This is a genomic window from Psychroserpens sp. XS_ASV72 (assembly GCF_041224425.1).
Taxonomy (GTDB): Bacteria; Bacteroidota; Bacteroidia; order Flavobacteriales; family Flavobacteriaceae; genus Psychroserpens.
Window position 1 is genome coordinate 1 of record NZ_JBGFGL010000067.1, and the last position, 115,343, is coordinate 115,343.

General features: G+C 35.5%; 97 protein-coding genes, 2 tRNA genes and 1 rRNA gene (1 of these 100 running past the window's edge). 69 read left to right on the top strand and 31 right to left on the bottom strand.

Translation table 11 applies throughout. The features are described from left to right. A 5S ribosomal RNA gene (gene rrf, locus AB9K26_RS01095) occupies window positions 1–98 on the top strand; the annotation flags it as partial. Window positions 99–220: 122 nt separating this feature from the next. On the opposite strand, the gene AB9K26_RS01100 is transcribed toward rrf, so the two are convergent. Then, on the bottom strand, window positions 221–1,363 hold the full coding sequence (locus AB9K26_RS01100) for an acyl-CoA dehydrogenase (RefSeq protein WP_369970688.1): 1,143 nt from the start codon (window positions 1,361–1,363) through the stop codon (window positions 221–223). Between the two features lie 100 nt (window positions 1,364–1,463). On the opposite strand from AB9K26_RS01100, the gene AB9K26_RS01105 reads away from it, so the two are divergent. The 9 genes from AB9K26_RS01105 to AB9K26_RS01145 all read left to right on the top strand — a co-directional run bounded on the left by AB9K26_RS01105 (window position 1,464) and on the right by AB9K26_RS01145 (window position 8,758). Next, window positions 1,464–2,519 (top strand): anhydro-N-acetylmuramic acid kinase, encoded by a 1,056-nt coding sequence (locus tag AB9K26_RS01105; protein WP_369970689.1) that lies wholly within the window; start codon window positions 1,464–1,466, stop codon window positions 2,517–2,519. 67 nt (window positions 2,520–2,586) lie between these two features. Then, complete coding sequence (locus AB9K26_RS01110) at window positions 2,587–3,813, top strand: Glu/Leu/Phe/Val dehydrogenase dimerization domain-containing protein (protein ID WP_369970690.1); 1,227 nt, start codon at window positions 2,587–2,589, stop codon at window positions 3,811–3,813. A 9-nt stretch (window positions 3,814–3,822) separates the two neighbouring features. Continuing rightward, window positions 3,823–5,217 carry a sodium:proton antiporter NhaD gene (gene nhaD / locus AB9K26_RS01115; RefSeq protein WP_369970691.1) on the top strand — a complete coding sequence of 465 codons (1,395 nt, stop codon included), beginning with the start codon at window positions 3,823–3,825 and terminating at the stop codon, window positions 5,215–5,217. Window positions 5,218–5,283: 66 nt separating this feature from the next. Next, window positions 5,284–5,979 carry a MotA/TolQ/ExbB proton channel family protein gene (locus tag AB9K26_RS01120; protein WP_369970692.1) on the top strand — a complete coding sequence of 232 codons (696 nt, stop codon included), beginning with the start codon at window positions 5,284–5,286 and terminating at the stop codon, window positions 5,977–5,979. Window position 5,980: 1 nt separating this feature from the next. After that, window positions 5,981–6,376: an ExbD/TolR family protein gene (locus tag AB9K26_RS01125; protein ID WP_369970693.1), complete on the top strand. Its 396-nt coding sequence runs from the start codon at window positions 5,981–5,983 to the stop codon at window positions 6,374–6,376. 40 nt (window positions 6,377–6,416) lie between these two features. Further along, the gene (locus tag AB9K26_RS01130; protein ID WP_369970694.1) at window positions 6,417–7,268 is read left to right on the top strand and encodes an energy transducer TonB; all 852 of its coding nucleotides are present in this window, start codon (window positions 6,417–6,419) and stop codon (window positions 7,266–7,268) included. Between the two features lie 4 nt (window positions 7,269–7,272). Continuing rightward, complete coding sequence (locus AB9K26_RS01135) at window positions 7,273–8,493, top strand: folylpolyglutamate synthase/dihydrofolate synthase family protein (RefSeq protein WP_369970695.1); 1,221 nt, start codon at window positions 7,273–7,275, stop codon at window positions 8,491–8,493. Window positions 8,494–8,555: 62 nt separating this feature from the next. Next, window positions 8,556–8,630: transfer RNA gene (locus AB9K26_RS01140), tRNA-Val, on the top strand. 53 nt (window positions 8,631–8,683) lie between these two features. Continuing rightward, window positions 8,684–8,758 (top strand) — tRNA-Val (locus AB9K26_RS01145). 53 nt (window positions 8,759–8,811) lie between these two features. Here the strand turns inward: AB9K26_RS01145 and murF are convergent. Both murF and gldJ read right to left on the bottom strand, forming a co-directional pair. After that, window positions 8,812–10,080 carry a UDP-N-acetylmuramoyl-tripeptide--D-alanyl-D-alanine ligase gene (gene murF, locus AB9K26_RS01150; protein WP_369970696.1) on the bottom strand — a complete coding sequence of 423 codons (1,269 nt, stop codon included), beginning with the start codon at window positions 10,078–10,080 and terminating at the stop codon, window positions 8,812–8,814. A gap of 71 nt (window positions 10,081–10,151) precedes the next feature. Next, a complete protein-coding gene (gene gldJ / locus AB9K26_RS01155; protein WP_369970697.1) occupies window positions 10,152–11,837 on the bottom strand; it encodes a gliding motility lipoprotein GldJ in 1,686 nt (561 codons plus the stop codon). Between the two features lie 263 nt (window positions 11,838–12,100). Between gldJ and porU the strand changes: the two genes are divergently transcribed. The 12 genes from porU (at window position 12,101) to AB9K26_RS01215 (ending at window position 30,272) form a co-directional block, all read left to right on the top strand. Further along, window positions 12,101–15,952 (top strand): type IX secretion system sortase PorU, encoded by a 3,852-nt coding sequence (gene porU / locus AB9K26_RS01160; protein WP_369970698.1) that lies wholly within the window; start codon window positions 12,101–12,103, stop codon window positions 15,950–15,952. Window positions 15,953–16,012: 60 nt separating this feature from the next. Further along, window positions 16,013–17,251 carry a type IX secretion system outer membrane channel protein PorV gene (gene porV / locus AB9K26_RS01165; protein ID WP_369970699.1) on the top strand — a complete coding sequence of 413 codons (1,239 nt, stop codon included), beginning with the start codon at window positions 16,013–16,015 and terminating at the stop codon, window positions 17,249–17,251. Window positions 17,252–17,326: 75 nt separating this feature from the next. Further along, a complete protein-coding gene (gene cdd / locus AB9K26_RS01170; RefSeq protein WP_369970700.1) occupies window positions 17,327–17,809 on the top strand; it encodes a cytidine deaminase in 483 nt (160 codons plus the stop codon). A gap of 159 nt (window positions 17,810–17,968) precedes the next feature. Continuing rightward, window positions 17,969–18,967 (top strand): pyruvate dehydrogenase (acetyl-transferring) E1 component subunit alpha, encoded by a 999-nt coding sequence (pdhA, locus tag AB9K26_RS01175; RefSeq protein ID WP_369970701.1) that lies wholly within the window; start codon window positions 17,969–17,971, stop codon window positions 18,965–18,967. Window positions 18,968–18,970: 3 nt separating this feature from the next. Next, a complete protein-coding gene (locus tag AB9K26_RS01180; RefSeq protein ID WP_369970702.1) occupies window positions 18,971–20,629 on the top strand; it encodes a pyruvate dehydrogenase complex dihydrolipoamide acetyltransferase in 1,659 nt (552 codons plus the stop codon). 78 nt (window positions 20,630–20,707) lie between these two features. Beyond that, entirely contained in the window at window positions 20,708–21,661 is a 954-nt protein-coding gene (locus tag AB9K26_RS01185; protein WP_369970703.1) for a M20/M25/M40 family metallo-hydrolase, read from the top strand. Further along, window positions 21,651–22,337: an SDR family NAD(P)-dependent oxidoreductase gene (locus AB9K26_RS01190; RefSeq protein ID WP_369970704.1), complete on the top strand. Its 687-nt coding sequence runs from the start codon at window positions 21,651–21,653 to the stop codon at window positions 22,335–22,337. The genes AB9K26_RS01185 and AB9K26_RS01190 overlap by 11 nt, the downstream gene beginning before the upstream one ends. 2 nt (window positions 22,338–22,339) lie before the next feature. Then, window positions 22,340–22,984, top strand: coding sequence for an HAD family hydrolase (locus tag AB9K26_RS01195; RefSeq protein ID WP_369970705.1), 645 nt, complete (start codon window positions 22,340–22,342; stop codon window positions 22,982–22,984). A gap of 50 nt (window positions 22,985–23,034) precedes the next feature. Then, window positions 23,035–27,066, top strand: coding sequence for an FG-GAP-like repeat-containing protein (locus tag AB9K26_RS01200; protein ID WP_369970706.1), 4,032 nt, complete (start codon window positions 23,035–23,037; stop codon window positions 27,064–27,066). Window positions 27,067–27,113: 47 nt separating this feature from the next. Then, entirely contained in the window at window positions 27,114–27,713 is a 600-nt protein-coding gene (locus tag AB9K26_RS01205; RefSeq protein WP_369970707.1) for a SprT-like domain-containing protein, read from the top strand. A 1-nt stretch (window position 27,714) separates the two neighbouring features. After that, window positions 27,715–28,794, top strand: coding sequence for a mannose-1-phosphate guanylyltransferase (locus AB9K26_RS01210; RefSeq protein ID WP_369970708.1), 1,080 nt, complete (start codon window positions 27,715–27,717; stop codon window positions 28,792–28,794). Window positions 28,795–28,796: 2 nt separating this feature from the next. After that, the gene (locus AB9K26_RS01215; RefSeq protein ID WP_369970709.1) at window positions 28,797–30,272 is read left to right on the top strand and encodes a DUF389 domain-containing protein; all 1,476 of its coding nucleotides are present in this window, start codon (window positions 28,797–28,799) and stop codon (window positions 30,270–30,272) included. Here AB9K26_RS01215 and AB9K26_RS01220 read toward each other — a convergent pair. Both AB9K26_RS01220 and AB9K26_RS01225 read right to left on the bottom strand, forming a co-directional pair. Continuing rightward, complete coding sequence (locus AB9K26_RS01220) at window positions 30,269–31,036, bottom strand: ABC transporter ATP-binding protein (RefSeq protein ID WP_369970710.1); 768 nt, start codon at window positions 31,034–31,036, stop codon at window positions 30,269–30,271. The two genes, AB9K26_RS01215 and AB9K26_RS01220, sit on opposite strands and share 4 nt — an antisense overlap. Continuing rightward, a complete protein-coding gene (locus tag AB9K26_RS01225; protein ID WP_369970711.1) occupies window positions 31,036–31,773 on the bottom strand; it encodes an MlaE family ABC transporter permease in 738 nt (245 codons plus the stop codon). Before AB9K26_RS01225 ends, AB9K26_RS01220 begins: the two co-directional genes overlap by 1 nt. A gap of 105 nt (window positions 31,774–31,878) precedes the next feature. On the opposite strand from AB9K26_RS01225, the gene pafA reads away from it, so the two are divergent. Beyond that, the gene (gene pafA, locus AB9K26_RS01230) at window positions 31,879–33,537 is read left to right on the top strand and encodes an alkaline phosphatase PafA (protein ID WP_369970712.1); all 1,659 of its coding nucleotides are present in this window, start codon (window positions 31,879–31,881) and stop codon (window positions 33,535–33,537) included. A gap of 26 nt (window positions 33,538–33,563) precedes the next feature. After that, a complete protein-coding gene (locus tag AB9K26_RS01235) occupies window positions 33,564–34,346 on the top strand; it encodes a DNA/RNA non-specific endonuclease (RefSeq protein ID WP_369970713.1) in 783 nt (260 codons plus the stop codon). Window position 34,347: 1 nt separating this feature from the next. On the opposite strand, the gene AB9K26_RS01240 is transcribed toward AB9K26_RS01235, so the two are convergent. From AB9K26_RS01240 to gcvP, 5 genes are all read right to left on the bottom strand, one after another. Then, the gene (locus AB9K26_RS01240; protein ID WP_369970714.1) at window positions 34,348–35,196 is read right to left on the bottom strand and encodes a glycosyltransferase family 2 protein; all 849 of its coding nucleotides are present in this window, start codon (window positions 35,194–35,196) and stop codon (window positions 34,348–34,350) included. 28 nt (window positions 35,197–35,224) lie between these two features. After that, on the bottom strand, window positions 35,225–35,755 hold the full coding sequence (locus tag AB9K26_RS01245) for a methyltransferase (RefSeq protein WP_369970871.1): 531 nt from the start codon (window positions 35,753–35,755) through the stop codon (window positions 35,225–35,227). Beyond that, entirely contained in the window at window positions 35,755–36,543 is a 789-nt protein-coding gene (proC, locus tag AB9K26_RS01250; RefSeq protein ID WP_369970715.1) for a pyrroline-5-carboxylate reductase, read from the bottom strand. The genes AB9K26_RS01245 and proC overlap by 1 nt, the downstream gene beginning before the upstream one ends. 2 nt (window positions 36,544–36,545) lie before the next feature. Beyond that, on the bottom strand, window positions 36,546–37,604 hold the full coding sequence (locus AB9K26_RS01255) for a 3-oxoacyl-ACP synthase III family protein (protein ID WP_369970716.1): 1,059 nt from the start codon (window positions 37,602–37,604) through the stop codon (window positions 36,546–36,548). Between the two features lie 174 nt (window positions 37,605–37,778). Further along, window positions 37,779–40,628 (bottom strand): aminomethyl-transferring glycine dehydrogenase, encoded by a 2,850-nt coding sequence (gcvP, locus tag AB9K26_RS01260; RefSeq protein WP_369970717.1) that lies wholly within the window; start codon window positions 40,626–40,628, stop codon window positions 37,779–37,781. A gap of 144 nt (window positions 40,629–40,772) precedes the next feature. Here gcvP and AB9K26_RS01265 point away from each other — a divergent pair, with 144 nt between their 5' ends. Next, a complete protein-coding gene (locus AB9K26_RS01265; RefSeq protein ID WP_369970718.1) occupies window positions 40,773–41,582 on the top strand; it encodes a hypothetical protein in 810 nt (269 codons plus the stop codon). Here AB9K26_RS01265 and AB9K26_RS01270 read toward each other — a convergent pair. The 7 genes from AB9K26_RS01270 to AB9K26_RS01300 form a co-directional block, all read right to left on the bottom strand. Further along, window positions 41,565–41,822, bottom strand: coding sequence for a hypothetical protein (locus tag AB9K26_RS01270; protein WP_369970719.1), 258 nt, complete (start codon window positions 41,820–41,822; stop codon window positions 41,565–41,567). The genes AB9K26_RS01265 and AB9K26_RS01270 overlap by 18 nt on opposite strands. A 20-nt stretch (window positions 41,823–41,842) precedes the next feature. Beyond that, window positions 41,843–42,394, bottom strand: coding sequence for a sigma-70 family RNA polymerase sigma factor (locus AB9K26_RS01275; protein WP_369970720.1), 552 nt, complete (start codon window positions 42,392–42,394; stop codon window positions 41,843–41,845). 61 nt (window positions 42,395–42,455) lie between these two features. Beyond that, window positions 42,456–43,331, bottom strand: a complete 876-nt coding sequence (locus AB9K26_RS01280) for a methyltransferase domain-containing protein (RefSeq protein WP_369970721.1) — start codon at window positions 43,329–43,331, stop codon at window positions 42,456–42,458. A gap of 387 nt (window positions 43,332–43,718) precedes the next feature. Next, the gene (locus tag AB9K26_RS01285) at window positions 43,719–44,222 is read right to left on the bottom strand and encodes a GbsR/MarR family transcriptional regulator (protein WP_369970722.1); all 504 of its coding nucleotides are present in this window, start codon (window positions 44,220–44,222) and stop codon (window positions 43,719–43,721) included. Window positions 44,223–44,318: 96 nt separating this feature from the next. Further along, the gene (locus AB9K26_RS01290; RefSeq protein ID WP_369970723.1) at window positions 44,319–46,352 is read right to left on the bottom strand and encodes a M3 family metallopeptidase; all 2,034 of its coding nucleotides are present in this window, start codon (window positions 46,350–46,352) and stop codon (window positions 44,319–44,321) included. 217 nt (window positions 46,353–46,569) lie between these two features. After that, entirely contained in the window at window positions 46,570–47,052 is a 483-nt protein-coding gene (gene purE, locus AB9K26_RS01295) for a 5-(carboxyamino)imidazole ribonucleotide mutase (RefSeq protein WP_369970724.1), read from the bottom strand. A gap of 2 nt (window positions 47,053–47,054) precedes the next feature. Then, window positions 47,055–48,212 (bottom strand): 5-(carboxyamino)imidazole ribonucleotide synthase, encoded by a 1,158-nt coding sequence (locus AB9K26_RS01300; RefSeq protein ID WP_369970725.1) that lies wholly within the window; start codon window positions 48,210–48,212, stop codon window positions 47,055–47,057. A 162-nt stretch (window positions 48,213–48,374) separates the two neighbouring features. On the opposite strand from AB9K26_RS01300, the gene AB9K26_RS01305 reads away from it, so the two are divergent. The 5 genes from AB9K26_RS01305 to AB9K26_RS01325 all read left to right on the top strand — a co-directional run bounded on the left by AB9K26_RS01305 (window position 48,375) and on the right by AB9K26_RS01325 (window position 52,651). Next, on the top strand, window positions 48,375–49,484 hold the full coding sequence (locus AB9K26_RS01305; protein ID WP_369970726.1) for an adenylate kinase: 1,110 nt from the start codon (window positions 48,375–48,377) through the stop codon (window positions 49,482–49,484). Between the two features lie 81 nt (window positions 49,485–49,565). Further along, window positions 49,566–50,564: a GTPase ObgE gene (obgE, locus tag AB9K26_RS01310; protein ID WP_369970727.1), complete on the top strand. Its 999-nt coding sequence runs from the start codon at window positions 49,566–49,568 to the stop codon at window positions 50,562–50,564. Window positions 50,565–50,586: 22 nt separating this feature from the next. After that, window positions 50,587–51,297, top strand: a complete 711-nt coding sequence (locus AB9K26_RS01315) for an ion transporter (protein WP_369970728.1) — start codon at window positions 50,587–50,589, stop codon at window positions 51,295–51,297. A gap of 26 nt (window positions 51,298–51,323) precedes the next feature. Next, window positions 51,324–51,851, top strand: coding sequence for a DUF4136 domain-containing protein (locus tag AB9K26_RS01320; protein WP_369970729.1), 528 nt, complete (start codon window positions 51,324–51,326; stop codon window positions 51,849–51,851). A gap of 74 nt (window positions 51,852–51,925) precedes the next feature. After that, window positions 51,926–52,651, top strand: a complete 726-nt coding sequence (locus tag AB9K26_RS01325; protein WP_369970730.1) for an SDR family oxidoreductase — start codon at window positions 51,926–51,928, stop codon at window positions 52,649–52,651. A gap of 3 nt (window positions 52,652–52,654) precedes the next feature. On the opposite strand, the gene AB9K26_RS01330 is transcribed toward AB9K26_RS01325, so the two are convergent. Then, window positions 52,655–58,885 carry an MG2 domain-containing protein gene (locus tag AB9K26_RS01330; RefSeq protein WP_369970731.1) on the bottom strand — a complete coding sequence of 2,077 codons (6,231 nt, stop codon included), beginning with the start codon at window positions 58,883–58,885 and terminating at the stop codon, window positions 52,655–52,657. A gap of 207 nt (window positions 58,886–59,092) precedes the next feature. On the opposite strand from AB9K26_RS01330, the gene AB9K26_RS01335 reads away from it, so the two are divergent. The 7 genes from AB9K26_RS01335 to AB9K26_RS01365 all read left to right on the top strand — a co-directional run bounded on the left by AB9K26_RS01335 (window position 59,093) and on the right by AB9K26_RS01365 (window position 68,333). Further along, complete coding sequence (locus tag AB9K26_RS01335; RefSeq protein ID WP_369970732.1) at window positions 59,093–60,058, top strand: tetratricopeptide repeat protein; 966 nt, start codon at window positions 59,093–59,095, stop codon at window positions 60,056–60,058. 47 nt (window positions 60,059–60,105) lie between these two features. Then, window positions 60,106–61,056 (top strand): GSCFA domain-containing protein, encoded by a 951-nt coding sequence (locus tag AB9K26_RS01340; protein ID WP_369970733.1) that lies wholly within the window; start codon window positions 60,106–60,108, stop codon window positions 61,054–61,056. Between the two features lie 80 nt (window positions 61,057–61,136). Then, entirely contained in the window at window positions 61,137–61,664 is a 528-nt protein-coding gene (locus AB9K26_RS01345; RefSeq protein WP_369970734.1) for a DUF6252 family protein, read from the top strand. 2 nt (window positions 61,665–61,666) lie between these two features. Then, complete coding sequence (locus tag AB9K26_RS01350; protein ID WP_369970735.1) at window positions 61,667–63,532, top strand: PQQ-binding-like beta-propeller repeat protein; 1,866 nt, start codon at window positions 61,667–61,669, stop codon at window positions 63,530–63,532. A 204-nt stretch (window positions 63,533–63,736) separates the two neighbouring features. Then, window positions 63,737–65,680: a tetratricopeptide repeat protein gene (locus tag AB9K26_RS01355; RefSeq protein WP_369970736.1), complete on the top strand. Its 1,944-nt coding sequence runs from the start codon at window positions 63,737–63,739 to the stop codon at window positions 65,678–65,680. Window positions 65,681–65,722: 42 nt separating this feature from the next. Then, window positions 65,723–67,633 carry a tetratricopeptide repeat protein gene (locus AB9K26_RS01360; protein ID WP_369970737.1) on the top strand — a complete coding sequence of 637 codons (1,911 nt, stop codon included), beginning with the start codon at window positions 65,723–65,725 and terminating at the stop codon, window positions 67,631–67,633. A gap of 49 nt (window positions 67,634–67,682) precedes the next feature. Beyond that, window positions 67,683–68,333, top strand: coding sequence for a response regulator (locus tag AB9K26_RS01365; protein ID WP_369970738.1), 651 nt, complete (start codon window positions 67,683–67,685; stop codon window positions 68,331–68,333). Here the strand turns inward: AB9K26_RS01365 and coaD are convergent. Both coaD and AB9K26_RS01375 read right to left on the bottom strand, forming a co-directional pair. After that, window positions 68,326–68,781 carry a pantetheine-phosphate adenylyltransferase gene (gene coaD / locus AB9K26_RS01370; protein ID WP_369970739.1) on the bottom strand — a complete coding sequence of 152 codons (456 nt, stop codon included), beginning with the start codon at window positions 68,779–68,781 and terminating at the stop codon, window positions 68,326–68,328. The two genes, AB9K26_RS01365 and coaD, sit on opposite strands and share 8 nt — an antisense overlap. A 45-nt stretch (window positions 68,782–68,826) precedes the next feature. Then, on the bottom strand, window positions 68,827–69,804 hold the full coding sequence (locus tag AB9K26_RS01375; RefSeq protein WP_369970740.1) for a D-alanine--D-alanine ligase: 978 nt from the start codon (window positions 69,802–69,804) through the stop codon (window positions 68,827–68,829). 152 nt (window positions 69,805–69,956) lie between these two features. On the opposite strand from AB9K26_RS01375, the gene AB9K26_RS01380 reads away from it, so the two are divergent. The 6 genes from AB9K26_RS01380 to yaaA all read left to right on the top strand — a co-directional run bounded on the left by AB9K26_RS01380 (window position 69,957) and on the right by yaaA (window position 75,359). Further along, the gene (locus AB9K26_RS01380; RefSeq protein ID WP_369970741.1) at window positions 69,957–70,517 is read left to right on the top strand and encodes a PASTA domain-containing protein; all 561 of its coding nucleotides are present in this window, start codon (window positions 69,957–69,959) and stop codon (window positions 70,515–70,517) included. Next, window positions 70,518–71,555 (top strand): RluA family pseudouridine synthase, encoded by a 1,038-nt coding sequence (locus AB9K26_RS01385; RefSeq protein ID WP_369970742.1) that lies wholly within the window; start codon window positions 70,518–70,520, stop codon window positions 71,553–71,555. 68 nt (window positions 71,556–71,623) lie between these two features. Further along, on the top strand, window positions 71,624–71,845 hold the full coding sequence (locus tag AB9K26_RS01390; protein WP_369970743.1) for a hypothetical protein: 222 nt from the start codon (window positions 71,624–71,626) through the stop codon (window positions 71,843–71,845). 93 nt (window positions 71,846–71,938) lie between these two features. Then, window positions 71,939–73,114, top strand: coding sequence for a glycosyltransferase family 9 protein (locus tag AB9K26_RS01395; protein WP_369970744.1), 1,176 nt, complete (start codon window positions 71,939–71,941; stop codon window positions 73,112–73,114). A 2-nt stretch (window positions 73,115–73,116) separates the two neighbouring features. After that, window positions 73,117–74,499 carry a DUF5672 family protein gene (locus AB9K26_RS01400; protein WP_369970745.1) on the top strand — a complete coding sequence of 461 codons (1,383 nt, stop codon included), beginning with the start codon at window positions 73,117–73,119 and terminating at the stop codon, window positions 74,497–74,499. 101 nt (window positions 74,500–74,600) lie between these two features. Next, window positions 74,601–75,359, top strand: a complete 759-nt coding sequence (gene yaaA / locus AB9K26_RS01405; protein WP_369970746.1) for a peroxide stress protein YaaA — start codon at window positions 74,601–74,603, stop codon at window positions 75,357–75,359. On the opposite strand, the gene AB9K26_RS01410 is transcribed toward yaaA, so the two are convergent. Beyond that, complete coding sequence (locus AB9K26_RS01410; RefSeq protein ID WP_369970747.1) at window positions 75,360–75,485, bottom strand: 30S ribosomal protein THX; 126 nt, start codon at window positions 75,483–75,485, stop codon at window positions 75,360–75,362. A 57-nt stretch (window positions 75,486–75,542) separates the two neighbouring features. On the opposite strand from AB9K26_RS01410, the gene AB9K26_RS01415 reads away from it, so the two are divergent. Next, window positions 75,543–76,214: a uracil-DNA glycosylase family protein gene (locus tag AB9K26_RS01415; RefSeq protein ID WP_369970748.1), complete on the top strand. Its 672-nt coding sequence runs from the start codon at window positions 75,543–75,545 to the stop codon at window positions 76,212–76,214. Window positions 76,215–76,217: 3 nt separating this feature from the next. Here AB9K26_RS01415 and AB9K26_RS01420 read toward each other — a convergent pair whose 3' ends face one another. The 4 genes from AB9K26_RS01420 to htpG form a co-directional block, all read right to left on the bottom strand. Then, window positions 76,218–76,385, bottom strand: a complete 168-nt coding sequence (locus tag AB9K26_RS01420) for a hypothetical protein (protein ID WP_369970749.1) — start codon at window positions 76,383–76,385, stop codon at window positions 76,218–76,220. Next, window positions 76,386–76,859: a DinB family protein gene (locus AB9K26_RS01425; protein WP_369970750.1), complete on the bottom strand. Its 474-nt coding sequence runs from the start codon at window positions 76,857–76,859 to the stop codon at window positions 76,386–76,388. A 211-nt stretch (window positions 76,860–77,070) separates the two neighbouring features. Next, window positions 77,071–77,655 carry a Crp/Fnr family transcriptional regulator gene (locus tag AB9K26_RS01430; RefSeq protein WP_369970751.1) on the bottom strand — a complete coding sequence of 195 codons (585 nt, stop codon included), beginning with the start codon at window positions 77,653–77,655 and terminating at the stop codon, window positions 77,071–77,073. Between the two features lie 290 nt (window positions 77,656–77,945). Then, window positions 77,946–79,853, bottom strand: a complete 1,908-nt coding sequence (gene htpG, locus AB9K26_RS01435; RefSeq protein ID WP_369970752.1) for a molecular chaperone HtpG — start codon at window positions 79,851–79,853, stop codon at window positions 77,946–77,948. 184 nt (window positions 79,854–80,037) lie between these two features. Between htpG and AB9K26_RS01440 the strand changes: the two genes are divergently transcribed. Beyond that, on the top strand, window positions 80,038–81,048 hold the full coding sequence (locus AB9K26_RS01440; RefSeq protein ID WP_369970753.1) for a 3-oxoacyl-ACP synthase III family protein: 1,011 nt from the start codon (window positions 80,038–80,040) through the stop codon (window positions 81,046–81,048). 436 nt (window positions 81,049–81,484) lie between these two features. Here the strand turns inward: AB9K26_RS01440 and AB9K26_RS01445 are convergent, their stop codons facing one another. After that, complete coding sequence (locus AB9K26_RS01445) at window positions 81,485–83,971, bottom strand: TonB-dependent receptor domain-containing protein (RefSeq protein WP_369970754.1); 2,487 nt, start codon at window positions 83,969–83,971, stop codon at window positions 81,485–81,487. Between the two features lie 172 nt (window positions 83,972–84,143). On the opposite strand from AB9K26_RS01445, the gene AB9K26_RS01450 reads away from it, so the two are divergent. Beyond that, window positions 84,144–84,506 carry a CoA-binding protein gene (locus AB9K26_RS01450; RefSeq protein WP_369970755.1) on the top strand — a complete coding sequence of 121 codons (363 nt, stop codon included), beginning with the start codon at window positions 84,144–84,146 and terminating at the stop codon, window positions 84,504–84,506. On the opposite strand, the gene AB9K26_RS01455 is transcribed toward AB9K26_RS01450, so the two are convergent. Continuing rightward, a complete protein-coding gene (locus AB9K26_RS01455; RefSeq protein ID WP_369970756.1) occupies window positions 84,493–85,953 on the bottom strand; it encodes a sodium:solute symporter in 1,461 nt (486 codons plus the stop codon). The two genes, AB9K26_RS01450 and AB9K26_RS01455, sit on opposite strands and share 14 nt — an antisense overlap. Window positions 85,954–86,102: 149 nt before the next feature. On the opposite strand from AB9K26_RS01455, the gene AB9K26_RS01460 reads away from it, so the two are divergent. From AB9K26_RS01460 to AB9K26_RS01520, 13 genes are all read left to right on the top strand, one after another. After that, a complete protein-coding gene (locus AB9K26_RS01460; RefSeq protein ID WP_369970757.1) occupies window positions 86,103–89,084 on the top strand; it encodes a T9SS type A sorting domain-containing protein in 2,982 nt (993 codons plus the stop codon). Window positions 89,085–89,145: 61 nt separating this feature from the next. Beyond that, complete coding sequence (recR, locus tag AB9K26_RS01465; RefSeq protein ID WP_369970758.1) at window positions 89,146–89,763, top strand: recombination mediator RecR; 618 nt, start codon at window positions 89,146–89,148, stop codon at window positions 89,761–89,763. A gap of 7 nt (window positions 89,764–89,770) precedes the next feature. Continuing rightward, the gene (locus AB9K26_RS01470; protein ID WP_369970759.1) at window positions 89,771–90,877 is read left to right on the top strand and encodes a glycosyltransferase family 2 protein; all 1,107 of its coding nucleotides are present in this window, start codon (window positions 89,771–89,773) and stop codon (window positions 90,875–90,877) included. An 80-nt stretch (window positions 90,878–90,957) separates the two neighbouring features. Then, on the top strand, window positions 90,958–92,295 hold the full coding sequence (locus tag AB9K26_RS01475) for a dihydrolipoamide acetyltransferase family protein (protein ID WP_369970760.1): 1,338 nt from the start codon (window positions 90,958–90,960) through the stop codon (window positions 92,293–92,295). 106 nt (window positions 92,296–92,401) lie between these two features. After that, on the top strand, window positions 92,402–93,178 hold the full coding sequence (locus AB9K26_RS01480) for an exonuclease domain-containing protein (protein ID WP_369970761.1): 777 nt from the start codon (window positions 92,402–92,404) through the stop codon (window positions 93,176–93,178). 2 nt (window positions 93,179–93,180) lie between these two features. Continuing rightward, window positions 93,181–93,792, top strand: a complete 612-nt coding sequence (locus AB9K26_RS01485; protein WP_369970762.1) for a fumarylacetoacetate hydrolase family protein — start codon at window positions 93,181–93,183, stop codon at window positions 93,790–93,792. After that, window positions 93,793–94,134 (top strand): Hpt domain-containing protein, encoded by a 342-nt coding sequence (locus AB9K26_RS01490; protein ID WP_369970763.1) that lies wholly within the window; start codon window positions 93,793–93,795, stop codon window positions 94,132–94,134. It abuts the gene before it with no gap. Beyond that, window positions 94,134–95,381, top strand: coding sequence for a competence/damage-inducible protein A (locus tag AB9K26_RS01495; RefSeq protein WP_369970764.1), 1,248 nt, complete (start codon window positions 94,134–94,136; stop codon window positions 95,379–95,381). The genes AB9K26_RS01490 and AB9K26_RS01495 overlap by 1 nt, the downstream gene beginning before the upstream one ends. 81 nt (window positions 95,382–95,462) lie before the next feature. Continuing rightward, window positions 95,463–95,699 (top strand): 50S ribosomal protein L28, encoded by a 237-nt coding sequence (gene rpmB, locus AB9K26_RS01500; protein WP_369970765.1) that lies wholly within the window; start codon window positions 95,463–95,465, stop codon window positions 95,697–95,699. Window positions 95,700–95,728: 29 nt separating this feature from the next. Then, complete coding sequence (gene rpmG, locus AB9K26_RS01505) at window positions 95,729–95,911, top strand: 50S ribosomal protein L33 (RefSeq protein ID WP_139695441.1); 183 nt, start codon at window positions 95,729–95,731, stop codon at window positions 95,909–95,911. A gap of 34 nt (window positions 95,912–95,945) precedes the next feature. Further along, window positions 95,946–96,098, top strand: coding sequence for a DUF4295 domain-containing protein (locus tag AB9K26_RS01510; protein WP_369970766.1), 153 nt, complete (start codon window positions 95,946–95,948; stop codon window positions 96,096–96,098). Window positions 96,099–96,240: 142 nt separating this feature from the next. Further along, window positions 96,241–97,215 (top strand): signal recognition particle-docking protein FtsY, encoded by a 975-nt coding sequence (gene ftsY / locus AB9K26_RS01515; protein WP_369970767.1) that lies wholly within the window; start codon window positions 96,241–96,243, stop codon window positions 97,213–97,215. Between the two features lie 36 nt (window positions 97,216–97,251). Beyond that, a complete protein-coding gene (locus AB9K26_RS01520; protein WP_369970768.1) occupies window positions 97,252–98,898 on the top strand; it encodes an amidase family protein in 1,647 nt (548 codons plus the stop codon). On the opposite strand, the gene AB9K26_RS01525 is transcribed toward AB9K26_RS01520, so the two are convergent. Beyond that, window positions 98,895–99,983: a serine hydrolase domain-containing protein gene (locus AB9K26_RS01525; RefSeq protein ID WP_369970769.1), complete on the bottom strand. Its 1,089-nt coding sequence runs from the start codon at window positions 99,981–99,983 to the stop codon at window positions 98,895–98,897. The genes AB9K26_RS01520 and AB9K26_RS01525 overlap by 4 nt on opposite strands. A gap of 101 nt (window positions 99,984–100,084) precedes the next feature. Here AB9K26_RS01525 and rimO point away from each other — a divergent pair, with 101 nt between their 5' ends. Continuing rightward, complete coding sequence (rimO, locus tag AB9K26_RS01530; RefSeq protein ID WP_369970770.1) at window positions 100,085–101,386, top strand: 30S ribosomal protein S12 methylthiotransferase RimO; 1,302 nt, start codon at window positions 100,085–100,087, stop codon at window positions 101,384–101,386. Here the strand turns inward: rimO and AB9K26_RS01535 are convergent, their stop codons facing one another. Together AB9K26_RS01535 and AB9K26_RS01540 are read right to left on the bottom strand one after the other, a co-directional pair. Continuing rightward, window positions 101,387–101,650 carry a hypothetical protein gene (locus tag AB9K26_RS01535; RefSeq protein ID WP_369970771.1) on the bottom strand — a complete coding sequence of 88 codons (264 nt, stop codon included), beginning with the start codon at window positions 101,648–101,650 and terminating at the stop codon, window positions 101,387–101,389. A gap of 227 nt (window positions 101,651–101,877) precedes the next feature. Beyond that, a complete protein-coding gene (locus AB9K26_RS01540; RefSeq protein WP_369970772.1) occupies window positions 101,878–104,634 on the bottom strand; it encodes a putative LPS assembly protein LptD in 2,757 nt (918 codons plus the stop codon). Between the two features lie 128 nt (window positions 104,635–104,762). On the opposite strand from AB9K26_RS01540, the gene AB9K26_RS01545 reads away from it, so the two are divergent. The 9 genes from AB9K26_RS01545 (at window position 104,763) to bshA (ending at window position 115,298) form a co-directional block, all read left to right on the top strand. Beyond that, the gene (locus AB9K26_RS01545; protein ID WP_369970773.1) at window positions 104,763–105,881 is read left to right on the top strand and encodes an N-acetylmuramoyl-L-alanine amidase; all 1,119 of its coding nucleotides are present in this window, start codon (window positions 104,763–104,765) and stop codon (window positions 105,879–105,881) included. Between the two features lie 53 nt (window positions 105,882–105,934). Then, window positions 105,935–106,897 (top strand): MlaD family protein, encoded by a 963-nt coding sequence (locus tag AB9K26_RS01550; protein WP_369970774.1) that lies wholly within the window; start codon window positions 105,935–105,937, stop codon window positions 106,895–106,897. A gap of 12 nt (window positions 106,898–106,909) precedes the next feature. Next, on the top strand, window positions 106,910–108,217 hold the full coding sequence (locus AB9K26_RS01555; RefSeq protein ID WP_369970775.1) for a 4Fe-4S dicluster domain-containing protein: 1,308 nt from the start codon (window positions 106,910–106,912) through the stop codon (window positions 108,215–108,217). A gap of 18 nt (window positions 108,218–108,235) precedes the next feature. Continuing rightward, on the top strand, window positions 108,236–109,027 hold the full coding sequence (locus AB9K26_RS01560) for a (Fe-S)-binding protein (RefSeq protein WP_369970776.1): 792 nt from the start codon (window positions 108,236–108,238) through the stop codon (window positions 109,025–109,027). Between the two features lie 2 nt (window positions 109,028–109,029). Next, a complete protein-coding gene (locus AB9K26_RS01565) occupies window positions 109,030–109,224 on the top strand; it encodes a hypothetical protein (protein ID WP_369970777.1) in 195 nt (64 codons plus the stop codon). A gap of 6 nt (window positions 109,225–109,230) precedes the next feature. Beyond that, a complete protein-coding gene (locus AB9K26_RS01570; RefSeq protein ID WP_369970778.1) occupies window positions 109,231–109,713 on the top strand; it encodes an ABC transporter ATPase in 483 nt (160 codons plus the stop codon). Between the two features lie 22 nt (window positions 109,714–109,735). Beyond that, entirely contained in the window at window positions 109,736–110,959 is a 1,224-nt protein-coding gene (gene serB, locus AB9K26_RS01575; RefSeq protein WP_369970779.1) for a phosphoserine phosphatase SerB, read from the top strand. Window positions 110,960–111,084: 125 nt separating this feature from the next. Then, window positions 111,085–114,042, top strand: a complete 2,958-nt coding sequence (locus AB9K26_RS01580; protein WP_369970780.1) for a glycoside hydrolase family 3 N-terminal domain-containing protein — start codon at window positions 111,085–111,087, stop codon at window positions 114,040–114,042. Window positions 114,043–114,161: 119 nt separating this feature from the next. Continuing rightward, window positions 114,162–115,298 (top strand): N-acetyl-alpha-D-glucosaminyl L-malate synthase BshA, encoded by a 1,137-nt coding sequence (gene bshA / locus AB9K26_RS01585; protein WP_369970781.1) that lies wholly within the window; start codon window positions 114,162–114,164, stop codon window positions 115,296–115,298. Here bshA and AB9K26_RS01590 read toward each other — a convergent pair whose 3' ends face one another. Then, window positions 115,299–115,343, bottom strand: the end of a protein-coding gene (locus AB9K26_RS01590; RefSeq protein ID WP_369970782.1) for a YitT family protein. Its footprint extends 870 nt past the window's final position; the window shows 45 of its 915 coding nt (coding positions 871–915); its start codon lies beyond the right edge, outside the window — the gene reads right to left on this strand; the stop codon is at window positions 115,299–115,301.

A 115,343-nucleotide genomic window follows, 5' to 3' on the forward strand; every position in this document is an offset into this window, starting at 1 on the left:
ATAGCGACGGGGCTCACCTCTTACCATTCCGAACAGAGAAGTTAAGCCCGTTTGCGCCGATGGTACTGCATCTGTGGGAGAGTAGGACATCGCCTTTCTTGAAAGACCCTTGCAATAAGCAAGGGTCTTTTTTTGTTTATAGATGTTCTCTTGAAGTAGATTAAATAAAAAAGCCTAATTAAAATATTAGGCTTTGGAATTATGAGTATTGTAATTAGATTTAATTTTTTATCACACCTCTAGAAATCACTATTTTTTGAATTTCAGAAGTGCCTTCATAAATTTGAGTAATTTTTGCATCTCGCATTAAACGCTCTACATGATATTCTTTAACAAAACCATTTCCACCATGTATTTGAACAGCTTCAACAGTTTGTTCCATAGCGACCTTTGAGGCATAAAGTTTCGCCATAGCACTCGATATATCATGATTTTTGCCTTGGTCTTTTTCCCAAGCAGCTTTCATGACTAGGTGGCGAGCAGCTTCTATTTCTGTAACCATATCTGCTAGTTTAAAAGCAATAGCTTGATGATTACATATTTCCGTACCAAATGCTTTTCTTTCTTTAGAATATTTTAAAGCCAGTTCATAAGCTCCAGATGCTATACCTAAAGCTTGAGCAGCTATCCCAATACGTCCACCGGAAAGTGTTTTCATAGCAAATTTAAAACCAAATCCGTCTTCACCTATTCTATTTTCTTTAGGGACTTTAACATCATTGAATTGTAATGTATGGGTATCACTACCTCTAATTCCGAGCTTATCTTCTTTTGGACCAATATCAAACCCCTCCATACCTTTTTCAAGTATAAAAGCATTAATACCTCTATGTCCTTTTTCTCTATCAGTTTGAGCAATGACTAAATAAACATCACTTCTACCTCCATTCGTTATCCAATTTTTAGTGCCATTAATAACATAATGATCACCTTTATCTATAGCAGTAGTAGCTTGAGAAGTTGCATCACTTCCAGCTTCAGGTTCGCTTAGACAAAAAGCTCCAATAAATTCACCAGAGGCCAATTTGGTTAAATATTTTTGTTTTTGGTCTTCGGTGCCATAGGTTTCAAGACCATAGCAGACCAATGAATTATTTACCGAAACCATTACAGATGCAGAGGCATCAATTTTTGATAATTCTTCCATAATCAAAACATAGGAGATTGCATCCATTCCACTTCCACCGTATTTTGGATCTACCATAACTCCCATAAACCCTAAATCGGCCATTTTTTTCACCAATTCTTTTGGGAATTCTTGTTTTTCATCTCGTTCAATCACTCCTGGAAGTAATTCATTTTGTGCAAAATCGCGAGCTGCATCGCGAATCATAATATGTTCTTCGGTTAAATTAAAATCCATTATAAATAATAATTATTGATTTGATAAAAAATGTTGTCAAAGATAACCCTTTATTGGTATATTTTCAATAAGATTTCCTATTTTCACTTAAATGTTAAAAATGGAATACAATGTCATTGGTGTTATGTCTGGTACTTCCCTTGATGGAATTGATTTGGCATATATCAATTTTCGAATTGATAAGATTTGGAGTTTTAAGCTTTTAAGTTGTACAACTGTTCCTTATTCTGAAAGTTGGAAAAAAACATTAACAGATCTTATTGAATTAGATGAATCTGAGCTAAAGAAAATTGACGATAGATATACTGAATATTTAGGAAAAACCATAAATTCATTTATTGCCCAGAATAAACTACATGCTATTGATGCTGTGTGCTCTCATGGGCATACTGCAATACATAAACCTAAAGAAGGAATTACTTATCAAATAGGAAATCAAGACAGTTTGTCTCAATTAGTTCAAAATGTTATCGTTTGTGATTTTAGAATCCAAGACGTAAAATTTGGAGGTCAAGGGGCACCATTGGTTCCTGTAGGAGATGAGTTGTTATTTAAAAATTACGGTTTTTGTATCAATTTAGGTGGATTTGCCAATGTTTCTTACAAAGAAAAAGGAAAGCGATTGGCCTATGATATTTGCCCTGTAAATATTGTACTCAACACTTACTGTAGAACTATTGGTTTTGATTTTGACGACCAAGGAAAAATTGCATCCTCTGGAACAGTTAATTTAAAACTTTTACAAAAATTGAACGATTTAGATTATTATAAAACACCTTTTCCAAAATCTTTGGGGCTTGAATGGGTAACAAAATATGTGTTTCCCATAATTAATAGTTTTCAAATCGGAGTAGAAGATATTTTAAGAACATATATCGAACATATTTCAATGCAAATTTCTGCAGTGTTAAAAAACAACCCTCAGTCATCGGTTCTAATTACTGGTGGTGGTGCTTACAATAGTTTTTTAATTCAGCGAATTCAAAAAATGAATGCAAATGAAATTATTGTTCCAGATTCTTATCTAATTGAATTTAAAGAAGCTCTAATATTCGGACTTTTAGGGGTTCTGAAACTTAGAGGAGAGGTCAATTGCTTAGCGAGTGTTACAGGAGCCAAAAATGATCATTGTTCTGGTGTTATTCATTATCCTTAAAAATATGGTAAATTTAATATTTAGGCATTTATTGTTTTTTATATTTGTTGAAACATAATTTAACTTAATGAAAGACTTACTTCAGAAGTACGAAGAAAAAGCCCCAGAAATTGTATTTAATTGGAAAGATCCCGAAACTGAAGCTGAGGGATGGACTGTAATAAACTCTCTTAGAGGAGGAGCAGCAGGAGGTGGAACGAGAATGCGTCAAGGTTTGGATATGAATGAAGTATTGTCACTTGCCAAAACAATGGAAGTTAAGTTTACCGTTTCTGGTCCCGCTATTGGAGGCGCTAAATCAGGAATCAACTTTAACCCTCAAGACCCTAGGAAAAAAGGAGTTTTAGAACGCTGGTACAAAGCGGTTTCTCCTTTATTGAAAAGCTATTACGGAACAGGTGGTGATTTAAACGTCGATGAAATCCATGAAGTTATTCCGATTACTGAGGAAAGTGGTGTTTGGCATCCTCAAGAAGGTGTTTTTGAAGGGCATTTCAAACCAACACAAGCAGATAAAATTAATAGAATAGGCCAACTGCGACATGGTGTTATCAAAGTTATTGAAAACCCAAAATATTCACCGAGTGTCGCTAGAAAATATACTGTAGCAGATATGATTACAGGTTATGGTGTAGCTATAGCTGTTAAACACTTTTATGATATTCACAATGATTCTGTTGTTGGAAAAAGAGCTATTGTTCAAGGATTTGGAAATGTTGGAGCAGCTGCAGCTTTTTATTTATCTCAAATGGGTGCCAAAGTTGTTGGAATCATTGATCGTATAGGTGGACTTATTAATGAAGATGGCTTTACGTTTGATGAGATTACTGAACTTTTTCTCAATAAAACCGGAAACACTTTAGAAAGTGATAATCTAATTCCTTTTGAAGTGATGAACGAAAGGATATGGTCTTTGGAAACTGAAGTTTTTGCACCATGTGCAGCTTCGAGATTGATTACAAAAGAGCAAATTGATAATATGATCAATACTGGTCTGGAAGTTATTTCATGCGGTGCCAATGTTCCTTTTGCTGATAAAGAAATCTTTTTCGGCCCCATAATGGAACATACAGATAACAAAGTAAGCCTTATACCTGATTTTATTTCAAACTGTGGAATGGCTAGGGTTTTTGCTTATTTCATGGAGCGAAAAGTACAAATGACAGACGAGGCAATTTTTAAGGATACTTCTAAAACCATTAAAAAAGCCATAAAAAAAGTTTACGATAAAAATCATTCTAAAACAGGAATTAGTGCCACAGCATTTGAAATTGCTTTAAGTCAACTTATTTAAAACCATCTTATGGAAACTATAATCATTATCGTTTTTGCATTAGGCTATTTAGCCATCACTGTTGAACACAGTATAAAAATTGACAAGCTTATCCCTGCATTGGTCATGATGGCCATAAGCTGGGCTTTGATATCTTTAGGTATTGATTCCTTTGGACAATGGTTCGATTCTGCTAATCATGGTTTAGTAGATGGTTTTGCTAATATGGAACATGATAGCAAGATGCATATCATGGAAGAAACCTTACTGCATCATTTAGGCAAAACGGCTGAAATATTAGTTTTCCTTTTAGGAGCTATGACTATTGTTGAAATTATCGATTATTTTGATGGTTTTTCCACAATCAAGGGGTTTATTAAAACAAATAGTAAACGTAAAATCCTTTGGATTTTTTCAATTTTAGCATTCATCCTTTCTGCTATCATAGATAACTTGACAGCAACTATTGTATTAATTTCAATTCTTCAGAAAATTGTAAAAGAACGCGATGTTCGAATTTGGTATGCTGGTTTGATAATTATTGCGGCAAATGCAGGAGGAGCTTGGTCTCCTATTGGAGATGTTACTACAACAATGCTTTGGATTGGTAATAAAGTCACTACAGGACATCTTTTCATTTATCTTTTCCTGCCTTCTTTGTTATGTATGATAGTGCCTACACTAATAGCGTCTTACCTTCCTGCTTTTAGAGGAAACTTGGAAAAGGTTGAAAATAATGATGATACACCTAAAAATAAATTTAGTTCTACAATGCTATATTTAGGTCTCGGTGGAATTGTATCTGTACCTGTCTTCAAGACAGTTACACATTTACCTCCTTATGTGGGAATGATGCTAGCTTTAGGAATTGTCGCTATTTTTGCTGAAATATACAGTAATTCAAAATTCGCACTTTCTGGTATAGATTCAGGTGAACACAGTGAGCATTCAAGTCATAGTCCAGTACACCATTCGCTATCAAAAATCGAATTGCCTAGTATTCTATTTTTCTTGGGAATTTTAATGGCTGTTGCAGCCCTTGAATCTTTAGGGATCTTGTTTGGCTTTGCTGGAACATTACAAGAAAGCATGCCAATGTTAGGAACCGAACTACATGGTGAAGGGGTTTCTGATTTGGTGGTATTACTACTTGGTGTAGGTTCGGCAGTTATAGATAATGTGCCTTTGGTAGCAGCTAGTTTAGGAATGTTTTCTGAACCTATTGATAATGAATTATGGCACTTCATTGCCTATTCAGCAGGAACTGGAGGAAGCATGCTTATCATTGGGTCTGCAGCAGGAGTTGTGGCCATGGGCATGGAAAAGATTGACTTTTTCTGGTATCTTAAAAAAATATCTTGGTTAGCCTTGGTTGGCTTTATAGCTGGTGCTGTAGCCTTCATGTTTACAAGAACAATATTCTAGTAATATAATTTACTAAGATTTTAAGCGTTATTACATTAATTATATTAATTTCAATACAATATTTATATGATATTGCTAACTACATTTCAAGAAGGAACTGAATTGGCTACCGATTCAGAATCTACTGAAAAAACATTATCTATTATCGAGCTAATCGGTAGTGGAGGCGTTGCCGGACAAGTGATTATTGCAATCCTTTTCATTTTACTTGTTGTAGCTATTTATATTTATTTTGAACGCCTTTTCGCAATAAAAGCAGCTTCAAATGTCGATGCGAACTTTATGAACCAAATTAAGGATCATGTTAGTAATGGCAAGATTGATTCGGCCCAAATGCTTTGTGCGCAACAAAATTCTCCTGTATCAAGATTGATTAATAAAGGAATTACTAGAATTGGTAAACCTTTGGAAGATATCAATACAGCTATCGAGAATGCTGGACGCCTAGAGCTCTATGGATTGGAAAAAAATGTGAGTGTATTAGCTACCATATCTGGAGTTGCTCCTATGATTGGTTTCTTGGGAACTGTGATCGGAATGATCTTGTCCATTTTTGAAATTGCCAACTCTGGAGGACAAATTGATATCAAACAATTATCAGACGGGTTGTATACGGCAATGACCACTACAGTTGCTGGATTGATCGTGGGTATTGTGGCTTATATGGCATATAACCATTTAGTGGTTCGAACAGATAAAGTCGTATATCAAATGGAAGCTAATTCCCTTGAATTTCTAGACCACTTAAACGAGCCTAGTTAATATGAATATTAGAGGACGAAATAAAGTAACACCAGAGTTCAATATGTCATCAATGACAGATATTGTCTTCTTGTTATTAATCTTCTTTATGTTGGCATCAACTTTAGTGACGACTAATGCCATCGATATTTTGTTGCCAAAGGCTAGCGGTAAAACGGAAAATAAAAGATCTGTTTCAGTTAGTATTACCAAGGATTTAAATTACTATATCGATCAAAAATTGGTTGGTCAAAGTGTACTTGAAAATGAATTAGTTCAAGCACTTTCCAATCAAGAGCAGCCAACAATTGTTCTAAGAGCTGAAAAAACAGTTCCTGTCGATAATGTAGTAAAGGTGATGGATATCGCCAATCGAAATAAGTTCAAAGTTATTCTTGCCGTAAAGCCGAATAATTAAGCAAATCTATTTTCGGTATAGGATTTGCTAGACAATTATCATGAAATACTTAAAAACCAAACATGAACGTAATTCTGCAAAAATCACTACACTCATCGTAGTGATCTTGGTGTTATTGCTGTTTGTAGTTGGACATAAATATATGGATCCTCCAATTGAGTATGGTGTGGCTGTGAATTTTGGCAATTCCGAAGTAGGAAGTGGTCAAATTCAACCTAAAGAACCTATTAAATCCAATCCTAAAAATGATTTGGTAGAAGAACAACAAGTTGAAGAGACACAACAAGAGACTTCTCAATCAAATGCTCAAGCAGAAGACATAATTACTGAAGAATCTGAAGAATCCATTGCCATCAAAAAAGCTAAGGCTGAGGAAGCTAGAGCAAAAGCTGAAGCAGAACGTATCGAAAGAGAAAAGCGTGAAGCTGAAGAAAGAAAACAACGTGAAGAAGCCGAAAAAAAGAAAAAATTAGATGCCTTAATTGGAGGCGTGAGTAATTCCAATGGTACGGAAACTGGCGGACAGGGTCCAAATGATGCTCCTGGAGATAAAGGACAATTAGATGGCGATCCTTATGCACCAAGTTATTTTGGTGGTTCAGGTCCAGGAAAAGGTGGTGTTGGTTTCGGACTTGGAGGTAGAGGTAGACCTTCAAAAACAATATATAAGCAAGACTGTAATGAATATGGATTGGTTGTAGTCAAGATTGTGGTGAACCAACAAGGACAGGTTGTTGAAGCTGTTCCCGGAATTAAAGGAACAACAAATACACATCCTTGTTTGTTAGAACCTGCAAAGAAAATAGCATTGTCCCATAAATGGCCTGCAGATTCCAAAGCACCTTCCCGACAAATAGGTTTTGTTAGTATTAATTTTGATGTAAGTCAGTAAATACATGAACTACGACGATACTGTAAGCTGGATGTTCAAGCAGTTGCCTATGTATCAAAACCAAGGGACTTCTGCATATAAGGTTGACTTATCAAATTCCTTTTTACTTGCCAAACACCTCAAAAATCCCGAGAAGAAATTTAAAAGTATTCATGTAGCTGGAACTAATGGTAAAGGTTCAACCAGTCATATGTTGGCTTCAGTACTTCAAGAAGCTGGATACAAAGTGGGTTTGTATACATCACCTCATTTAAAAGATTTTAGGGAGCGTATTAAAATTAATGGAGATGTAGTCAGCAAACAATTTGTCATCGGTTTTATCAAACGTAACCTTGATTTTTTTAAATCGAATTCCTTATCATTCTTTGAAATGACCGTTGGAATGGCTTTCGACTATTTCGCTAAACAAAAGGTAGATATAGCAATTATTGAAGTTGGTTTAGGTGGACGTTTGGATTCTACTAATATCATTACACCAGAAATATCAGTAATTACTAATATTGGATTTGATCATGTGAAGTTTTTGGGAAATACTTATGAAGCGATCGCTAAAGAAAAAGCAGGTATAATAAAGCCTAAAGTTCCCATAGTCATAGGTAAAACACAAATTGAAACTAAACAAGTATTTGAAGACATTGCTTCGGAAAGGAATGCAGAGATTTATTTTGCAGATCAATTGGTTCAAAACGTATTTGAAAGTGATTTAAAAGGAAGTTATCAATCTGAAAATATAAAAACTGTAATTCAAACTGTTAAGGTTTTAAATTCCTTACACGTGTTTGAAGTTTCCGATAACCATTTAAAAAATGGACTAAAACGTGTCGTGAAAAATACCGATTTGAGAGGACGATGGGAAATTCTACAAGATCACCCAAAAATTATTTGTGATACAGCCCATAATAAAGAAGGTTTGAGTATTGTTTTAAAACAGTTGGAAAGCGAAACTTATAAGTCGCTTCACATTGTTTTTGGTGTCGTGAATGATAAAGACCTTGACGGAATTATTAGTTTCTTACCAAAAAATGCACACTATTATTTGTGTAAACCTAATATTCCTAGAGGATTAGAGGTTAATATTTTACAAGAGGTGTTTGACAAGAATAATCTCAATTCAAAAAGCTATTCATCGGTTAAAGAAGCCCTAAAATCTGCAAAGAATCATTCTAAAACTAATGATTTGATTTATGTAGGTGGAAGCACTTTTGTTGTTGCTGAAATTATTTGATTTTTTTCATAAAAAGTTTTTGCGAATTAAAAATCTAGACTATATTTGCAGTCCAATAATTAGGGCGCGTAGCTCAGTTGGTTCAGAGCACTTGGTTTACACCCAAGGGGTCAGGGGTTCGAATCCCTTCGCGCCCACATCAATTTGAGAAGTCCGCAATATTGCGGACTTTTTCTTTTTAAAACATTAAGGGTCATTAACTCAGTTGGTTCAGAGTGTTACCTTGACAGGGTAGAAGTCACTGGTTCGAATCCAGTATGACCCACAAAAAAAGCCATACTAATTGAGTATGGCTTTTTTTATTTTATTTATGTGTTTCTATATATAATCAAGAACGCGTTCCAAAGCCATTCCTCTAGATCCTTTAATAAGTAAAGTATTATCCTTAAATGAAAAAGTACTCAAGTGGTCTTTTAAATCTTCAAACGTCTTAAATTTTTTGACATATTTATTATTAGGAATAAACGTATTATAAAAATTTGCTCCTACGAGATAAACATTATCAATATTCAAAGTTTGCGCATAGTCAGCAATATGTTGATGTTCTTTTTTGGCTACATTTCCCAATTCGAACATATCACCTAAAATGGCTATTTTGTTAGTAGCACTGATACCTCCAAAATTATCTAGAGCAGCAACCATACTTGTCGGATTGGCATTGTAGGCATCTAGAAATATTTTGTTGGAATTCTTCTCTATAATTTGCGAGCGATTATTGGTTGGTACATAATTTTCAATAGCACTGATGATATCTTTTTCAGATACTTTAAATTGCAGACCAATAGCTATTGCAGCGATAATATTATTATAATTATAAGCTCCTGTTAATTGCGTCTGTATAATTTCACCATTGAATTTTAGTTTTACAAAGGGTTGTGCTTCCAATAAGGTTGTGTCTGTCCCGAAAGAGATTGAGTTGGAATAATTACCAACCTGTTCAACTTGCTTTTTATCATTTTCATTTACAAAAATGACTTTCTCATGCTTTTTCAAATGATCATACAATTCAGATTTTCCTTTAACAATACCTTCCATACTTCCAAAACCTTCTAGATGGGCTTTTCCAAAATTTGTTATCAAACCATAATCAGGATAGGCTATGTCACAAAGAAATGCTATTTCCCTTTGATGATTAGCTCCCATTTCAACGACACCAATTTCTGTATCACTTGTTAAGTTTAATAACGTTAGTGGGACACCAATATGGTTGTTTAGATTCCCTTTTGTTGCTATTGTTTTGTAGGTGGTTGATAAGACGGAATTGATAAGTTCTTTGGTGGTTGTCTTACCATTGCTACCGGTTAGTGATATGATTGGTGTTTTTAGTGCTTTTCGATGGTATGTAGCCAGATTTTGAAGCGTTTTCAAAACATCATCCACTAAAATATATTGCTGGCCTTCATTAAATCGTTCTTCATCAATAACAGCAAATGTTGCTCCTTTTTTTAAGGCTTCTGAAGCAAATTTATTTCCATTGAAATTATCGCCTTTCAGAGCGAAAAAGATACAGTTGTTTGAAATCTTTCGTGTATCGGTACAAACACCGCTTGAATTAAGAAATGCTTCGTAAATAGATTCTATTGACATAGATTAAAAGTAAAATAAAAAGTCCTAACAAATATATGTTAGGACTTTCAATGTATTGTAAGTAATATAGATTAATTTCTTTTTTTGCCACCTTGAGATTTTGAACCTACTCTAGACATCGCACATCTAAAACCGATATAATCTGTTGCCATATCTTGTGGGAAATATCTACGTTGTGCAGGATCAATCCAATACGCTCTGTCTCTCCATGAACCACCTTTGTAAACTCTTACTTCGTCATTGATCATAGAAGTTCTTTGGTTAGAGGTATCATATTCCTTAATCATCTTACCGGTAGAATCTACCTCAATATTGTGACGAGGAGAATTATACATTTTTTTGGTCATAGCGATTTCAGCATCTTCACCTTCAAACTCATCAAAGTTAGTAGCATAGTTTCGAGAAGATCTTGTATCACCATCTCTAAAGTTTCTGTTGTCACTTCTGTCAAAGTTGGTTCTCAAATAGGTCTCGTCTTCATTAACTGGAACCTGTAAAATTTCACCAGGAAGGTTTCGTGCAACTACTTGACCATTACTTAATGTATCAAATACAATTTCTTCAGGAGTTACGACTTTAACTGTACCATCCTCATTAATCGAGTTCTTAGTGTAAACGTTACCTCTGTAGTAGTTGAAATCACTAAATTCATCATCAACAATAGGACGATACACATCGGCAACCCATTCAGCAACATTTCCAGCCATGTCATATAAACCATAGTCATTTGGCTCATAGCTCATAACTTGCGCTGTGATATCGGCACCATCGTCAGACCATCCAGCAATTCCACCATAGTCTCCTTTACCTTGTTTGAAGTTGGCCAATTGATCACCTCTGGTCTTACGTTTTCCAGAGCGTGTATATTGACCATCCCATGGATATTTCTTACGACCTCTATAAACGTTATAGCTTCTTAACTCACTTAATCCAAGAGCAGCATACTCCCATTCAGCTTCCGTAGGTAGACGATAATCTGGAGAAATAATCCCTGATTCTCTTCTAGCAAACGTATTGATGGTGTCTCCAGCTGCAGTCACAGTAGGACGTCTTCTTGATTTCTCAGGATTGATGATACTATCATTACCACCATAAGTCAATGTAGGTGCATTTAAATAGGTATCAGTATTGAAATTGCTATCGGCTGATGCTGTAAGTTTTGCATCTCTTTCCAAATATCCAGCGTTTTCTAAATATAATTCATTAACACGATCCGTTCTCCAATTAGCAAACTCAACTGCTTGAATCCAGCTTACTCCAACAACAGGATATTCTCCATATCCAGGATGGCGTAAATAATTTTCAATCATCATTTCAGCATATCCCAAACGGTTTCTCCATACCAAAGTATCAGGAAGTGCACCTTCATAAATCAATCTGAAGTTTTCTTCTTCTGGTGGATATACACGCTTAATGTAATCTAGATACTCGGTATACATTTTATTTGTTACCTCAGTTTCATCCATGTAGAAGGATTGTACGTGCTGTTGCGTTGGAGTATTGTTCCAATCGTGCATTACGTCATCCTGAACTTTTCCCATGGTAAAGGTTCCACCTTCAATAAATACCAATCCAGGACTGGTTTCTTGTTCTTGGAACTTGTCATTGTATTGAAAACCACCGTTCTTGTCGTTGATTTTCCATCCTGTTGCTCTAGAACTGTTCTTCGTAGAAGAATTTTTGCTACAACCAACAATAGTCAAAGATATCATTAGGGCTAATAGTATCCTTAGGTTAAAGATGTTTTTCATATCCATACTTTTAAGTAAGCTAAATTAAATTTTAGAGACGCAATATAGCAATTAAAGAGAAATTAACAACATTTTTTGGCAATTTCATGCAAAAAAAGTTGCATTTCATCCTGTTTTTTGTGCAATATAACGGACTTTTAATCAGTTTATCGATGTATTTTGACTTTAATAACGGTTGATTAAATTAAATATTGTTGTAATTTTGAATAAAAAACAAAGACGTCATAATAACACCCTAATTACATCGTTATATAGACGTTATTATTACTATGAATAGACAAATACCTATTTTTCTTTTATTTATCGTTTCCATTGCTTTTTCGCAACAGAAGCAATTCAATATTGATTGGCAAGGCACAAAACTGATGGAAACAACTTCCTTCTCTTTAGAAGTACCTTCGTTTAGTCAAGAAAATTTTAGTTATAGTCAGGATAAGGGTTTGAAATTTGTAGCCCAATGGATTATACCGACTAAAATTAATGAAGAATCTGCAGAGTTATATGATATTGCCTACCAGACAATACCTAAAGCAAATTTGAAAGACCTTCAAATAGATCGTATTCCAAAATCGGTACAATTCAAATTGTCTAATTCAATTGATCGTAATAAAATTTATGCGTTTTTAGAGTTGAGCCCTATAATTAATGAGAATGGTATCTTCAAAAAAGTTGTATCCTTTAAGTTGCGTTATAATAACAGTACTAATTCTGCTAATAGAAATGCTTCAACTACGCAGGAAATTGTCAATTCTGTTTTAAGCTCAGGAGCTTGGAGACGTTTTTATATTGAAGATACAGGGATATTTAAGTTGACAAAAGGCTTTTTGGAAGATATAGGTGTTAATACTGATGTTGATCCAAGAACTATCAAAATTTATGGAAATGGAGGTGCTATGTTGCCAATGCGTAATGATGAATACTATCCATTAGATCTAACTGAAAATGCTATAAAATTTGTAGGCGAAGATGATGGTGTTTTTAATGATGGCGACTACATCTTGTTTTATGGTGAAGGCCCAAAAGGGTATAATGAGGAGAGCCAGACGAATATCAATGCTTATACCAATAAATCTAATTATTATGTAACCTTTGGTGGTATTTATGGCAAACGAATTCAGTCTATGGTAGAACCAGAGGCAGCACCTAATTTTACTGTAAGCACGTTTCAGGATTATAAGTTTCACGAGGTAGATGAATATAATATTGCTAAATTAGGAAGACGCTGGTTTGGTGATCGCTTCGATATTGAAGATGAAAAAACCTTCACATTTAACTTTCCTAATCTAGTCACTGAGCAACCTGCTAAGGTGAATGTCTTTGCCGCAGCAATTTCAGATGTCAACACGTCAATGACGGTTAAGATAAATTCTCAAGAGGTAGATGTTATTGGTTTCAATGCGTTGTCAGATGGTGTTTTGGCAACTGGATCGTCTTTTCAAGGTGACGTCATATTAAATGGTTCCGAAGTTAATGTAAACTTAGAATACGATAATAGTGGTATACCATCGTCGTTGGCTTTTATAGACTATATTTCTATTGAAGCCACACGTGAATTGCGTTATAATGGCGGACAATTACGATTTAAAAATTACGACGTTGAGTCCAATCCGGGAATTGTTGAATATCAATTAGCGAACAGTTCCAACGTAAGGGAAGTTTGGGATGTGACAGATAAATATAATGTAACGAGTATTCTAAATTCAGATGGAGCAACTGATTTTTCATTTAAGGCAAGCGCAGGAACTTTAAGAAATTATATCGCATTCAATAACCAAAACTTTCTTCAGCCAGTACGAGATGGAAATACTTTTGTGTCCAATCAAAATATTAAAGGCACAATTTTCTTAAACGAGCAAGGTGTTTTTCAAGATATTGATTATTTAATCGTAACTCCTGGTAACATGCGTTCACAAGCCGAACGACTTGCAGAGATTAATAAGCGTCAGTACAATTACAATGTAAAAGTGTTGACCCTAAACCAAATCTATAAGGAATTTAGTTCAGGTAATCAAGATATTGGAGCTATAAGAAATATGGTCAGGTACGTTTATAACAATGCCAGTTCTCCTGAAAATAGAGTGAAGTATCTTTGTATGCTTGGAGATGCCTCATTCGATTATAAAAACAGAATTCCAAACAACACGAATATTGTACCTTCTTGGTTTTCCTATAACAGTTTTACTTTAACAAGTTCTTTTGTGTCTGATGATTTTTATGCCATGATGGATGAAAATGAAGGCGATATGAATACCTCCAATAAAGCTGATATTGCGGTGGGTAGAATCCTTGCCAATTCTCCACAACAGGCTAAGAAACTTATTGATAAAATAGAAGAATATTACGATAAAGCCTCCTTTGGAAGTTGGCGAAACAATATTTTGATGATTTCTGATGATGTTGATGATGGAAGCTTTGAAGGTGAACTGCAACAAACAACTGATGATATCGCAAATCTCATTACCCAAGAAAAACCGTTTTTAAATGCCATAAAGATACATTCGGATGCCTTTTTACAGGAATCTTCCTCAGCTGGTGAGCGTTATCCTCAAGTGAATAAGGAAATCAGGGATGCCATTGATGTCGGTGCCTTAGTCGTAAATTATTTTGGTCATGGTGGTGAAGACGGATTAGCTTCTGAACGGATTTTTGATAAAAATGATTCCCAAGAAGTAGCTAATGCTTGTAAGTACAATCTTTTTATAACGGTAACCTGTGAGTATACAAAATTTGATGATCCACTAAGACAAACAGCAGGTGAGTTCACGTATTGGAATACAAATGGAGGTGCTATTGGATTAATCACTACAACACGACAGATTTTTGTGAGTTTAGGTGAAGCATTTAATGTCATCATTGAACCGTATTTATTTTCCTTTGGTTCAAATGAGTATGTTTCCATTGCAGAAGCTTTGAGATTGTCTAAAAATGATCCTGGAATAAGTAGTAACCCTCAAAAACCTTTGGTGTGGTTTATTGGTGATCCGGCCATGAAATTGGCTTTTGCAAAGCCGAGCATTCTGTTAACCAAAATTAATGACGAACCGATTGGTGCTAACAACGATGTTCTTAAAGCACTTGACAAAGTGAAATTTTCTGGAGAGGTGGTTAACGAATCTGGAAATTTAATCTCCGATTTTAATGGCACCTTAACAGCTACAGTCTTTGATAAGGAAATTGACCGTCAAACCTTAAATAATGATAATCAATCCAATTCTGGGCAACCTGTAATTATGGATTTTAAAACCCTAGGTGAAATCATTTTTAAAGGACAGGCTTCGGTTTCGAACGGACAATTTGAATTTGAGTTTGTAGTACCTAGAGATATTGGCATTCCAGTTGGTCAAGGTAAGGTGAGTTTTTATGCCAAACGCGAATTGCCTCTTGAAGATAGGGCAGGATCAAGCTTTGATATTCAAGTGGGAGGCATTAATGAAAATGCAGAGGAAGATAATGCTGGTCCGTTGATTAATTTATTCATGAACGATGAAAACTTTGTGTCAGGAGGAATTACCAATGAACAGCCTTCGCTTTTAGCAAAACTTCAAGATGATAATGGTATAAATACAGCTAGTGGAATTGGCCATGATATTGTGGCTATTCTCGATGGTGACGAAACCAATCCTTTCATACTAAATGATTATTATACAGCTAATGTAGATGATTATCAAAATGGAACGGTTAGCTATCCGTTTAGAGATTTAAAACCAGGATTGCACACTTTAAGTTTAAAGGCTTGGGATGTTTACAATAATTCGTCTACGGCAGAAATCCAATTTGTGGTTCACGATAAAGATCAGGAGTTGATTATAGATAATGTTCTTAACTATCCTAACCCGTTTATCGATTATACCGAATTTTGGTTCAATCACAATAGTTCTGATGTTCTAGACGTTTCAGTACAGATTTTTACGGTTTCCGGTAAATTAGTGAGGACTCTAAATGGTCAAACCAATGGTGGAAGTAAAGTGACAAGCTCTTTATCAAAAGACATTGTTTGGGATGGTCGTGACGATTTTGGAGAAAAAATAGGTAAAGGTGTCTACATCTATAAACTAAAAGTGAGATCTAGCCGTTTAAATAAAGAAGTTGAAAAAATTGAAAAACTTGTAATCCTGCAATAAAGACTTATATTTGCTAATTGCTGAGCAATCTGTAATTGCTGTTACAACAATAAAAAAGAAATGAAAAAATACATTTTAGCCCTTATCACAGTTTCATTATGTCACTTAAGTAAAGCCCAAGAAACTGTCATTATTCCAAACGATATCGATTCAAGAGTTATAACTACAGGAGTTCCATTCTTATTAATAGCTTCAGATGCTCGTGCAGCTGGAATGGGAGATATTGGAGTAGCTACTTCAGCAGATGCCAATTCCCAGCAATGGAATCCTGCAAAATATTCATTTTCATTAGCAAAGTCTGGTATTGGAGTAAACTATACACCGTACTTAAGTCGCTTGGTTAATGATATCTTTTTAGGTAATGTGACGTATTTTAATCGTATCAATGAGCGTAGTGCATTCGCGGCAAGTTTTAAATATTTTAGTTTAGGTGAAATCGAAATTGTTCAGGATGAATTTTCTGAAGCTTTAATTGAGCAGCCTAACGAATTAACCTTTGATGCGTCTTATTCTTTGAGATTGGCTGATCAGTTTTCTATGGCTGTAGCCTTACGTTACCTAAGATCTGACCTGAGAATACAAGCAGTGGATTCAAATGCCAAGGCTGCTAGTTCCATAGGAGTTGATATCTCAGGATATTATCAAAGTGAAGAGGAGGCTTATAATAGTTTCAATGGCCGTTGGAGAGCAGGTTTTGCCATTCAAAATTTAGGTCCTAAGATCAAATATGACGACGGAGGAAGAGAAAATTTCTTGCCAACTACTTTAAGATTAGGTGGTGGTTTCGACTTTATTTTTGATGATTATAATGCGTTGAAAGTTACTGCTGAGGTAACAAAACTTTTAGTACCAACGCCACCTGAGTTAGGAACAAGAATTACTTATAATGAAAGTGGTGAAACACCAGGATATCAAGAAGACGAAGATGAAGAACTTACAGTTGAAAATAATTACATTATTGCAGGACAAGATAATAATGTGAGTTTCGCTAAGGGTATTTTCCAATCTTTTGGAGATGCTCCAGGTGGTTTCAGCGAAGAGCTTAAAGAGTTTACTTGGTCTTTGGGAGCAGAATATACCTACCAAGATTCCTTTGCATTCAGAGCAGGTTACTTTAATGAAAGTGAAGAAAAGGGTGCTCGTAAATTCTTTGCATTGGGAGCAGGATTTAAGTATACAACTATTAATATAGATATGTCATATCTATTTTCAGCATCTAAGGTTCAAAGTCCGTTGGAAAACACCTTGCGTTTTTCATTAACGTTTAACTTTGGTGATAATGAGTATGACGAATACTAGAATAGAAAATAACCACAAAATCAAAACTATTGTTTTTATTAAAAGCAATAGTTTTTTTGTCTAAAGCCATAGCGTATGAAAGACGTCAAAATTGAATCAACCCTTACTGTTTTTGAAGACTTTAACGAGTTGCCTGAAGCTATTAAAGACTTGTTGCAAAAAGCTATTGATGCTCGTAAAAATGCTTATGCGCCTTATTCAAAGTTTAGTGTTGGTGCTGCTATTTTGCTTGACAATCAGCAGGTTGTAACTGGAAACAATCAAGAAAATGCATCCTATCCATCGGGATTGTGCGCTGAACGAACAGCTATTTATTATGCTGGTTCACAATTCCCGGAAGCTAAAATCTTAAAAATGGCCTTAACGGCAGGCTCAAGAGAGCACCAAACCATCACGCCGATTCCGCCTTGTGGAGCTTGTAGACAAGCTATAGCCGAATATGAGGTAAAACAAGACACGCCTATCGAAATTTATTTTATGGGAGAAACAGGAAAGGTGGTTAAATCGGCTTCACTTGCAAATTTATTACCTCTCGGGTTCGATAGAAGTTTTCTATAACGATTTCGTTACAAATTTTACGTTTTTCAGTTTTTTGGTTACTGTCTAATGTGTTATTTTTGTTAACCGTTAATCCTATTTTAATTAATCTAAATAGTTATTTAGCGAAGTCTTTAGATAGATTTATCTAGAGTGATGTTTTTATCAATATTGAAATAAATGCAAAAGATAACAAAAGAGGTATACCTAAAATGGTATGAAGACATGTTGTTCTGGAGAAAGTTTGAAGACAAGCTTGCTGCAGTTTACATTCAACAAAAAGTTAGAGGATTTCTTCACTTATATAATGGTCAAGAAGCTGTTTTAGCTGGCGCACTTCACGCAATGGATTTGTCTAAGGATAAAATGATAACCGCTTATCGAAATCACGTTCAACCTATTGGGATGGGTGTGGATCCAAAACGTGTCATGGCAGAATTATATGGAAAAGCCACAGGAACCTCACAAGGTCTTGGTGGTTCAATGCATATATTTTCCAAAGAACACCGTTTTTATGGAGGTCATGGTATCGTTGGTGGTCAAATTCCATTAGGTGCCGGAATTGCTTTTGGTGATAAATACCACGGAAGTGATGCCGTTACATTATGCTGTTTTGGTGATGGTGCCGCGCGTCAAGGATCGCTTCATGAGACATTCAACTTGGCAATGTTGTGGAAACTGCCTGTTGTTTTTGTTTGTGAAAACAATGGTTATGCCATGGGAACTTCCGTAGAAAGAACAGCAAACCATACTGAAATCTGGAAACTTGGTTTGGGCTATGAAATGCCTTGTGGTCCAGTTGATGGTATGAATCCGGTTAAAGTGGCTGAAGCTTTTGATGAAGCTATTGCAAGAGCTAGACGTGGTGACGGACCAACATTTTTGGAGCTCAAGACCTATCGTTATAGAGGGCACTCCATGAGTGATGCACAACATTATAGAACTAAGGAAGAAGTAGAGGAATACAAAAAAATAGATCCTATCACTCAAGTTAAGGACATCATCCTTGAAAAGAAATACGCTACTGAAGACGAGATTAAGGCCATTGATAAGCGAGTTAAGGATTTGGTTAAGGAATGTGAGAAGTTTGCTGAAGAATCTCCTTACCCAGATAAAAACGTTATGTATGATGCTGTTTACGAACAAGAAGACTATCCGTTTATACCACATAAATTATAAGCTATGGCTGAAGTAATAAATATGCCTCGTTTGAGCGATACCATGGAAGAAGGTACAGTTGCTACTTGGTTGAAAAAGGTTGGAGATAAAATACAGGAAGGTGATATTTTAGCTGAAATAGAAACCGACAAGGCAACTATGGAATTTGAGTCATTTCATGAAGGGACGCTTTTGCATATTGGTGTTCAAGAAGGAGAAACGACTAAAGTGGATGAGCTATTAGCTATTATTGGTGATGAAGGTGAAGATATATCTGGATTGTTGAATGGAGATGCATCTACAACTAAAGAAGAGGCTTCTACAGATGCTTCAGAAACCAAAAAGAAGGATCAGAAATCGGAACCTGAGACCACTGAAGAAACTCAGGAAGAGACTTCTGAACAGGAAGAACTTCCAGAGGGTGTGACTGTGGTAACAATGCCTCGTTTGAGCGATACCATGGAAGAAGGAACTGTTGCTACTTGGTTGAAAAAAGTTGGAGATACAGTCGAAGAAGGTGATATTTTAGCTGAGATAGAAACTGACAAGGCCACCATGGAGTTTGAATCGTTCCAATCTGGAACCTTGTTGCATGTTGGCTTGAAAGAAGGAGAATCTGCTAAAGTTGATGCCTTATTGGCTATCATCGGACCTGAAGGCACTGATGTTTCCAACATTGCTAAGAACTTTAAAGCTGGAGCTTCTTCTGAAACTAAAAAAGATACACCTAAACAAGACGTTAAGGCTACGGAAACTCCTAAGGAAGAAAAACCGAAAGAAGCGCCTAAACCGACTCCAACTACATCAAGTACAAGCCATACCTCAAAGAACGGACGATTATTTGTATCGCCATTAGCTAAGAAAATGGCTGAGGAAAAAGGTATTAATCTATCTCAGGTTTCGGGTAGTGGTGAAAATGGTCGTATTGTCAAACGTGATATAGAAAACTTTACACCTGGTTCTCAAGCAGCCGTTATTGGTAAATTTGTGCCAACTGGTCAAGAAGACTTTGATGAGGTTCCAAACTCAAACATGCGTAAGGCTATTGCCAAAAATTTGGCGAAGTCTAAATTCTCGGCACCACATTATTATTTGAATGTCGAGTTTGATATGGAAAATGCAATGGCTTTCAGAGCTCAGTACAATTCGTTACCAGATACCAAAATATCTTACAATGATATGGTTGTTAAGGCCTGTGCTTTGGCATTGAAGCAACATCCACAAGTCAATTCACAGTGGTTTGATGATAAAATGCGAATGAACAACCATGTGCATATTGGTGTTGCGGTAGCTGTTCCTGACGGATTAGTAGTTCCTGTCGTACGTTTTGCAAATGAGCAAAGCTTGACACAAATCGGAGCTGCTGTTAAAGATTATGCTGTTAAGGCAAGAAATAAAAAGCTGTCTTTAGACGAAATGGAAGGCAGTACTTTTACGATTTCCAATTTGGGAATGTTTGGTATAGAAAGCTTTACATCTATAATCAATCAGCCAAATTCAGCTATTTTATCGGTTGGTGCTATTGTTGAAAAACCAGTCGTCAAGAACGGTGAAATTGTTGTTGGACATACGATGAAACTTACGATGGCATGTGACCATAGGACGGTTGATGGTGCTACAGGTGCAGAATTTCTTCAAACTTTGAAAGGTTATATTGAGAATCCTGTAACCATGTTGGTGTAACCATCACAAATAAAAGTGTTAATTAAATCCTGCTTCTTGCAGGATTTTTTATATTTAGTTTTAATTCAAATCATGATTATGAAACAGATTGTATTTTTTATTGCAGTGCTCTTATTTGTTGGGTGTAAAAAAGATGCTGAGGGAGAGTCCATTACCATTACCAGTAACGAATTAAAAGAAACGGTAGCTTACCTTTCATCTAATGAATTACAAGGTAGAAGAACGGGTTCTGATGGAATTGACAAAGCGGCAACTTATATTGAAGATCAATTCAATTCTTATGGTGTCGTTCCTTATTTTGAAAGCTTTCGAAGTCAATTTGCAATAGACAGTTTGAATGCTTTTAATGTTGTTGGTTACCTTGAAGGCAAAGATGAAACATTAAAAAATGAATTCATCATTATTGGCGCTCATTATGACCATATTGGTTTTGGAAGACCTGTAGCTAATGATTCCATAGCAAATGGCGCTAATGACAATGCCACAGGAACTGCTGCAGTTTTAGCAATGGCCAAATATTTTGCTGCTAAAAAGAACAATAAGCGTAGTATCATGTTCGCCTTATTTACGGCTGAAGAAATGGGACTTTTGGGATCGAAACACCTAGCAGAAACCTTAAAAGCCAAAAACCTCGATTTGTATACCTTGATCAATTTCGAAATGGTTGGTGTGCCATTAAAGGATTTAGATTACACGGCTTTTGTTACAGGGTATGAGCTCTCAAACATGGGAGAGAAAATGAACGCTTATCTCAATCAGGAAAATTATTTTGGAGCTTCTGAAGTATCCAAAAAGTACCAATTGTTTAGACGCTCAGATAATTATCCGTTTTATTCCGAATTTAAAGTGCCTTCACATACCATTTCTTCATGCGATTTGACCAATTTTGATTACTATCACCATGTCGACGATGAAATAGAGGAAATGGATTTTGAGTTTATGGCAACTTTAATCAATCAAACTATTCCAGCTGTTGAGCGTATGGCAAATTCAGAAACCAAGGAGATTCAGATGAATGCAAATGAAGGCTAAGAATATCATTATTACAGGAACAAGTCGTGGTATCGGATTTGAATTGGTTCAGGTCTTTGCCAATCAAGGACATAATGTCTTAGCATTATCACGTAATGAACAACCGATTTCGAATCTTAACCTAAAAAATGTGACTGCTTTCACATTTGATTTATGCCAGGAAGATGATTACCAAAAGGCTGTTCAGTATATTGAAAATGAATGGCAACATGTCGATATTCTTATCAATAATGCGGGCTTGTTGCTTAATAAACCATTTAAAGACACAACCTTTTCAGATTTTCAAAACATTTATCAAACCAACGTGTTTGGAGTGTCCGAATTAACACGATTGGTATTGCCATTTATGAAAAGTGATGGACATGTAGTGACAATCAGTTCTATGGGAGGCATTCAAGGCAGTATGAAATTTCCAGGTCTAGCAGCATATAGTTCGAGTAAAGGTGCTGTGATTACACTAACTGAACTTCTAGCGGAAGAATATAAGTCAACTGGTCCGCAATTCAATGTTTTGGCGCTTGGTGCAGTACAAACTGAAATGCTTAAGGAAGCCTTCCCAGATTATCAAGCCACAACCTCTGCCAATGATATGGCAAGTTATATTGCAGATTTTGCAATTACTGGTAATAAATTTTATAACGGAAAGGTATTACAAGTCTCTAATTCGACACCCTAATCATGTCAAAATATAAATGTGTCATTTTTGATTGTGATGGCGTTTTGGTCGATAGCGAACCTATCGGAAATCAGGTTTTGGTTGATATGGCTAATGAACTTGGAGCAAATATAGATTTGCAATATGCGTTTAAACACTTTAAGGGATTGAGAATGCAGTCTTGTGTCGATAAAATTGCAGGTTTGATTTCTAATGAATTACCTTCAGATTTTACAACTAATTATCGCCAACGAAGTTTTCAGGCATTCCAATCATCTATAAAACCTGTAGAAGGAGTTGCTTCATTGATCGAATCACTTTCAATACCCTTTTGTGTGGCCTCAAGTGGTCCTGAGAATAAAATCAGGCTTAATCTAGAACTCACCGGTTTGATGCCTTATTTTGAAGAGAAGGTGTTTAGTTGTTATGCCATCCAAAAATGGAAACCTAGTCCAGCAGTATTCCTTTGGGCAGCAGAAACGATGGGTTTCACTCCTGAGGAATGCGTTGTTATTGAAGATAGTATAACTGGTGTTCGAGCCGCAAAAAATGGCGGATTTGATGTTATTGGTTTCACAGCTCATGATTTTGATAAGAAGCTCGAGGCTGAAGCGACCTTTGCAATTAATAGTATGGAAGCTATTAAAACGCTATTGGTGGCCAGTTAATATATATTATTTTAAGTGCTATTTTAGTATCTTTATTTAAAATTGTTCCCTTGAATTCAAATAAACTTATCATAAGATTTTTTGTCACTATTCTTCTTTTTGTAGGTTGTCATTTCAGTATATCAGCCCAAATATTTGAACGTGCTGAAATAGCATCAGGTTTTCAAATTCTAGATAAAAATAATGGTGTTGCAGTAGCAGATATTGATAACGATTTTGATCTGGATATTTTTGTGGTTGCAGTCAAACAAGATATTGAAGGAGAGGAAAACACCCATAGTCGTTTATTTAGAAACGAAAACAACGGTATTTTTACAGACATCACTGAAACTTCTGGACTCACGAATTTATTTCCTGAAGACGGTACAGCTTCCTTTTATGGTCTTGAGGGATTTAAGCATGGTGCGTCTTTTGGCGATTATGATAATGATGGCTATCCAGATTTGTTTTTTACCCATTCCTATAAAGTACAGTTATTCCATAATGAAGGTAATGGGACATTTGTTGAAGTCACCCAAGAAGCTGGGTTCAACGGTTTTGATAGTTGTAGAAATACAGGTGCTACTTGGTTTGATTATGATAATGATGGTTATTTGGATATCTATATAAGCGATTGGGACGAGTGCGATAGCAATTCCCTTTATAGAAATAATGGCAATGGCACATTTTCTAATGTGACACTTCAAACCAATATTCAGGCAACTGAAGATTTAGCGAGTTATGTGGCACTGCCTTTTGATATCAATAACGATGGTTGGATGGATCTCATGGTAGCCAATGATTTTAACGATCCCAATAGTCTTTTTGTCAATCAAAATGGCACATCATTTACGGATCAAGCTCAAAGTTACGGACTTGATAATATGCTGGATGATATGGGAATTGCCATAGGAGATTACAATCTTGATGGTGCCTTCGATTTCTTTTTCACTGGAATTGATGAAAATGCGTTGCTGACTAATGATGGCACAAATCATTTTACGGAAACCTCTGCACTCAATAACATTCCTGAAACAGGATGGGCTTGGGGAACCCGTTTTGCCGATTTTGATCTTGATGGTGATGAAGACTTGATTATCGTTAATGGCTATGATTTTGAAAATCGCAATACAGAAAACAATCGGTATTTTAAAAATTTAACGATCGAAGGTCAATCGGGTTTTGAAGATCGATCAATAGAAGTCAACTTTAATGATTTAACTGTAAGCGTGGAAGCAGTTGATTTTGACTATGACAATGATGGAGACTTAGATATCTTTGTAACGAATTCTGATCAGCGTTCTTTTTTTTATGAAAATAAGTTGCTCAATTTTGACGAAGCCATCACCCAAAATTGGTTTAAGATATTATTGGAAGGGACGATCTCAAATCGTAATGCTATAGGAACCACATTGACCATAACCACAAGTAATGGCCAACTAAAACGATATTACACAGGTGTGGGCTTTTTGTCCCAAAGTTTATTACCAGTTCATTTCGGATTGGGGAATGAGACAACAATAACCGAATTAGAAATTGAATGGCCTTCAGGATTGGTGGAATCTTATAGCGATTTAAATGTCAATACAACTGTGAAAGCAACCGAAGGTCAAGGAATTGAAGCCTTGGATATCGAGCCGAGTCAGAAAATTTATGGCTGTATGGATCCGTATTCCTGTAGCTATAATCCAGATGCAACCATTGATGATAATAGTTGTACCTATTTGCAATCAAATCAAATTTCAGGTGATACAACGTCTGGTTTTTTTACTGTTGAAACGTATTCGTATCCAATTTCGAGTGGTTCTACAACTGTTTGGCAAGTGACCAATGGTGAAATCATCGAAGGTCAAGGTTCTAGTAACGTAACGGTCAAATGGGGTTTAAATGAAACAGGAAGCTTGAGTGTTCGTGAAACCAATGGAACATGTTTCAGTCTTGAAGCTTCCATAGAAGTTGCCTTGAATGCCAATGAATTACCAACGAATGTGTCCATTGCGAAACTTTGGAACGAAGCCTTGCTTGAAGCTATAAGGAATGATTTTGCTAGACCAACAGTACATGCAAGGAATCTTTTTCATTCCAGTATAGCTATGTATGATGCTTGGGCCATATATGATGATGAGGCTAAGCCGTATCTTATTGGCAATTCGGTTCATGGTTTTGAAAGTGACTTAGAAAATTTTATTCCTGCAGAAAGTATTGAAGACTCTCGGAAAAAGGCAATCAGTTATGCTATGTATCGTTTGCTGACATACCGTTTTCAGAATTCGCCAAATGCCGAAGAATCACAAAGGCTCTTCGATTTAATTATGTCACAATTGGGATATGATATTGAGGCAAATACTTCTACCTTGTATCAGTTTGGGAATGCTGCATCATTGGGTAATTATATCGCCCAAACACTAATCGCTTATGGAAATGCTGATGGTTCACGGGAATTGGAACAATTTAGTAATGCCTATTATGAACCTGTAAATACACCATTGGCACCAACTATTCCAGCAACAGTTTTAATGGAAGATCCCAACCGCTGGCAATCTTTAAGTTTAGATACGTATATCGATCAAAGCGGAAACTTAATTCCAGGTTCAACGATTGATTTTTTGAGTCCCGAATGGGGAAATGTGTATTCTTTTGCTATGACTGAAGAAGATCAAACAACGTATAATCGCAATGGAAACACCTATCACGTTTACAATGATCCAGGCTCACCACCATTGTTAAGTTTAGTTGAAAACAATGCTTCAAGTGATGGTTATAAATTTGGATTTTCCTTAGTATCGGTTTGGGGTTCACATTTAGATCCTGATGATGGTGTGCAATGGGATATTTCGCCAGGAGCCATTGGAAATACTAGCATAGATCAATTTCCAAATTCTTATCAAGACTATCCAAACTTTTATAATTTGCTTGAAGGTGGAGTAGTTGGCAATGGACATGCTCTAAATCCTATAACAGGCCAGGCTTATGAGCCTAATATTGTTCCTAGAGGAGATTATGCAAGGGTTTTGGCAGAATTTTGGGCTGATGGACCAGATTCGGAAACACCTCCTGGACATTGGTTTACTATAATGAATTATGTTAACGAACATCCTCAACTTGAAAAAAGGTTTCAAGGTGAAGGAGATACTTTAGACGATTTGGAATGGGATGTGAAATCCTACTTTATTTTAGGAGGCGCAATGCACGATTCAGCCATTTCTGCTTGGAGTGTGAAAGGTTGGTATGATTATGTCCGACCGATTTCAGCCATACGTAATATGGCACTTTTAGGTCAGAGTACAGATGATACTTTAGATAATTATCATGTAGGAGGAATTCCTTTAATTAACGGTTATATTGAAGTGGTTGAAGAAGGTGATCCTCTCTCAGGAAATGCAAATGAGCATGTTGGTAAGATAAAACTGTATACATGGAAAGGTCCAGATTATATCGATAACGAAGCTTCAGATACTGCAGGTGTTGGTTGGATTTTAGCCGAAAACTGGTGGCCATATCAACGTCCTACCTTTGTGACACCTCCTTTTGCTGGATATGTGTCTGGGCATTCAACATTTTCTAGAGCTGCTGCTGAGGTCTTGACAAGAATTACTGGAAGTGCTTTTTTTCCTGGAGGAATTGGAGAATTTAAAGCCAAGCAGAATGAGTTTCTGGTTTTTGAAGATGGACCTTCTGTTGATGTAACTCTACAGTGGGCTACTTATCGTGATGCTTCAGATCAAACAAGTTTATCCCGAATTTGGGGAGGAATTCATCCACCAGCAGATGATATTCCAGGACGCTTTATTGGTGAAAAAGTAGGTAATCAAGCCTTTGATTTTGCCGTACCGTATTTTTACGGCGAAACAATTCCTGAGGTCACTGTAGAACAAATAGTGTTTCCAAATCCAGTAACAAATTTTGAAATTAACATTACCAGTACGTCTCGCAACGATGTATTTAGTTTATTCGATATTAGAGGCCGTCAAGTAACTATCTTAGAAACCCAGTTTGATGAATTTGGTCGTAGAACACGTTTGGTTTTTCCTCAAGATACTTCTGAAGGTGTTTACTTTTTGAAAATTAACAATAGCTCTAAAATGCTCCTTATTAAAAACTAGTGGAGATGTCTTTAGAAAACCTTTGAGATTTCAATTACTTTTGAGCCATGCAAAATACTCTTAAAGCATACATTCCAGAACAAGCTGTCGCATTGGTTTCAGATTTATTGAAGCACGAAGATCTTTCTGTGAAAATAAAAAATGAACGAAAAACTCGGCATGGCGATTACAAACGTTTGCCAAATGGACAACATCAAATTACAGTCAATACAAATTTAAATCCGTTTAGATTTCTTATTACACTTGTTCATGAAATTGCCCATTTTGAAGCCTATAAAAATTATGGGAAAGACATTAAACCTCATGGAATTGAGTGGAAAAGAACATTTCAACATTTAATGTTGCCTTTTTTAAATCCAGCTATCTTTCCATCAAATCTTTTGCCTCTTTTAGCTAAACATTTTAAAAATCCGAAGGCAACAAGTGATACAGACACGGTTTTGGCATTAGCCTTGAAACAATATGATGAACCTAATGGAAAAACCTATATTTTTGATGTGCCTTATGGACATCACTTTAAGTTGTACAACGGAAAGGTTTTTAAACGCGGAAACAAACGTGTGAAACGATATGAGTGTGTTGAGGTTAAAACTGGTAGGTTATATTTGTTTAATCCCAACGCTGAAGTAGAATTATTAGAAAGTTAATATGAATAAAAATTATTATGCCATCTTAATGGCTGGAGGAGTAGGCTCAAGATTTTGGCCAGTAAGTACCCAGGATTTCCCAAAACAATTTCACGATATGTTGGGAACAGGTGATACCTTAATACAGAAAACATTCAATAGATTATCCAAACTCATTCCTAAGGAAAACATTTTTATTCTTACGAATAAGCGCTATAATGATTTGGTTTTTGAACAACTTCCTGAAGTTACTAAACGACAAGTAGTTCTCGAACCTGCTATGCGAAACACGGCACCTTGTATTTTATATGCGGCTTTAAAAATTCAAAAAGAGAATGAAGACGCAGTTATGATTGTGGCTCCAAGTGATCATTGGATTGAAGACGAAGACGCGTTTACTCAAAATGTTCAAGATGCTTTTGACTTCTGTTCAAATTCTAACACTTTAATGACTTTAGGGATTCAGCCAACTTTTCCAAATACAGGTTATGGTTATATTGAGTTTGATAAGAGTTCTGAAAAAGCTATTAAGTCTGTACACCAATTTCGTGAAAAGCCAGATTATGAAACCGCTAAGGCGTTTTTAGATCAAGGTAATTTTTTATGGAATGCAGGTATTTTTATATGGAGTGTATCTTCGGTCATTGATGCTTTCAAAAAAAATCAAGACAAGCTTTATGAGCTCTTTGAAAAAGGGATTGAGGTATACAATACAGATTTTGAAGATGATTTTATTCGCGATAACTACTCTAAAGCAGAAAACATTTCTGTAGATTATGCCATTATGGAAGCCTCAGATAATGTGTTTGTTCTTCCAGCAACATTTGATTGGAACGATTTAGGAACTTGGGGAAGTTTGTACGATAAGTTGGAGAAAGACAAGCAGGCAAATGCAGTGGTGAATGCAAAAACATTAACTGAGGACGCTTCTGGAAATATGATCAGAACATCTTCTGATAAAGTTGTGGTAGTGGATGGTTTGAAAGATTATATCATTGTAGATAAAGAAGAAGTTTTGCTTATCTTTCCAAAGACTAAAGAACAAGATATTAAAAAAGTACTCCAAAAGGTTAAAGATACTTACGGAGAACATTACGGTTAATTATGAGTGAAGAAAATAAATTCAATTTCTCTGAAGATGAAGCTCAAGCCAATAAGGAAAAGGCTGTAGAGCAATCAAAGGAGGCGGTTAGAAAAGACGCTCAAGGTCTTTGGCAAAGTATCACCAAGTTTTTGAACGAACTGCTCGATTTTCGAGATGATACCGATCGAGATGCCACAATTGAAGCCATAAAAAATGATATTCCATTTAAGGGAGCAACAGCTTGGATTCTGGTATGTTCTATCATGGTGGCTTCTGTTGGTCTTAATGCCGATTCGACTGCTGTAGTGATTGGAGCCATGTTAATTTCTCCTTTAATGGGACCTATTTTGGGTGTCGGATTTTCAATTGCGGTAAACGATATCGATACGCTCAAAAAGTCCTTGATAAATCTAGCTACAATGATAGTTTTGAGTTTATTGACAGCGTATTTGTTCTTTAAATTCTTTCCAACAGCAGATATTGAGACTAATGAACTGTTCGGTCGTAAGAGTCCGGATTTTAGAGATGTTTTAATTGCCTTTTTTGGTGGCGCAGCCCTTATCATTGCTCGGACTAAAAAAGGAACTATTGCCTCAGTCATATTTGGTGTGGCCATTGCCACCGCTTTAATGCCTCCATTATGTACAGCTGGTTATGGTTTGGCACACAATTGGGAATTTTTTGTTGGAGCTATGTACTTGTTTACCATCAATACGATATTTATTGCCCTGGCGACTTTTATCGTTTTGAAAGTATTGCGTTTTCCAATGTTGAAATACGCTAACTCCAAAAAAAGAAAACGTATTGCACAATTGGCTTCAATAATTGCTATTCTAGTAATGGCTCCAGCTATATGGACGTTTGTTGGATTTATTAAAAAGAGCGGCTTTGAGAATGATTATAACAGTTTTATAAAAGATGAAATAGATTCCAATAATGAGCTGTGGTTACAAAAAGGAATCCCAAATTGGGATGATAAAACCATTGCTTTATACTTCAATGGTGAAGTTTCTGATGCTACAATTTCAGATTTACAGAACGAATTAAAAAATTATACGAAGATCAAGGATTTTCAACTTGACATCAAAGGAAACAATGCTAGAAGCTTTGATAAAATCTCTGATGCTTACGATCGAGCCATACGCGACTTAGATCAAAAGGATATCATAATCACTGGACTTCAAAAGCAAATTGAACAACTCGAGATGAGCATCACAAATCTTAATAAGCAAATTGAGTCTAGAAATGAAGCGGGTTCTGTTTCGTTTACCGATTTGAGTAGAGATGCTAAAGTGAGATTCAATGATTTGGAGTTTTTTGGGTATTCCAAAATGTTGGAGTCAAAGGATTTTATAAATATTGATACCGTTTCTATTATTGATGTAAGATGGAAAATAGCTTTACCAGACAGTATTGTTGCCTCAAGGGAAAAATTGTTACAGGAATGGTTACAGAAAGCACTTAAAATAGATACTGTTGTTATTAGGAGAAACTAAAGGTCTTCTTCCAAATACATCCTTCTTACTTTCTTGAAAAGTTCTGAAGAATACACAAAATTTGTTACCGCTTCATTGTCAGTTTTAAAGATGGTCTTGTTTGAGCCTTCCCATGCTTTGTAACCGTCTTTAAGAAAAATGATTTTTTCTCCGATTTCCATCACGGAATTCATGTCGTGGGAATTGATCACTGTAATGATGTCATATTCATCAGTAATTTCTTGAATGAGATTATCAATAACAATAGCCGTTTTAGGGTCTAATCCTGAATTAGGTTCATCGCAAAACAAATACTTTGGATTGTTTACAATCGCTCTAGCAATTGCAACACGTTTTTGCATACCTCCTGAAGCTTCACTTGGCATTTTTTTATGAGCATCAACTAGATTTACACGCTTAAGTACAAAGTCGACACGATCTTCCATTTCACTTTTGCTCTGTTTGGTAAACATACGTAGCGGAAACATCACATTTTCAGCAATGGTCATAGAATCAAATAAGGCACTCCCTTGAAATACCATACCGATTTTAGCTCTTAGCTCACGCTTATCGCTATCACTTAAGTTGGAATAAATCTTTCCATCATATTCAATCGTTCCAGATTCAGGAGTGTATAAACCAAGTAAACATTTCAAGAATACCGTTTTACCAGAACCACTTTGCCCAATAACCAAACTGGTTTTTCCCTTTTCAAAAGTCGTGCTTATGCCTTTAAGAATATGAGCATCACCAAATGATTTTTCTATGTTGTTTACTTTGATCATTAACTTAAGAGCATTGAGGTTAATATGTAATTCAGCAAAATGATCATGACACTAGTCCATACAAAAGACGTCGTACTGGCTTTTCCGACTTCCAAAGCGCCACCTTTCATATAATAACCATAGTATGAAGGAATAGTGGCCAATAAAAAAGCGAATACAATGGTCTTGATAAAAGCATAGATAATATGGAATGGAATAAAATCCATTTGAATCCCTGTAATGTAATCTTCCAAAGTGCTAAAACCACCATAAACACAGGCAGCCATACCGCCAAGAATGCCCAAGAACATCGCGATTGAAATCACAAAAGGATATAACAACAAAGCAATGAACTTTGGAAATACCAAATAGTTTAATGAATTGATACCCATAACTTCCAAGGCATCTATTTGTTCAGTTACACGCATCGTACCAATACTGGAAGTAATAAATGAACCAACCTTACCTGCCATAATAATCGAAATAAAGGTTGGAGCAAATTCCAAGATAACCGATTGCCTGGTGGCAAATCCAACCAAATATTTAGGAATTAAGGGATTGCTTATGTTGAGAGCGGTCTGGATTGTAACAACACCTCCAACAAAAAATGAAATGAATGCTACAATTCCTAAAGATCCAATAATCAAATCATCAATATCCTTTAAGATTAATGTTCGCATGACCGACCACTTTGTAGGTTTGCGAAACATTTCAGCAATCATTAAAAAGTAGGTCCCAATATTATGAAGATATTGCATAGCTCAATTTGATACTGCTAAAGTAAAAAAACTAATCCTATTTAACCTTAATTTTAAGTATCGATGTATTAAAAGCTGTATTTTTGATATCTCAAATTTATTGGTATGATTAAGAATTTAATGGGTTTTTTACTGGTCTTTTTAATAGGCCTTTGTAATGCTCAAAGTCAAACTGAAAACAATAATCAAAAATCAACCGAATTAGATAGACCAAAACTAGTTGTTGGGATTGTTGTAGACCAGATGCGTTACGATTATCTCACTCGATTTTATAACAAATTTGGAGAAGGTGGATTTAAACGTATGATGAATGAAGGCTTTAATTGTAAAAACCATCATTTTAACTATGTGCCGACCTATACAGGTCCTGGACATGCTTCGGTTTATACAGGAACCACACCAAAATATCATGGTGTCATTAGCAACAATTGGTACGACAAGCAAGAAAAGACTATGGTGTATTGCGCTTCAGATGATTCGGTAACATCAGTTGGTACTTATGATAGAGCTGGAAAAATGTCGCCTCATCGTATGTTGACGACTACATTTTCAGATGAAAATAGACTGTTTACACAAATGAAGGGCAAGACCATTGGAATTGCACTTAAGGATAGAGGTGCGGTTTTGCCTGCTGGACATACAGCTAATGCAGCCTATTGGTTCCACGGAAAGGATGAAGGACATTTCATTTCAAGCTCATTTTATATGAATGACTTACCAAAATGGGTTAACGATTTTAATGCCTCCAATACAGCTGAATCTTACTTTAAGGTTTGGGATACTTTTTACGATATTTCAACTTATACCGAAAGTGGAAGCGACGACACAATTTTTGAAAAGGGTTTTAAAGGAAAGAAAACGGCTACGTTTCCTTATGATTTAAAGGCTTTGAAGTCAAGTAATAATAACTTTGATATATTAAAAACGACTCCTTTTGGAAATAGTCTAACAACCGATTTTGCAATGGCTGCAATTAAAGGGGAAGCTTTAGGTCAAGATGCTATTACTGATGTTTTAACACTTAGCTTTTCAAGTACTGATTATGTTGGACATAACTTTGGGGTGAACTCTAAGGAAGTAGAAGACACATATATCCGATTGGATAAAGATTTGGAGCGTTTATTCCAGTTTTTGGATATCCAAGTTGGAAAGGGAGTATATACAGTTTTTCTAACGGCAGACCATGGAGCTATTGATGTGCCAGCTTATTTGCAAAGTGTAAAAATTCCTGCTGGTTATGTTGATAACAATGACCGAAAAGATAACTTTCAAAGGTTTTTACAAGATACTTTTAAAACGACTGATATTGTAGAAAATGTCACCAATGACCAGATTTTTATCAATTATGATAAAGTAAAGGAATTAGGACTGAATCTTTCCGAGGTAGAGCAAGTGATTGCTAATGAGCAATTGTCTTATGATCATGTCGCAAAGGTTTATACTGCTTCAAGTATGAATTCAACCAATTTTACAACAGGAATCGAAAGTTTATTGCAAAATGGCTTTAATCAAAAGCGATCAGGAAATGTGATAGTGGTGAATGATGTAAGCTATATTGTTTATGGAAAAACGGGATCGACTCATGGTAGCGGATTGAACTATGATACGCATGTGCCGTTATTGTTCTTCGGAAAAGGGATTAGGCACGGACAGACTTATCAGAGAACGGTTATAGCAGATATTGCTCCAACCATTTCTGCTTTATTGGGTATTAGTTTTCCAAATGCAGCAACAGGGCAACCGTTGGAATTTGTAATAGATTAATTTTGAAAAAAAGACAGTTATTTTCTTTGCTCGCTATAGTAATCCTGATTGTTGTTTTGGGTTATGAATTCCTCTTGGAAAAAAAGGAAGTCGAACAGACTGTTGAAGCTGGATCAGAAGTTAAGATTACAACAAATACAGTTTATTTGCCTACCAGTACGACAGGGCAAGTGGTGCATCACGAATATTACTCCTTATCATACAGTGAACCTAATGAACAAGCCGAATGGGTAGCTTATGAACTTAAAGCCGAGCACTTATCAAATACCAATTTTGAAAGGCCTTATTTTGAAATTGATAAAGCAGTGAAAACTGGAGCAGCACATTGGCGAAATTACAAAGGATCAGGATATGATCGTGGGCATTTATGTCCAGCAGGAGATAGACGTTTTAGTAAAAAAGCACATGACGAAACCTTTTTGACCAGTAATATAAGTCCGCAAGATCATGAATTCAATTCTGGAATTTGGAATCGATTGGAACAAAAAGTTCGGTATTGGGCTAAAAAGTACAATGGTGTTTATGTGGTTACAGGTGGTATTTTTGATGATAACATGACAACCATAGGTACTGAAAAGGTGAGTGTGCCAAATCGGTTTTATAAAGTGATGATTGATTACAATTCTGGAAGGCCGAAAATGATAGCTTTTTTATTGCCACATAAAGCGTCTAATCAACCATTATATACCTATGTTGTTTCTGTTGATGAGATTGAAAATTTAACTGGAATCGATTTTTTTCCTGAACTTGAAGATGCTTTGGAAAATCAATTGGAAGCTTCAACAAGTTATAAAGGTTGGAGTTTTTGATTTATGCAAATTTGCTGAAAATACCTTTCCATCGTAAATCCCTGATGAATTTGCCTTGGTCTTCTGTAACCAAATAATCTAAGCCGTCTGATTTAGCTTTGAAATAGCCTTTAAGGTAATGGATTAACACATTGAGATTTCTTTTTTTCAATGCCATTTTAAGTGCTGTTATAAACGTTAATGTCAATCCGTAACGCAATTTAAAAAGAGCTTCCCCTTGAGCTAATTTTGCTGAGGCACTGTAACTAATCCCAGTTGGTTTCAGGTGTTTCACGTGCAGGCTGTCATCGGTGAATCGTTTCCAATTGTAATAAGAGGCTAACATTTCATCAACCGTATCCCAACCTATCGAAGGTTTCAGTTTTCCTATATCAAAAAAGCATTGTTTTCTGTAGGCTTTCAAAGCACCACGAATATGATCTTTATTTGTAAGGTCTTCCAAAACCCATTGATCATTCTTTTGAATGTAACAAAATCCGGCAGCCATACCAAGTTGGTTATCACTTTTAAAATGTTCAGCTAAAGTTTCAAGATACTGTTCAGGAAAAATAAGATCAGCATCGAACTTGCAAATCACATCATAATCATCATCTAAACTTTCCAGTCCTTTGTTAAAAGCATTAATAATCTTACTTCCAGGCAAGTGTGCATTCGAAGAATTATTGTCAACAAGTGATATGAAATTATACTGATTTGCTAGGTTTTCGACAATAGCTTTAGTGTTGTCAGCAGAGTTGTCATTAACCACTACGATATGTTGAGGTATAAGCGTTTGTTTTGCCAAAGACTCTAAAGTTAAAGCGATGGTGCTTTCTTCGTTGTGTGCAGGAATGACAATGTAGAATTTCATTGTAACAAATCTAAAGAAAGTTTTTGCTTTAGGCTAAATAAACTCTTTCGGCATATACAATATAATATCTCGGAACAAAAGTTCTCAAAAAAGGTCTGATACCAATTTTCCTAACAGGATTTGTCCATTTTTCGGAGGCTACGATTTTCCAACCTGTTTTTTCGAGTAGCCAGTTAAATTGCCATTCTTCAAATTCATGAAAGTGTCGATCTCTCATGTCTGTCTTGCTTTGATACGCAGGAGCGAACCATAATTTAAGTGGAACGCTTGCAACTAATTTATCAGCTTTTATCGATTTAAGAACTGTAAATGGCGATAGTAAATGTTCGAATATTTCAAAAGCTGTAACCACATCTGCATTGGAATTTTCAATTTCAGAAGTATCCAAATCTAAGTCAACACCTGAAGTATTTTGTACAGAAAAACCATTGGAAGACATGATTTCTGAAAACGGATTCGAAACTCCTAAATCTAAAATTGTTTCTGAGGTCTCAACATGTTGTTTTAAAAACTCAAGAGTATGCTTGAAGCGTTTATTTGGATAGGTGTTTTCGTACATCAATTGGAAATATTTTCATAAGACGTCTTTATTCCTTTAATCAATGCCGAACTGAAGCCTTGATGCTCCATTTCATTTAAACCTGCTATCGTACATCCTTTAGGTGTAGTAACCTTATCAATTTCAGCTTCTGGATGATTGCCTTGCAGTATTAATAATTCACTGGCGCCTTTAACGGTTTGTGTCGCAATTTGGGTGGCTGTTTTTGCATCAAAACCGATTTCGATTCCACCTTGAATCATACCTCTGATAAATCGTAAGACATAAGCAATACCGCAAGCACCTAAAACGGTTGCACCATCCATGAGCTGTTCATCAATAGGTATAGTGATTCCTAAAGCATTAAAAATTAAGCTTACATCTTTAGTGTTTTCATCAGATGCGTTTTGAGAGGCAAGACAAGTCATTGATTCATTAACTGAAGATGCTGTATTGGGCATCGCTCTAAATATGATAGGTTCATTTTTTAGTGCCTTTTTGATTTTCTCAATTGAAAAATCACTTACTACTGACACCAAGATTTGTTTATCGGTTATTGTGTCTGAAATCTCTTTGAGAACCGATTCCATCTTGTATGGTTTAACGGCAATAATGATTATTTCAGATTTTTTTACAGCGGACACGTTATCAGAAATAACATCAACACCTTTGCTTTCGTAATCCTTTAAAAGATGTGTTTTGTGTCGTGTAATGGTCAGGTTGGAGGCATCAAATCCTTCAGACAACAAGCCAGAAGCAATCGCTTGGCCTAAGTTTCCTCCACCAATAATTGCGATACTTTTATTCATCGTTAGTATTTATAAACGATGGCATTGATATGCATTCCAGCACCAACACTTGCAAAAATGATGACATCACCTTTTTTGATTCTGTGCTTTTCCAGTTTGTTGTTCACAATTAGATCGAATAGTGTTGGAACTGTGGCAACTGAACTATTTCCCAATTTGTGAATACTCATTGGCATGATATCTTTTGGGACTTCTGTTTTATAGAGTCTGTAGAAGCGATTAATAATTGCTTCATCCATTTTTTCGTTCGCTTGATGGATCAATATCTTTTTGACGTCTTTAATGTCTATGCCACTTTTATCTAAACAAGCTTTCATGGCTTTAGGAACATTGCTTAAAGCAAACTCATAGATTTTTCGGCCATGCATTTTGATATAGCGTGTATCTCTACATAAATCTTGATTGTTAGAGTTTCCGAAGAAAAGATAATACGCTTCATCATAAGTAAAAGAAGCGCTCTCATGTGCAATAACTCCACCTTCTTCATCAGAAGTCTCTACAATTGTTGCGCCTGCACCATCAGAGTATATCATAGAATCTCTGTCGTGTTTATCAACAACCCTTGAAAGCGTTTCTGCACCAATCACCAAACAGCGTTTAGCCATTCCTGCTTTAATAAACGCTTGGGCTTGAATGACGCCTTCGACCCAGCCTGGACAACCAAATAAAATATCATAAGCGACACATTTAGGGTTTTTGATTCGTAAGCTATGCTTTATTCTTGAAGCCAAACAAGGAAGAATATCACTTTGAATGGTATTTGCTTTGACATCGCCAAAATTGTGAGCGCAAATAATGTAATCTATTGTTTCAGGATCTATATTGGCATCTTCAATGGCTTTTTGAGCAGCCAAAAAACCAAGGTCTGAAGCTGTAAGTTGATCATCAGCATAACGTCTTTCAACAATACCTGTAATGTCTTTAAATTTTTCTACTATAATTTCATTAGGATGGTTTATAGTCGAGCCATCAGCATTTAAAAACTCATGTTGGTGAAAGTTCTCATTTTTCTCAATCATATCTGGAATATAACTTCCAGTCCCTGTAATTCTTATAGACATGTGCAATGGTTTTGATTCAATATACTAAAGTACTTAATAATATGCTAGACTATTATTAAATCCTTTGTTTTTTCCTGTTTTTTGAGAAATTGATAAAAAAAGATGCAGAATTTAGCATAAATAAAAAAACATCCTCGTTTGAAGGATGTTTTTTCAATACAGGTTTATAGCCTGTTATGCTTCCATGTATTCTTCAATTGGCGCACAAGTACAAATTAAATTTCTATCACCATAAGCATCATCAACACGACGAACACTCGGCCAAAATTTATTATCTCTTACAAATTCTAATGGAAATGCAGCTTCTTGACGTGAGTAAGGCAACAACCATTCGTCATTTGTCACTAATTGCATGGTGTGAGGTGCGTTTTTCAGAACATTATTTGGTTCGTCCTTAGATGCTGCATCAATTTCCTTTCTGATGGAAATCATAGCATCACAAAAACGATCAATTTCACTTTTGCTTTCACTTTCTGTTGGCTCAATCATCATCGTGCCATTTACAGGAAAGGACACTGTAGGTGCATGAAAACCATAATCCATAAGTCGTTTGGCTATATCAACGACTTCAATGCCATTTGCTTTGAAAGGTCTACAATCTACAATCATTTCGTGAGCAGCTCGACCTTTTTCTCCAGTATAGAGTGTGTCAAAAACGCCTTGTAAACGTTTTTTGATGTAGTTGGCATTTAAAATCGCAATTTCAGTTGCGCGTTTCAAGCCTGAAGCTCCTAACATTTTGATATAACCATAGGAAATCAAGCAGGCTAATGATGAGCCAAAAGGCGCAGCAGATATAGCAGTAATAGCTTGTTCTCCACCAGTTTTAATAATCGGATTGCTTGGTAAAAAAGGTACTAATTGCTTGGCAACACAGATTGGTCCAACTCCTGGTCCACCACCACCATGTGGTATGGCAAACGTTTTATGTAGGTTGAGATGACAAACATCAGCACCAATATTTCCCGGATTGGTTAGTCCTACTTGTGCATTCATATTGGCACCATCCATATAAACTTGACCGCCATTATCGTGAATGATTTTGGTAATCTCTTTTATAGAGGCTTCATACACACCATGTGTTGAAGGGTAGGTAACCATCAATGCAGATAAATTGTCTTTATGTAATTCAGCTTTTTCTCTTAAATCGTCAACATCAATATTACCTTCTTCAGTAGATTTAGTGACAACAACCTTCATTCCGGCCATAACAGCACTTGCAGGATTGGTTCCATGCGCCGAAGACGGGATAATACAAATATTTCTGTGATGATCTCCTCTAGATTCGTGGTAAGCTTTGATGACCATAAGTCCGGCAAATTCACCTTGAGCACCAGAGTTAGGTTGTAAAGAAGTTCCAGCAAAACCAGTAATTTCAGTAAGTTGGTCTTCAAGTTCTTTGAGTACGATATGGTATCCTTTAGCCTGTGCAGCAGGTGCAAAAGGATGTATTTTTCCCCATTTAAACCAACTTAAGGGTAGCATTTCAGAAGCTGCATTAAGTTTCATGGTACACGAACCTAATGAAATCATAGAATGGTTTAAAGATAAATCCTTTCGTTCTAAACGCTTTATGTAGCGCATCAATTCTGTTTCAGAATGGAAAGAATTGAAAACTGGTTCGTTAAGGAAATCCGTTTGACGAATCAATTGATTATCAATGGCTGATTCCTTAGAGAGTTCAGTAATTTCTACAGGTTCCTTTTTGGCAACTAAAGCAAAAACCTTGCTGATATTATTCAATTGAAGAATTGTAGTTGGTTCATTCAATGATAATACAACTTCATCCTCATTTGGGTAATAAAAATTAATTTTTAGTTCTTCGGCTTCCTTTTTTATAGCTTTCGCATTTGCTTTTATGTGTAATGTATCAAAGTAAGACGTATTTAATATATCATACCCTAATTTCTTCAAGGCATGAGCTAAAGTAACTGTTTTCTTATGAATGTCATTTGCAATAAATTTCAGTCCATCAGGTCCATGATAAACTGCATACATGCCAGCCATAACAGCTAAAAGTACTTGTGCTGTACAAATGTTTGAGGTGGCTTTATCTCGTTTAATATGCTGTTCACGAGTTTGAAGTGCCATACGTAGAGCTCTATTGCCATCAGTATCTTTGGTTACACCAATAATTCGTCCTGGAATATCTCTCTTGTAGGCTTCTTTAGTTGCAAAGTATGCTGCATGTGGACCACCATAACCCATTGGTATACCGAAACGTTGAGTGGTTCCAACAACGACATCAGCTCCAAATTTTCCTGGTGCTTCGAGAAGAACCAAACTCATGATATCTGCTGCAACAGCAACTTTTATTCGCGCCTCATTGGCCTTTTCAATAAAGGTTTTAATGTCAGTTGTTTGTCCATATTTTCCAGGATACTGAAGTAAGGCCCCAAAAAAGTCTTCTGTAAAATCGAATGTTCTTTCATCTCCAACAACGAGTTCGATGTCTATCGGATTTGCTCTGGTTTGAAGCAGTGATAAGGTTTGAGGCAAGATGTTTTCAGAAACAAAGAATTTATTAATACCAGCCTTCTTTTGATCTCTATCGCGAACAGCAAACAACATGCTCATGGCTTCTGCTGCTGCAGTACTTTCGTCAAGTAAAGAAGCATTGGCGATTTCCATTCCTGTAAGATCAGTAATCATGGTTTGAAAATTCAGTAAAGCTTCTAGACGACCTTGCGCAATTTCAGCTTGATAAGGTGTGTAAGCTGTATACCAACCTGGATTTTCCAGAATATTTCGTTGAATTACAGCAGGCATTATAGTTGGATGGTATCCTAATCCGATATACGTTTTAAAAACCTTATTCTTTTTTGAAAGACTGTAAATATGAAGTAAGTACTCTTGCTCACTCATAGGTTCATCTAAGTTAAGGTCTGATTTTAAACGAATACCATCTGGAATGGTTTCGTAAATGAGTTGCTCAATGGAATCGACTCCAATAGTTTCCAACATTTCCTTTTGATCGGTCGCTGATGGACCAATATGACGAAGAGAAAAATCTACAGTATTCATTAACGAATTAGAATTGAAAAATTATGGTGCAAAATTACGGAAATATTGACCTTAAAATGTTAATGATTTCGAAACTTTTCAACCATTTGAAACGGTTATTAACAGTTTCTCTATTTTTGTGATATGCATATCTTTAAAACTTGTTTGAATTTTTACATTAATAGCAGTATTCATGTGGCTTTAGCTGTTGTTTCGCTGACCGTAATAACTGCTTTTGAATTTGGATTTGATATGTCCTTGAATTTGTTTGGTTTTGTTGGATTTGCTTCTATTGTTGGTTACAATTTTGTAAAGTATTTTGGTTTAGCAAAGTTTCATTATAGAAGCTTGTCTGGTCCGTTGAAATTGATTCAAGTATTTTCGCTTTTTTGTATGGTTTTTATGTTCTATTTTGCCTTAAATCTTAGGAAAGAAAGCATAATTGCCATCTCCATTTTTGGGTTTATCACATTTTTATATGCAAACCCTTTAATTTCTGATCGTTTCTTTATGACAAAAAAGAAAGAGTTAAGAGGAGTGAGCGGATTGAAAATATACTTGATAGCTATGGTTTGGACTGGTGTAACAGTAATATTACCAGTTTTGGAAGCGCAGGTAACTTTGAATACAGATATTGTTCTCACAGGTTTTCAAAGATTTATTTTTGTGGTCGTTTTGATGTTGCCTTTTGAGATTAGGGATTTAAATTATGACAGTTTGAAGTTGTCAACCATTCCTCAGCAAATAGGAGTGAAGTGGACTAAAATACTTGGCGTTTTACTTTTGGGTTTAATGTTGTCACTTGAATTCTTCAAGGACAGTATAAATACCGATCACCTTCTCACGTTATTATTTATTGGACTACTCACAATGGTTTTTGTATTGTTTTCATCTAAGCAGCAAGGTAAGTATTACAGTGCCTTTTGGGTTGAGAGTATTCCTGTGTTTTGGATGCTATTAATGTGGCTTCTTTAACTGTTCCTCAAACTGGGTTTTTAAGGCTTCCATTTCACTGTCCTTTAAACAGTCTACCTTAGAGGATTTAATGGCATTGGTCAACTTTCGGTTGCTTTTAGTGTAAGCTTGGGTGACTTTGCACCAAGACAAACGTATACTGAGTTTAACGCGTTCCCAAAAGGTCGCTTCACCATACTGTGATTTATCACAAATGTGTTGTGCTTCTTCACAAGAGATAAACAAAAAACTTTTTTTCATGTCACTAGTTTCGGGTTCAATTAAAACCAATGTTTTTGCATACATTCAGCCATGGCAACTCTCGCTCTATGGATGATAACCCATAGGTTAGACGCTGTTATATTCAATTCATTACAAATGGCTTCTGTTTCATAATTCAATATGGTTTTCATCTTAAAGACTTGGGCTTGCTTTTCTGGTAATTTGTCTAAACAGCTATAAATAGCATCGCCTAATTCTGAATTTTCCATTTCATCTTCAGCGGTTTTATCAAAAGGATCAGCAACGCGTTCCTCAAGCCAATCACCTTCGTTTTCTTCGGAATTGTAATTAATTCTAACTTCTGCTTGGCCTTTTTTGGAATTGCTCTTGCGGTAATAATCAATGATTTTACGTTTGAGGATGGATATTAGCCACGTTCGCTCACTGGCATTTCCCTTAAAATTTTTCATCGATTTCAAACCAGCAATAAACGTATCTTGAATGAGGTCTTTTGCAATTTCTCTATCATTCACACGAGAGATTGTATAATTGAACAGATAATCTGAATATAGATCAATCCATTTATTAGGGTCTAAAGTGTGTTTTGACATTGCCGGTTCTCTGGGTTTTCAATTCAAAAATACACCAAAAAAAGGAAAAAATTAAATGCTATTATTCTTTAACACAAGTGATGAGATAATAGCCAAAACTTTTTAGGTGTAACCCTGCAAGTAGCGCATAAAAAGAGCCTTTCAGATTATGAAGACTCTCTTTCGAGATGTGGTGGTTTTTAAAGAGTTCTTTTAAGGTAAAACCGATAATAGCAAAAGGCACATGAAATACAGATGGAGCAACTCTAAAGGATATGTTTTCAATAGAGATATTGGTAAATCCAGCAGCCCTTAGTTTCTCTTTATAGATTTTTATAGATTCAATTTTCTCCAAACTCCAATGGTCGCATAGTTTTTGGTATGCTAATCGACCACCAGAACACAATTCATTGAAATGTTTCTTTATAAAGGCATCAGCGATAACAAGTCGTCCACCTGGTTTAAGTAAACGATAGGCTTCTTTTATGGAATTGCTACTGTGCCCAGAATGGCAAAAACTCTCTATGGCTATAGCACTATCGAAAGTTTCTGAATGAAAAGAGGTATTGTTGTAGTCTTCCTTAATGATTATTCCGTTTAGACCTTGAAGCAACTCATTACCATATTTGACTTGAAATTCTGGTAGAGTAACTCCATAAGCGATAAGGTGTTTGTTGTTTTTTAGGGCATAACGCATGCTTCCTCCCATACCACAGCCCAAATCTATTAAGCGGTGTTTCACAGAGTTGATCTGTAATCGTTTCATGACCTGATGATTCATTTGGTTAAGCAAAGCGTCTCTTTTAAATACACAGGTTTTAAAAGGAATAAAATAGCCGAAGTGCATGTTGTAATCTTTGCTCCAATATTCATAGTCTTCCGTAGCATTATTATAGAAATCAACTAGTTCGATGGTGTTGTTTTCTGAATTTCTGATGTGGATGGATTCAGTTTTCATAAGGTGTTATTTTTAGTGAAACGGAGTGTTTGAACAAAATAAATGGCAATAGACATTGGGATTAGTATCATTCCAAATACTAACCAATACACGTTATTGAAGTTATTCATGTCGAAAACCCAAAACAGACTGTAAATAGTTACTAAAGCCCAGTATATATAAAGTCTTTCTTTAGATTTTTTTGAGATTTTTTTCCAAAAGAAGAAAACAACAATTGCACTCAAAATTTGTAAAGTCCCTAAAACAATTTGTGCGTAAAGACCATAAAAAAAGGTCAAATAAAGTAATAGCGTTAAAATCAGGGCAATTTTGTTAATGTAATACAATAACTTCATTTTTAGTTATTTTTAAACTTTCAATAAATTTTGAAAGTTTGATTTAAAAAAATTATTTGATCAATTTAATTAGTGATTTGGTAATCCAATTTTGCTTTTGATTGACTAATTTATTGACCATTGCGTCTGCCGTTACGGTTAAATCATGCAGTGCTTTGGTTTGTTTGATTAGTTCTTTCGTTTTTTCTGTCCCATCATCTTTAATAGAGGATACCTCATTTAAAACCTTAATCACTGGTTGAATTTCTCTTCTACTACGTTCCTTGGCAATGATTCGAGTCAGTTCCTGAACATCCTTTTCAGTTGTGAAATACTCTTTTCGTTCGCCTGGTATCAATTCCTTGGTGACAATTCCCCAATCCATTAGCTGTCTTAAATTCATACTTGTGTTACCTCTTGATATTTGAAGTTCTTCCATGATATCTTCCATAGATAATGGTTCGGTGGAAATAAATAATAAGGCCTGAATTTGTGCCATGGCCTTGTTGATTCCCCAAAGCGTTCCCAGGCTTCCCCAAGTACTAATGAATTTTATTTTAGCTTCTTCGTATTTCATATTGTAAAGATAATAAAATTTTTAAACTTTCAGTAATTATTGAAAGTTTATTTATCTCCTTGGAGGTTTCCTTTATTAAACCTGCTATTTTTAGGGTTATTTCTTAATTAAGCCAGCTCGTCTCAATAAAGCTTCTGGTTGAGGCTCTTTTCCTCTAAAACGTTTGTAAAGAACCATTGGGTCTTCAATGCCTCCTTGTGATAACACATGAGTTTTAAATTTGCTTGCCACGTCTTTATTGAATACACCTTGTTCCAAAAAGTATTCAAACGCATCGGCATCCAAAACTTCTGCCCATTTATAGCTGTAATAACCAGAACTGTATCCACCTTGAAAAATATGTGAAAACGAGGTGCTCATACAGTTTTCAGCAACATCAGGAAATAAACGGGTTTGCTCAAAGGCTTTAAGTTCATGTTCTTTAACAGAAGTAATAGAAGATGGATCTTGTCCATGCCAACTCATATCCAACAAACCAAAACTCAACTGTCGCAAGGTTTGCATCCCTTCATGGAAGGTGGCTGAGGCTTTTATTTTTTCGATGAGTTCCATTGGAATGACTTCGCCAGTTTCATAATGCGTCGCAAATAGTTCTAAGGCCTCCTTTTCGTAACACCAATTTTCCATAACTTGACTTGGTAATTCCACAAAATCCCAAAACACACTAGTTCCAGAAAGACTTGGATACATTGTATTGGCTAACATACCATGTAAAGCATGGCCAAATTCATGAAACAATGTGGTCACTTCATTAAAGGTTAGGAGAGATGGCTTGCTTTTGGTCGGTTTCGTAAAATTACAAACAATGGAAATATGCGGCCTACTATTGTCGCCCTCTTTGATGAACTGAGATTTATAAACAGTCATCCAAGCACCATTTCGCTTTCCTGGTCGAGGAAAGAAATCGGCATAAAAGATAGAGATTAAATTGCCATTAGTATCAGTTACTTTATAGGTTAAAACTTCGTCGTGATATTTGTCTATGGAATTGATTTCCTCAAATTTTAAATCATATAGACGTTCAGCAATGGTAAAAGCACCATCAATCACGTTTTCTAATTTGAAATAGGGTTTGAGTTGCTCGTCATCCAAATCAAACAGTTTCTGCTTTAATTTTTCAGAATAATAGGCACTATCCCATTTTTGAAGTTGATCAATCCCATCCAAATCTTTGGCAAAAGTTTCCAGATTTTTAAATTCCTGCTCTGCAGCTGGTTTGGCTTTTTCCAATAGTTCATTTAGAAATTTCTGAACATTTTCAGGCGATTTAGCCATACGCTCTTCCAGTACAAAATGCGCATGGTTATCATATCCCAGAAGTTTTGCACGTTCATATCTAAGCCTTGCGATTTCAAGAACATTTTGTTGGTTGTCTAATGCATCACCTTTAAAAGCTTTTGCTCCAGCAGCAATGGCGAGTTTTTTTCGAAGTTCACGGGAATCAGCATAGGTCATAAACGGAATATAACTAGGATACTGTAAGGTGATTAACCAGCCCTCTTTTCCTTTTGATTCAGCTAGTTGTTGTGCTGCTTCCTTAGCGCCTTCAGGTAAGCCAGAAACATCCTTTTCATCTTTGAGGTGCATTTCGAAGTTATTGGTTTCTGCCAATACATTCTCACCAAACTTTAGCTTGAGCTGACTCAGCTTTTTGTCAATTTCTCTAAGTTGTTTTTTCTTGTCTTCAGGAAGGTTTGCCCCATTTCTTGAAAAGCTTTTATATTTTTTGTCGAGCAATGTTTTTTGCTCTGTATTCAGATTTAGATTCTTTCGATTATCATAAACAGCCTTAACACGCTTGAACAAATCCTCATTTAAGGTAATGTCATTACTGAATTCAGATAATAAAGGCGATACGGCTTGTGCGATTTTTTGAATGTCATCGTTGGTTTCAGCATTGTTTAAATTGAAAAAGATGCTTGAAATTCTATCGAGTTGCTGTCCAGAAAACTCTAAAGCTTCAATAGTGTTTTCAAAAGTTGGGGTTTTCTCGTTTTCAGTAATTGTATCTATTTCACTTTTTGCGTCCGAAATCGCTTGCTTAAAAGCAGGAAGATAATCTTCATTCTTAATTTTGGAAAATGGCGCAGTTTGATAAGGTGTGTTGAAAGATGAATTTAATATTGTCATAAAAGGATTACATATTTTCTGTTAAAAACAAGTATCTGGTAATAAATGTCTTACAAAGTTCTTAATTGTGAATTACTTTGTTCATTATTTATAATAATTTTTTGATGATAGCTTAAAATAAAGTTTAATTTTGTTTCAATTATTTCAAAAAAGAGTTAACCAACTCTTATAAATAATTGATTAATAGCGCTAAAACCTCGTTCAAAACGGGGTTTTTTTATTTGATGTTTTTTGAGGACTCAATCACTTTAACTTTTAAGCCTTCCTTATAATCTATGATTGTTTTTTGAACCTTATTATCAGAAGACCCAATAATTTGAGCCGCTAAAATACCTGCATTTTTGGCACCATTTAAAGCAACGGTTGCCACAGGAACTCCACCAGGCATTTGAAGTATAGACAATACAGAATCCCAACCATCAATAGAATTGCTACTTTTTACAGGAACACCAATGACAGGTAATGGTGATAAAGAGGCCACCATACCAGGTAAATGTGCCGCGCCTCCAGCACCAGCTATAATAACTGAAATACCTCGTTGATGCGCTTGTTTGCTAAAATCAAATAATTTTTCTGGAGTTCGGTGCGCGGAAACAATATCGACTTCGACGTCAATATCAAATGATTTTAAAATATCAACAGCATCCTGCATGACCGGAAGATCACTTGTGCTTCCCATAATTACGGCTACTTTACCCATGATTACTTACTTATTACTTTAATTGTATTCTTTACTTGTTCAGCAACTCTTCGCGCTTCATTTAAATCTTCATTTACTATGGTGACGTGTCCCATTTTTCGGAAAGGTCTGGTTTGTTTCTTACCATAAATATGTGGTGTCACACCTTCCATTTGCATAATATCTTCAATATGTTCATAAACCACATGACCTGTATGACCTTCTGCACCAACTAAATTTACCATGATGCCACCAGCTTTGCTTTCCGTTTTTCCTAATGGTAAATCCAAGATGGCTCTCACATGTTGCTCAAATTGTGAAGTGTAACTAGCTTCAATGGTTTGATGACCAGAATTGTGAGGTCTAGGAGCGACTTCGTTCACTAAAATCTCATCGTTCTTGGTTTGAAACATTTCCACAGCCAATAAACCTACATGATTAAAAGCTTTTGACACTTTCAGTGCTACTTCTTTCGCTTTGTTTGCAACGTCTTCTGAGATACGTGCCGGACAAATAACATATTCTACCTGATTAGCTTCTGGGTGAAATTCCATTTCAACAACAGGATAAGTTTTAACCTCACCTTTCAAATTTCTAGCAACAATCACGGCCAACTCATTTTTAAAAGGAATTAAATCTTCAGCAATGCATTCACCTTTTGGTAAACCATCTAAATCTGATAATTGCCTTATAATTTTGACACCATTCCCATCATATCCAAATTGTGCAGCTTTCCAAACAAAAGGAAATTTTAAGGCTTCATTGTTGATGGCCTCTTTTATTTCAGATAGATAAGCAAAACGTGTAAAATCGGAAGTGGGAATGTCGTGGTCTCTGTAAAACAATTTTTGTGTTGCCTTGTTTTGAATGGTTCGCAAGGTTTTTGATGATGGATATACTTTTTTGCCTTCTTTTTCTAAAGCTTCAAGCGCATTGACATTTACATTTTCGATTTCAAAAGTAAGTAGATCAACACTTTTTCCGAAGTTATAAACATCGTCATAATCCAATAAATCACCTTTAACAAAAGTATTGCAGGCAATCTTGCATGGTGCTTCTTCACTGGCATCCATAACATGTGTGGTGATGTCAAACTTACGTGTTGTATATAGCATCATTTTACCTAATTGTCCGCCACCAAGAATACCCAATTTAAAATCTGAAGAAAAGTAGTTTGCCATTATTCAATATACTTTTGAAAATCCATTTTGGTCAAAAAAGGACCATTTTTATTTCAATTCCACAAAAATACACTAAAAATGGAAGAATATTCTAAAATTGTAAACGGAAAATAGACAAACTAAATCAATTGTTTATCTTTGTTTTTCAAAACGTAAAAACAAGTGATTAAGCTCAAGGATTTATACTTCAAGCCCTTTATTTCGGAAGCTGAAATTGATAGTGCTGTTAATAGAATGGTTGAAGAAATTGCCAACGACCTTAAGGATGAGGTTCCTGTTTTTATTGGAATTTTAAACGGGTCGTTCATGTTTGTGAGCGATTTTGTTAAGAAATATCCGAAGCCTTGTGAAGTGACCTTTATAAAATTAGCATCATATGAAGGCATCAAATCCTCAGAAGATATCCAACGGCTTATCGGATTGACCCAAGACCTTACAGGACGTAAAGTAGTGATTCTTGAAGACATCATCGATTCTGGAAATACTCTCGAAGAGGTACATCGCATTTTCAAGAATGAAAATGTTGATGAACTTAAGATTGCTACCTTGTTTTACAAACCTGAAGCTTACAAGAAAGATTATAAATTACATTACGTAGGTATTGAAATCCCAAATAAATTTATTGTTGGCTACGGCTTGGATTACGATGGATTGGGACGTGATTTACCTGAAATATATCAACTTAAAACGACACAACACATGACCAATTTAGTGCTATTTGGACCTCCAGGTGCAGGAAAAGGAACACAGGCAGAATTTCTAAAGGATACTTATAATTTAGTACACATTTCAACTGGAGATGTGTTCCGATTCAATATTAAAAATGAAACTGCTCTTGGCATGTTGGCCAAATCATATATGGATAAAGGCGAGTTGGTCCCAGACCAAGTCACGATTGATATGTTGAATGCCGAAGTAGAAAAAAATTCGGATGCCAACGGATTTATTTTTGACGGATTTCCAAGAACCAATGCACAGGCTCAAGCATTAGATAAATTAATGGATAGCAAAGACTCTCAAATCAATGCGATGATTGCTTTAGAAGTTGATGATGAAGTTTTGGTGCAACGTCTTCTGGAACGCGGAAAAACAAGTGGAAGAAAAGATGATGCTGATGAATCCATCATCAGAAACCGTATTAAGGAATACTACAAAAAAACAGCAATCTTAAAAGACTATTATACAGCTCAAGACAAATACTATGGTGTTGATGGTGTGGGTAGTATCAGCGAAATTACAGAGCGACTAAACGCTGTTATCGACAAACTATAGATTTGGTTTAAAAGTTTGAAAAGTTGGAAGCATTGATTGTCAACTTTTAACTTTTGACTTTATAACTTTTAACTAAACACAATGACTGAAGGCAACTTTGTAGATTATGTGAAAATGCATGTTTCCTCCGGAAAGGGAGGACAAGGTTCTGCACATTTACATCGTGAAAAATATATTGAAAAAGGAGGTCCTGATGGTGGTGATGGCGGACGAGGAGGTCATGTCATCATTAAAGGAAATGCCAATCTTTGGACCTTATTACACTTAAAATTCAGTAGGCATGCAAGAGCTGGTCATGGTGAACATGGAAGCAAGAGTAGAAGCACAGGTGCTGATGGTGAAGATGTGTATTTGGAAGTGCCTTTAGGAACGGTTGTCAAAGACACCGAAACTGACGAAGTACTTTTTGAAATCACGGAAGACCAAGAAGAAAAAATCGTTGCCAAAGGTGGTCGAGGCGGATTGGGAAACTGGCATTTTAAGAGTTCCACCAATCAAACACCTCGTTATGCGCAACCAGGCGAGCCTTTGGAAGAAAAGGATATTACTATTGAGCTTAAAATTTTAGCAGATGTTGGATTGGTTGGATTTCCAAATGCTGGGAAATCGACTTTACTTTCAGTAATTACTGCAGCCAAACCTAAAATAGCCGATTACGAATTCACAACGCTTAAACCGAATTTGGGTATTGTAAAATATCGCGATTTTCAAACTTTTGTGATGGCTGATATACCTGGAATTATTGAAGGTGCAGCAGAAGGTAAAGGACTGGGCCATTATTTCTTACGACATATTGAGCGCAATTCGGTGTTATTGTTTATGATTCCAGCAGATGCCAAGGATATTCGAAAGCAATACGATATTTTGTTGGATGAGCTAAAACGTTACAATCCGCAAATGTTGGATAAGGATCGTATGATTGCCATCACCAAAAGCGATATGCTTGATGAAGAATTGAAGGCAGAACTCAAGGCCGAATTGGACAAAACCCTTCCAATCGATTATATGTTTATCTCTTCCGTAGCCCAAAAAGGTATTACCGAACTTAAGGATAAACTTTGGAAGATGTTGAATGATTAAATTTTGATTTAACTCAAAAGTCATGAGACAAAAAATCAAGCAAATTGTAGAAATCAACGATAATAATGCCAGTAGGTATTTTGCTTTCTTTATTCAGGCGTTGATTTTGATTTCTATTGTCACGTTTTCTGTAGAAACCATCCCAAATTTAAGTCCGCAAACCAAAACATTACTCCGCGTTATTGAGGTGTTTTGTGTTATGGTGTTTACGGTGGAATATATCCTTCGAATTTATGTTGCCGATAGCAAACCGAGATTTATATTTAGCTTTTTTGGAATCATAGATTTGTTGGCGATTCTGCCATTTTATTTGTCCTTTGGAATCGATTTAAGATCCTTGAGAGCTTTACGATTTTTAAGGTTGTTCAGAGTGTTGAAATTGGTTCGTTACAATCGCGCCATGAATCATTTTACCAGAGCAATAAAATCAGCAAAGGAAGAAATCTTCTTGTTCTTGTTTATCACATTGATTCTTATTTACTTTTCAGCGGTAGGGATTTACTATTTCGAAAACCAAGCACAGCCTGAACACTTTTCTTCTATATTCGATAGTTTGTGGTGGGCAATCATTACGTTGACCACAGTGGGTTATGGTGATGTCTATCCAATCACAGTAGGTGGAAAAGTATTTACGTTTTTCATTTTGTTGATCGGATTGGGAATTGTTGCCATTCCAACAGGCATCATTTCTTCGGCATTGACAAAATCGGTTGACGAGAAAAAATCGGAATAATTTTTGTTACCTTTAAAAGAAAAAAGATGAAACCGATTTTAGCCCTTCTATGTGTCATTGTGCTTAGTTCTTGTGCGCCAATTCGTGTGAATTACGATTACGAGCGTACCGCAGATTTCTCAAAATATAAGACTTACAATTACTATGCTGATATGAATACTGGTTTGAGTGGATTAGACAGTAAGCGTTTACTGGATGCCCTTGATGACGCTATGCAATCTAAAGGCTATACTTTAGCTGAATATCCAGATTTTTTTATCGATATCAAAAGTAGTGAATACCAAGAACCATCACGAAGTAATGTTGGTGTAGGAATGGGTGGAACGGGAAGGAATGTTGGAGGAGGCATTTCCGTAGGAATTCCAATCGGACAAAACACTTATTCGAGACAAATTGTTTTTGATTTTGTTGATGAAAATGGCATTGGTTTGTTTTGGCAAGCAGTTTCCGAATCCAATTATAATCCGAATGCCTCTCCTGAAAAACGGGAAGCCCTTGTTCGCAATATCGTGACTAAAGTCTTAGAAGGTTTTCCGCCAGACAAAACCCAATAATTTATCATTTTTCTAACAGTTTAAACTTCAGCAAAGCTGAAGTGTTTTGTAATTTTGGGTAAATTCAATGTATTATGGAATCACTCAAAAACAAAGTCGCATTAATTACAGGAGGTACCAAAGGTATTGGTTACGGTATTGCTGAAGCTTTATTGAAACAAGGTGCAAAAGTTGTTATTACAAGTCGGCATGAAGATGCAGCGAATGAAGTCGCAAAAGACTTAGGTGTAAAAACCAATGCTGAAGCCCATGTTATTGGTGTTGAAGCAGATGTGCGTTTGTTGGAAAGTCAGAAAGTAGCTGTAAAACAAGCCATTGACACCTTTGGGCAGCTTGATATCGTGATTGCCAATGCTGGTTTAGGACATTTCGGTAGTATTGAAGATTTAACTTCTGAGCAATGGAATCAAGTAATCGATACCAATCTTACAGGTGTGTTTAATTCCATAAAAGCAAGTGTTGAGGAACTCAAAAAAACAAAAGGTTATTACATAACCATTTCAAGTTTAGCAGGAACCAATTTCTTTGCTGGAGGTTCTGCTTATAATGCCAGTAAGTTTGGAGTCACAGGTTTTACGCAAGCTGTGATGCTTGACCTAAGACAATATGGTATTAAAGTTACGACGATTATGCCAGGCTCGGTTTCAACGCATTTCAATGGAAATGAACCAAGCGATAAAGGTGCTTGGAAAATTCAGATCGAAGATCTTGGTCAGATAGTCATCGATTTGCTCAAAATGAATCCGAGAACCTTACCTAGTAAGATTGAGGTACGTCCAACAACACCTCCAAGTAAATAAGGGTTATTCTTCAGAACTTACCGAAATACGTACACCTTCACTATGGCTACTGAATTCTGGAGCATACATGCTTTGAATGGTTGTGATACCATTACTCATTTCTCCAGCATTGGTTACCCTTAAATCGTATTCAAAGATGTAAATGCCTTTTGGTAAATAATCGAAAAAGAAATTAGTCGAAGCATCCTTAGTACTTTCGTAATAGCCCAAACCATCTTGCCATTTGTATTGCGACAAAACATTGATAGGTTCCAAACCGGAAGCTCTCATGTCTTTCATGTGGATAAATTCCATATCGCGATCGCTTCGCAATTCAATTCGCACACGAACCAAATCGCCAATCTGTAAATTGCTTCCTTCAGAAATTTCTGTTATCTCTTCTCCAAAATCGGTATTCGTCTTTTTAAACAGCTTTTTTCTTAGTTTCAATGGTGTTTCTGCGGAAGTGATTTTGTCTAAATCCTCGAAATATTGCCAGTAGAGGCTTCCCCAAGCAATACCTTCGTCTCTTTTGTTCAGTTCAACTGATGCCATTGCAGGAGTAATCTCTTCTCCAGACCAAGACGTTTTGTAATAGCCTGTGCCAGCCTCAAGTTTGACATCTTTGAGTTGTGATGGCGAGATTTCAGTGCCACCAACAATAACATCTACCATTTCTGATACACTCAACCAATCACTACCTTGTAACAATAGGGCATAAACGGCTTCAGAAGTTGCTTTGGTACTTTTCCATTGGTTGGTTTGCTTGTGTTTCAATAACCAAATCTTAAGGTTGTCAACCGTTTTTTTGTTTTCTGAAGTTGGATCCAAAGTTTCACCAGCTTCCGAGAACGCCTCTATGAGCAATGCTTGGGTTTCAATAGGAGCTTGATACCAATACCAAGAACTGGTGTTGGCTTTCCAATACATACCTAGTTCTTCAGAAGTAATACTGTTTTCTTTCAGGGATTTTAGAATCTTCTTCGCAGTAGCATGATCCTTGTTTCTATAAGAAATCAAAGTCATTAATCCTTTAGAGTACAAGGATTTGTTCATCCAATGGTTTTTAATCTGACCATGGTAGTAGTTCATGATATCAGACACTTTTTTAGATACCTTTACTTCAGGAATAAAACTTCTCAAGTATAAATATTGCAATTGTGAGTTACTCAAATGATCTTTTGATAAATCGACATCATTATTATATTTCTTAAGGTTGTCATATTCCTTGATAAACTCAGCATCTAAATAGGAAAGTGCATTTTTTACCATTGGGTCTTTGCTGACATCTTCAATAGCCTTTAGCTGATTCAAATGTAAAAAGCCAACAATGATATGTTGTGTGATGTTACGATTTGCCCAACCGTCTTTAAACCACGGCCAAGCGCCATTATTCAACTGATTGGCTTTTAACTTTCGCTTAGCTGATTCCAATTCATAACTCATTTTGTTGAGGTCAAACAGTAAACCAATGCGCTTTTTCTGTTCGCTTTCACTTTGAGCATCACGAAGCCATGGTGTTTCTTGAATAATAATGGATTTCAAATCTTCATTCTTTTCCAAATTAGATAGCAAGGCATCAGCATTTTTCCATTGGTTGAACACTTCTTGGATTTTTGGATTGGAATTGGCAATATGACTTGCCAATGCATTGGCATAATAGCGACTAAAGGTTTGCTCATTGCAATCGTAAGGGTATTCCATCAAATATGGTAAGGCTTGAACGGCATACCAAGCCGGATTGGAAGTCATTTCCAAAGTGAGCTTGTGATGTTTCAATGTTGAAGATGACACATTTTTCAACTTGTCCAAAGTAAAGGTTCGCGTTTCGTTACCCTTGATCCACATAGGTAAAGTTTCTGTAACAAGCATACGATTCGAGAGAATCGGAACAGTGTGTTGTTCACCATCACTAAAGTTACCAGCTTGCGCTGTAAAGTTCATTTCGATCAGGTTGAGGTCTTCAGGAATGGCCATAGACCAACTGACACTAGTGTTGCCTTTTGCAGGAATGGAAAACTCTCGTCTAATATTTTTATTTTGAATTCTACTATTGATACTCTGTCCTTTATCAGCAGCTGTATTGCATTGTAAAACAGCAATGCCATTAAGGACTTGATCAGTGAGATTTACAATTTTACTGCTAATGGTTATGGAGTCACCATGACGTAAAAATCGAGGTACATTAGGAGCCACCATAAGTTCCTTTTGAGTCACCGATTCTAAAGTAGAGATATGGCTTTCCATGGTTTTGGTATGTGCCAAAAGCTGTAATTTCCATTTGGTCAAGGCTTCAGGAGACGTAAAATTGAAACTCACATGACCTTCTTCATCGGTTTGTAATTGTGGAAAAAAGAAAGCCGTTTCCTGAAGGTTTTTTCGGATTTTAATATTTAGTTGAGATTTAAAACCTTCTTTTGTAGTAACTACAATAACACCCCCAGCTCCTCTATTTCCATATAAAGCTTTCGCTTCATCACTTTTTAATACTGAAATAGATTTAATGTCTGATTCATTTATCTTTTTAAAATTTGCCTCATTTAATGGAACTCCATCGACTATGTATAATACACTTTCATCACCAATTACTGAGTTTCTTCCTCTTAGTATTACAGTACTATCGTCAGAATCAAAGCCTGCAGCCTTTCCACTAATAACCTGATCAAGTGAAGCATTTGGCACATCACTAACTGAAATTTCTTCTATAACTTCACTCTCTTCAACGAGATATAAACCAGAACTTAACCTGTTTCTATAGATATCTCCAAAATTAAACCCAAACCAATTTAGCTGGTCATAAGTCTGTATTGGAAAACGATGATTTACATAATCTCTATTAGATACATTAAAACCTCTTACACCAAAGCTTCGGTTGGCATTAACTCCAAAGCGTGCATAATAATGAGGCTTATGTATCGGATTGAAACTCCATTGGTGTGGTTTAAATTGATCTAAAGAGAGGTCATACATACTAGCTAATATTTCAGCAGACACTTTATCGCCTTTCGGACCTTTGATAACAAAACTCCAGGTTTCATCAGAACCTGGTTGTAACTTATCTCTAAAAGTTTTGGTTTCAATCTGCAACTCGCTTTTTGGATATGGTACATTAATACTCATCGTACTACTTTGAAATGAGTTGAATGCTGAAAAGCTGTAATGAACTGCAAATCCGCCTACATCATCACTTTTTACAGGTATAGAGATGGATTTTTTGTTATTGTTAAGTTGAATGAGATACGTATTGGTAATCGATCTATTTTTTTCAATGCTAAGTGTGACTGTAAGGTCTTCTGCTGAAGAACCTAGGGTTAATTCAACATTGTCGCCAATATTATATTGCGCTTTGTCGGTATGTATGCTGAACAATTCTTGATCGGCAAGCGTGTCATCTTTCGGACTAAAAATGGTGGTTCTTGCTTCTTCTTTTATGGCTTGTCCGAATTTGTCCTTACTTTCCAAAACAATGAGGTATTTTCCAGAGGTCCATTTTTTTATGTTCCCAAGTTCTATTTCTTTGGACATTTCAGTGTTGAATGATTTTTCCAAAACCAATTCGCCTTTATCCCAATACATTGAATTATTTTCATTCTTGTAGGAATCATGAGGAAACTTGGAGGTAAACTCTTCAAAAGGAATCACTTGATAATCTGGAGCGTTCCATGTGCGCTTTCTCAAAACACGGTTTGGAGCTTTAAGTTTATAAACTTTTATACTGCCTTCAGCAGGAACAAATTCCCCATTTAAGTTTTTGGTGTCAATAGAAATACTGTTGTCTTTTAGACTTTTATCCAATTGATTTTCTACTGTGATATTGGCAAGAAGCGAATGATAGCCAACATTGATAGTCGTTGTTGCACTTCGAGTTTCACCATTGATATCTGTGACATCAGCAGTGACTTCATATTGAAAAATAGGCAGTGAAGACGTATTGGTACTTTGATCTGGAATAGCTTTAAAAACAATATCAAATTCACCTTCGTCATTGGTTGTGGTTTCACCATGAGTGATTTCCTGTGGTTCACTTTGAAACCAAGGTCTGTACCAATAATACCAACGAGGATACTGAACATTTCTGACCACGCGATAAACCACTTTGGCATCTGTTATGGTGCTTCCAGCATAAGCTAAAGCCTTTCCTTTTGCGGTTACCGAATCATTTACTTTATAAGTTTCAGTGATAGGATCAAATTGGGTTTCAAACTTCGGACGCTTGTATTCCTCTACAGAAAAATAATGGCGCTCTTTAATGATTCCAGCACTTGAATAGATTTCAATATGGTACTCACCATTCAATCCCGTATTTGGTAAGATAAATTCTCCAGCTACAGAGCCATAATCGTTGGAATTCAATTCTAACTCTGCTACTTTTTCTCTATTTACGTTGTAAAGCGTTGCAGATATAAATTCGTCAACAAGTGGTTTTGATGTACCTTTTTCACTTTCAAGTATGATGGATTTAAAGTAAACTGTTTGACCTGGTCTGTAAATACTCCTATCGGTAAATACAAAAGCATTGTAATTGGTTTTGTTGTGGTTGTCATCATAGATATAACTGTAAAATCCGAAGAAGTAGGCTGTTTGTTTTTCTTTTGAAAGATCGATATTGATGTTAAAGTAGCCTCTATCTTTTCGTTTTAACCGAACGATGCCATTAGAATCGGAAATTAACTGCTTAGTGTCGCGCCTTTTGTTGTTGGATTGGAACTCAAGATTCACGGAAACACTTTTTATAGGATTTCCATTAGTTCTATCGATGATTTGAAAAACTAGTTCGTCTTCCGTAGAGCGATCTACAATAGCAAAATCAGTGACTTGAATAGATTGTGTAGCAAAGGTTTTAGACTTGTTGTTGACTTTTGCTAAAATGATGTAATGTCCATTTTCTAACTTTGGAACAATAATCTCGGTACTGTGTTTTTGATAATCATGCTCATTTTTTAAATCTGAGGTCCAACTTTTAGACAGGCTTTTTCCTTTGAGAAAGCTTAATTTTTCCTCTTCCTTGTAAAGTTTGTTAAATGACGCTATCTGCGACTTTGAGATTTTATAGATTTCAAAATCTAACCGATTTATATTACTATAGTTTACCAGTATTTTTGAAAAAGATTGGGTCGGAATGACCGTTTCAGCAGTTAATCCGAGCGTGCTGATCAATAGTTGCGATTTTAAGGCTTCGCACTTTTGGGAAGCTCTACTTTTAGGAAAACGATCAATGACTGAGTTACAAAGATCTAGAGCGTTTTTTAATTGCCACTGAACATCAGGATTGGTTTTTGGGTGGTATTTAAGTCCGCGTTGTCTCCAAAGTGATGCTAATTCATAATCGTAAAGACCAGACGCTTCATTAGAGTTCCATTTTTCACTGGAGTCTTTAAGAGATTGTTCGTAAAAGGTTTCTTTATTTTCAAAAGTGGCATGTTCCAAAACAAATTGAAGTCGGTCAATATCTACATCAACTAAAGCAGCTGTTTTTTTTGATTTGTTATGAAATTGAATCAAATCCTGATAAATTTTCAATGCTTGTAGCTGAAGTGAAGTTGTATCTTTTGAAGCCAATTCAACTTCAGCAAAATGTTGCGAAGAACCTAATAATTTAGGGTCGTCAATTTCAAAAGCATAAGCAGGTTTGGAAATACTATTTTCAGTCGTTTTATAAAATTGAAGTGCATTATGATTGAGTAAGTCAAATAATGTAGGACGTAGGGTTTTAGATCCTTCAGGTTCTACCAAAATGGCACTAAAATCTGATAGTTTTGTTTGTTGAAGAATTAAGCCGTTTTGAAGTGAATGTTGAAAATGCTTTTGAACTTCTTCAAATAAGGTTTCTAAATCCCAGGTTCTAAAATCACTGTCAACTTTTGTATGGGTTTTACTTCGGTTATAAAACTGGTAGCGATGATTTTGAAAATACTGCCAATACATTGTAGCCAACATATTCTCAAGAATATTTTTTGTCGGACTCTCACTTTTGGAAATTGCAGCTTCAAAATCTTGAACGATTTTCAATTGGGCATCCTCTTCAAGAATCAAAATGTATTTGCTCTTATACAAAAGCGCTTTTATTTTCTGAGGCTTATTGTCATCCTTTTCAGCCTTTTTGGCAATAGACTCTACAACTTCCAAAGCAGATTTTGGTAAACCGTTAGCATCGTATTCGGCAACAGTTTTCCATAAGGTTTCATAAGAATTTGATTGTGCATTGCTAAAGTGAGCAGCACAAATGAGGATTAGGATACTGGTAAGGATTTTCATGAATTTGATTTTAATTCTTATGTAATTTACACTGAAAAAAGCATCTTAAAAAAACAAAACGAGCTAATGTGACGTTTGAATTAGTGAAGGTATTAATTTTAGTTGTAAACCCATTATCTTTGTAAACCTGAAATCAAAAACAATACCAAGAATCCAGTAGTCTTTTTAATACGTATAAATATTAAGTAAAGAAAGTTGAGTTAGCTTATGAAGAAGTATCCATTTTTAATTTGTGTGTTTTTAATAGTGTTCAATGGCTATGGCCAATCTGAAACACTTAAAGGTGCCAAACAGTTAATGGAAGCAAAGAAATTCCAAGCTGCTGAATCTTTATTGGAAAGCTATGTTGAACAACAGCCCAATGATATTGAAGGCATTGAACTCTTGGGTGATGCCTATGGTCAACAAAAAAAATGGGATGATGCCATTGATGTCTATGAAAAGCTTACTGAAATAAAACCTAATAACGCAAATTACCATTATAAATATGGTGGTGCTTTGGGTATGAAAGCACTAAGTGTTAGTAAGATTAGAGCGGCAACCTTTATAGGTGATGTCAAAAATGCTTTTTTGAAAGCTGCTGAACTTGATCCAAAACATATCAATACACGTTGGGCATTAGTTGAGTTGTATATGCAATTACCAGGAATTATTGGAGGAAGCAAAAGTAAATCACTTAAATATGCTGAGGAGCTAGAAGCTTTATCTGAAGTTGATGGATATCTAGCTAAGGGTTATATCTATGAGTATGATGATGAACCCGAATTGGCTGAAGCCTATTATTTGAAAGCTATTAAAGTTGGAGGATCGTTGACCTGCTATGATAAACTGACTCAGTTTTATGAAACCAATAAGCGACCTGAAGAAGCCATACAGAATATAGAAGCAGCGCATAAAAAGCATCAAAGAAACGCCTTGCACTACCAAATAGGTAAGGTGGCTGCCGAGTACAATACTGAATTGGATAAAGGTGAACACTGCTTGAAAGCTTATATCAAGAATCATTCAGCAGCAGATGGTGTTCCAAAGGCTTGGGCTTATTATAGGTTAGCACAAATCCATAAGCACAAGAAGCAAAAGACCGAAGCTGTAGCTTACATCAACAAAGCCATAGATGATTTACCTGACATTGAGGTATTTCATGAAGAGAAAACAGAAATCTTGAACCTGTAGTATTTGGTTTATTTGAGTTCATTATCTTTGAATTGAATACGACTAGAATGGAGCTACAAACAAAACTTCAGCTAAAGCAGCAAGCACATAACCTTATAGATTACAATTCCAAGATTGTGCTCTTTGGATCTTGTTTTTCAGAACATATAGCAGCTAAACTTGATTATTATAAATTTCAATATTTAAGTAATCCATTCGGAATTCTTTTTCACCCTTTAGCAATCGAACGTTTGGTACTTGATGCTATAAATAAGAGACAATTTACTGAAGCAGATGTTTTCCTTTTAAATGAACAATGGCACTGTTTTGATGCGCATTCTCAATTTAGCAATCCTTCCAAAGAAGAATTGATTAAAAGCTTAAATGCGCAAATAGAGAAAACTTACAATCATCTGAAATCGGCTTCACACATTATTATTACTTTAGGTACAGCTTGGGCCTATCGCTTTATTGAAAAGGATCAATTTGTTGCCAATTGTCATAAAGTACCACAAAAGCAATTTTTAAAAGAGTTGTTATCGGTAAGTGTGATAACCGAATCATTAGAGGCAATTGTTAGTCAAGTCCGATCGATAAATCCCAAAGTCAATTTTATAGTTACCGTTTCTCCTGTACGACATCTAAAGGATGGTTTTGTGGAAAACACCCAAAGCAAATCGCATTTAATCACTGCAATTCATAATGTTGTTGATGAACGTCAACGCAATTATTATTTTCCATCCTATGAAATTATGCTGGACGAATTAAGGGATTATCGTTTTTATAAAGAGGATATGTTGCATCCCAATAGGTTGGCTATAGATTATATATGGCAATATTTTAAGAAGGTTTGGATTTCTGATGAAGCTATTTCAACCCTCGAGGATGTCGAGTTTATACAAAAAGGACTTCAACATCGACCTTTTAACTCAAAATCTAATGCTCATCTAGCATTTCTTGAGCAGTTAGAAAATCGCAAATCCCTTATAAAATCTAGGTTTTCTCATATCGTATTTTAAATATACGTCATATGTCGTATTGATTGGCCTGTTGTTTTAAAGCAAATTTGTCTCAGTATTAACTCAAAAATTATTCAACAATGAGACATTTTAAAAACTTTATGATGTTATTTATGGCATTAACATTAGTAACATTTACATCTTGTTCAAGCGATGATGATGGTGGTGATCCAGCGCAGACAGCAGCATCGCCAGGAACAATCACAGCAAAAGTTAATGGGACAACTGTAACGTCAGTTGAAATAGCAACTTTTGCTACGTTAGCTAGCGGAAATTTGCAGATACAAGGCAATACTGGTGGAACATCAAGCAAGGCTTTTGTTATGAATATAGTTGGTTTTGATGGCGAAGGAACCTATCCGCTAGGAGGAGGCGCAAACATTTTTAATGTTGCATCTTACACAACAACTGTTGTAGATCTTAATGATCCTACAAATCCAGAAGTTAGAATTTGGCAAGCGCCTTATGATGACACTCAAGTTGGTGAAATAAATATTTCAGAAGTGACGGAAACTAAAATCAAAGGAACTTTCAACTTTAGTGCTAAAAATGGGGATGATGATTCTATTAGAAACATAACAGAAGGGTCATTTAACATAGACTTCTAATAATGAAATCGCTATTAATTCAATCAAGCTTGGTGGTCGTTGCATTCCTTTGGAGTGCAACGTCGCTTCAAGCCCAAAAAGCAGAAGCTCCAGATCATAGTTACGATTTGGGAGCTAAGATCAATGAAATGACCATTACAGAGGGAGGAACTGTTGTGGTTGCTACTAATGATGGTCTTGTTGGTATCAAACCAGGCCATGATGATTTACTTTTTAATTTCACCGATTACGGTCGTGTTAAGCCAGAAGAGTTGTTTTATGTGCCTCAAGCGCCTTATGTTATTATAGGACAAACAGGATTCGCTAACCTTTCAACAAAAAAAGCGGTTATCGATTATTTGTCTGGTAAAAAATTATTCAGCACTGAGGATAACGGCTGGAAACAAGTATATACTTGTGACGTCATGATGCCACAAAATAAATTGGTGGTCAGCGGTCAACGAAGAGCCGATGAAAAATATGCCAGTGCAGTGGCTGTATACGATTTGTATACTGGAAATGAAGATTATAGATTTAACTTGGTGGAGCCAGGAAAAGTCACCATGAAAACCTTTATGGTGACTGGTCGACCACTATTACTTAAAGACAAGCTATTAATTCCAACCAGTCAAGGAATCTTGGCTAAAAGTAAGTCAGGAGAAACCGTCTGGGAAAATAAAGTGAAAAACGTCAACTGGATGACCAGTAACGATTCTGAAACAGATATTTATGCGTTTGCTAAAACGGCGAACCTAAAGAATACAAGAATCTATAAAATCAATTCAGATGGCAGTGAAGCTTGGCAAGATGAGCGAAAAGTTAAAGGAGGCGTGTCTAATTTTCAGATTTTACCTCAGGGACTAGCAGTAGTAAGTGATGTTGCTGGTGGCAGTGGCACATTTGCTGCTAAATCTGAATCTAAAATTACGATGTTCAGTGCATCAACTGGAGAGGACTTATGGGATAAGGCTCCAAAGACCAAAGGATATGTTCAGCATTTTTATATCATGGATGATGGTATTTTATTTGGAATTGGTTCTGGAGGGATCAATAAAATCTCTTACGACGGAAACACCTTATTCAAAAAACCATTAAAAACTGGAGAAAATATCTTAACCATGGCAGAAACACCTCAAGGATTGATTTACATCACTTCTGAAGATGCAAATATAGTAGACTTAAACACTGGTGATCAAGTTTGGAACAAGCCGTTGAAATTTAAACGTGCAGATGCTGTAAGCTCAACTTATGATGCTAAAAATAAGCGTTACCTCATTAGTGCTGATGAAGAATTGTTTGCAATAGATGAAAATTCAGGAGAAGCATCAACTTTGGCTAAGTCAAAATTTGAAGGCAAAGAAAATCCAACTGGTGTTGAAATGCGAGATGGAGGTATTTTATTAACCTCAGATCAAAATATGATGCTATTGGATTGGAACGGTGAGACACAATGGCATGAATACCATCGTGCACCAGGAAAAAGTGCATTTGGAGCTATCTTGGCTGGTGTTACTGCTGTAGCTGCTGCAACAACTTCTGCTGCTGCTTACAATGCGGCAAACCAAAACAGAAACCGATTGGGAGCTTACACGGCTAGAGGTCAGCGTTACGCAGATTTAGGCGAGGGAATGGCTTATGCAGCTGGTTCATCAATAGCTGAAATGTTGAAGCGATTTAAAGCAACATCGGCTACAAAAGACGCTCAATTTGTATTGACCAAGTTAGATGATGGTGTTGGTTTAGTGAAGCTAAACAAGGATGATGGTTCTGTAGAAAAAGAAATTGTTCTAAAGGATAAAAAACCTGAATATGAAGTAGATGAATTTGGTGGATACCTTTATTACAAGGCTAATAATTCAACAATTTATACCTACAATCTTAATAAGTAAATCTTGTTGTTGAGATTATGATTGGGCGTAATTTTTGTAGGATTACGCTTAATCTTTTTTAATTGCAACTTATCGAAAAAAAATTAGGGCAATCTCATTATGTTTTATATTAGTAAAGCTATTAATCAATTTTTTAAGAAAGCATCAGTAAATTTAGTTGCCCCTAAAGGCATTTCAATTCTGATGCTTTTTTTGTGTCCTAAAATGAAGATTTCTCCTCTTATTTGGCTCAGCATTTTTTTTATTACTGGGCAATTCCATTCGCAAAATCTAGATAGTTTACTTACAGTAGCTAGAGCAGAAAAAAACGATTCCATTAAATTCGATATCTATAAAACAGTTGGTTTCAATTATATTTTTAATGATACTGAAAAGGCCAATAAAGTTATAAAAGAGGGAAGGGCTTTGGCAAAAGCTGCTGGTTATAATTATGGGCTTGCCGAACTCACCAATAACTATGGCATCTTAATGGATGTCACAGGGAAATCGGACTCTGCAAATCACTATTTTTCAAAAGCATTAGAGTTAAGTAGAATACATCACTTCAGAAATATAGAAGTCAAGTGTATCAATAACCTTGGCATGTTTCATTGGAATAGAAATGAATTTGATGATGCCTTACGCTATTTTTTTGAGGCACTCAAAATGAATGATGAAGATGGTACCGAACAAGGTCGTAGTATTTACCTCAATAATATCGGACTCATTTATCAAGAAATTAATCTTGCTGAAAAAGCTCTAAAATATCATGAGGAAGCTTTGGAAATTCGGGAACGTTTAAATTTGGAAAAAGACCAAGTAACATCACTGAATAATATTGGCATCAATCTTAAGGATTTAGGACGACTTGATGAAGCAATTTCAACCTATAAAAGAGCTCTTGATATCGCTAAAAAAAGCCAAAACCTTATTGATTATTACCGTGTGTTGGATAACCTGGCGAATGCTTATAATGATAGTGGAAATGCAAAACTCGCTATTGAATATTATTTGAAAGCATTAGATAAGCCTGAAGGTTTTCAAGCCGATGAGAAAGGACAGATGTCAACCTATACGAATTTGGTGTCTACTTATAATCAAATCAATGATCCTAAAACCGCCTTAATCTATGCACAAAAAGGTTTTGATTTGATAAAGAAATATCCTCATATCGAACCCAATTCAGCAGACCTTAATTTGCATACCGCAGAAAGCCATTATATGCTTCGGAATTTTCAAAAGGCGAGACAATACACAAAAAAATTTGTGACTATTAAAGATTCTGTGTTTTCTGAACAAAACGCTAAGGCTATTGCTGACTTAGAAGTAAAATACGACACTCAAAAAAAGGAAAAGGAAATTTTAATCCAACGTGCTGAACTTGCCGAAAAAGAATTGACCATTCAAAAAAAGAATTATCAGGTTTACGGACTTATTGGTTTCGCTATAATTTTGGCATTTATTGGTTACTTGTTTTTCAATCAGCAAAAGCTAAAAAACAAACAACTTAAAAAGGAAAATGAACTTAAAGATGCGTTGATCAAAATAGAAACCCAAAACAGGCTTCAGGAACAGCGCTTGAGAATTTCAAGGGATTTACATGATAATATTGGCGCTCAACTCACGTTCATTATTTCGTCTATTGATAATTTAAAATACGGCTTTGATATTAAAGATGAAAAGTTGAAATTGAAACTAGATACCATAAGTGCTTTTACTTCTGAAACTATTTATGAGCTTAGAGATACAATTTGGGCCATGAATAAAAATGAGATAACCTTTGAGGATTTACAAACCCGTATTTCAAACTATATTGATAAAGCACATGTTTTCGATGATAAAATAGATTTTTCTTTTGATGTGGAACCAAATCTCGATCAAAAAAGAACCTTCACTTCGGTTGAAGGGATGAACATTCATCGCATTATTCAAGAAGCTATTCACAATAGTTTAAAACATGCCCAAGCCACGATGATCAAAGTTGATATAAAATCCGTTGGAGACCGACTAAAAATTGCAATTATTGATAACGGGAAAGGTTTTCAGGTAAATTCAGTAGAAAAGGGAAGTGGCCTTATCAACATGCAAAAACGTGCAAAATCTATTAACGGAGAGTTGGCTGTGGTTTCTGGAGAAGATAAAGGAACTCAGGTAATCCTTAAAATTTAGTAAGAATATCGTATCTTTTTTTCGCTTTTACTTAACTTTAAGATGAAATACTTTATACGCCCTATATTTTTCTTGTTATTTGGAATCATTACATGTTTTGCGCAAGAAAGCCAATCTTTGAAACTTAATGATTCTGCTATGGCACTTTATAAAAGTGATCCTCAAAAAGCAATTCTCATTTTAGAACAAGCACTTGAAATAGCTGAAGAACGTCAAGATGCTTACGAAATTGCTAAATCAAAAAACAATTTGGGAATCGTTTTCAGAGATTTGGGCAGTTTTGAAAAAGCTAAAGAACTCTCAACATTTGCATTATCTACCAACGATTCGCTTTTAAAGGCTTCAGCGTACAATAATATTGGTGTCGTTAATAGAAACATGGCTCTTTACGACGAGGCCTTGACCAATTACCTTAAAGCCTTAGACATATACCAAGCTAAGGATATGAAACGCGAAATGGCCACTACTTTCAATAGTATGGGTTTGGTGTATAGTTACAATGATGTCAATACCAAAGCCATCGAATATCATTTGAAGGCCAAAGCTATTTTTGAAGCCTTGGATAATAAAAAAGGCATTTCAGAAGTATACAATAACATTGCTATCATATATGCTAATGATGGTGATTTGCAACAAGCTCTAGATTATTTTAAGTATTCTTTGGAAATCGAGGAGAAACTCAATGATAAAAAGGGCATGGCTGAATCCTTAAACAATGTAGGTGCTGTTTATTATTATTTAAATGAAGCCGATTCGGCATTGACCTATTTTCGGAAATCATTACAAATAGAAAAATCTATAGGTGATGAAGTTGGTGTGGCAGCCAGTTATAATAATTTAGCCAGCGTTTTAATTGATTTGAATCGAATAGAAGGCACCAAATCATATATTGATAGTGCCCTTTTTTTTGCACGGAAATCCAAAGCAGCAACCGACATGGAAGTGACGCTTGATAACTATGCCAAATATTATGAAGCCAAAAACGATTCTAAGACAGCCTTGCGTTATTTTAAGGAATTGACAGCATTTCGAGATAGCATCCTGAATATTGAAACCAATGAAAAAATTGCTGAGCTAGAAATTGAATATCAAACCGAAAAGAAAGAAAAGGAAATTCTTTCTCAACGTGCTGATATAGCTGAACAGAAATTAGAATTGAACGAAAAGAACACCTTAGTTTTGGGTTTGATTGTTCTAGCCGTAGTTTTAGGATTGTTGGGTTATTTGTTCTATAATCAGCAACGTATAAAAAACAGACAGCTACAAAAGGAGAACCAACTCAAGGAAGCTCTTTTAAAAATTGAGACCCAGAATAGGTTGCAAGACCAGCGCCTTCGTATTTCAAGAGATTTGCACGATAATATTGGTGCACAGCTCACTTTTATTATTTCCTCTTTAGATAATTTGAAATATGGTTTTCAATTACCTGAAAAGTTGTCAAATAAATTAAAAAGTATCAGCGAATTCACCACCACAACAATTTATGAGCTTCGGGATACGATTTGGGCAATGAACAAAAGTGAAATCAGTATTGAGGATTTGGAATCTCGTATTTCAAATTTTATTGAAAAGGCAAATTCTGCATCTGATCGTATTCAATTTAAATTTAATACCACGACATCTGATATCAATAATTTAAAACTCACTTCTGTTCAAGGTATGAATGTGTATCGTATCATTCAAGAAGCTGTAAACAATGCGCTTAAATATGCCGAGCCAACTTCTATTGTAGTTGATTTCAGTCAGAGTCCAGATCACTTGAAGATAACGATTAAAGACGATGGGAAAGGCTTTGATTCATCTAAAGTAGACCTTGGTAATGGTATCAACAATATGAAAAAACGTGCCCATGATATTGATGGTGATTTTTCCTTGAGTTCTATCGAAGGTCAAGGGACTACAATCGAATTGCTTCTGAAGAATAGTTCAAAAAATACGACAAATAGCGTATAGACCTATTTATTGATTTTCGTAACTTTTTACCACAAAAAATATAATTCGCATGACCGTAAAAATAGCCATCGTTGATGATAACTCCTTTTTAATTAATGCCGTTAAGGAAAAGCTGTCTTTTTTTGAGGAGTTTAAAATAAAGGTTACGGCAATTAACGGTTCAGATTTGTTATCAAAAATTGAAGAAGATCACAACTTGGACCTAATTTTAATGGACATTGAAATGCCAGTGCTCAATGGTATAGAAACCACTGAAGTGGTCAAAAAGAAATATCCTCATATTAAGATTATCATGCTTACGGTATTTGATAATGATGAAAATATTTTCAATGCTATCAAGGCTGGAGCTGATGGATATTTACTAAAGGAAATCAATGCAAAGGAATTACACGATGGTATCATCGATACCCTAAATGGAGGTGCAGCCATGAACCCATCAATAGCTCTTAAAACCTTAAAGTTACTTCGGAATCCGATGAGTATTGAAAATGAAAAAGACAAAGAAGACATCAAACTTACCAATCGTGAAACGGAAGTTTTGGAACAATTGAGCAAAGGGTTAAATTACATTCAAATCGCAGAAAATCTTATTCTTTCAACAGGAACTGTAAGAAAACATATTGAAAATATTTACCGAAAACTACAGGTACATAATAAGCTGGAAGCCGTTCAAAAGGCAAAGCGAAATAACCTTATTTAAGTCTTACACTATCTGGAACCAAAACAGTGTAGTCGCCATCGTTTCTAATAACATCTCTTACAATGGAGGATGAAATATAAGAAGTTCTTGCCGCTGTCAATAAAAATACCGTTTCAATTTTTGAGAGCTTTCTATTGGTATGTGCAATGGCTTTTTCAAATTCAAAATCAGCAGGATTTCTCAAGCCACGCAAGATAAATTGTGCATCAATTTCTTTGCAAAATTCTATGGTTAAACCTTCATAGGTCACCACTTTAACCTTAGGTTCCTTCTTAAAAGATTCTTTTATGAAGTTCACTCGTTCTTCTAAAGAAAACATATAGTTCTTATCAGCATTGACACCAATGGCTACAACCACCTCATCAAAAAGCTTGATGCCACGTTTAATAATATCGTAATGACCTAAAGTAATTGGATCGAAAGACCCAGGAAAAATGGCTCGTTTCATAAATTTATTAGTCTTGAGCTAGAATATGACATCAAAGATACGACTTTAATCTCGTAATGCTTCTGCAATTGCATTTTCAAATAAGTCACTCAAACTAATTCCGGCAGCAGCAGCTTGTTGTGGTAAGATACTTGCAGCTGTTAAACCTGGAACGGTGTTGATTTCAACTAGGTGAGGTTCACCATCCTTGAAAATGTATTCACTTCTGCTAAACCCTTTAAGCCTTAAGGCCTGGTAAACTTTCTTGGCTAAATGTCTAACTTTTTCAGTATCTGAGTCACTTAAACGCGCAGGTGTAATTTCTTGCGATTGTCCTAAATATTTGGCTTTGTAATCAAAAAAATCATTATCCGAAACAATTTCAGTAATTGGGAGGACTGTTATTTCACCTTTATAGGTAATGACGCCAACTGAAACTTCAGTCCCATCAAGGAAAGATTCAATTATTACTTCGTCATCTTCTTTGAAAGCGACTTCTAACGCTAAAGCAATCTCATCTTTTTTATACACTTTGGTAATACCAAAACTACTACCAGCTCTATTGGCTTTTACAAAACACGGTAAACCCACTTTTTTCACTATGGCATTTTCATCTATATCATCTCCAAGATTCACATAGTATGACTCTGCGGTTTTTACACCGTATGGTTTTAAAGTGCTCAAACAATCACGCTTGTTGAAAGTTAAAGCAGCTTTGTACATGTTGCAACTCGTATGAGGCAAGTTGAGTAATTCAAAATAGCCTTGTAAATAACCGTCTTCACCTGGTGATCCATGAACAGCGTTAAATATGCAGTCAAAATGAATCTTGGTGCCATCCACTAGAATTGAAAAATCACTTTTATTTACAGGAAATTCTTCGTTACTATCATTAACAAAAACCCATTTATCTTTAAAAATATGAATACGATAACAGTTGAATTTATTTTTGTCAAGGGTCTCGTAAACGACTTGGCCACTTTTGAGTGAGATTTCAAACTCACTTGAGTAGCCACCCATTATGATGGCAATATTTTTTTTCATTTAAATTGAAATTATTTGAACTGAAAACACAAGCCTAAAATTAAATTGCATAACAATAATCTAGTCTATTTTTCAGTTAAGCTAAAATACCAAAATAAACGTTTAAGTAAACACTTTGGTTTTTATATATTTGTCAACAGATCATATTTTAAATGAGTTTCATTAAGTTTTTAAAAAGCAAGGAATTTCTTAAACAAATCGCTTTAGCCTTAGTAGCTTTGGTTGTATTTGTTTTTTTAACATTATGGTGGCTCAAAAGCACTACTAACCATGGTGAATTTGTTGTTGTTCCAGATTTAAAAGGAAAAACTGTAGAGACGGCTAAAATAGAACTTAATGATAATGATTTGGTGATGGAAATTCAAGACTCTGCCAATTTCAACCCGGATTATCCAAAATATTCTGTCATCGAGCAATATCCAGAAGCTGGTAGTCAAGTCAAGGAAGACAGAAAGATCTATTTAATTTTAAATCCATCAGGTTATCGAAAAGTAGCCGTTCCAGATATCGTAAGACGAACGTTTCGTCAAGCCAAACCTACTTTGGAGGCTTTAGGTTTTGAAGTTGGAGAAGTTACGTATGCAGATGATATTGGAAAAGATGAAGTCCTTTCCATTCGTCATAAAGGATCACCAATTAAAGCTGGAGAGATGCTGCCTTTGACATCTAAAATTGATTTAGTACTTGGCAACGGGAATCGATCTTCCAATTAAATGAATACATCTGAATATCCTATAGACGACGATAATAACGATGAGTTATTTGAGCATCATTCTTTTATTGCCGATAAAGGTCAAACACCTTTGCGTATTGATAAATATTTGATGAATCGTATTGAGAACGCTACCAGAAACAAGATTCAAGCTGCTGCAAAAGATGGAAGTATTTATGTGAATGGTACACCTGTGAAATCTAATTATAAGGTTAAGCCTTTTGATGAGATTAAGGTTCTTTTGGAACATCCACCTTATGAGTATTTGTTGACACCTGAAGATATTCCTTTGGACATTGTATATGAAGATGATGAATTGTTGGTGGTGAATAAGCCTGCAGGAATGGTTGTACATCCTGGTCATGGGAATTACTCAGGAACACTTATTAATGCGTTGATTTATCATTTTGATAATTTGCCTAATAACAGTAGTAATCGTCCAGGTTTGGTTCATCGCATCGACAAGGATACTAGTGGGTTATTGGTTATTGCAAAGACGGAACAAACCATGACGCATTTATCCAAACAGTTTTTCGATAAAACCAGTGAACGTGAATATGTGGCTTTAGTTTGGGGTAACGTGGAAGAAGACCGAGGAACCATTGAAGGTCATATCGGCAGACATCCTAAAAATAGATTGCAAAACACGGTATTTGAAGGTGATGACATTGATAAAGGGAAGCCAGCTGTCACTCATTATAAGGTTATAGAGCGTTTAGGTTATGTGACTTTAGTATCCTGTAAACTAGAAACTGGTCGAACCCATCAAATACGTGTGCATATGAAATATATAGGTCATACATTATTCAATGATGAACGTTATGGAGGTGATCAAATTTTGAAGGGAACAACCTTTAGTAAATACAAGCAATTTGTAGAAAATTGCTTTAAAATATTACCAAGGCAAGCACTACATGCCAAAACCTTGGGATTTGTTCATCCAAAAACAGGAAAACAACTTCAGTTTGATTCTCCAATCCCAGAAGATATGCAGCAATGCATCGAAAAATGGAGGAATTATGCTAAGCATGTGGATTAAGAGAATTGGCATTAGGATAATTAAAATAAAATGCTAAATTTGTTTATACGATTAAGATTATTAATTCTATGAAAAGAAGAGATTTCATAAAGAGAACAGGTCAGACGTTATTGATAACTTCTGTTGCCAGTATTATTGGGGTTTCTTGTAATTCATCTGATGATAGTGATGATGATGGAATGTTCAATGATGGTTATTATGATGATGGCTATTATGACGACGGTTATTACGATGATGGTTACTACGATGATGGATATTATGACGATGGCTATTATGATGGCGGTTATTAAGTCCGAGTTACTTTAATTTTAAAATATTTTACATTTTTTGAGCTTCCTTTTTATCATCAGTGTTAAAAAGGAATTTTTTTATAATATTGTTTTATGTCTTTAGGCAATTCTTATTCCAATTCCTCAATTTTAGTATACAAGAGTTATGGTGGTATCGGAGATATTTTCTTCACCCTTCCATCCCTATACATGTTAAAACAAAAATTCAATAAGGTTACTTATGCCACACAGCCAAGGCTAGTTCATCTATTTTCTAAACATCTTGACGGTATTGAAGTTGTTAGTGAAGATGAGGTTGATGAGTCTCTGTATGATGAGGTCATTGAATTGGGTAACTATCCAAAGTTCAGTAATGATTTAGAAAAGCAGCCTCAAATTACGTATCACACTCACAAAAAGGTAAAACAGCATGCTATCGAACATTACAAGGATGGCATCATTTCTAAATTTCCAGATATTGTAAAGAGTAATGAACGATACCCTTATTTTGAGCAAATAGAAACGGATGAGCTGTATTATACGGTTCATCCAGGAGCTGGATTTTTACTCAAAGCTTGGCCTGTGGAATACTATGCAAGGCTTATCGAAATTATTCACGATAAGTTTCCAGAGTTAAAGGTTAAAATTATCATTGGTCCAAACGACCCAAATCCAGAATCGCTTTTTTCTTCTGAAAATTTGAAATATGAATTAATAACTGGCGATATTGATGAGGTTGCTGAAACCGTTTCAGGAGCATTTTTTCATATTGGTAACGATGCTGGAATGACCCATTTAGCAGGAGCTTTCAATATCCCAATTTTAACCATTTACGGTCCTACAGGTCCTGGATCTTGGGGTGCTTTTTCAGAGCATGTGGAACTCATTTGGGGAAAACGAGGCAATTGTGGACAACGATGCAATTATAATGTGATTTTAGCTTGTGAGGATCGTGTATGCTTGAATAATGTCTCACCTCAAAAAATGATGTTTTTATTGTTGCGATTACTAAAACGAATTGGGACGCAACCAAGCTTTGTTTTTCAATTAAATCCAGATTTTGATTATACCATGGATGATAAGGCTGTTATATTCAAAAGTAAGGATAACGAATACCTTATTGATATTCATGATAGTAAAAGCTATCAATTTATTGAAGAAAATCTTCAAGAGAATACCATTGATACAGAACACATGCCTAAACAATTCATGGAGATTTTTGACGCTTTAATACAGTTGGAATTATTTGAGCCTTTACCTAAAATATTAGCCTTAAAACATAGTCTTTAAACATGCATTATCTCGAAAATGTCACACTTTTAGGAATAGACTGTATTGATATTGATCGCTTAATATTCGCAGCAGATGTCTCAGAAAAATACATCAAGTTCAAAACGGTTAAACTTTTAACCCATTTGGACTCTTCAGATGATCGAATTGTAAAAATTCCTAAGATAGATACCATTGAAGCGTATAGTGAATTTATGATAAAGCATTTAGATACATATGTCGATACTGATTTTGTCTTAACTATCCAATATGATGGATTTATTGTGAATCCTGAACAATGGAAGCAAGAATTTCTTCAATATGATTATATTGGTGCACCTACAAAATGGGGAATGGGAAATGGCGGATTTAGCCTTAGGTCAAAAAAATTATTGCAATTACTTTCCGAAGACGACCATATCACATTTGTGCATCCAGAAGATATTCGAATTTGTAGAACTTACCGATCATATCTTGAAAGTAAAGGTATTAAATTTGCTCCTTTAGAGTTAGCTCATGATTTCAGTGTTGAAAATGGGATTTGGAATCATCAATTTGGCTTTCACAATGCTGATATTTCTGCTTGGGAGATTGAAAAATTTGCAGACTCTGTAAAGCATGCAGCATATATTTCACATCACCAAAAATATTATGTCAATACAGATATTAGACTTACCTATATTGTTCAGTTTTATCTCGAGGATAATGAATACAATCCGATTCAAGAACTCATAGATATTTACAGTAGGTACAATCCTGAAGTGATAAAAAAAATCCATTTTGTTTTTGTTGATGACGCTTCAAAATCTCCGATTGAAATCGCTGAGGATGTCAACCTAAATTATACATTGGTTCGTATCAATGAAGATATTCCTTGGAATCAACCAGGAGCTAGAAACCTTGGTGTGACCTTTGCCAAGTCTGAAAATATTGTTGTAACCGATTTAGATATTTTTTTTCCTGAAAACCTATTGGAAAGTCTGCTGTATTTCCATCCACCTCGAAACTCAATTTTTAAGTTTAGAACCTTTGCGGGTTTAAAACCTGTAGATGCCCATTTTAATGTGTTTTTTATGAATAAAGAAGTGTTTCATAGAACTAATGGAGTAGATGAGGAGTTTAGTGGCGCTTATGGTCAAGATGATGTGTTTTTTTACTTTTTGCAGAAAGCTATTGGAACAAAATTCTATTTGTATAGCTATTCCAATATCGTTCATAAAGAACATAAATATCATAAGCATACCCAACACAATCCTTTAATTAGGGATACTGCAAGAAACCTTAAAATCTTGGATCGAAAAATGAAAATCGTTAGATCTGGAGATCGAGATCCACTTGAGGCAAGAAGTGACTTATATCTCAATTTTACATGGAAGGTTTTACAAGAAAATTTTATAGAGATGTAAAAGTGTATAAATTTCATTAATTATACTATTGAAATTATAAAATCTACAAGTTGAATTTTGGGTGATGTAAGTTGTATTTTTGAGCTATAAACATTGAACTTATGAAGCTAGTATTATCTCCAGCAAAATCATTAGACTACGATACTAAACTACCAACAACGAAAACATCTGAAGCATGTTTTTTGAATGAGGCTGAACGCTTAAACAAATTGTTGAAGAAGAAATCAGCAAAAAGTTTATCGAAATTGATGCATATTTCTGATAATTTAGGTCAACTTAATTACGAACGCAACCAAGAATGGAGTCTTCCATTTACCAAAGATAATGCACGACAAGCAGTTTATGCTTTCAATGGAGATGTTTACAGAGGATTGGATGCTTACACCATTGAAACCAAAAAGCTTGACAAACTTCAAGATACGGTTCGAATCCTTTCAGGACTTTATGGTGTTTTGAAGCCTTTGGATTTGATTCAACCTTACCGTTTGGAAATGGGAACTAAATTCCCTGTAGGGAAGAATAAAAACCTGTACGATTTCTGGAAAAAGCAAATCACCCAATCCTTAAACGATGAACTTGAAGATGGTGAGTTGTTTCTTAATCTTGCCAGTAACGAGTACTTTAAGGCTGTCGATACAAAAGCCTTGAAAGTTCCTGTTATTGATATTAAATTTCAGGAGCTCAAAAACGGTACCTATAAAACCATCGCGATTTTCTCAAAAATAGCTCGTGGTCTTATGACACGATACATAGTTGATACAGATGCTAAGACTATTGAGGATATTAAGGGATTTGATTATGAAAATTACCGTTTCACTGAAAACTTATCATCAGAGAAGGAATTAGTTTTTACGAGATAATTATCCTTTTTTATTTGGGTTGATTTTATCTTCGGTTCTTGGACGCTTTTTAATCTTTGGTCGTCTTGCACCATAAGTTCCTTTGTGTATTTTTCCGCGTCTGGTTTTTTTATCTCCTTTTCCCATAATTCATTTTGATTTTCATTAATTTACAAAAAACTACTGTTTTAATCAAGTCCATTCTTGTTTTTGCATAAACATCCATACGAACCATTTATCACTGAAACAACTGAGAAATTGATAGTTGGTACTTTACCACCACCTCGATTTAGTGTTGGAGAATTATTAGAAAAAGATGTTGACTTTTGCTATGGAAGTTACTACAACTCTTTGTGGTTATATATTGATGAAATCCATGATCTCGGATTGCGTTTTGATAATTCCTCTGAAGCGGTAGAACAGCGCAAATCGTTTTTGATAGAACATAAAATAGGTGTTTGCGACATTGTTGATAGTGCTTATCGAGAAAAAATCGATGCTTCCGATTTGGGAATGACAGAAGTCACCTTGAGAGATATTATGGGCTATTTAAAGATCTATCCAAACATTCATACACTTTTGTTTACGGGAGGAAACAGTAAAAATGGACCTGAGTATTTTTTCCGAAGACATTTGAAATCCTATAAACTAAAACTAGAACTTGTTTCTAATGAAGTTCCAAGAATTCATCAATTTAAAATGAGAGATAACGATATAAAGAAAGATAGGTTGATTACCACAGTATCATTGACGTCGGTTTCTGGGGCAGCAAATATATCGATTAGTAGGTTGCCATTGTACAGACAATTAAAGGCAAAAAACCCAAAGTTCAATACTTTTGATTTTAGATTACTTCAGTATCGAGAGTTTTTTTGAGTCTTACTTTTTGTCTTTTTCAGAACGTTTCTTTAGGGCTAATCCAATGGCAGCTCCTAATGAAAGACCAACAGCAATCCAAATGGCTAGATTGTCTGTTGCTATTCCGATGGCAGATCCAATCGCAATCCCGAATGACATACCCAAAGGAAGGTTTTTGTCTTGTTTCATTTATGTAATTGTATTGGTTAGTTTTTTTATTAGCGCTATTTGACCAAAATGATAATAGCTATGTTCAATCAATCCTTCAATGTTTCTAGCATAGGTTCCATATTTTTCATCTACAAAAGTTGAATTTAATTGCGCTTCCGTCAATTTTTCAACATGATTGGCAAATAATTCGGCATTAGAGAATAAATTTTGTCGCATTTGCACCCATTCATTTTCAGATTCAATTTGAGGGGAATCAAAACTATACTGATCTTTAATACTTAAAGGTCCTCCATTAAAAACCTGTAAGATACCTTCAAGATAATAATTAATATGGAATGTAAGTTTGGCAATGGTATTCAATGTCTCTACTTGATAGGACGCTTGTTTGAAATCCACACCGCTTAATAGCAACTTGTAATTGGTTCCCGCAATCCAAGTTCCGTTTAAGAATAATTCCCTTAAGCGATTTGCTAATTGTTTCGATGTAGTCATAAGCGTATTCAAACAAGTTTGATTGAAAATACAAAAAAAGAGTTAGATGTGTCATCTTTGGCTATAAAAAAAGCGCAAGTCATAAGACTCGCGCTTTTTTAGCTATTAATCATTAGGGATTTTTTATATAGGTGTATCATTGACACTTTCCCATATCCGTTGCAAATATATGTTAACAGATTAATATAAAAATTGATGTATGGTAATTAGTCTAGTTAGAGGCTAATTCTTTTCTAATTCTACTAAGGCTTTCGGTGGTAATACCAAGATAAGATGCTATATGATAGTTCTTTACAGACTTTTCAATATTTGGATAACGTTTTATAAATCTTAAATAACGCTTGCTAGCAGGCTGTGATAATCCTGATAGGATACGTCGTTGGAAAGCAGCAAAGGCTCTTTCTAGTTTAACTCTAAAAAAAGATTCAACTTTAGGGATGCTTGAATAGAGGTATTCTTTGTCATTTTTAGAAATTCGATACAATACTGCGTCTTGAATCACTTCTATATTCATAAGTGCTTTGCTATCTGAAAAAAATGCCGTAAAATCACTAATCCACCAATCACTAATGCCAAATTGTATTGTATATTCTCTTCCTTGTTTATCAACGTAAAAGGATCTTAAACAACCATCGAGAATATAATATTGGTAATCTACGGTATCATTAGCCTTAATGATAATATCTCCCTTTTTGTAAGTGACTTTAAAAAAAACAGATTCGATAATCTTAATTTCTTCCTCATTGAAAGTTAAGTCCTTAAAGATTTTCTTTATGACAGAGTTATCAGAACGCATCTAAAGGTAAAAGGTTGATTTCCAATTAAGATAAGCATTCGTTATGAAATCACCAATAAGCTTCGACGAGAATTCTTAAAAATTAGTTGAGTAGCTTTTTAGGAAGGATTTTCATATCTATTACCTTTAACGAAATCTTTGTCAAGAATAGTTTTGCAACCTGGTAATGAATTATCAAATACGGTTGATTCTTCTGCTTTGTTTGTTATGAAATGGATAGGTTTGAAATAAAAAACCACCTTGAATTTTCAAAGTGGCTTTTAGAAGTTTCGAAATAACTAGTATTTCAATTATTTGATCATATCATAGCTACGCTTGATAAAATTGGTGAGCTCTTCACCTTTAAGTAATCCTTGAGACAAACGCGCCAAGTCTAAACTTTGGTTAATCAAGCGTTCTTGTTTTTTCTTGGTTTTTGTGTTTAGTATTTCACTAACCAATTCAGAATTTGTATTGACCACCAAATTGTACATTTCTGGCATATTTCCCATGCCGAACATACCACCTCCTGTTTGCTGCATTTCCTTCATACGACGCATAAACTCAGGTTGTGTGATTAAAAATGGAGAGGCATTGCTGTCCATTGCTTCCAATTGCACCATGAATTTTTCTGAAGGAATGACCTCTTTCAGTAATTCGTCAAGTTTGGTTTTTTCTTCTTCAGAGAGTTTAGAAACCGACGTATCGTCTTTCTTGATTAAATTATCGATATGGTCGGCATCTACACGAGCAAATGAAATATTTTCTTTAGTTGATTCCAGTTTTTGCATCAAATGGCTCACAATTGGAGAATTCAATAATAAAACCTCATAGTCTTTAGCTTTTGCGGCTTCAATATAAGCATGCTGAGCATCGGTATCTGAAGCGTAAAGAATCACCAATTTGTCATCCTTGTCAGTTTGTTTCGCTTTGATTTTGTTGTATAACTCCTCATAGGTAAAGTATTTACCATCAACAGTTGGGTACAGTGCAAAGGCATCTGCTTTTTCAAAGAATTTCTCTTCGGAAAGCATTCCGTATTCAATTACAATTTTTATGTCGTCCCATTTCTTTTCAAAATCTTCGCGATTGTTATTGAATAACGATTTCAATTTATCGGCAACCTTACGTGTAATGTACGATGAAATTTTCTTAACTGCTCCATCTGCTTGTAAGTAACTACGAGAGACATTTAACGGAATGTCTGGAGAATCGATAACACCACGTAGCATGGTTAAGAATTCAGGGACTATACCTTCCACATTATCGGTTACAAAAACCTGGTTTTGATACAATTGAATTTTATCCTTCTGAATGTTCAAATCGTTGGTCATCTTAGGGAAATATAAGATTCCAGTTAAATTGAACGGATAGTCCACATTTAAATGAATATGGAATAAAGGTTCCTCAAATTGCATTGGATACAATTCCCTGTAGAAGTTTTTATAGTCCTCATCTTCTAAATCTGTTGGTTGCTTAGTCCAAGCTGGATTCGGATTATTGATGATGTCATCAACCGTAATTTTTTTGTGAGGCTCTTTGGTTTCCTTGCCATCCTTGTCTTTAATCATTTTTGGCTCAAACTCAGGATCATTGATTTCCTTCGTTCCAAATTTGATAGGAATAGGCATGAACTTGTTATATTTCATCAACAGTTCACGAATCTTGCCTTCATCCAAGAATTCTTCAGAGTCCTCAGCTACATGGAGAATAATTTCAGTACCTCGTTCTATCTTGTCGGCTTTTTCCAAAGTAAATTCTGGTGAGCCATCACAAGTCCAATGTGCTGCTGGTTCATCTTTAAACGATTTGGTAATGATTTCTACTTTATGGGCAACCATAAATGCAGAATAGAATCCCAATCCGAAATGACCAATGATTCCAGCGTCTTTGCCTGCATCCTTATATTTGTCTAAAAATTCCTCAGCACCTGAAAACGCAATTTGGTTGATGTATTTTTCAACTTCATCAGCAGTCATACCAACACCTTGATCGATAATATGGATTTGTTTAGCATCCTTGTCTATTTTCACTTCAATAATAGGATTTCCATAATCTACTTTGGCTTCTCCCAATCGCGTTAGATGTTTTAGCTTCAAAGTTGCATCTGTAGCATTACTAATTAATTCACGTAAGAAAATTTCGTGATCGCTGTATAAGAATTTTTTAATGAGCGGAAAAATATTTTCAACCGATACATTAATGTTTCCTTTTGTCATGATATATGTGTTTTTAAAAATTGTATTCAATGTTCACTTTATGACAAAAAAAGTACCAACTCTTAGAAAGTGACAAACTGACATTTTTTAACTATTATGCATGCATAACGAATTGAATTGGGTTTCGTGATAAAGTAGCCTTGAAATGGTTAAATTGCAGAACTTACAATAATTTAAAATTACGATGTACAATTCCAAAATAATAGGCTTAGGACATTATGTTCCAGATAATGTTGTGACCAATGACGATTTAACAAAACTAATGGACACCAGTGATGAGTGGATACAAGAGCGCACTGGAATCAAAGAGCGTCGTTGGGTGAAACCTGGTTCTGATGATACGACTGCTACCATGGGTGTAAAGGCTGCTAAAATAGCAATTGAACGTTCTGGAATTGATAAGGATGATATTGACTTTATCATCTTTGCGACCTTGAGTCCAGATATGTACTTTCCTGGGCCAGGTGTTCAGGTACAACATGCCTTAGACATTAAAACCGTTGGTGCTTTAGATGTGCGTAATCAGTGTTCAGGATTTGTGTATGCAATTTCTGTGGCTGATAATTTTATTAAAACTGGAATGTACAAGAACATTTTGGTTATTGGCAGTGAGTTACATTCTTATGGTTTAGATAAGACAACTAGAGGAAGAGGCGTTTCCGTGATTTTTGGCGATGGAGCAGGAGCAGCGGTTTTGACTAGAGAAGAGGATGCCACAAAGGGTATTTTGTCAACCCATTTACATTCACAAGGGGAACATGCTGAAGAATTGGTGTTGATTGCTCCAGGAATGGGTAAACGTTGGGTGAATGATATTCTTGCTGAAAACGATCCTAATGATGAAAGCTATTATCCATATATGAACGGTCAATTTGTATTTAAAAACGCAGTGGTTCGTTTTAGTGAAGTTATCATGGAGGGCTTGCAGCACAATAATTTACAGGTTTCTGATATTGATATGTTGATTCCGCACCAAGCTAACTTACGAATAGCACAATTTATCCAACGTAAGTTCAAGCTTAGTGATGACCAGGTATTCAACAACATTCAAAAGTATGGAAATACCACAGCAGCTTCTATTCCTATTGCTTTGACAGAAGCTTGGGAAAAAGGAAAAATAAAAGAAGGTGATACGGTTGTGCTTGCGGCTTTTGGTAGTGGATTTACTTGGGGAAGTGTAATCATTAAATGGTAAAAAAAAACCCGAAACCTTACGATTTCGGATTTCCTCGCTATTAATCAATCTTCACTAACACTAAAACTATAAAACAGTGATTTGTTAAACTGATTAACTTTAAAACTTATCACATATACAAGACGCTGAAATTTCAATTTTATTATATCAAATACCTAATTTAACTATCAATTAACACAAAAAAAGTTCGCACGAGGTAAATGCGAACTTTTTTGCTATTTATCAATCAACTTAAAACATATTGATCATGGATTATTAATCTCAAAAATCAATGTCGTTGTGCTTTAGTCGTTTAAGTATCAGATACTTTACAATTGATTAAAAAAATACTTTAAAAAAAACCCGAAGCCATAAGACTTCGGGCTGTAGACTTAATAACCAAACTTAACACTAACCATCAACTATTATGTAGGCTATTAAGAATACTAAACATTGTTTACAGGAATCCGCCTCCACCAGAAGCTTCGTTGTCATCGCGATTCTTACGTTGTAAGGCTCTGTATTTTCCGCCTCCAAAGCGATAGGAAAGGGCAATATTCCAAGTGTTGCTTTCCCAGTTGAATTGACCAACTTGAGGATAAGGTCTGTCGCCTTCAAATTCAAATTTCATGGTATTGAAAATATCGCTGTAGTTGAAGCTAAAGGTAGCTCTGTTATCTTCAAGGAAACTATAACGTAAGCCAGTATTGACCATAAACATTGGTTTTCTAGTAAACTGTAAGCCTTTTTCTTCACCTCTGTACATGGTGAATAACGACAAGTTTAATTGCTTGGTTACCTTAAAATTGTTAAACCATCTAATGTTGTATACAACATTATCTACTTCAATCGATGTACGAGAAATATCATCAATGGTTGCCACTTCTATAGGTTGTGTCAATTCTTCGGCAATACCTTTTTGGGTTCTGGCAAATAAGTCGAAACTCGCATTTAAGCTCCACCATTTAGTAGGTCTGTAATTGCTGCTCAATTCCACACCGAATGCTGTGGTGTTTTCGAAATTGTCAAAAGTCAAGATGTTTTTGTTGAGGTCTAAACGATCAATAAAAACGGCTCTGTTGATTTCATCTTCAACCAAACGATAAAATACGCCAGCAGTAATCGTTCCTTTTTCGAGATTACGTGTGTAGTTCAATTCGACAGAGTTGGTGAACTGCGGTTGGAGATTTGTATTTCCAAAAGAAGAAATCAAAGGTGTGCTCCATTCGCGGATAGGGTTGACCTGTTGTAAACCTGGTCTGTCAACACGTCGACTTAAACTCATTTGGAATGTGTTTTTATCACTAGGAGTATATGTCGCAAAAACAGAAGGGTAAACCTGAATATAATCGTTTTCAAAAGGGATATTGTCTTCACCATTTACCGATTGACTAATCGCAGAGGCATCTTCGGTTACACTTTCAGCTCTAATGCCTACTTGATAGCTCCATTTTTCAAACGCTTTTCCATACGTTGCATATATTGAATAAATGTCACGCTTATATGTAAAGTCGGTACTTGGTGTTGGAATAAATTCATCACCATTGTTTGGTGTCATATCCTGCAACGGATTTACAGAAAGACCTGAAGAATCATAGTCAATGTTGGTTTCAAAAAGACGTGCTTCAGCACCAACCTCAAGTTTTGTTTTTTCATCTAACGGATTGGTGTAATCAAGGTTAACAACCGTTTGATCTCTATTCGTATCTACAAAATCTCTGTAGTTAGGTGGAAAAGGAATGTTTGTAAAACTAAACCTTGCTATTTCGTCTTGATTGAACGTACTGTAATCTACCTCAAGGTCTAATTTTTCGCCTTCTTTTTTAAACTTATGATTATAAATTCCATTATACTGTGATACAACATTATCTATGGTATTATTAAAATTTTGAAGTTGAAGCGGTTCATTTATATATTGAATTCCGGTAGAACCAGTACCTTTTCCGTCAAATAAATTTTGATTGGTGAAAAATGAGAAGGTATTGTTATCGTTCATATAAAAATCGACACCAACCTTATAAAGATGTGATTTATTATTATTGCCAAAATCAAAGTTTTGAACCGATTGATCATCCAATCGTTCAATGTTTCCATAATTGGCATATTTACCGATATTGTTTCCGTAGTTTCCGTAAAAATTGAACTTTCCATTACGATAGTTCATGTCGATGGAACTGTTGAATTTCGCAAAGATTTCCTTTGTTAATCCAACATTAATATTTCCATTGAAACCAATAGTAGTGTTTTTATGCAAGATGATATTAATGATACCGCTCATGCCTTCTGGATTGTATTTTGCAGATGGATTGGTGATTAACTCTATTTGTTTGATAGATGTAGATGGAATTTGCCTCAAGAGTTGCGCAATTGGAACATTTGATAATTTGCCATCTACCATCACTCTTACATTCTCATTACCTCTAAGACTGATGTTTCCAGTTTGTTGATCAACATTAACAGAAGGCAGATTGTTCATAATGTCACTTGCCGTAGGTCCGGAAGTCGTTAAATCCTTTCCAATGGTGATGACTTTGCGATCTACTTTTTGTTGAATGGTGGTTACTTCAGCAACCACAGTAACTTCGTCTAAGCTTTCAACGTCTTCTTCCAAATAGATATCGCCAACATTGATTTTGTAGTTACCTTTTCCTATGGAAATAGGTTTGTTCACGGTTTTAAAACCAATAAATTGGACACTTAAAATAACATCGCCTTCAGGAATGTTGTTAATTTCGAAAGTTCCGTCATCATTGGTGATTCCTCCAGTAATGGTATTAGACTGGGTGTCTTTAATAATGACATTGACATAGGGTAATGGTTGGTTGAGAGAAGCGTCGATTATTCGACCCGAAACGGAACCTTCTCTAGCTTCGACAGCTTCTGGGTTAAGAGCATTTGCCATTACAGAAAGTAATAGCATACACCATAGTGTAATTCTATTCATTTTTTGATTGATTGAGTTAATATTGTTCTTGTTTAAAAACAAGTGATACAACATAGACGCCTATATTTCATTTGTGTTACTTCTTTTAACACAACTTAACACGCTTTTAACAAAAAACATGATTTCTTTACGACAAATAGAATGACTAGCTTTATGAATTAAATTTGATTAGATGAATAAAAAAACTTTAGTGTTTGGAGCCTCGCTAAAACCTATGAGATATTCTAATATTGCTATAAATCGTTTGGTTCAAAACAAACACGATGTAGTGGCTTATGGATTAAAGGAAGGTGTGGTTGCAGGCATTACAATTGATACCGATTTAAAATCTTATGAAAACATAGACACAATTACACTATATCTTAATCCGCAAAGACAAAAACCGTATTATGACTATTTGATTTCATTACAGCCCGAACGGATTATTTTTAATCCTGGGACGGAAAACCCTGAATTCCAAAAGCTATTGCAAGACAATGATATTGAATTCGAAGTGGCTTGTACTTTAGTATTGTTAGGTACTAATCAATATTAGTTTTTGATTGTGTAGTTATTAATAGTAAGCCTAAAAAGGTCAATAAACCATTGACGATTAAAATTTCAAAACCAATTTGATAGCCGTTCAGCAATTCTTCCGAATAGATGTTTATGATGTATGACAAGACAGGAGCAACAATAGCTATAATCCATACATAGCTATCTTTCAAATGCTTTTTGGTTAAGATACCAAAAGCAAATAATCCCAGTAAAGGGCCATAAGTATAGCCAGCTGCCTTGAAAAGTTCCCAAATAACAGACACATCTTTAAACAGTAAGTCAAACAAGATGATAACAATAACTAATATCACACTAAACAAAATATGTATCTGTTTTCGATATTTTTTTTGATCTTTTTTGGGTTTTTTATCCAGTTCAATAATATCAATACAGAATGAAGTGGTTAAAGATGTTAAGGCACTGTCTGCACTACTGTATGCTGCGGCAATAAGTCCGAGTAGAAAGAATGATGAGGTAACTACTCCTATCTCTGGGAGCATAGCAATTGTTGGAAATAAATCATCTTTTTTTGCAGTGATGCCATTTTGAGCAGCATATTGAGTAAGTAATAATCCTAAGGATAAAAATAGAAGGTTTACAAAAATCAAGATGACACTAAAACTGACCATATTTTTTTGAGCTTCCTTCAAGTTTTTACAAGTCAAGTTTTTCTGCATCATATCCTGATCTAGGCCTGTCATGGTAATCGTAATGAAAACACCTGCTAAAAAGCTTTTCCAAAAGTATTGCGAGTCATTACCGTCTTCAAAAAAGAAGACCTTGCTCAATTGGCTCTCTGCAATGCTGTTATAAACTTCTGAAACACTACTCATACCTAGAGCGCTTGCTAAAAAAGAAATTGTAACGATAACCGAAACCAACATGAATAAGGTTTGAAGTGTATCTGTAAAAATAATGGTCTTGATACCTCCTTTAAAAGTGTATAACCAAATAAGAGCAATCGTAATCACAACTGTTACTGGAAATGGTATAGATAGATTTTCAAAAACCAATAATTGTAGAACTTTAGCTACCAAAAATAGTCGAAATGCTGCGCCAACAGTTCTCGAAATTAGGAAGGCAATGGAACCGGTTTTGTAGCTCGTATTTCCAAACCGTTCCCTTAAATAGGTGTAAATCGAAGTAAGATTCATTCTATAATAAAGCGGTAGCAACACATACGCAATAATGAGGTAGCCAAAGAAGTAACCTAATACAACCTGAAAGTAACCAAACTGTTTGTCTTCAACAGCTCCAGGAACAGAAATGAAAGTAACGCCAGATAAGGAAGCGCCTATCATTCCAAACGCTACCAGATACCAAGGAGCCGACTTGTTAGCTTTAAAAAAGGCTTCATTGGAATCTTCTTTGCCAGTAAAATAAGAGATTATTATAAGTAAACCAAAGTAGGCAAGGATAAGTAAGATAATAGCGTTCGTAGACATAGTTTGGTTTTAACAAATTATTTGGTTCAAATACCTTATTTTAGCAAAAAAATTGTAAACAATATTAAGTATTTATTATTAAAAAAGGGCTTTTCTTATAACAAAGAAGCATAATAATACTTTGGTTTTACCCAAAATTTAATATACTGATGAAAAATAGTTGTGTACTACTCGTTCTATTATTTATGTTTGGCACTACATGGTCTCAAAGCTACAGAGAAATGATAGCTAAAGGAACTTATACAGTTCAAGAGATTCAGGAAGTTGCTGAAGCCTATTTTGCTGAAGTTGGAACAGGCCGAGGAACAGGTTATAAACCATATAAACGTTGGGAATACCAAGCGCAGCAAGACATGGATGAAAACGGGATGTTGAAATCCCCAGAGTTTTATTTCACTGAACTTGAAAATTATAACAGTTATTTCAATCAGAATTTTGGAGCTGCAAGAACAACAGTTGGTACTTGGCAACCTTTAGGTCCAGAATACTGGAACCAAACCTCTGGATGGAATCCAGGAGTTGGAAGGGTGACTTCTATAGCTGTGGAACCATCAAATCCTAATCATATCATCATAGGGTCTGAAACAGGAGGAGTGTGGAGAACCATAGATGGTGGTGCGAATTGGACGGTCTTAACTGATAACCTTTCAACACTTAGTGTAAATGCATTGGCCATGGATCCAACAAATCCAGCTATCTATTTTTGGGGTTCTACAGGTGGAAGTATTTTTAAATCGACAGATTCAGGAACTACTTGGAACCTACATGCTGATACAGGTAGTGGAAGAGTTAATAAGATTTTAATTGACCCAACGAATACCAATAAAATGTATTGTTCTGTAGAAAGTGGAGGTATTTTTAAATCTACAGATGGTGGATTGAATTGGTCTTTGATTCATGATTCTGCAACCAATGGATACGATGTAGAATTCAAACCTGGCGATACTAATGTAGTTTATGCTTCAGGTAATGCCTTTTTTAAATCTGTGGATGGTGGACAAACATTTCAAACACCTAACGGATTAAGTAATTGGAGCCAAGAATATATAAGTGGTGAAAATAACTGGACTACTGGAGGAGCAAATCAAAATAGTACAGTCTTTCCTCGAACAGGAAGCGCTATGGCAATTTGTTATGTTAGCGATTTTAGCTCACCTATTACTAATCTCGTCTCACCATCGATTGATATTTCAGCAGCAAGTGAACCGAAATTAAATTTTTCATTTACAAATGTAAATTGGGCTGGAGATATTGATGCTTTACGCGTGCTTTACAAGACGTCTTCAGGAGGCTCATGGATTGAATTAGCCAGTTATACTGCAGAATCTGCAGTTTGGAATGATGTTGTTTTAAATTTGCCAAACCCGAGTTCAGATTATTATATCGCTTTTGAAGGAACAGCAAATTATGGAAGAGGTTTGACCATTGATGATGTTTCAGTTACTGATCCATCTTTAGGTATGGAGTTTTTTTCTGACGGTTTTGAAAATGTTCCAAATGAATTCTCTTCAGGACCTAAAATGATAGGGGTTTCAGCCGATGACCCTAATATGGTGTATGTGGTAGAGGCCTCAGGCGGAACTTTTGGAGGGTTTCATAGATCAACAGATAGTGGAAACAATTTTACCAAATTGGATCATGGTACCAATAATTATTTTGGTTACAGCTCATTTGCTGATGATAATTTAGGTCAGGCACCAAGAGATATGGATGTTACAGTAAATCCTCTTAATGCTATGGATGTGCATATAGCTGGTATTTTGTCTTGGAGATCAACTAATGGTGGAGATACATTTAATATTACTTCGCAATGGATTCCACAGAATGCATCAAGCCAAAATATAGGCTATTGTCATGCCGATATAGATATTTTGGAATATGTTGGAAACCCAACAGATGGCTACAAACTTTATGTAGGTTCCGATGGCGGTATATATGTAGCTGATGACCCACTAAATGTATCCACTTCCTACTACAGGGATTTAACGCCTGGACTAGGGATTAGACAGTTCTACAGAATAGGAATCAGTCAAACCGACCCTGTAATTGTTACAGGAGGTTCTCAAGATAACGGGACTTCAGTTCTGGGAAGTAATGGTGTGTGGAAAGATTGGCTTGGTGCTGATGGTATGGAAACTTTTGTAGATAAAGACAATTCTAATATATTGTATGGAACTTCACAAAATGGAACACTTTATAAATCTGTTAATGGCGGAAATAGTCAATTTTGGTTCCAATCTCCACTTGGCAAAACGGGTAACTGGATTACACCTTTTGAACAAGATCCTAATCAATCAAATGTAATATATACTGGATATGATGAAGTTTATAAATCAACGGATGGAGGAAATAACTGGGTTTCAATTTCCCAGGATTTCGGTCCTAATCTAAACCATTTGAAAATTGGTCCTGATAGTTTTACAATGTATGCTGCATTTGGTAATACTTTATATAAAACGGAATCTGGTGGTAATTTTGGATTATGGGGACAATTAACAGGGTTCAGTGGTTCGATAAACTCTATCGCTATCCATCCAACCGATCCAGAAAAAGTTGCTATCGCTACTACTGGTTCCCAGAAGGTATATGTGTCGACTAACGGAGGAGATACATGGACTTCCTATTTGTTGAATCTTCCAAATTTTAGTGCTAGAGCTTTGGTGTGGGACGACAATGGAAATGATGGTTTGTACTTAGGGATGAATTATGGGGTCTTTTATATTGATAACACTTACACCGAATGGCAGCCCTTTAGTAATAATCTGCCAAATGTGATCATCAGTGAACTGGAAATCAATACAGCAAATAATAAAATATATGCTGCAACCTATGGAAGAGGTCTATGGGTATCAAACCTTTTTGATGACACACTTAGTGTCGAAAATTTTGATTTAAATACTTTTACTTTATTTCCAAATCCAGCTAAAGACCAAGTAAGCATATCTTGGAATAAAGCAGATAAAGTTTCGGTCAAAATTTATAATGCTTTAGGAAAATTAGTGTATTACAGTAAAGAAAAGGTTTTAACATCTGCACTTAATGTCGATACCTCTCAGTTTGATTCTGGTTTGTATTTTGTGTCTGTCAATAATGCTAATGGTGTGGTGACCAAAAAGCTAATTATTGATTAATCCTCTTAAGTTTTTCTAGCTGCGTTGATATACGTGGCTTTTTTGATGTAATTTTATACCTATGGAATTCGCTTCTAAACTTCTTGAGAATGCTGTCAATGAGATGTCACAATTGCCAGGTGTAGGTAAGCGAACGGCATTGCGTTTGGTACTACATCTTTTAAGGCAACCTGAATCACAGAGTCATAATTTGGCCAAGGCTCTAAGTGATATGAGAAGTCAGATAAAATTCTGTGCTAGTTGTCACAATATTAGCGATACCGATTTATGTGAGATTTGTGCCAATCCACATCGAAACACTGATATTATTTGTGTTGTTGAAGATATTAGAGATGTCATGGCCATCGAAAACACCAGTTCGTTTCGAGGTTTGTACCATGTTTTGGGCGGTAAAATATCTCCAATGGATGGTATCGGACCAAACGAACTTAACATCAAATCCTTAGTTGAAAAAGTAAAACAAGGTCATGTTAAGGAGTTGATTTTTGCTTTAGGATCAACGATGGAAGGAGATACAACCAATTTTTATATCTATAAGCAGATTCAAGATTATGATGTCATTACTTCTACGATTTCAAGAGGAATATCTGTAGGAAATGAATTAGAGTATACAGATGAAATTACTTTAGGAAGAAGTATTATCAATAGAATTCCTTTTGAAGCTTCATTAAAATCCTAAATCCTGTTTGAAACTTTCTGTAGTCATATTAAACTATAACGTTCGCTATTTTTTAGAGCTTTGCCTTAAAAGTGTGCAGGCCTCAATCAAGAATCTCGACGCAGAAATCATTGTTGTCGATAATAATTCTTCTGATGATAGTTGCGCTATGGTAAGGTCTCAATTTCCTGAGATAAAACTTATTGAGAACCAACAAAATTTAGGCTTTTCAAAGGGTAATAATATTGGTGTTTCAAAGGCAAAAGGGCACTATGTATGTATTCTAAATCCTGATACGGTTGTGGCCGAAGATACTTTCGAGAAAGCATTGGCTTTTGCCGATTCAAAAGAAGATCTTGGCGCTTTAGGATGTAGGTTAATTGATGGTAAAGGGCAATTTTTACCCGAATCTAAACGCTATGTTCCAACACCAAATGTGGCTATTAAAAAAATGTTGGGTTTCACAGATTCTTATTATGTAAAAACCTTAAATGAGCATAAGACAGGATCTGTTCCCATTTTGGTTGGTGCTTTCATGTTGCTCAAGAAGAAAGTATATGTACAAGTCAATGGTTTTGATGAAGATTACTTTATGTACGGTGACGATATAGACTTGTCCTACAAAATAGAAAAGGCAGGTTATCACAACTATTATTTTGGGACATCAACTGTGATTCATTATAAAGGAGAAAGTACTCTAAAAAACAAAGAGTATGCGCAACGTTTTTATGGTGCTATGCAAATCTTTTATCTAAAGTATTTCACGTCTAATGTGATTTTTAATATTATGGTTTGGTTTGGAGTGCGATTAGCAACATGGTTTCAAAAGCCACCTAAAAACAAACCTATTGATACAAAACGTGTAGTGTTTATTTCCAATAGTATTAATAAAGACTTGAAGCATACTTTAAAGAAAGAACTTCTCTTAGAAACTGAATTAAAAGTTTATCAAGACAATACGGAATATATTTTAGACAATAATTATCTCAGTTTTAAGTCAATCATCGAAATCCTATCCAATACACCTAAAAATTGCAATGCCACTTTTAAAATTTTACCAAAAAAGGCTACCTTTATCGTTGGAAGTAATAGCTCCAAAAGTAGAGGTGAAATAATTCACCTTAGTCAGAATTAATTAAATTAATCGCAACAATCGAATTGTTTTTTTATTAATTTTGCAACCATCAAATAGAATTCAGACCTTAGATTACAGATATGGCAAAATTTGAACTTAAACTTCCTAAAATGGGAGAGAGCGTTGCTGAGGCAACAATAACATCGTGGTTAAAAGAAGTTGGTGATACTATAGAAGCAGATGAAGCGGTTCTTGAAATCGCTACAGATAAAGTCGATAGTGAAGTGCCAAGTGAGGTTGATGGTGTTTTGGTTGAAAAATTATTTGATGTTGACGATGTGGTTCAAGTTGGACAGACTATTGCGGTGATTGAAATTGATGGAGAAAGTCCATCTACTGATGACACACCAAAATCTGAACCGAAATCACAAGAAACTGTTTCAGAACCTGTTGCTGTAGCCGAAGTTTCTAATACGGTTACTGCCGCAAAAGAAGCGGTAGCAGCACCAGTTGTAAGTTCAGGTGATCGCTTCTATTCGCCTTTGGTTAAAAATATAGCAAAACAAGAAGGTATTGCACAAAACGAACTCGATCAGATTCCCGGAACAGGTAAAGATGGACGTGTCACTAAAAATGATATGCTGTCCTATATTGAAAACAGAAATGGACAACCACAGGTTGCTAAAGAAGTTCAAACACAAGCTGTTCCGAGTTCGGAACCAAAAAAACCGCAACCTAAAGCTGAGCCAGCACCTGTTGTAGCAAGTGGAGATGATGAAATCATTGAAATGACTAGAATGGGTAAACTCATAGCCCATCACATGGTCGAGTCGGTTCAAACCTCTGCTCATGTGCAAAGTTTTATTGAAGCCGATGTGACTAAAATATGGAATTGGCGTAATAAGGTTAAAGATGAATTCTTTAAGCGTGAAGGGGAAAACCTGACTTTTACACCTATTTTTATGGAAGCTGTTGCTAAAGCTTTGCGTGATTTTCCAATGATGAACATTTCGGTTCAAGGTGATAAAATCATTAAAAAGAAACATATTAACTTAGGAATGGCGGCAGCCTTGCCAGATGGGAACCTTATCGTACCCGTTATTCGTGATGCAGATCAATTGAACTTGGTTGGTATGACCAAAAAGGTCAATGACTTGGCGAATAGAGCGAGAAACAATGCCTTAAAACCTGATGATATTCAAGGTGGTACTTACACAGTGACTAATGTCGGTACGTTTGGAAGTATTATGGGAACGCCAATAATCAACCAGCCTCAAGTGGGTATTTTAGCACTTGGAGCCATTAGAAAAGTGCCTGCAGTTGTAGAAACTTCAGAAGGTGATTTCATTGGTATCAGATACAGAATGTTTATGTCACATTCTTACGACCACAGAGTTGTTAATGGAGCACTTGGTGGTCAATTTGTAAAAGCCGTCAAGGATTATCTTGAGGCTTGGGATTCAAATAGAGAGATATAATTTTAATTACATATAAATAGAAAGCACAATTTTATCAATTGTGCTTTTTTATTGGTGTAAAATTCATTTTCTCGGCATTCTAATTATCTTTGCCAAAAATCATTTCATGCAACTCAACTTAACGAAACCAATCTGTTTTTTCGACTTGGAAACTACAGGTATCAATATTACTAAAGATCGTATTGTAGAAATTTCAATTCTTAAGGTTCATCCCAACGGAAAGGAAGAAAACTATACACAATTGGTCAATCCAACCATTCCTATTCCAGCTGAAGTGACAAAAGTGCATGGTATTTCAGATGCAGACGTTGCCGATAAACCTACATTTAAAGAGATCTCGAGAGAGGTGCACAATATGATTAAGGATTCTGATTTGGGAGGATTCAATTCCAACCGATTTGACATTCCGTTACTAGCTGAGGAAATGCTTCGAGCTGATATTGATTTTGACATGAAAAACACCCAATCCATTGACGTGCAAACTATTTTTCACAAAATGGAACAACGTACCTTAAGTGCTGCATATAGGTTTTATTGTGATAAAAACCTTGATGATGCACATAGCGCTGAAGCTGATACCAAAGCCACTTATGAAGTATTGAAGGCTCAGTTGGAACGCTATGATACTCTAGAAAATGACACCAAATTTTTAGCTGAATTCAGTTCTCGTAAAAAGTTTGCCGATTTTGCCGGATTTATTATCTATAATAAGCAAGGCGAGGAGTGTTTTTCCTTTGGAAAGCATAAAGGGAAATTGGTCACTGAAGTTCTGGAAAACGAGCCTGGTTATTTTGGGTGGTTGTTGAATGCCGATTTTCCGTTGTACACTAAAAAGGTATTAACTGCTATTAAACTAAGAGCCTTCAATAATAAATTGTCTTAAATATGAAGCTCATTTGTATTGGTCGAAATTATACGGAACACATTGAGGAACTGGAAAATGAAAAACCATCAGAACCTGTTGTGTTTTTAAAGCCCGACACTTCTATTTTATTAAAAAAACAACCGTTTTTTATTCCAGATTTTTCAGATGAGATCCATCATGAAGTTGAGGTCTTGGTGAAGATCAATAAAGTTGGAAAATATATCGCTAAAAAATTCGCCCATAAATATTACGATCAAATAGGTTTGGGTATCGATTTTACAGCTAGAGATCTACAATCTAAGTTGAAATCAAAAGGATTACCTTGGGAAAAAGCTAAAGCTTTTGATGGTGCAGCTGTGGTTGGAGAATGGCTTCCGAAAAGTAATTTTAAAAATGTTGACAACATCAATTTCAGTCTTAAAAAAAACGACGAAATTGTCCAAAAGGGTAATACCAGTTTAATGTTGTATAAAATTGATGAAATTATAGAATATGTCTCAAAATATTTTACTTTAAAGATTGGAGATATTATATTTACAGGAACTCCCGCAGGAGTTGGCAAAGTTATTGCTAATGACAAACTAACCGGTTTTTTAGAAGACAGAAAGCTGTTTTCAATAACAATAAAATAAATGGAACAACATTATAAATTATTTAGAGTTCGCGAATTGGCTGATAATGATGAGGATTTTGTTAAATCGATCGTTGAGGCCTTTTTGGAAGAGGTCCCAGTTGATGCCGAGCGACTCCAAAAAGCTGTAGCTGAAACAGATTATTACAATGCTTATCAAGCGGCCCATAAAATGAAACCCACTGTCGATTTATTCGAACTAGGTGTTTTAGACGATCTTATTGTTGTACAAGATTGGGGAAAGTTTGAAAAAGTTGGTGAAGATTGCTCACATGAATTGGAACTGGTGTTAAAGGCAGTTGAAAATGCGAGTGAAGAACTCAAAGCAGATTTCAGTTTGTAATGTTAGCAGAGATAATTACCATTGGTGATGAAATTCTCATAGGTCAAATTATAGATTCCAATTCGGCTTTTATTGCAAAACAACTTAATACGATTGGTGTTTCTGTCTATCAAATTACTTCGGTTCAAGACGACAAGAACCATATTCTCAAAGCGCTTTCTGAAGCAGAATCCAATGCAGATATCATTATAATAACAGGTGGTTTAGGACCTACCAAAGATGATATTACCAAAACAACCATTGCAGATTATTTTAATGATGTTTTGGTTGAAAATCCTTCCGTTAGAAAAAATATTGAGCATTTATGGGAAGTGTATGTCAAGAAACCGCTTAAGCAGGTCAATTTAGACCAAGCCTTGGTGCCTTCAAAATGTGATGTTTTGATGAATAAGTATGGAAGTGCTCCTGGCATGTGGTTGGAAACAAACAATAAGGTATTCGTTTCCTTGCCTGGTGTTCCTTTTGAGATGAAGGCTTTAATGACTGACGAAGTGCTTCCAAAGCTTCGGAAAAAATTCAAGTTCCCATTCATTCAGCACAAAACGTTTTTGACTTACGGATTAGGAGAAAGCTCAGTGGCAGAGCGTTTAGAAACCTTTGAAAATGAATTGCCCAAGTTTATCAAACTAGCATATTTACCAAATTTAGGAAGAGTGCGATTACGCTTATCTGCTAAAGGAAAAAATAGAGATGAAGTAGAAACCGCCATGCAAAAGCAAACCGATTTATTGTTGCCACTTATTGAGGATATTTTTGCAGGTTATGAAGATGATATTTCCATCGAGGCCATGATTGGTAAATATCTAACCGAAATGAATAAAACCCTCGCAACAGCTGAAAGTTGTACAGGCGGATTGATTGCTCAACGCATAACTGCCAATCCTGGAGCTTCAAAATATTTTATGGGAAGTGTGGTTAGTTATACAAAGGCGACAAAAGTCAATGTGCTCAAAGTTCCAGAAGAATTGATTGAAAAATTTTCTGTAGTTAGTGCTGAGGTAGCTGAAGCTATGGCCTCGCAAGTCTTACAATTATTGGATACAGATTTTGCTGTGGCCACTACAGGAAATGCTGGTCCGACAAAAGATGATACCGATGAAGGCTTAGGTGTGGTTTATATCGCCATTGCAACAAAAACTAAAGTATATTCTGAGTGTTTTAGCTTCGGAAACCATAGAGTAAAAGTGATTCATAAAGCAGCAAATAAAGCCTTTGAAATGTTGCAAAAAGAAATTTTAAAAAAGTAACACTTTTACTTTGTTGGTATTGCAAAGTTTTCTTAAATTTGCACCCTGTTTTAAATAAACATCAATTAAAGAGAGAAAGAAATGTCAAGAGTTTGTGAACTTACAGGAAAGAAAGCCATGGTTGGGAACAACGTTTCTCACGCTATGAATAAAACCAAGCGTAAATTTGACGCTAACTTAATTAAGAAGCGTTTCTATATTCCTGAAGAAGATAAGTGGGTTACACTTAAGGTATCTACTTCAGCTTTAAAAACAATTAACAGAATTGGTATTTCTGCGGCTTTAAAGCAAGCGAAAGCTAAAGGATTTTTAAAATAAAAAGCATAACGCGTTAAAAGATACGTACGATGGCAAAGAAAGGAAATAGAATACAGGTTATATTGGAATGTACTGAGCACAAAGAGTCTGGACAACCAGGAACATCTCGTTACATCACAACTAAAAATAAAAAGAACACGCCAGGAAGAATGGAGATTAAAAAATTCAATCCAATCTTAAAGCGTATGACCGTTCATAAAGAAATCAAATAAATAGATTCCATCTGGAAGATAAAACACATAAGTCATGGCAAAGAAATCAGTAGCATCATTACAAACAGGATCAAAAAGACTTACAAAAGCTATTAAAATGGTAAAATCACCTAAAACAGGTGCTTACATGTTTGTAGAGTCTGTTATGTCGCCAGACATGGTTAACGATTTTTTTGATAAAAAATAATCAAGACATTTCATATATCATATCAACTGCTTTCATATTTGAAAGCAGTTTTTTTATGTCTATATTTGACCTCTTTCTGCCATTTTAGCAGAATAAATTTTAGGTCTAAGTTTTGATAGGAGTATTGAAATAGGTATAACAAATGAGTTTTTTTAAAAAAATATTTTCCTCTGAAAAAAAGGAAACACTAGACAAAGGGTTGGAAAAATCGAAAACATCTTTTTTTTCAAAACTTAATAAAGCCGTCGCTGGAAAATCTAAAGTTGATGATGATGTTCTCGATAATCTTGAAGAAGTCTTGGTAACAAGTGATGTTGGTGTCAATACCACTTTAAAGGTTATAGAACGCATCGAGGAACGCGTCGCAAAAGATAAATACTTGGGCACTTCGGAGCTCAACAAAATTTTACGTGAGGAAATCGCCGGATTACTATCCGAAACCAATTCAGGAGAAGCTACAGACTATACAATTCCTGACTTACCAAAACAAGACAATGGTACTAAAACACCTTATGTAATTATGGTGGTTGGTGTCAATGGTGTAGGTAAAACTACAACGATTGGAAAATTGGCTTACCAATTCAAAAAGAAAGGACTTAAAGTCGTATTAGGTGCTGCTGACACCTTTAGAGCTGCAGCAATCGATCAGCTTCAAGTTTGGGCAGATCGCGTCGATGTTCCTATGATCAAACAATCTATGGGTAGCGATCCTGCTAGTGTGGCTTTTGATGCCTTGCAATCTGCAGTAACTCAAGACGCTGATGTTGTGATAATAGATACTGCAGGACGTTTGCACAACAAGGTCAATTTGATGAATGAATTGAGTAAGGTAAAACGGGTCATGCAAAAAGTTGTTGGTGATGCACCTCATGATGTGCTTTTGGTGTTGGATGGCTCAACAGGTCAAAATGCATTTGAGCAGGCTAAACAATTTACGGCAGCTACTGAAGTGACCGCATTAGCCGTTACAAAACTTGATGGAACTGCTAAAGGAGGTGTGGTGATAGGCATTAGTGATCAATTCCAAATTCCAGTTAAATATATTGGAGTAGGTGAAGGTATTGAGGATTTGCAAGTGTTCAATAAATATGAGTTTGTAGATTCATTCTTCAAATAAATTCTGTTTTTTCTTTATTTTTATAAGAAAATAAAGATGAAATATTTACTCGGTTTATTACTCACATTAGTTTTCTTGTCTTGTAAAAAAGATGAGAAGCAAATTAATGATACAAATGCAAATGAGGTTGCTGATGATATCAGCGCCATTTCTACAAAAGATTTTAGAGAGTTTAAGGTGTTAGATTCTAAACTGATTTCGAACGAAGTCATTTGGGAAGACATTAACACTCAGTTGGAAGACTTTAAAGAAGCAACCTATAAAGCGCTTAAGCCTTTAATTTTAAATCAAGACATTCCATCTTTACAAAAATCTGTTTCAGAAGGTAAATTGAGTTATGAATCTTTAACCAAGTTTTATTTGTTTAGAATCAGAAAGTATGATCGTGAAAACGATTTATCATTAAACTCCGTTATTTCATTAAACCCAAATGCCATTGCAGCTGCTCGTCAAAAAGATAGAGAGCTGTTAAATAAAAAGGCGAAGCATCCTATCTTTGGAATGCCAATTTTATTAAAGGACAATATCAATGCCAAAGGAATTCCAACCACTGCTGGCGCATTGGCCTTGAAGAACAACGAAACCGAAGATGCTTTCATAACCTCTCAATTAAAGTCTCAAGGTGCTATTATTTTGGGAAAGGCAAATCTTAGCGAATGGGCTTATTTTTTCTGTGGAAGTTGCCCAAGCGGTTATTCTGCTATTGGAGGTCAAACACTCAATCCTTATGGAAGACGAATCATTGATACTGGTGGATCAAGTTCTGGAAGCGGTGTTGCTGTCGCTGCTAATTTTTGTGCTGCTGCGATAGGTAGTGAAACAGCAGGTTCTATTTTATCACCTGCAAGCCAGAATTCTGCTGTAGGATTAAAGCCAACCATTGGTGTGTTGAGCCGTACAGGAATTGTGCCGATCTCATCAACTTTAGATACACCTGGACCGATTTCAAGGTTTGTCGTTGATAATGCCATAGTGTTTGATGCTATGAAAGGCTATGACCAAGCCGATTTCAAATCGGTTGAACCAAAACTGGATATCAAAAATTATTATGAAAATCTAAATGCCAATGCCGTAAAAGGGAAACGTTTTGGAGCATTTAAGGAACTGATGAAAGATACCTTATATATGAATGCCATTGGTCTGCTGAAGCAACAAGGTGCCGAAATTGTGGAAATAAGTGAGGAAAAGGTTGATTTGCCTGACTTTATTAGGCTTTTAAACTTAGATATGAAAGTTGATTTAGCGAATTATTTTGAAAACTATTCCAATAAAGAACTTCCATACAAAACAATAGAGGACATCATTGAGTTTAATTTAAAAGATAGTCTTTTAGCGATGCCTTACGGTCAGCGATTATTTGAAGGTGTATCAAAGGATTCCAGTTCTAAAGAAGAATTTGAGGCTATAAAAAATACTTTGAAGACCAATGGTAAGGTGTTCTTCGATACGCCTATGAAAGTGGAACAATTAGATGCAATTCTATCAATTAATAATTATCATGCCGCCGAAGCTGCGGTTGCCGAATATCCAGCATTAACTGTTCCTATGGGATATACTAAGGAAGGAGTTCCAAAAGGGTTGACTTTTATTTCAACACCTTTATCAGAAAAACAACTTTTGCAATGGGCTTATAGTTACGAACAAGCATCGAACATGAGAGTATCACCTAAAGATTATAATTAATTAATCAATAGGTTTATTTTTTCCCAGAGATCGTTATCAAAAGAGGATAAAGCAAAATTAATGTCATCTGCAGGTTCACCCATTCGTACAATAACCAAATCTTTGCTTGGAACGACATACACTTTTTGATCATCTCTTCCTAAACCGCAATACATGTCACTAGGAGCATTAGGAATCAATTCTCCTGGAAACTCAATTTGGGATTGCGGTAGGTGAAATGTTGATTTACCATTTAACCACCACAGATAGCCATAAGCTTCATTTATAGGTTGTGAGGTGTTGGTAGCATCGTTCAAAAAAGCTTCAGAAATAATTTGATTCGTTTCCCATTTACCATTCGCATAAATCATTAAACCAAATCGTGCCATACTGCGAGTGGTGCTCCAATACACACTGAAATCACCTGTTTGAATCCAAGCTCCAGTCATACCGATTTTATCTTTTAAAGCAGTATTAAAATAGTTTGACCATGTTTGATTGGTAGCAGATGCCACAACATCTTGTAGCTTTACATAAACATTATGATAGGCCCAGCGATCTCCAGCATCAGCAATATATTGAAGATTTTCTGGTGATACATCATCACCTAGGCTATCGTCAAGACCTGAGTTCATAGACAGTAAGTTTTTGCAAGTAATCAAATTTTCCTTATCAATCGGAGCACTGGTCCATCCAGTTCCTATATGATCGGAAATACGATCATTTATATTGAGCCAACCTTCTTCTTGGGCAATTCCAGTTACTGTAGTCGTAAGCGTTTTACCAGCACTTGCCCAATACCAAGGAGTAGTTTCACTATGGCCATTCATATAATGTTCAACAACTAATTTTCCTTTGTGAAGTATGATAAAGCTTTTAGAATTCTTAGCCTCCAAAAAATCCAATAAAGGTTGAAGTTGACTTTCGTTCCAACCTAACTCAGAAAGGGTTGTGGTATCCCAAGTATCACTTCCATCAGTAGGTGGGAAGTAAACATTTCCAGAATCAGGTGTGCCATCAGGTTGCGTCGTTGTGGAGTCATCTGAAGTACATTGAAAAACAATAAGAACACAAAAGAGGAAACAGATTCGGTTTATGGCTTTCATTGATAGTGTTTTTAATATGACAATATAAATATAGGAAGGTTTAATAACCATTTCAAAAATATCTTAAATCATTGCGTATCTTTGCAAATCGAAATTTGAATATGAGAACAAAGTCGCTTAAAAAAAACAGGATCAATGTCGTTACTTTAGGTTGTAGCAAGAATGTCTATGATAGTGAAGTCTTGATGGGACAACTCAAGGCGAGTGGAAAGGATGTGGTTCATGAAGAGGAAGGCAATGTTGTGGTTATTAATACCTGCGGATTTATCAATAATGCCAAGGAGGAAAGTGTAAATACCATTTTGGAATTTATGCAGAAAAAAGAAGATGGCCTTGTAGATAAAGTTTTTGTGACAGGATGTTTGAGTGAACGCTATAAACCCGATTTGGAAAAAGAAATTCCAAACGTAGATCAGTATTTTGGAACCACAGAATTGCCGCAACTATTAAAAGCTTTAGGTGCTGATTATAAACACGAATTGATTGGCGAGCGACTTACGACAACACCAAAAAATTATGCCTATCTAAAAATTGCTGAAGGTTGCGACAGACCTTGCAGCTTTTGTGCTATTCCACTGATGCGAGGCAAACATAAAAGTACACCAATAGAAGATTTGGTCATTGAAGCTGAGAAATTAGCGGCTAGTGGAGTTAAAGAATTGATACTGATTGCCCAAGACCTTACGTATTATGGTTTAGACTTATACAAAAAACGTAATCTGGCAGAGCTACTTGAACATCTTGTGAAGGTTGAAGGTATTGAATGGATCCGATTGCATTATGCGTTTCCAACTGGGTTTCCTATGGATGTCCTTGAAGTGATGAAACGTGAACCTAAAATCTGTAATTATATTGATATTCCTTTACAGCATATTTCAGATCATATCCTAAAAAGTATGAGACGTGGAACCACTAAGGAAAAAACAACCAAATTATTACAGGATTTCAGAGAAAAAGTTCCGGAAATGACTATAAGAACAACACTTATTGTAGGTTATCCTGGAGAAACTGAAGAAGATTTCCAAGAATTGAAATCATGGGTGAAAGCAATGCGTTTTGAACGTTTGGGCTGTTTTACCTATTCGCATGAGGAAAATACACATGCTTATAATTTAGTGGGTGATGTTCCAGAAGAAGTCAAAATGGATAGAGCCAATCAGATTATGGAAGTCCAATCCCAAATCTCCTGGGAATTGAACCAAGCTAAAATAGGTCAGGAATTTAAAGTCATTATTGATCGAAAGGAAGGGAATTATTTTGTGGGTCGCACAGAGTTTGATTCACCAGATGTCGATAACGAAGTTTTGATCGATGCTTCAAAAACCTATTTAAAAACTGGAGAGTTCACACAAGTTAGAATTGTCGAAGCTGAAGATTTCGATCTGTATGCAGAAGTTCTTTAGCTAATCAATGATTCTGTCGTGTGAGATATAAACAAATTCGGTATCTCCTGAGTCATCAGTTGTAATTTCGAATTTTAAATTTTTAAATTCAGCATTAAAGCGACCTTTACCTTTGTTCTTGATAAGCTGTTTCAATTTAGGATTGTCTATGTCTGCTTTAATGACTACTTGTGCGCATAAACTCTCGTTTTGAGCATAAAACACAAAGTAATGTTCTTGATTGTCCTCAAAATAATCTGCTAACCAATATCTAAGATTGTTCATGCCTATTTTTTTAATTTCGTTTGCCAGTTCTTTTTTGTAATGGCTGGAACTAATGTCCATAGATTGAAAAATAGGGTTAGTCGTTTGGCATTTTGGTCTCTCGCAAGATATTATTGAAAGTAAAATACATACAGCTAAAATCTTGAAGGATATTGGTTTCATAAACATTGAAGTTTAAAATAAAACGATGAAACGATTTTGAAATTGTATGCAGATAAGTTTTCTGGTTATAACTGTTGATCACGCTGTCTACGCTTGTCGTATTTAAGATCTTTAAGTAAACTCGATCTGATACCAATAAAGAAATTCCATGAATTATAAGGTCCGAAAGGAACCCAACTAAAGTTCATTCGCCAAGATAATAAGTCGCGTTCAAATCTTAACTGAGTCAGTGTAAACCCTTTGTTCTTGAAGTCGTAACCTGAGGATGCGCCAACAGACCAACGAGGAGATAATTCAATGTCTCCAGAGAACATTAAAGAATGTGATGAGATTTCATTTTCACGTCTGGAGTTTGAGTAGTTAACGGCGTATGCCAGCCTTAAGCTCCATGGTATTTTGTAATTATAAAGCTCTGGATTTTCTTTTTCTTTGTCTTTTTTGTCATCATCAGTTAGACGTTTATCTGCAAAATCCTGAGGTTTACCAAAAAGATCATCGGCACGACCACCACTTCTTATAGATTCTTGAATCGCAGCATCATCTTCGCTGGAACCTTCAAAAGAATCACTTGATAGGGTATAGCTCATATTGACATTGGCATTGGTTAGTCTGAACAAACTACCACCATTATTAATGTTGAATTGATTTACTCTCGTATTGTTATTGTTTAATGCATAAGGATCTAACGTAGCACCAAAATTAATATTCATCTTATCCTTCAAAATAGTAGTACCTCCTGAAACACGCAATGGACTCCATTTTAAGGAATCTGCAGCAAAATTATAGGAAGTAGAAAGGTTTAAATTATTTAAAAGAATCACCTTTTTGGGTTCTGTTGCGGTGCTGTCTTTATCTCTTACCTTGGCTTCAAAATTATTACCAACCGAAATACCTAAGGAACTAGAAAAGTTTTGACTTGGAGCACCATAGATAGATCCTTGAAAACGTGTGTATTCCTCACGAGTTGTTCCATTAGCATCAATAATATCAAAAGAATCGTAATATTGATCAAAGGCAGGATTAATATTATAGCTTATGGAAGGTCGTACAACATGCCTTATAGCCTGGATTTTTGGATCTTTTCCTTCTTTCTTGAAATCGAACATACCATATATGGTTGTCCCAATACTTGTGCTGAAATTATATGTGAAAAATCGATCAAACCCTGTGACATCTTCGGTGACGGTTGTTTCCAAATCCTGATCGTAATAGCGTCTAATGGTATTGTAGGTCCAATTTTCTTCAAAATTGGCACTAGCACTCATACTGAAATACTTAAAAACCTTAAAGTTTGTGGTTACAGGTATTGAATGTAAAGCTCCAATTCTGGCATCATCAAACATTTCTTTTTTAAAGAAAAGGGAATCTGTAGTTTGGATTCTGTTTTCAGCTCTTACATTGTATTGAAAGTTTATGTTTTCAATGATTCCTTTCTTGGTTCCAACTTTAGGTGCAAACGGAAAGACTCGGCTCACACTACCTTGAAAAGTAGGTAAGGTCATATTAATAACTTCCGTATTGGTATTTTGTGAATGCGTTGCGGTAACACTCATGTTAACTTGAGGTTCTCCTTGAAATGTTTTTGAGTATGAAACCGATGAGGCCAACGTATTGTTTTGAGAATTGGAAAGATTGACCTGATTTCTAGACTGCCTGTAATAAGTGCTACTACCTAAGTTAACTGAAGCCGAAAACCTAGAATTGGGATTTGCTTTAGCATCTTGATTGTGAGACCAGCGTATGTTATAAATAGTCGACTTGGAGTAATCAGGGAACCCTCTTTCACTGTTAATTAGATTTTCATATCGAAGACTTAAGTTTCCATTAAATTTATACCTAACGGCATAGTTATTCTCCAATCGTAAACCATAACTTCCATTTGTATAGTAATCTCCTAAAACCGCTAAATCAAAGTAATCACTTATGGCAAAATAATAACCACCATTTTGCAGAAAATAACCTCTGTCATTAGCTAAATCCTGACTAAATGTTGGAAAAATAACTCCAGAAGTTTGCTTTTTTGACATAGGAAAATAAGCGAAAGGCAAACCTATAGGTGTAGGAACATCGTAAATAAACATATTGGCCAAACCAGTAACCACTTTTTTCCCAGGAACAATTTTTGCTCTTCGCATGAGAAAGTAATACTCTGGGTCATCAAGGTTTTCAGAAGTAGTGAATTTGGCATCTTTGACAAAATACACCGAATCATTTTCCTTTTTTGTAATATCGGAAATAATCGTACCTCCACTTTGCTCTGTTCTTGAATTAAAAATCAAAGCTTTTTTGGTTACTGTATTGAAAATAATGGAATCTGGCTCAACAACATTTTGACCTTGCGTGAAAACAGGTGCTTGGGAATAAACACCAGCTGTATCTTTCAGTCGGCCAGCGTAAACCAGGTCTTTGTTATGGTCAATTACAATAATACCAGAAGTAATAGTCATGTCGCCATAATTCACTTCTGCTTGGTTGTATAGTGTGGTTTGTTGCAGGCGTTGGTTTAAAGAGACATAATCTTTGGCTTTGTATTTTACAATATCTGTTAATGTTTCTTTCTTTTTAACAGTACTATCCTTTGCCACACTGTCAACTTCCTTAATCGCTATTGGAGGACCCAAAAGAGAATCAACTTTTACTAAAGTGGAATCGTTGATTGGTTTGGGCTTGATTGGGTCTTTGGGTTTTGGGAGCTCCTGAGCCAAGCAAAACATGTTGATAAACATGGTAAAACTTAAAGTAAAAACTATGTGGAAGCTCTTTGTACGCAATGCTTTTAAATGTATTTTTGTAAAAGTATGGCTCGGTTTTTGAATTGCCAAAATTACATATATTTTTTATGAATTGTTTATAATTCACAGAAATTGTAAAAAGGTCAAAACCTTATGTCTAATAAGGGTTTAGACAAGATGTTTAAAATAAACCGAATGCCTTAACCGTTACTACAAGTATGAAAACGAAAGTACGCTACTTTATCTTATATACTGTCTTGATTTTTACATGTTTTTTAACACATGCAACTAGTTTTGAAAAAGAGAAAGACAAGTTTGTTGTAGTTCTTGATGCTGGACATGGAGGTCACGACTCTGGAAATTTAGGAAGTGGTTACAAAGAGAAAGAAATCGCCTTAAAAATTGTGTTGGCAGTTGGAAAAGAACTTGAAAAAAATGATGATATTCAAGTTATTTACACACGTAAATCAGATAAGTTTGTAACTCTTAGAGGTCGTGCTAAAATAGCCAATGATGCTGGAGCAGACCTGTTTGTGTCGGTTCATTGTAATGCTCATAATTCTTCTGCTCATGGAACCGAAACGTTTGTTCTAGGGTTGCATGCGAATCAACGAAATTTTGAAATCGCCAAAAAAGAGAATGAAGTTATCTTTTTAGAGGCCGATTATCAAAAGCACTATGAAGGCTTTGATCCTAATTCACCTGAATCTATGATTGGTATTACTTTGATGCAAGAAGAATATCTTGAGCAAAGTATCCGATTGGCGAGATTGATAGAGGATAGTTTTAAGTTTAAGAGAAAGCGTAACAGTAGAGGTGTAAAACAAGCAGGTTTCTGGGTGTTGCACAATACTTATATGCCAAGTGTTTTAATTGAAACAGGGTTTTTAACCTATAAGAAAGAAGGTGCTTACCTTAATTCAAAAAACGGACAAGATAAAATGTCAAACTCTATAGTGGAAGCTATTTTGGATTATAAAAAGAACTTAGACCAAAACATTGGAGAAAATATATATAACGATACTGGTATTGAAAAAAATACCGATATAGAAGTGTCGCCTTTGGTTTATGAAGGCACGGTTTTCAAAGTTCAAATTGCAGCAAGTTCAAGAGATCTTGAACCAAAATCTTATAATTTTAATGGCTTGACCGATCTTTCTAAGGAAAAAGTCGGCACACTATATAAGTATTATTATGGCAATACGTCAGACCTTAATGAAATAAGACGTTTAGAGGTTATCGCAAAGCAAAAAGGCTACACTACAAGTTTTGTTGTTGCCTTTCAAGATGGGAAACAAGTCAATCTCTCAGAAGTGCTAAAATCATCGGCAAATTAGAAACATTCTTTATATATTTATTGCTAAGTTTGTTATAAACAAAAACGAGACTATTGAAAATTTCTAGAGAAGTAAAAACTGCAGTACTGGTTATATCTGGTATAGTATTGTTCATCTACCTATTTAACTATCTTAGAGGCGAAAATATTTTAGATTCTTCTCGTACCTATTATGCCATTTATGATAATGTAGAAGGTTTGGCGCCTTCGACTCCAGTGACAATTAATGGAATGAACGTTGGTAAAGTGAAAGCCATTGATTTTAAAGGGGATGGATCTGGACAATTGAAGGTGACCCTTATGGTAGATAATGATTTTCAATTTTCAAAGAACAGTAAGGCACAATTGTATGATTTAGGACTCATTGGAGGTAAAGCTGTTGCTATTATACCTGCATTTGACAACGCTGAAAACGCTGAATCAGGAAGCTATTTGGAATCTTCAGTTAAAGCTGGTTTAACCGAATTGGTCAACCAACGATTAACACCTTTACAGGAAAAAATTGAAGGTGTTATGGTTCAAGCAGATTCTCTTCTGGCAAATGTCAATGACGTTTTGGATGATCAAACTAAAAACAATCTTAAAGAAAGCATTTCAGAATTGAATGCAACCATAAAATCCTTTAAAACAACCTCAACTTCCTTAAACCGTTTAATTGATTCCAACCAGGAAGCCTTAACAGCAACCTTGTCTAATTTTGAGAATACGTCTGAGAATTTCTCTAAAATTTCAGACTCCTTGGCAAATGCTAATTTATCAGCAACAATAGCCGATTTACAATCAACAGTTCAGAATTTTGATTTGATGATGGCAAACATCAATAATGGTCAAGGAAGCATTGGAAAACTTTTAAAAGATGAAGGTCTCTACAATAATCTTGAAGGAGCTTCCAAACAACTGGAACAGCTACTACAAGACATGAAACTCAACCCGAAACGATACGTGCATTTTTCTCTTTTTGGAAAGAAACCTAAACGCTATGATGCCGAGGGGAATGAAATTAGAGATCAAAAATAATACAAACAGTATATGAGCTATCTTCCACAAATTCTATTTGCCTTAGCACTAATATTAGGTGTTGGGTATTTTACTAGAAATGTAAAAAAACTCATCCGGAACATAAAATTGGGCCAAGATAAAGACGTTTCAGATAATAAAGGTGAACGTTGGAAAAATATGGCGATGATTGCCCTTGGACAAAGTAAGATGGTCAAACGACCAATAGCAGGATTTCTCCATGTTATAGTATATGTAGGTTTTGTCATCATTAATATTGAAGTTCTGGAAATTATTATTGATGGTCTATTTGGAACCCATCGTATTTTTTCTTCAATGGGTTCTCTTTACGGGATTCTCATAGGATCTTTTGAAATATTGGCGGTCTTGGTTCTAGTGGCTGTTATCGTATTTTGGTTGCGGAGAAATGTCATTAAACTAAAACGTTTCCTGAGTGCTGAAATGAAAGGTTGGCCTAAAAATGATGGTAATATCATTCTGTATTTTGAAGTGGTATTAATGTGCTTGTTCCTTACCATGAATGCTACCGATTTACAGTTTCAAGCTATGGATTCCGGTAATGTGATCAGCCAATTTATAGCGCCTTGGTTTGAAGGGTTTTCTGAAAACACCTTACATCTTATTGAACGTACGGCTTGGTGGTTACATATCTTAGGTATTTTAGTCTTTTTAAATTACCTCTATTTCTCAAAGCATTTGCATATTCTTTTGGCATTTCCAAACACCTATTATGGCAAATTAACGCCTAAAGGACAGTTTTCAAATTTAGAGTCTGTAACTAATGAAGTGAAACTTATGATGGATCCAAATGCCGATCCGTTTGCTGTTCCTGAAGCTACTGATACAGCAGAAGTACCAGCAAAATTTGGAGCAAGTGATGTTCAAGACTTAAGTTGGGTACAACTGTTGAATGCTTATACCTGTACAGAATGTGGACGTTGTACTTCTTCTTGTCCGGCAAACATGACTGGAAAGAAATTATCGCCTCGGAAAATCATGATGGATACAAGAGATCGATTGGAAGAGGTTGGAAAAAATATAGATGCCAATGGAGGCGAATTTAAAGATGACGGCAAGCAGTTGCTAGGAGATTATATTACCAACGAAGAACTCTGGGCATGTACTACCTGTAATGCTTGTGTGGAGGCTTGTCCTGTGAGTATTGATCCGTTGTCAATTATTTTAGAAATGCGTCGTTACTTAGTAATGGAACAAAGTGCTGCTCCTATGGAGCTTAACAATATGATGAGTAATATTGAGAATAACGGAGCACCTTGGCCATACAATCAAATGGACCGATTAAATTGGGTAAATGAATAACATAAATGCATTGATATTATGAGCAATGAACTTAAGGTAAAAACAATGCAAGAATTTATGGCGGAAGGTCGTCAACCTGAAATTTTGTTTTGGGTTGGTTCTGCTGGAAGTTATGATGATAGAGCAAAGAAAATAACAAGGGCTTTTGTAAGAATCCTTAACAAGGCCAATGTCGATTTTGCGGTTTTGGGCACTGAAGAAAGTTGTACTGGAGATGTTGCCAAACGCGCTGGAAACGAATTTTTATTTCAAATGCAGGCCATGATGAATATTGAGGTGTTGAATGGCTATGAAATTAAACGTATAGTTACTTGTGACCCACATTCATTCAATACACTTAAAAATGAATATCCAAGTCTTGGCGGAAATTATGAGGTGTTGCATCACACACAATTCATTAAGGAACTTATTGATTCCAATCGATTGTCGCTTCAGGCAAAAACCTATAAGGAAAAACGTATTACGTTTCATGATCCATGCTATTTAGGTCGTGCCAATAAAATTTATGAAGCGCCAAGGGATATTCTTAAACAAACAGATGCTCGTATAATCGAAATGAAACACCACAAAAGTACAGCTTTGTGTTGTGGCGCTGGTGGTGCCCAAATGTTTAAGGAACCTGAAAAAGGTGATATGGATGTCAACGTATTGCGTACCAAAGATGCTTTGGAAACGGCACCAAATATCATCGCTACTGGTTGTCCTTATTGCAATACAATGATGACTGATGGTATCAAGGCTCACGAAAAGGAGGCTGAGGTCCAGGTTATGGATATTGCCGAAATCATTGCTAATTCTGAAAATTTATAACCGTGTCAAAAATTGATAAAAAGCAAGTCATCATTGCTGGTTTGGTAGGTGGTGTCGTGTTCTGTCTGATAATAACCGTCATTGATTACTTTTTGGGACGCGGATTTTCATGGCAACGTCTTGGATTTTATTATGTTTTTTCAAGCATCATGTATGGCTTTCTTACCTATAGAAATTTTAAGAAACATCAGAAATAAGAATCTATGCTAGTTGATTTTAATACGTTACCAGAAGATTCAAGGGTTTGGATCTATCAAGCCAATCGCTCTTTTTCCGATGAGGAGCTTTCAGAAATAAAAGAGAAAATAGATGTCTTTTTAAAAGATTGGACAGCCCATGGAAGTGATCTTCAGGCAGGCTATACCATAAAATACAAGCGATTTATAGTCATTGCTTTAAACCAAAATCTCAATAAGGCGACAGGTTGTAGTATAGATGCTTCAGTTCATTTTATACAACAATTGGAAAAAGACTATAATGTTGATCTTATGGATAAGATGAATGTGTCTTACAAACAAGGAGCATATGTAGCTTATAAGCCTTTGTTGGATTTCAAGAAAATGGCAAAGGATAAGGCTATTTCAAAAAACACCATAGTATTTAATAATATGGTGGCCAATATTGCAGAGTTTAACGAAAATTGGGAAGTGCCAGCTAGTGAAAGTTGGCATAGCAGATTTTTATAAAATAGAAGCCTCATTTTTTATTATGAAAAAAGAAATCTTTCTGATGAATATTTCTGGACAGGATAAACCTGGTCTAACTTCTGGCATTACCAATGTTTTATCTCAATATGGAGCAAAGGTTTTAGACATTGGTCAAGCAAATATTCACGATACATTGTCTTTAGGTTTTATGTTTGAAATTGAATCGGGACATGATTCTGCTGCAGTCCTAAAAGATTTACTTTTTAAGTCCTATGAACTTGGAGTCACAGCTAAGTTTACACCGATTACCTTAGAAGATTATGAAAAATGGGTCACTCTTCAGGGTAAAGACCGTTATATTGTTACGATTTTGGGTGAGCGATTATCGGCAGAACAAATATCAAGAGTTACTAAAGTGATTTCTGATAAAGACTTAAATATTGATGCCATCAAAAGACTTACGGGTCGTATTTCATTAGTCGAAAAAGAAGAATATCCACGTGCATCTATTCAATTATCTATTAGAGGAAAAATTGATTGTAAAGCCGATCTCACTTCAAAGTTTGTTGAAATTTCAAGTGATTTGGATGTTGATATAGCTTTTCAGGAAGATAATATTTTTAGAAGAAACCGTCGTTTAGTATGTTTCGATATGGATTCAACATTGATTCAAGCTGAAGTTATTGATGAATTGGCAAAGCGTGCTGGTGTTGGAGAAGAAGTTAAAGCGATTACAGAATCGGCTATGCAAGGTGAAATCGATTTTCAGGAAAGTTTTAAAAAACGCATGAAATTATTAAAAGGTTTGAGCGAAGATGTCCTTCAGGATGTAGCAGAAAACCTACCTATCACAAAAGGCGCCAAACGATTAATTGATACTTTGAAAAGCTACGGTTTTAAAACGGCAATTTTATCTGGTGGATTTACTTATTTTGGAAATTACTTAAAGGATAAGTTGGGTATGGATTACCTATATGCCAATGAATTGGAGATTAAGGATGGTGTTTTAACAGGAGGCTATGTTGGTGACATAGTTGATGGGAATAAAAAAGCTGAATATCTCAAGGAAATTGCTAAAAAGGAAGCTATCGATATTGCACAGACGATAGCTGTTGGAGATGGTGCCAACGATTTACCAATGCTTAATCTGGCTGGTCTAGGAATCGCTTTTCATGCCAAGCCAAAGGTGAAAGATAATGCTCAAAGCTCCATTTCAAGTATCGGACTTGACGGTGTGCTTTATCTTTTGGGTTATCACGACAGACATATCGATTTAATTGATTAAGTTGACACTTAATTATGTTTACAACTGTCTTTATAAATCTATCTTAAAGTCTTTATACTTAGTTCTAAAAATACTATTTTGGCATAGTTTTTAGTTGTATATAGATGTAAATGTAGAATAGATTTATGCGAAAATTTTTGTCCCTCATTGCCACTTGCTTTTATTGCCTTACACTGTTTTCACAAAATGAAGCACATCCTTTAGTTACTAAAGATAGGATTGATCAACAAAAATGGGTCGATAGCTTATATCAAGCTATGACTTTAGAAGAACGAATTGGTCAATTGTTTATGGTTCAGGTGTTTTCGAATCAAGATAAAGCAACTGAGAATAAAATAGCTAGACTTATAAGGGACCAACATATAGGTGGATTGATTTTTTCAAAAGGAGGTCCAGTTCGTCAAGCCAAACTCAATAATTTATACCAAGCCATTTCTAAAACGCCTTTGCTTATCGGTATGGATGCCGAATGGGGTTTGAGTATGCGTTTGGATTCTACCTATGCTTTTCCATGGAATATGACCCTTGGAGCCATAAGAGATAACAAGTTAGTGGAACGTACAGGTTATCAAATTGGAGAACACTGTAAACGAATTGGCGTGCATTTTAATTTCGCACCTGTAGTCGATATCAATACCAATCCTAAAAATCCTATCATCGGAAATCGTTCTTTTGGGGAAGATCGTGATAATGTTACTGAAAAAGCCTTAGCCTTTATGAAAGGGATGCAAAAAGCAGGTGTTTTAGCGAATGCCAAACATTTTCCTGGACATGGTGATACTGAATCAGATTCCCATAAAACCTTACCAACTATTAATTTTGATGAAAAACGGATTGATTCCGTTGAGCTCTATCCCTACAAAAAGCTAATTAAAGAAGGATTGAGTAGTGTCATGGTTGCCCATCTGAATGTTCCAAGTTTGGAAACCAGAAGAGGATTTCCTTCATCCTTATCAAAACGAATTGTTACAGATCTTCTAAAAGATTCTCTTCAGTTTAAAGGATTGATTTTTACAGATGCCCTAGAGATGAAAGGTGTTGCTGATTATGTTGAAAAAGGTGTTGATGGTGTTAGTGTGACTAATATGCCAGAAGAAGGGAAGATTGATTTAATGGCATTTTTGGCTGGAAACGATGTGATGCTAATGTCTGAGAACCCAGAGGAAGCCATTAAAGCGTTTGTAACTGCTTTTGAAAACAAGATCATTACCGAAGAACGTTTGGCACATTCAGTAAAAAAAATACTGATGGCTAAATACAAGGTCGGACTTTATGATTACAGTCCTATTGGGCTCACAACTATTAATGAAGATCTCAACCGCATTAAAGACGATTTATTGTACGAGGAATTAATGGAGAATGCCATAACGGTATTAAAAAACAAATCTGAGATTTTACCACTTCGAAATCTCCAAACCAAAAAAGTCGCCTATGTGTCTTTTGGAGATGATGATGGGACACCATTTTATAATGAGTTAAAAAAATATACCAAAGTCCATCATGTGAAAGCTGAAAAGTTGGATGAGATGATAAGTAAACTTCAGAATTACAACACCGTGATTATTGGCTTGCATCGTTCTAATGACAATCCGTGGAAATCCTTTGAGTTTACAGATAAAGAATTGGTTTGGCTATATGAAATTGCTAGAACCAATACGGTTATTCTAGATGTTTTTACAAGGCCTTATGCCTTAATCGATTTAAAAACAATCACTAATATTGAAGGGATTGTGATGAGTTATCAGAATAGTGCAATCTCCCAACAAAAATCTGCACAAGCAATATTCGGAGCGTTTCCGGTTAAGGGATCCTTACCAGTAACATCAGGTGAATTTTTTAGAGTTGGTGAAGGAATAACCTACAACACTTTGAATACTTTAAGTTATGGGTTGCCAGAACGTGTAGGTATGAGTTCGGAATTATTGAAACGTGTAGATTCAATTGCTCAATATGCTGTTGATGAAGCAATGACACCTGGAATTCAACTGCTTATCGCACGAAAAGGAAAAGTGATCTTCAATAAGAATTATGGTTATCATACCTATGAAAAGAAACAAGCTGTAAAGTTTGATGATGTTTATGATGTAGCATCACTCACTAAAATTTTAGCCACCTTGCCATTGGTCATGGAATTGGAAGAAAAAGGGGCTTTTACGCTTGACACAAAGCTTTCAAAATTATTGCCAGAGTATACGTCTTCAAACAAAAAGAATGTCACTTTAAAACAGATGCTTTCCCACTATGCGAGATTAAAGCCTTGGATTCCATTTTATGTGGCGACATTAGATTCGGTAACCAAAAAACCCGATCCAAAATATTACAGACGTAAAGCTTCACCAAAGTTTAATGTCAAGGTTGCAGAAGACATGTACTTGAGAAGTGACTATCCAGATTCCATCCAAAAAATCATAAAGGAAAGTGATTTGTTATCCAGATTACGTTATCGTTACAGTGATATGCCGTATTATATCCTAAAAAAATATATTGAAAAGTACTACAATAAGACTTTGGATGAATTGGTTCAAGACCATTTTTACCAATCTCTGGGAGCCAATTATACAACCTATAATCCTTCAGTGAAATTTAGTGATTTTAATATCATCCCAACAGAAGTCGATGATTATTTTAGATATCAAGAGGTTCATGGCTATGTACATGATATGGGAGCAGCCATGCAAAATGGCGTAGGCGGTCACGCTGGAATTTTCAGCAACGCTAATGATGTGGCTAAGATCATGCAATTATACCTCCAGAAAGGTTACTATGGTGGTAAACGTTATTTCAATACACAAACACTTGATAAGTTCAATACTTGCTATTATTGTGATGAAGATAATAGAAGAGGTGTAGGCTTTGATAAACCACAATTAGGAGATGCTGGTCCGACGTGTGGTTGTTTGTCTATGACAAGTTTTGGGCATTCCGGATTTACGGGAACCTATGCGTGGGCTGATCCTGAAGAGGAAATTGTGTATATCTTTTTAGCCAATAGAACTTATCCTAAAGCTGGACAAAACAGGTTGTTAAGGGAAGATATCCGAACCAAAATCCAAGAGGCCATTTACGATGCCATCATAGAATAATCTTTCCAAAATGTTAAAAGCCTTCTTAGTTAACTCCTAGAAGTTTTATCTTTACCCTTAACTAAGAATGATATGTTAGGTTTTTAATGTAAATAAGACCTATATAAAAATCAACCTGAATGAAAGTAGGCATAGTTTGTTACCCAACCTTTGGAGGAAGTGGAGTCGTTGCAACAGAATTAGGATTGGAATTGTCCAAGCGTGGTCACGAAATCCATTTTATCACTTATAGTCAACCTGTTCGATTGGAGTTGCTTAGTAACAATGTGCATTATCATGAAGTAACAGTTCCCGAATACGCCTTGTTCTTATATCAGCCTTACGAATTGGCCTTATCGAGTAAACTTGTAGATATGGTCAAGCTACATAAGATTGATATATTGCATGTGCATTATGCCATTCCGCACGCCTATGCTGCATATATGGCCAAAAAGATGTTACAGGAGGAAGGAATTTATATTCCGATTGTTACGACGCTTCACGGAACTGATATCACTTTAGTTGGAAGTCATCCGTTTTATAAAACTGCTGTAGCCTTCAGTATCAATAAATCAGATGCAGTGACTTCAGTATCTGAAAGTTTGAAAGAAGATACGCTTCGTCTATTTGATATCAAAAAAGAGATTGATGTCGTTCCAAATTTTATAGATATAGATAAACATCACAATCACTTTACCGACTGTCAACGAGGTATGATGGCTGAAGATAATGAGAAAATCATAACTCATATCAGTAACTTTAGAAAAGTAAAGCAAATTCCTGATGTGATTAAGGTTTTTTATAATATCCAGAAAGCGATGCCAGCAAAATTAATGATGGTTGGTGAAGGTCCAGAACGCGAATCGGCAGAACTGTTATGTGAGCGCTTAGGTATTATTGATAAAGTCATATTTTTTGGAAACAGTAATGAAATCGATAAGATTTTATGTTTTAGCGATTTGTTTTTATTGCCTTCCATAACAGAAAGTTTTGGTTTGGCGGCCTTAGAAGCTATGGCCTCAGGAGTTCCTGTTATTTCCAGTGATACAGGAGGTATTCCTGAAGTAAATAGTCACGGTGTTTCTGGGTTTTTAAGTTCTGTGAATGATGTTGAGGACATGTCCAAAAATGCCATTCATATTTTGAGTGATCCAGAGCGATTACTTGAATTTAAGCGAAATGCCAAAGAGGCTTCAAAACGTTTCGATATTCATGAGATAGTTCCTCAGTATGAAAAGATTTATGAGGATACTTTGCAAAAATGCATGGTAATTTAATTACAATTCTTGCTCAGAAATATAAGCTGCGAGTTTTTTGTCATT

Excerpts from the sequence above, each read along its gene's own strand:
- AB9K26_RS01100 (WP_369970688.1), bottom strand. The coding sequence starts at position 1,363 with ATGGATTTTAATTTAACCGAAGAACATATTATGATTCGCGATGCAGCT.
- AB9K26_RS01105 (WP_369970689.1), top strand. The coding sequence starts at position 1,464 with ATGGAATACAATGTCATTGGTGTTATGTCTGGTACTTCCCTTGATGGA.
- AB9K26_RS01110 (WP_369970690.1), top strand. The coding sequence starts at position 2,587 with ATGAAAGACTTACTTCAGAAGTACGAAGAAAAAGCCCCAGAAATTGTA.
- nhaD (WP_369970691.1), top strand. The coding sequence starts at position 3,823 with ATGGAAACTATAATCATTATCGTTTTTGCATTAGGCTATTTAGCCATC.
- AB9K26_RS01120 (WP_369970692.1), top strand. The coding sequence starts at position 5,284 with ATGATATTGCTAACTACATTTCAAGAAGGAACTGAATTGGCTACCGAT.
- AB9K26_RS01125 (WP_369970693.1), top strand. The coding sequence starts at position 5,981 with ATGAATATTAGAGGACGAAATAAAGTAACACCAGAGTTCAATATGTCA.
- AB9K26_RS01130 (WP_369970694.1), top strand. The coding sequence starts at position 6,417 with ATGAAATACTTAAAAACCAAACATGAACGTAATTCTGCAAAAATCACT.
- AB9K26_RS01135 (WP_369970695.1), top strand. The coding sequence starts at position 7,273 with ATGAACTACGACGATACTGTAAGCTGGATGTTCAAGCAGTTGCCTATG.
- murF (WP_369970696.1), bottom strand. The coding sequence starts at position 10,080 with ATGTCAATAGAATCTATTTACGAAGCATTTCTTAATTCAAGCGGTGTT.
- gldJ (WP_369970697.1), bottom strand. The coding sequence starts at position 11,837 with ATGGATATGAAAAACATCTTTAACCTAAGGATACTATTAGCCCTAATG.
- porU (WP_369970698.1), top strand. The coding sequence starts at position 12,101 with ATGAATAGACAAATACCTATTTTTCTTTTATTTATCGTTTCCATTGCT.
- porV (WP_369970699.1), top strand. The coding sequence starts at position 16,013 with ATGAAAAAATACATTTTAGCCCTTATCACAGTTTCATTATGTCACTTA.
- cdd (WP_369970700.1), top strand. The coding sequence starts at position 17,327 with ATGAAAGACGTCAAAATTGAATCAACCCTTACTGTTTTTGAAGACTTT.
- pdhA (WP_369970701.1), top strand. The coding sequence starts at position 17,969 with ATGCAAAAGATAACAAAAGAGGTATACCTAAAATGGTATGAAGACATG.
- AB9K26_RS01180 (WP_369970702.1), top strand. The coding sequence starts at position 18,971 with ATGGCTGAAGTAATAAATATGCCTCGTTTGAGCGATACCATGGAAGAA.
- AB9K26_RS01185 (WP_369970703.1), top strand. The coding sequence starts at position 20,708 with ATGAAACAGATTGTATTTTTTATTGCAGTGCTCTTATTTGTTGGGTGT.
- AB9K26_RS01190 (WP_369970704.1), top strand. The coding sequence starts at position 21,651 with ATGAAGGCTAAGAATATCATTATTACAGGAACAAGTCGTGGTATCGGA.
- AB9K26_RS01195 (WP_369970705.1), top strand. The coding sequence starts at position 22,340 with ATGTCAAAATATAAATGTGTCATTTTTGATTGTGATGGCGTTTTGGTC.
- AB9K26_RS01205 (WP_369970707.1), top strand. The coding sequence starts at position 27,114 with ATGCAAAATACTCTTAAAGCATACATTCCAGAACAAGCTGTCGCATTG.
- AB9K26_RS01210 (WP_369970708.1), top strand. The coding sequence starts at position 27,715 with ATGAATAAAAATTATTATGCCATCTTAATGGCTGGAGGAGTAGGCTCA.
- AB9K26_RS01215 (WP_369970709.1), top strand. The coding sequence starts at position 28,797 with ATGAGTGAAGAAAATAAATTCAATTTCTCTGAAGATGAAGCTCAAGCC.
- AB9K26_RS01220 (WP_369970710.1), bottom strand. The coding sequence starts at position 31,036 with ATGATCAAAGTAAACAACATAGAAAAATCATTTGGTGATGCTCATATT.
- AB9K26_RS01225 (WP_369970711.1), bottom strand. The coding sequence starts at position 31,773 with ATGCAATATCTTCATAATATTGGGACCTACTTTTTAATGATTGCTGAA.
- pafA (WP_369970712.1), top strand. The coding sequence starts at position 31,879 with ATGATTAAGAATTTAATGGGTTTTTTACTGGTCTTTTTAATAGGCCTT.
- AB9K26_RS01240 (WP_369970714.1), bottom strand. The coding sequence starts at position 35,196 with ATGAAATTCTACATTGTCATTCCTGCACACAACGAAGAAAGCACCATC.
- AB9K26_RS01245 (WP_369970871.1), bottom strand. The coding sequence starts at position 35,755 with ATGTACGAAAACACCTATCCAAATAAACGCTTCAAGCATACTCTTGAG.
- proC (WP_369970715.1), bottom strand. The coding sequence starts at position 36,543 with ATGAATAAAAGTATCGCAATTATTGGTGGAGGAAACTTAGGCCAAGCG.
- AB9K26_RS01255 (WP_369970716.1), bottom strand. The coding sequence starts at position 37,604 with ATGTCTATAAGAATTACAGGGACTGGAAGTTATATTCCAGATATGATT.
- gcvP (WP_369970717.1), bottom strand. The coding sequence starts at position 40,628 with ATGAATACTGTAGATTTTTCTCTTCGTCATATTGGTCCATCAGCGACC.
- AB9K26_RS01270 (WP_369970719.1), bottom strand. The coding sequence starts at position 41,822 with ATGAAAAAAAGTTTTTTGTTTATCTCTTGTGAAGAAGCACAACACATT.
- AB9K26_RS01275 (WP_369970720.1), bottom strand. The coding sequence starts at position 42,394 with ATGTCAAAACACACTTTAGACCCTAATAAATGGATTGATCTATATTCA.
- AB9K26_RS01280 (WP_369970721.1), bottom strand. The coding sequence starts at position 43,331 with ATGAAAACTGAATCCATCCACATCAGAAATTCAGAAAACAACACCATC.
- AB9K26_RS01285 (WP_369970722.1), bottom strand. The coding sequence starts at position 44,222 with ATGAAATACGAAGAAGCTAAAATAAAATTCATTAGTACTTGGGGAAGC.
- AB9K26_RS01290 (WP_369970723.1), bottom strand. The coding sequence starts at position 46,352 with ATGACAATATTAAATTCATCTTTCAACACACCTTATCAAACTGCGCCA.
- purE (WP_369970724.1), bottom strand. The coding sequence starts at position 47,052 with ATGGGTAAAGTAGCCGTAATTATGGGAAGCACAAGTGATCTTCCGGTC.
- AB9K26_RS01300 (WP_369970725.1), bottom strand. The coding sequence starts at position 48,212 with ATGGCAAACTACTTTTCTTCAGATTTTAAATTGGGTATTCTTGGTGGC.
- obgE (WP_369970727.1), top strand. The coding sequence starts at position 49,566 with ATGACTGAAGGCAACTTTGTAGATTATGTGAAAATGCATGTTTCCTCC.
- AB9K26_RS01315 (WP_369970728.1), top strand. The coding sequence starts at position 50,587 with ATGAGACAAAAAATCAAGCAAATTGTAGAAATCAACGATAATAATGCC.
- AB9K26_RS01320 (WP_369970729.1), top strand. The coding sequence starts at position 51,324 with ATGAAACCGATTTTAGCCCTTCTATGTGTCATTGTGCTTAGTTCTTGT.
- AB9K26_RS01325 (WP_369970730.1), top strand. The coding sequence starts at position 51,926 with ATGGAATCACTCAAAAACAAAGTCGCATTAATTACAGGAGGTACCAAA.
- AB9K26_RS01330 (WP_369970731.1), bottom strand. The coding sequence starts at position 58,885 with ATGAAAATCCTTACCAGTATCCTAATCCTCATTTGTGCTGCTCACTTT.
- AB9K26_RS01335 (WP_369970732.1), top strand. The coding sequence starts at position 59,093 with ATGAAGAAGTATCCATTTTTAATTTGTGTGTTTTTAATAGTGTTCAAT.
- AB9K26_RS01340 (WP_369970733.1), top strand. The coding sequence starts at position 60,106 with ATGGAGCTACAAACAAAACTTCAGCTAAAGCAGCAAGCACATAACCTT.
- AB9K26_RS01345 (WP_369970734.1), top strand. The coding sequence starts at position 61,137 with ATGAGACATTTTAAAAACTTTATGATGTTATTTATGGCATTAACATTA.
- AB9K26_RS01350 (WP_369970735.1), top strand. The coding sequence starts at position 61,667 with ATGAAATCGCTATTAATTCAATCAAGCTTGGTGGTCGTTGCATTCCTT.
- AB9K26_RS01355 (WP_369970736.1), top strand. The coding sequence starts at position 63,737 with ATGAAGATTTCTCCTCTTATTTGGCTCAGCATTTTTTTTATTACTGGG.
- AB9K26_RS01360 (WP_369970737.1), top strand. The coding sequence starts at position 65,723 with ATGAAATACTTTATACGCCCTATATTTTTCTTGTTATTTGGAATCATT.
- AB9K26_RS01365 (WP_369970738.1), top strand. The coding sequence starts at position 67,683 with ATGACCGTAAAAATAGCCATCGTTGATGATAACTCCTTTTTAATTAAT.
- coaD (WP_369970739.1), bottom strand. The coding sequence starts at position 68,781 with ATGAAACGAGCCATTTTTCCTGGGTCTTTCGATCCAATTACTTTAGGT.
- AB9K26_RS01375 (WP_369970740.1), bottom strand. The coding sequence starts at position 69,804 with ATGAAAAAAAATATTGCCATCATAATGGGTGGCTACTCAAGTGAGTTT.
- AB9K26_RS01380 (WP_369970741.1), top strand. The coding sequence starts at position 69,957 with ATGAGTTTCATTAAGTTTTTAAAAAGCAAGGAATTTCTTAAACAAATC.
- AB9K26_RS01385 (WP_369970742.1), top strand. The coding sequence starts at position 70,518 with ATGAATACATCTGAATATCCTATAGACGACGATAATAACGATGAGTTA.
- AB9K26_RS01390 (WP_369970743.1), top strand. The coding sequence starts at position 71,624 with ATGAAAAGAAGAGATTTCATAAAGAGAACAGGTCAGACGTTATTGATA.
- AB9K26_RS01395 (WP_369970744.1), top strand. The coding sequence starts at position 71,939 with ATGTCTTTAGGCAATTCTTATTCCAATTCCTCAATTTTAGTATACAAG.
- AB9K26_RS01400 (WP_369970745.1), top strand. The coding sequence starts at position 73,117 with ATGCATTATCTCGAAAATGTCACACTTTTAGGAATAGACTGTATTGAT.
- yaaA (WP_369970746.1), top strand. The coding sequence starts at position 74,601 with ATGAAGCTAGTATTATCTCCAGCAAAATCATTAGACTACGATACTAAA.
- AB9K26_RS01410 (WP_369970747.1), bottom strand. The coding sequence starts at position 75,485 with ATGGGAAAAGGAGATAAAAAAACCAGACGCGGAAAAATACACAAAGGA.
- AB9K26_RS01420 (WP_369970749.1), bottom strand. The coding sequence starts at position 76,385 with ATGAAACAAGACAAAAACCTTCCTTTGGGTATGTCATTCGGGATTGCG.
- AB9K26_RS01425 (WP_369970750.1), bottom strand. The coding sequence starts at position 76,859 with ATGACTACATCGAAACAATTAGCAAATCGCTTAAGGGAATTATTCTTA.
- AB9K26_RS01430 (WP_369970751.1), bottom strand. The coding sequence starts at position 77,655 with ATGCGTTCTGATAACTCTGTCATAAAGAAAATCTTTAAGGACTTAACT.
- htpG (WP_369970752.1), bottom strand. The coding sequence starts at position 79,853 with ATGACAAAAGGAAACATTAATGTATCGGTTGAAAATATTTTTCCGCTC.
- AB9K26_RS01440 (WP_369970753.1), top strand. The coding sequence starts at position 80,038 with ATGTACAATTCCAAAATAATAGGCTTAGGACATTATGTTCCAGATAAT.
- AB9K26_RS01445 (WP_369970754.1), bottom strand. The coding sequence starts at position 83,971 with ATGAATAGAATTACACTATGGTGTATGCTATTACTTTCTGTAATGGCA.
- AB9K26_RS01450 (WP_369970755.1), top strand. The coding sequence starts at position 84,144 with ATGAATAAAAAAACTTTAGTGTTTGGAGCCTCGCTAAAACCTATGAGA.
- AB9K26_RS01455 (WP_369970756.1), bottom strand. The coding sequence starts at position 85,953 with ATGTCTACGAACGCTATTATCTTACTTATCCTTGCCTACTTTGGTTTA.
- AB9K26_RS01460 (WP_369970757.1), top strand. The coding sequence starts at position 86,103 with ATGAAAAATAGTTGTGTACTACTCGTTCTATTATTTATGTTTGGCACT.
- recR (WP_369970758.1), top strand. The coding sequence starts at position 89,146 with ATGGAATTCGCTTCTAAACTTCTTGAGAATGCTGTCAATGAGATGTCA.
- AB9K26_RS01475 (WP_369970760.1), top strand. The coding sequence starts at position 90,958 with ATGGCAAAATTTGAACTTAAACTTCCTAAAATGGGAGAGAGCGTTGCT.
- AB9K26_RS01480 (WP_369970761.1), top strand. The coding sequence starts at position 92,402 with ATGCAACTCAACTTAACGAAACCAATCTGTTTTTTCGACTTGGAAACT.
- AB9K26_RS01485 (WP_369970762.1), top strand. The coding sequence starts at position 93,181 with ATGAAGCTCATTTGTATTGGTCGAAATTATACGGAACACATTGAGGAA.
- AB9K26_RS01490 (WP_369970763.1), top strand. The coding sequence starts at position 93,793 with ATGGAACAACATTATAAATTATTTAGAGTTCGCGAATTGGCTGATAAT.
- AB9K26_RS01495 (WP_369970764.1), top strand. The coding sequence starts at position 94,134 with ATGTTAGCAGAGATAATTACCATTGGTGATGAAATTCTCATAGGTCAA.
- rpmB (WP_369970765.1), top strand. The coding sequence starts at position 95,463 with ATGTCAAGAGTTTGTGAACTTACAGGAAAGAAAGCCATGGTTGGGAAC.
- rpmG (WP_139695441.1), top strand. The coding sequence starts at position 95,729 with ATGGCAAAGAAAGGAAATAGAATACAGGTTATATTGGAATGTACTGAG.
- AB9K26_RS01510 (WP_369970766.1), top strand. The coding sequence starts at position 95,946 with ATGGCAAAGAAATCAGTAGCATCATTACAAACAGGATCAAAAAGACTT.
- ftsY (WP_369970767.1), top strand. The coding sequence starts at position 96,241 with ATGAGTTTTTTTAAAAAAATATTTTCCTCTGAAAAAAAGGAAACACTA.
- AB9K26_RS01520 (WP_369970768.1), top strand. The coding sequence starts at position 97,252 with ATGAAATATTTACTCGGTTTATTACTCACATTAGTTTTCTTGTCTTGT.
- AB9K26_RS01525 (WP_369970769.1), bottom strand. The coding sequence starts at position 99,983 with ATGAAAGCCATAAACCGAATCTGTTTCCTCTTTTGTGTTCTTATTGTT.
- rimO (WP_369970770.1), top strand. The coding sequence starts at position 100,085 with ATGAGAACAAAGTCGCTTAAAAAAAACAGGATCAATGTCGTTACTTTA.
- AB9K26_RS01535 (WP_369970771.1), bottom strand. The coding sequence starts at position 101,650 with ATGAACAATCTTAGATATTGGTTAGCAGATTATTTTGAGGACAATCAA.
- AB9K26_RS01545 (WP_369970773.1), top strand. The coding sequence starts at position 104,763 with ATGAAAACGAAAGTACGCTACTTTATCTTATATACTGTCTTGATTTTT.
- AB9K26_RS01555 (WP_369970775.1), top strand. The coding sequence starts at position 106,910 with ATGAGCTATCTTCCACAAATTCTATTTGCCTTAGCACTAATATTAGGT.
- AB9K26_RS01560 (WP_369970776.1), top strand. The coding sequence starts at position 108,236 with ATGAGCAATGAACTTAAGGTAAAAACAATGCAAGAATTTATGGCGGAA.
- AB9K26_RS01570 (WP_369970778.1), top strand. The coding sequence starts at position 109,231 with ATGCTAGTTGATTTTAATACGTTACCAGAAGATTCAAGGGTTTGGATC.
- serB (WP_369970779.1), top strand. The coding sequence starts at position 109,736 with ATGAAAAAAGAAATCTTTCTGATGAATATTTCTGGACAGGATAAACCT.
- AB9K26_RS01580 (WP_369970780.1), top strand. The coding sequence starts at position 111,085 with ATGCGAAAATTTTTGTCCCTCATTGCCACTTGCTTTTATTGCCTTACA.
- bshA (WP_369970781.1), top strand. The coding sequence starts at position 114,162 with ATGAAAGTAGGCATAGTTTGTTACCCAACCTTTGGAGGAAGTGGAGTC.